The organism is Chitinophaga ginsengisoli, from assembly GCF_003014595.1.
Lineage (GTDB): Bacteria > Bacteroidota > Bacteroidia > Chitinophagales > Chitinophagaceae > Chitinophaga > Chitinophaga ginsengisoli.
The window spans coordinates 922,491-1,037,833 of the sequence record NZ_PYGK01000001.1 but is presented as its reverse complement, the minus strand read 5'-3'; the positions used below and the strand labels follow the sequence as shown (position 1 = coordinate 1,037,833).

Sequence of the window (115,343 nt, the reverse complement as noted above, 5' to 3'; positions counted from 1 at the left end):
GGCGCAATGTTATATCTGCTGAAACCATGGCTGAATAAAAAGATCCTCAAACTACAGGCGGCCAATCGCCATAAATCAGTTGTAGCGGTAGCCTTTATAACATTGCTATTCTCTGCATGGGCAGCAGAAGTGATCGGTATCCATGCATTGTTCGGGGCTTTCCTCGCAGGCGTGATCATGCCTGCGGAAGCATCCGTGCAAAAGCTGATGACAGATAAACTGGAAGATGTAAGTGTATTGCTGTTACTGCCGATTTTCTTTGTCTTTACAGGCTTACGCACCCAGATCGGCCTGCTTGGACAGGGGCATCTATGGACAGTATTCGGCCTGATCATGCTTGTAGCTGTAGGCGGAAAACTGGGAGGTAGTATGTTGACAGCGAAACTCATGGGACAGTCGTGGACTGATTCACTGGGAATAGGTGCGCTGATGAATACCCGTGGACTGATGGAGCTGGTGGTGTTGAATATCGGCTATGACCTCGGCATTCTCTCGCCTGAGATCTTTGCTATGCTGGTATTGATGGCATTGGCTACCACATTTATGACCGGCCCCCTGCTCGATATAGTGAAGAAAATGGAAGAAAGCCGCTTACATGCCAGCCAGGCAGGATAATGCATTGTACTGATATAATAAAAAAGCCCCCTAAAAGTGTCTAACTTTTAGGGGGCAGGCCATATACTGACGGCTTTCTTATTATATCAATGTGTAACGATCTTATGATACAACCAGTAGGAATAACCGATGCTTACTACGCTAATCAATATTACCACAGCCGACAGTACGAAGCGAAGCATTCCTTCTGGGGCAAAAATACAAACGATAAACCCTGCAATGCCTGCAGCAAAACACCATACGCCCCCTACATGGTGAGTCTTTCTCCAGACTTCCTCATTGCGTAATGTCCAGGGCGTTCTGATGCCCATATACCAATTAGGACGGACATTATATAACAGGTTGCCGCATATGGCAATAAAAAGCAGCGTCAACTCGGGTATCAATCTTTCCGCATGAATGCCCTGAGAGGAAAGAATCACCATTAGCGGCCCGGCACTGGTCACTATATGCGTCCCCACCCAGATGATCTTATAATATTTCTCAGAGACTGGTTTGGGCATATTCCTGTTCACCCGAGAAAAGAGCAAATACAAAAAGGCATTGAGAATGACCAGCAGAAGAATCATGGAAACATTGGCAATATGCGCATCGGAGAAGTCTGGTAACTTATGACCAGCGGCAAGCAGCGAATATGTCGGCAACACAAGCATAAAAGCGATTATTACCAGTTTGAAGTAATACAGCCACTGATTCATACCGGCGCTCATTTCCGGGCGGAGGCCCTTCAGCATTACTGGCAAAGACATGGAAACATACACAACAATGGCGGCAACAGACAATCCTGCCATTAATCCCAATGGGGAAGCATATCTATCCGCGACCCATTTTCCACCATCCACTGTATAGTGCGAGGCGATCACGGCAGGCAGCTGCTCCCGGAGTAACAAGTATGTTACCCAGGGCATTAAAAACAACAGTACAAAAGGGATTTCTCTTTCAATATTATTGACCTTCATAACCCAGGTTTTTATTTTTAGCTTTTTCTGAAGCATTTGAAGAAAACTGCAATACCCATTTCAACAACTCATCTACCACGGTCGTGTTCAGGGAATAAGAAATAAATTGCCCCTGCTTTTCACTCACGATCAGTTCGGCCTGCCGGAGCAGATCCAGATGATGTGAAATAGTGGGTTTGGAAAAGTTGAAGTGATCGGCAATTTCACCGGCGGTTCTATCACCTTCTTTTAAGAGCTCCAGGATATCCCGTCTTGTCTTATCATTCAGGGCTTTAAAAACGGTATTCATAATTTATATATTTAGACAAATATCTAAATACAAAAGTAATGAAAAAGAAAAAAGCCTGATCAAATGACCAGGCTTTTTTCTTTCGAGGAATTATGTTTAACGAAGAGAGGTCTTCTTTAAAGTCGTCTTTTTAATTACTGGCTTCTTAGCAGTTGTTTTCTTCGCTACTGTTTTCTTCTTAGCGGTAGCTGCTTTAGTCTTACCCTTAGCTATTGATTTACCAGATTTGGTAGACTTAGCTTTGGAAGCAGTTACAGTCTTTTTAGCCTTAGCTTCAGCAGGAGCAGCTAACTTAGCTGGAGCTGGGAAGCGTGACTTGTCAAGAGTGGTTGCCTTATCATCCAGCATCATCTGCAAGGATTCTTTCAGGATATCTTCTTTCTCGGCCTGGAATTCCTTCATTTTGTCCTTAGGAATTCGGAGGTCGTAGCTGTTTTCCGGGCTTGCCATCATTTTAGCGAAATCCGGGTTCAGATGTTCCAGGTCTCCCAGTTCCATGTCCAGTTTCTTTGCAATAGCATCCAGGCGGTATTTGCCGGAGATATTGAATTCCACTGTATTGAACATTTCCTCTTCTGTCAGTTCGCTAGATACAGCAGCGCCTGGAGTTGGAGCAGCGTTTACTACAGTATTACCCATGTCATCGCCTACACCGAAGAAGTTATTGAACCTATCGAGGATATAACCGGTAGCGATGAATTTGTAAACGTGATTGCGGGATTCTGCGGGCAGAAAGTACTGCATGCCCCAGAAATCTGTGCGGCCGCTGGCGTTCATAGCGCGTTGTACGCCGCCGGGGCCACAATTGTAAGCAGCTACTACCAGTAACCAATCGCCGAACTGGTTGTACAGTTCGTTCAGGAACTTGGCAGCTGCTACAGTAGACTTGTAGAAGTCTTTTCTTTCGTCCACTTTTTTACCCACACTGAGACCGAAGATACGCGCGGTACCGGACATAAACTGCCAGGCTCCTACGGCTCCTACACGGGAGCGTGCATTGGTATTAAAGCTGGATTCGATTACGGCGAGATATTTCATTTCCTCAGGAATACCATGTTCCCTGAAGACTTTCTCCACCATTACAAAGTAAGGCTGGCCTCTGGATACCATTACCTGCAGATGTTGACTGTATCTGCTGGCAAAGTTATTGATATATCCAGCTACAATGTTGTTGTTGATCTGTTCATAGACCTTAGGGCTGCTGATGCTGGACGGAAGACTCTGGGCATTTTTGCGCACAGTCTGTGACGTTTCCGAAGGCACAATAACGGTGTCTTTAGGTAAACGTATCTTGTGGTTCAGTACCGTAGTATCCGGTCCTCCATAGGGAGTAACCATCTCTTTAGGTACACCATTGCCACCAATCGCTTCAAAAGTCCCTGCACCCAAAGTTGGCAACAGCAGTAGTAAAAAGATTTTCCTCATACACATATTTATTTTAAACAGGAGTAACCCTCCGTAATTGCATTACGTGTTCCGCAATGCTTAACAGGTTTGCTTCGCTAAATTGCTTTGTGATGATCTGTACACCATATGGCATTCCGTTTGAATGCCGCTGCAAAGGTACCGAAATTGCCGGTACCCCAGCCAGATTTGCCAGTACCGTGTAAATATCTGCCAGGTACATGGCTATTGGATCGTCCGCTTTTTCGCCTATTTTAAATGCCGTTGAAGGCACTGTTGGCATAATAATCGCATCATACTGGGATAAGATCTCTGATAATTTATCTACCACCAGTCTTCTAACCTGTTGTGCTTTAGTGAAGTAGGCATCGTAATACCCCGCACTAAGTACAAAAGTCCCTAGTAATATACGCCGTTTTACCTCTTTTCCAAAACCTTCAGACCTGCTTTTCTTATAAAAGTCGGCCAGTTCCAGGTTTTTAAGAGACGTCCTGTGTCCGTATTTCACTCCATCAAACCGGGAAAGGTTGGATGAAGCTTCTGCGGTTGTAAGCACATAATATGCTGGAACTACATAATCGAGATAAGCGAAATCTGCTGCTGTAACTGAATCCCCTGCTGACTCCAGTTCTTCGAAAAAGCTGATATATCCTTTCTTCATTTCCTCATCGAGGCCGGGGTGGAACAACGCGTCTTTTAAATACGCTATTTTCCAGGATTTATTGTGCAGGGTCTGATAATCAGGTACTTCCTCTTTAGATGCCGTGCTGTCATATCCGTCTGGTCCCGCGATCACCTGCAGAACCCTTGCCACATCTGCAATATTCCTGCCAAAAATGCCTATCTGATCAAAGGATGAGGCATAAGCGATCAGGCCATAGCGGGATATACGGCCATAAGTTGGCTTCAGTCCTACAATACCACAGAAATCAGCCGGTTGCCTTACGGACCCTCCGGTATCACTACCCAGGCTCACCATACAAAGATCTGCCTGTACTGCCACCGCCGAACCGCCAGATGACCCACCCGGTACACGGGTATTATCTAATGCGTTCAATACCGGGCCATATGCCGAATTCTCATTGGTAGATCCCATTGCGAATTCATCACAGTTGAGATTGCCAATGATAATAGCATCTTCCGCCAACAGCCTTTCTACAGCTGTAGCAGAATACAGGGAAGTGAATCCCTCCAGTATGCGAGAAGCAGCGCTTACTTTATGTCCTTTATAACAGATAACATCCTTAATGCCTATCACAATGCCCGCAAGCGCTCCCACAGGCTCCCCGTTCTTGATACGGGTATCCAGTGCATGCGCTTTTAACAGGGCTTCCTCTTCAAAAACTTCCAGAAAAGCATTCAGGTGTTTTGTCTGTTCAATCTGGTACAGATAATACCGTACCATCTCCGTACAGGTTGTTCTGCCGGCGTATAATGCTTCTTGAAAAGCCGATATACTGCTGAATTCAGACAAAGCCAAACCAGTTAATTTCTTATAAAATAATAGCTCAGGTCAAACTTGAAAGCCGGGAACCGGGTATGGTTCAGTTGGCATATTGGTATATAGCAGCTAATACAGTGATTGATGCAATCCCTTTCACAGGCACACTATCCCTATTCACGTTTGAATCAAAGAAACGAGAAATTCCAATTTCCTGCGGACAGGTATTAATTAGGCATTCTTGTGGTCAGTCGTAGCTGGCTGGTCTTTCATACCATCTTCGATCTCTTTACGCACATTGTTCTTTGCGTCGTTGAACTCACGGATACCTTTACCAAGGCCACGCATCAGTTCTGGAATTTTCTTACCACCAAACAACAGCAATACAACCAAAGCGATCAAAAGTAATTCTGTCATACCTAATTCCTGGAATAATAAAAGTGGTGATTTAACGATAACGGCAGTCATTTTCTCAGTTTTAAACGTTAAGCAAACAAAGATAGGTAAATATATTCGGGATTTAGGTATACCTGATATGACCTGCAAAGTTTTAATTCTATTTTAAGAGTTTCCCTCTACGTGGCATCCGGTTTCCATAGACATGAAAAAAACGGGAACCCAAACGGTCCCCGTTATCACTAATTTCCCTGTATTTATACTAAACCCTTTTCTCTTTGATACGGGCAGCCTTACCAGCACGTTCGCGCAGGTAGAACAGTTTAGCCCTTCTTACTTTACCAACCTTGTTCAGGATGATACCATCGATGTGAGGAGAGAACAGTGGGAATACCCTTTCTACACCAACACCATCGGAAATTTTTCTTACTGTAAAGGATACAGTTGCACCAGTACCCTGTACTTTCAAAACATCACCTTTGAAGGACTGGATTCTTTCCTTGTTACCTTCAACAATTTTATAGTTAACAGTGACGTTGTCACCGGCTTTAAACTTCGGGTATGATTTCTTACCTGTCAGTTGCTCGTGAACAAAAGAAATAGCGTTCATCTTTCAAATATTTATCGGACTGCAAAGGTAACTGAGAAATTCACAACTTCCAAATAACAGGCCCTTTTATTAAAGAATAATTTTTCAAACAGTTGACTACCAACCTTATTTTATAACAGATCCGGGCGACGTTCCTTTGTGCGCTCCAGCGCCTGGTCATGCCGCCAGTTGTCAATTTTCTTGTGATCCCCGCTTAACAGCACATCAGGTACCCGCCATCCCCTGAACTCTTCAGGTCGGGTATATACAGGAGGCGCCAGCAGGTTGTCCTGGAATGAATCCAATAAAGCAGATGTCTCATCGTTCAGTACACCGGGTATCAGCCTGCCAATGGCATCTACCAGTACCGCTGCTGCCAGCTCTCCGCCAGACAGCACATAATCTCCTATAGAGATCTCTTTTGTAACGAAGTGAACACGGATGCGCTCGTCGATGCCTTTATAGTGACCACATAACAGCAACAGATTCCCTTTCAGGGATAATTGATTCGCGATCCGCTGGTTCAGGGTTTCCCCGTCGGGCGTCAGGTAGATCACCTCATCGTATTTTACCTTCGCCTGCAGACTCTCAATGGCATTTACCACCGGCTCCAGCATCATTACCATACCTGCCCCTCCTCCAAACTGGTAGTCATCTACCTGGTTATGCTTGAGCGTGGAATAATCCCGCAGATTATGTGTATGTACTTCCAGGAGACCTTTTGTCTGTGCCCGCTTCAGTATCGAATGTGAAAAGGGACTTTCCAGCAAACCCGGTTGTACTGTAATGATATCAATTCTCATATTTAATGACTCAACCGACCCGTTTTACAGGCCATAGTGAACAATAAATGCCTTTCTTATTCCAGATAGATATCCAGGAGGCCCTCCGGAAGATCCACATGCACAACCTGGTGTTTTTTGTCCACTTTCACAAGCGATTGCTCGTTGAGTGGTAACAGCATCTCTTTCTCCCGGAACATCACCTTTACGAGCACCTGCATCGGCATTTCTATTACTTCTTCGATCACTCCCAGCTCTCCCTGCTGTTTGTCATGCACTGTATATCCAAGCATGGACAAAGGCGAAGAAGAGGCTGCCTGTTTTTTAAAGTCGTCTTCTCCGAGATAAACAGGCACCTGTATCAACTTTCGGGCAGCTTCTTTCGTGTCTATTCCCTCCAGCTTGACAAACACATGTTCATGATCCTTCACGCTGGTCTTCTGAACGAAGTAAGGAATAAAGCTGTTCTTGCGTTCTTCCAGGAACAATGCTTCCACTCCGGGCAGGGATGTCTTTTTCCCCAGGCTATGCTTGAGGATGAATTCTCCCTGTAATCCAAATACCGATACCAGTTTCCCTATGCTGAAGTAATTATTCATATGTGATTACCCTTCCGGCTATGAAAAAGGGAAATATTTGCGTACAAATATTTCCCTTTCAATATGATTCAAAAGCTTAGATTATGCTTCACCACCTTCTGGCTGAGCAGGACTATCCTCTACTCTTCTTACGATAGGAGTTGCAACTCTAGCTTTTTTGTGACTGTCACGACGGGCAGCAACTTTCTGCTCGTGTTCAGCCTGCCATTGTTCGAATTTCTGGAAAGCGGTAGGCTCATCGAACAGACCCAGTTTCACACCTCTCAACAGGTGTTTCAGGTAAAGAACACCTTTGAATGACAGGATTCTTCTTACGGTGTCTGTAGGTTGTGCACCTTTCTGCAACCAACGCAGTGCCTTTTCTGTATCAATGTTGATAGAGGCAGGAACAGTCAGCGGATTGTAAGTACCGATCTTCTGGATGAATTTACCATCTCTAGGCGCGCGAGCATCGGCAACTACGATAAAATAAAAAGGTCTCTTCTTAGCGCCATGACGTTGTAGTCTGATTTTTACTGGCATAAATAATTCGAGTTATTTTTTTGCGAGTTATGAAAAAAAATATTTCTTTGGGGCAGCAAAGGTAATTTTTAAACCCGACAGTTCAAAATATTTTCTGTTAAAAGTCTACAAATTGCAAACCCTTAACTAAATTTTATCTGCCAAAGGCTTTCATTCCTTTACCACCGGCTCCAAACTTGTTCATCATCTTCATCATCTGTCGCATCTGGTCAAACTGCTTCATAAACTGGTTCACATCCTGGATATTTTTTCCGGCGCCTTTCGCAATACGCTTACGGCGGCTGCCATCGATAATATCTGGATTATTCCGCTCATACGGCGTCATGGAACCAATCATAGCTTCAATGCCCTTAAATGCGTCGTCACTGATGTCAATATCTTTTATAGCCTTTCCGACCCCTGGAATCATTCCCATCAGGTCCTTCAAGTTACCCATTTTTTTGATCTGCTGCAGCTGTTCGCGGAAATCTTCGAAGTCGAACTGGTTCTGACGGATCTTCTTCTCCAGTTTCTTCGCCTGCTCTTCGTCGAACTGCGCCTGGGCACGCTCTACCAGGGTGGTGATATCTCCCATCCCCAGGATACGCTGTGCCATACGCTCAGGATAGAATACATCCAACGTGTCCAGCTTTTCGCCCATGCTCACGAACTTGATGGGCTTCTCTACTGTGTACTTGATAGTGAGGGCCGCACCACCACGGGTATCACCGTCCAGTTTGGTCAGTACAACCCCGCTGAAGTCCAGGCGATCATTGAACGCTTTGGCTGTATTCACCGCATCCTGCCCCGTCATGGAGTCTACCACGAACAGGATCTCGTTCGGTTTCACGGCAGCCTTTACATTAGCTACCTCAGTCATCATCACCTCATCAACAGCCAGACGGCCGGCAGTATCGATGATGATAATGTTGTTCCCCTGCTGCTTCGCATGCTGGACCGCATTCTGTGCGATCTTTACCGCATCCTTGTTCTCAGGTTCACTATATACCTCCACCCCTATCTGCTCACCCAGCACTTTCAGCTGATCGATAGCCGCCGGACGGTAAATGTCAGCCGCTACCAGCAGAGGTTTCTTAGCTTTCTTTGTTTTGAGGAAGTTAGCCAGTTTACCGGAAAAAGTTGTTTTACCGGAACCCTGTAAGCCTGCGATCAATATCACGGTAGGATTTGCCTTCGTATCCAGCTCGGCTTCGGTACCACCCATCAGCTCAGCCAGTTCATCCTTCACGATCTTCACCATCAGCTGTCCGGGAGAAATGGCGGTAATTACCTTTTCACCCAGGGCTTTTTCCCTTACACGGTCTGTAAAGTCCTTTGCAATTTTATAGTTAACATCAGCATCTACCAGCGCACGGCGTATTTCTTTCACTGTAGAAGCTACGTTGATCTCACTGATACGGCCTTCGCCTTTCAGTTGTTTAAACGCCGAGTCGAGCCGCTCTGATAATGATTCAAACATTTTTGTCCTGTTTAATTTTTTGCTGTTCTGCTATCCGTCCTCTGCGGACTTATAGCTTCAGGGGCTGCAAAAATAATATAAAGTATCTTCTAAACCACCAGAAGGCCGCAAATAACGAAAAAAGGTGAATATCTCCCCGATATTCACCTTTTCTTATATAAAGTTCGTTACTTCTCTGCTTTGAAAACGATTGTAATCAACTTCCCAGGTAATTTCTCAGCAGTTTGCTGCGGGATGTGGTACGTAATTTAGTGATCGCTTTGTCCTTGATCTGACGTACCCTCTCGCGGGTCAGGCCAAATTTTTCGCCTATATCTTCCAGTGACATTGGATGTTCCACCGCTATACCGAAGTAGAGGATGATCACATCTTTCTGCCTGTCTGTAAGCGTAGACAAAGAGCGTTCTATTTCGCGGCGCAGTGAATCGTGATGATCCAGTTCTTCATCTGCATTTACTGCATTTGGATTAGCGAGTACATCCAGCAGAGAGTTGTCTTCACCATCAATGAACGGCGCATCCATGGATACGTGACGGGCAGCAACGCCTAAAGTGGCTTCTACTTCTTCCGTATTGATCTCGAGGATGGTGGCCAGTTCGTCTGGAGACGGCTCTCTTTCAAATTCCTGTTCCAATTGGGAATATGCCTTGCTGATCTTATTGCTCAAACCAACTTTGTTCAGCGGCAGACGTACAATACGGCTCTGTTCTGCCAATGCCTGGAGGATAGATTGACGAATCCACCATACGGCATAGGAAATAAACTTGAAACCACGAGTTTCGTCAAAACGCTGTGCGGCTTTGATCAGACCCAGATTCCCCTCGTTGATCAGGTCACTGAGAGATAAACCCTGGTTCTGATATTGCTTCGCAACAGACACCACAAAACGGAGATTAGCTTTCGTAAGCTTTTCCAACGCTCTCTGATCCCCTTGCTTAATGCGGATAGCCAGGTTCACTTCTTCCTCCGGAGTAATTAAATCCACCTTCCCAATTTCCTGCAGATATTTTTCCAGGGATTGGGACTCCCTATTCGTGATGGATTTCGTGATTTTGAGTTGGCGCATTGACATAAAGAATCGGAACAGTTACAGGTTAATAAAATGTTACCCTATTTGATGAATGCCTGACAAAAATAAGTTTTTTTAGAAAGCTCACAAAAAAAATAATTAGTTGTTAAACCATTTTTAAGCAAAAACGTTTCATCATTCACAACTTAATATTGGAACCTTTAAATACGGGTTTTCCCACAAAAGCCGTGAAGACAAATGGTGCAGATTGCTAATGTATTGATTATTTTCCTAATAGAATTGTTATTTATAAAGTGTACAAGATTTTCGTCAATTATTAAAAAAAATTGCAAAATAATTTTGACAGAATAAATAATTTTCTATAATTGCAGCCAGATGCTATTGATTTACTAATTACTTGAGCGATGTCTAAGAAAGTGCAATATGAGTTGGAATACCCGGTACGGTGCTCACCCAGTATCTTATACGAATTCCTTTCCACTCCGGCGGGTTTGCAGGAGTGGTTCGCAGATAAAGTAGATTACAGGGACAGTGTTTTCTCCTTTTCATGGAATGGTTCCACCGAAGAGGCAGAAGTACTTGAACAGGAAGAAGATGAATTTATCCGTTTACATTGGAAACATGCGCCCAAGGAAGAATTCTTTGAATTTCGCATACAGATCTCCGAAGTGACTAATGAAACAATTCTGATCGTTAGAGATTTTGCAGAAAAGAAAGAGATAGCCGACCAGAGCCAGTTGTGGGATTACCAGGTAAAAGACCTTTTCCATAGGATAGGTAACTAACCGGTCAGTCACTATTGACCAGTACCTGTAGCAAAAGAGCATAATCTCTTACTACTTCCGGAATTATCTTTCCCCATTCTTCAAAACTGTAAGGTTTAGCAAGTTTAATAAAAGGACGCCGGGCTATCAGCTGCTTGAATTCCAGTACCGGTATAGCCGATATTAATTTGTAATTCCCATTCTCTAAATCGTGATGCCAGGGGTCTTCCTGAAGGTAGATCTGAAACTGATGCACCGCCAGCTGCTGCCAGGCCGAAGCAATCGCGTCACTATATCTTTCCTTTTCCTCTCCTGCCAGATGCAGGGTGGCAATGAAGTAATGTCCCCACCAGAACATGGTGCGGAATGCGAAAATGTTGTCCCTGGTGAAAAAACGGGGATAATCCAGTATGATATAAGGCAATTCCTTGTACCGTTCTCCCTTTGATATCTTTCCTCCCGTCTGTAACGTTTGGCCCGGAAATGGAAATTGTTTTGTAGCCGGATGTACCTCCAGCGCCTGGTGTAACTGCCCCATCAATGCCATCACTTTCTGTAAGACATTGTTTTTCAAATACAACCATTCAGCATTTACAACTAGCGCTCGCTCTTCCGCTGTCAGTGAAACTGTATCCATTTGACAAATTTACACCCGCATCTTCCTTTCCTGGGAAATTTAACTATAATTTTAATCCTTACTTGATATCACTTTCATAAATGATATTAAATTTGTAGCCCTTATGTGCATATACAGAGCACATAAGGCATCGAACCAACATTATACGCAGGTAGTGAAAAAACTGGATAAGCTCATCATAAAAACGTTCATGGGGCCATTCGTGGCTACCTTCTTTGTGACCCTGTTCGTACTGGTGATGCAGTTTCTGTGGAAGTACATTGACGACCTCGTAGGTAAAGGTCTTGATACGCCGGTGATCATTGAACTGATCACCTATACCAGCGCTAACCTGGTATCGCTGGCGCTCCCACTGGCAGTGCTACTGTCATCCATCATGACCTTCGGTAACCTGGGAGAAAGTTTCGAACTGGTGGCCCTAAAATCATCGGGTATCTCCCTTACCCGCTTCATGCGTCCGCTGCTCATGGTCTGCGCCACCATCGCTGTCCTGGCCTTCCTTTTTAACAACTACGCCCTGCCAGTGGCCAACCTCCGGGCTAAGTCGCTGCTGTACGATATTACCAACTCAAAACCCGCATTCAACATCAAGGCAGGTGTGTTCTATACCGATATTCCCGATTATACCATCAAGGTAGCCCAGAAAGAAAGCGACAACAAAACCATTCACCAGGTAATGATCATCGACCACACTCCAGGTGGAGGCGATAAGGTTATCCTGGCTGAGAAAGGCACCATGCTGCTTTCTCCTGACAAACGCTTCCTGTACTTCGTACTGGAAAAAGGCTGGCGCTATGAAGAACGTAATAGCCGCAGTGCCAATGAGCCGGGAGAACTGATCCGCCTTGGTTTCAGAGAATACAAAAAAGCCTTTGACCTCAGTTCCTTCGCCTTCAGCAGGTTGGATATAGGTCTTTTTGCGTCCAACCAGCAAATGCTGAACGTTAGACAACTCGATAAGGCGATAGATTCCCTGTATAAAGAAGAAAAACTGTTTTCGCGCACTGTCAATGCCTATATCACTACCCGTTATCCTTTCTATAAATGGAACGATACCGGCTGGCTGGCCAAAGCAGCGCCTTTGGCTGCTAACGTCGCCTCCTTTAGGGATGTGATTCCAGAGAAATCGCTCCGTTATGTACTCGAAAGGGCAGAACAGAACATCCGTGACGGACAGAATAACCTGGAAGGTCCTGCCCGTGAATTTGGCGATAAGCACAGTACCCTTCTGCTGCATAAAGTGGAATGGCAGCGCAAATTTACACTGGCCTTTTCCTGTATCGTGATGTTCCTGATAGGCGCACCACTGGGTTCCATTATCCGGAAAGGCGGTCTGGGCACGCCTTTGATATTTGCTGTTGTGTTTTTTGTGATTTTTAACATATTTTTCATGGTTGGAGAGAAGATGGCCAGAAAAGATGTGATGACCACCTGGAGTGGTATGTGGCTCTCCAACATAGTCCTTATTCCTATTGCCATGTTCCTGATATACAAAGCGTTGAATGATTCTCAACTCTTTAACAAGGAGTTTTATTTCAGAATCTTTGATAATATCAAAAAGCTCTTTAAAAGATTTAACACAAAGCCTACAACTTGACAGCCACAAGCCTTTAGCTATTCGCTGCAAGATTTTCAGCATTCACTTTCGGGGCAGACTTTGTTTGCCATGCAGGACTATTCTGTGCCTGTATTAACGGAAATATCTGAAAACCCAAGTGCGAAGTTCCGGCTTATGGGGAGGTCACAACCTACAGCTATGAAAACACTTACAACACTGTTAGGGAAGAATGCCAGCTTCTTCTTACCATTCCTTTTATGGATTGTTGGAGGAGCTTTGTTACAGGCCTTTTTCACACACGAAGAACTATTTCTGGCCATCAACCATGCGCATGCGCCATGGGCAGATGTTGTCATGACGGGTATTACCTACATCGGAGACGGTATTACCTTTGCTATTATGCTGGCCGTTATACTGGCCTTAAGAAAATATAAACTGTTTTTGAGTGCAGGAGCTATATTGCTGCTGGTGACGATCATTGTACAGGTGGCCAAGCATTATTACAATGAGCCAAGACCCATTCTTTATTTTGCCGATACATCGGCACTGGTACACACTGTAAAATGGGTATCTGTACATGGCTCCTGTAGTTTCCCATCAGGGCATACAACAACTGCTTTTGCCATGTTCACCTTTTTGACACTGATCTGCGGGAATAAATTCTCCGGATTTGCGTTCCTAACACTGGCATTATTAGCCGCTTACTCAAGAATTTACCTGGCACAGCACTTTTTTGTGGATGTATATGCAGGAAGTATTATCGGTACTACCAGCAGCCTGGTTATTTACACACTGTTCCATCAGAGAAGGATGAAATCATCTCCTGAGGTGGATGCGGAGCCAGTCATTGGTCTGACCTGACGTAGTTTTTGTTGATTTGGAATGAAGACAGCGCATCATGGAGAAAAGACCCGAACCTGAAAACAATTGGTGAGAAGAACGTTTCGTATTCTTTAAGAGAAAATGACATAATTAATATACCAAAAAGAGAAGGCGTCCACTCATCGCGGACGCCTTCTCTTTTTGGTACTAGCCGTACCAGTTATTTTATAGCCGCAGTGTATAATTTATCCACCTCATTCCAGTTTACAAGATTCCAGAAAGCAGTAACATAATCAGCACGAACGTTGTGATATTTCAGGTAGTAAGCATGTTCCCATACATCAAGTCCCAGGATAGGCGTACCACGGTCTTTCGCAATGTTATCCATTAACGGGTTGTCCTGGTTAGGCGTAGAAATAACGGCCAGTTTCTTGCCGGGCGTTACTATCAGCCACGCCCATCCGGAGCCAAATACCCCTTTAGCGGCAGCATTGAAGGTGTCCTGGAACTTTTCAAAAGAAGTGAAAGTACTGTTAATAGCGGTTTTCACTTTATCTGAAGGTGTCGTTTTTTGTGGAGACAAGAGCTTCCAGAAGAGAGAGTGGTTATAATGTCCTCCAGCGTTATTGCGTACAGCCTTATCGTCAGCTTTTACTTTTGCGAGGATCTCTTCAAGTGAAAGATTTTCGTAAGATGTTCCTTTTACGGCATCGTTCAGGTTCTTAACGTAGGCGCCATGGTGTTTGTCATGGTGGATCTCCATCGTCGTCTTGTCAATATGCGGCTCTAAAGCATCGTAGCTATAAGGTAAAGGTGGTACTTCAAAGGGAGCTTTTGCATTACCGTCTAAAACGGACATTCCTCTGTGGGCCGCAGGAGCAGCTACTATACCGGAGGGATTGCTCAAAGCTGCTACACCAGCCAGCCCGGCGAGCTTTATAAATTCTCTCTTGTTCATATACTAAGGCATTAAAATTATGATGAATAAAGAACTTCAATGGTAACTGCAAAGCAGCAAATTCTACACCAATATTATAGAAATTTATTTCATGAGTTGCATCCGCCATCAAACAATTGTCATTAAAACACAGATTCTCACTAAAATAACGATGTCATTTCGCAATCTTTTCAAATTAATTGTTATTTTACCATACGCTTTCATGTGAAACTTTAACTTTTTCTTTACTTGTATTACTTAAAACAACATTTATCCCGAACTACATAGTGAGTATATGATATATGTAGTGAATTAACGAGCTTGCCTTTGTCATCAGGCCTTTACCATGCCAGAGTACACTTAATACTAACATACTAACTAATTGACCATACATATACCATTTTGAATTGCCATTATTGTTCATAAAATTATATGCCAGGCAAAATGACAGAACTAGAGCATTATATCAATCAGCAACGGAAGGAGCCGGATAATTATACACCAGTATTTTATCGCTTGCAGCAGGAAGAACAATATGCCGATTTACTGGCTTTATTAGCGGCAAATCCTCATATACGCATATATGATCAGATTCATTCCCAGCTAAAAGAGCTGATGAAGATCCGCAACCCTACCAAACGGCTCACCGAAGAAGAATCTGAACAAAAGATCAGCGAATATGTTGGTACTACATCGCTTCATGCCTTTGGCGTATGGGTGTATTACCCTTGGTCGCACCGGGTAGTACACATTGTTGACGAAAAAGACTTCATTGAACTACGTACCAGCAGGAATAAACAAAAGATCACCGATGAGGAGATCGCCATGCTGAGCGGTAAGAAAATAGGTATTATTGGACTCTCCGTAGGGCAATCCATCGCACTTACCCTCGCCATGGAAAGAACATGCGGGGAATTAAGGCTGACCGATTTTGACAAGGTAGAGCTGACCAATATGAACAGGATCCGTACTGGCATTCACAGTATACAGGTCCATAAAGTGGTGATAGCAGCCCGCGAAATAGCGGAGCTGGACCCGTTTATCAAAGTTGTCATTTATACAGATGGCGCCACTGAAGAAAATCTGGATGACTTCTTTACCAAAGGCGGTAACCTGGATATCCTGGTAGAAGAATGTGACGGCATCGACATAAAAATATTAAGCAGAATGAAAGCCAAGTCCCTCGGCATACCTGTTGTAATGGATACCAATGACAGGGGCATGGTGGATGTAGAACGTTTTGACCTGGAACCCGACAGACCCTTATTGCACGGATTCATACCCGATATAGATCTGAAAAGCCTTCAGGGGCTTACGGATGCAGAGAAACTACCCATATTCCGTCCTATGGTTGCACTGGATGACATGTCCGAAAGAATGAAATACTCTTTAGGCCAGATAGGAAAAACGATTACGACCTGGCCTCAACTGGCATCCTCCGTTGTACTGGGCGGAGCCGTAGTAACGGATACCTGCAGGAGAATTCTGCTCGATCAGTTCAAAAGCTCTGGCAGGTATTATGTGGATTTTGAACAAATAATTGTTTAATAATTCGGGATAAGTGGAAATAGATGTCCTTTGCAATCGAAACCGCAATTGCCGGTCCGCTCATTTCCCGGCCTGATCTTTTTTAAGGAGTACCCAGATGCAATATCATGATTACAGTAAGGGCTTTTAAAGCACCAGATGACCCGGAGGCCTGTCTTCGTTTTTATAACGGCCATCTCCGGCTATTGGAAATATACTTTGGCATTGCGAAGATCACATCCGGCAGTGCGGACTGGATGCACCATGAAAATAGCATCGTGATTATTGTAGAGGATGAAACACGTACCAAAACATACGGCGGTGCCCGTGTACAACTGGCAGACGGTATATTGCCCCTGCCTATAGAAACTGCTATCGGTAAATACGATCCGAAAATATATGATATGGTCAGAAGCGGCAGTGCAGAGATCTGTGCCATGTGGAACTCAAAAGAAGTGGCCGGCATGGGTATCGGTAGCCAGGTATTGGCCAGGGCAGGTGTAGTACTGGCAGCCCAGATGCCCATTGACAATTTCCACGTTTTATGTGCCCCAATCACTACCCGTATAGGTAAGAGGGTTGGCTTCACCATCGATGAATCACTGGGCGATAAAGGCACGTTCTTTTACCCTAAAGACGACTTCATTGCCACAGCGATGGTTATTAACGATGTTAATAAACTGGAAAATGCTGACCCCAAAGAACGCGAGCTGATCTACGATCTACGCGAAAATCTGGTTCAAACCAAAACAGAAGTTGGCCCTAAAGGGTCTTATGAAGTAAGCTATAACCTCGAAATTGCTAATTTGCAGTATTCCAATGTGAAGAGTGAACGGTGAATTTTCTATAAATTTAACGCATGTTCCGATTTATCGTTCTATTGCTCCTTACTATCTTCGGTTTCCAGCAATTGGAGGCAGCCCCTCCTTTCGTGTTCCGAAACAATATGCCCCTGACCCGGATCGGCAAAAACCTCGAGATATACACCGATAAGACTAACAAACTGGATATCAACGCGGTCACCAAAGCACCTTTCACCTCTCCGGATGAAAATGTTCCCAATCTCCAGATCACTCCCTACACCCATTGGGTAAGATTTACCATCACGAATGAATCTGACCTCAGAGAGCTGTTACTGGAAGTGGAATACCCCACCATCGACGATATTACCCTGTTTGAACGGCAGCCGGACGGCAGCTATAAAACCACCCACCTGGGTGAATTTACCAGCTATTCCAACCGGCCTGTGGATCATCAGAACTACATATTTCCCCTCGCCCTGCATCCCAACACCACCAGGCAGTATTACCTGAGGGTCGTAGCCGGGGAACAACTGCAGCTACCTATTTTTGTAGGTACCCGGGACCAGGTCATGGAGAAAAATGACTACCGGGAACTGATTTTTGGTTTATACATCGGGGTTATACTGGCCATGTCCTGTTATAACCTTTTCCTGTACATATCCACAAGAGATATCAGCTACCTGACCTATGTATCCTACAACATATTTGTAGGCCTTACACAGGCCACATTGCAGGGCTACACCTTCCGGTTCATTTATCCGGGCAGCCCCTGGATGGCCCAGCACGCCACGGTACTGGTCCCTATCGTGAACGGATTGACGGCCCTCTGGTTCATCCAGCAGTTCCTGCTCACCAAACAATACTATAAGACCGGACACAAACTCATTAATATACTTATTGCACTCTATGTCGGTTGTTTCGTCCCCTCCCTGCTGGATATGTATATTGTTGCTCAGATATGGGTACAGGTAGTAGTAGGCATTGCAGCCCTCAGCGTATTATATATATCGGCACGCATGAGCCTTATGGGATACAGCTCTGCCAGGTTCTTCCTGATTGCCTGGTCCATATTCCTGCTCAGCGTACTGGTATTTGTGCTGCGGAATGCGAATGTGTTGCCATACAACGAATTTACCTATTATGCCCTGCAGATAGGATCTGCCATGGAAGCACTCCTCCTGTCCTTTGCACTGGCCTATAAGATCAACCTTTTCAAGGCGGAAGCACTGCAGGCATCCCAGGAAAATGAACGCCTGGTAAGGGAACAAAATATCATACTGGAAGACAAAGTGCATAAACGTACGGAAGAGCTGCAAACCAGTAATGAAGAACTCAATATAGCCATGAAGAACCTGAAAGATGCACAGACCCAACTGGTGGAAAGGGAAAAAATGGCGTCCCTCGGTCAGCTGACAGCAGGTATTGCCCATGAAATAAATAATCCGATCAATTTTGTCACATCTAATATAAAACCACTGAAGCTGGATATCCAGGATATCAAAACGCTGCTGGAAAAATACGATGCCTTGCCACAATCTCAGGATATTCATGGAGCACTTCAGGATATTGCCGCTTTTAAAGAGGAAATAGATATTGACTACATCCATGACGAAATATCTTCACTCATCAAGGGAATTGAAGACGGTGCCACCAGAACGTCCGAAATCGTCAAGGGATTACGTACCTTCAGCCGGCTGGACGAAAGCGAGCTTAAATCCGTGGATTTGCATGAAGGATTGGACAGTACCCTGGTACTACTCAAAAATAATATACCGCCTAATGTCAAAGTAGTAAGGGAATACGGCTCTTTACCCAAAATAGAGTGTTATGCAGGTAAAATGAACCAGGTATTCATGAACATACTGACCAATGCCTTTAATGCCATAAAAACAAACAATAAAGACCGCGAAGAAATGGTAACCATTACTACCAGGGAAGATAATGGTCTTGCCCTTATCAGTATAAAAGACACCGGCCCCGGCATGACAGAAAAAGTGAAAGAAAAGATCTTCGATCCCTTCTTTACAACCAAAGATGTGGGTGAAGGTACCGGCCTCGGACTTTCAATCGTATTCAGTATTATCGAAAAGCACAGCGGACGCATAGAGGTAATCACTGCGCCTGATAAGGGTGCAGAATTTATTATATATTTACCTATGAGTGTAACCGCTCATGCGTCTTAGTATACCCACGCAGGAAATCCATTTGATCAACCCGGAAAGTTGAACCTGCGGACAAAAACGAAAATGGATGAAAGACAACCGTATCAGGATTTTGTACATTGACGATGAAGTTCATAACCTCAATGCTTTTAAAGCCGGTTTCCGCAGAAGTTATGAAATTTATACCGCCAATTCTGCCTAGGAAGGCAAACAGCTATTGAAAAGCATTGATGTCCACATCATCATTGCCGACCAGAAAATGCCCGTATCTACAGGGGTCGAATTCTTTAATGAAATAAAGGATACTCTCCCCGACCCCATGCGTATCCTCCTAACAGGTTATACGGATGTAGAAGATATCATTGATGCCATCAACAAGGGCCATATCTTCTCCTACATCAAAAAGCCCTGGGATGAGCATGAACTGCACCGCGCTATCAACAATGCATTTGAAATATATTCTACCCGCAAACAGCTGAAGGAAAAGATCCTGGAACTGGAAAAGATCAATGATGAGCTGAACCGCTTCATCTATTCCACTTCGCATGACCTCCGCTCCCCGCTGATGTCCGTACTCGGTATCATTAACCTGAGCCGCCTCGACAACTCGGTGACTGATCCTAATGGCTATCTCAATATGATTGAGGCGTGTATCCTCAAACTGGACGGGTTTATACAGAAGATCATAGAATACTACCGTAATTCCAGGCTGGATGTGGAATATGAAAAGATCGACTTTGAACATCTAATCCAGGAATGCATCGGATCTTTCCGCCATCAGAATACATCCATACAGTTCCAGGTGAACGTGGATCAGCCGGTGGATTTCAAGGGAGACACTTTCCGTATCAGCGTTATTCTGAATAACCTGATCTCGAATGCCGTGAAATACCAGAAACCAGACGAAAGTAATCCGAAAGTGATACTGTCAGTAAAAGTAGAGCCTCATAAAGCAACCATGTCCATCGAAGATAACGGGATAGGTATACTTAGTGAGCACCTCAACAACATCTTCAAGATGTTCTTCCGTTCAAAAAATAATAATAAACCAGGAAGTGGTATTGGTTTGTATATTGTAAAAGAAGCGCTGAATAAAATTGGCGGTACTATCAACGTTGAATCAAAGTATGGAGAAGGTACACAATTTGAAATAAGCATTCCCAACAGAAATGATTTCGATTCCTGATTTACGTGTAATACTGATAGATGACAATGAAGTAGATCTGCTGCTGCATGAGCGACTCATCACGCTGCAACAGATCAGCAGAACCGTGCTTGCCTTTAATAACGCAAACAAAGCGCTTGAGTTCCTGTCTTCCAACATCACCCTGCCAAAGATACCGCCTACTGTACTGCTGCTGGACATACAAATGCCTGAGATGGATGGCTTTGAATTCCTGGAGGCATTTTACAGCTATCCTGCCAAGATCAAGTCGCAATGCCATGTCATCATGGTATCGTCTTCTTTGGACTATGGAGACCTCAGTCGTACCTATGCCAATCCGATGGTGTTAAAACTGTTAAAGAAACCCTTGCTGGCTTCAGAACTGAAAAGCGCTATTGCCGAAATCTTTAAGGATATGTAATTCCTTGTCTGAAAATAAAAAGCCCCTGCAGTGGCTTTTTATTTTCACCGTATATCATTACCAGGGCAATGGCTTTCCATCACGGTAAAACCCTCCCGTAGGTCCATCCGCAGGTAACGTAGCTGCCCATACGATGCTCTTCGCTCCCTCTTCCACTGGCCGTGCTCCCTGTTCTTTTAATCCTTCATAAGTAGCAGTAAAACCCGGGCATACCGCATTCACCAATATCCCTTCGTCCTTCAACTCTTTGGCAGCTTTTACCGTCAGGGCATTGAACGTAAGTTTCGTCAGTGCATATGTTGTCAGTGCTCCGGGGAAGTGATGCAATCCGAAAGCAGGATCGTCATATGAACCCATACCACTGGTCACATTCACAATACGCGGTTGACTGCTTTTTCTGAGCAATGGCAGGAATGCCTGCGTCACCTGCCAGGGACCAAACACATTACTGTCAAAGCATGATTTCACAACCTCCAGATCAGCCGTGGCGATAGTGGAAGTAAAGTCTGTCATAACGCCTGCATTGTTGATCAGTACATCCAGGCGACCGAATTGTTCTGTAACCTGTTGCACACACTTCCTGATGCTATCTGCATGATTAATATCCAGTGCCATAGACACAGCATCCAGATGATCCTGCTGCATAGATGCTGCAAGCTGCTCCGCTTTCTGATGATCTCTCGCAGTGATGATCACCTTATACCCCTGCCCTGCCAATTGCCTGGCAGTTTCATACCCCAGACCTTCTTTTCTGCTTACGCCTGTAATTAAGGCAATGTTCCTCGTTTCCATAATTGTCCTGAATTGATTTATTAAGGCGCAAACATAGAACAGTGGGACGGCCCGGGTAAGTACGCGGGAAATTGTTAATTGCTTACTAAACAGTAAGAATTGAATACATCGGAGACTTTATAATTATCTTTGCGAGCAGGATTGAAATTGTTAACTACTGACAAACATGTTAGAAATGAGAAAAGAGAATTCCAGCAATGCCCTTAACGCGAAAGAGCTCTATGAAACATGTGGTATGGCTATCGCGGTACGTATACTCGGAGGTAGATGGAAACCGGGTATTATCTGGCATCTGGGCAATGGAAGAATAAGGTATGGTCACCTAAAGTCTCTCATCCCGAATATTTCCGAGCGCATGCTCGTACAGCAATTAAAAGAACTGGAGAAATATGGTTTTGTGGAACGCTTTGCATTTCCAGAAGTGCCTCCGCGCGTTGAATATGCGCTGACTGAGGAAGGGAAAACATTACTTCCTATAGTTCGGTCGCTGGCTGCATGGGGAGATACCCAGCGTGATAAAATAAAATTACCGGTATAATTCTATACCGGTAATTTTATTATTTATACATAATCCGTAACATTGTCCTCAACCGCTACTGGCGTATCAAAAATTTCCTTCTCCTGGTATCTAAAACTGACAGTAATGGTAACACCATCACGACTCTGAATATGCAAACTTCCGTCTAATTGTTCAGCCAGCGTATGCATCAGCATCATCCCCATTGAACCTCTCTGCGTAGGTATTTCATCTTCAGGAAAACCCTTCCCGTTATCAGCGATCATGAGCGTGAGGTAACCTGCACCTGTCGGCTGAAGAGAAACAATGATAGTACCATCACCAGTAAACGCATATTTCATGGCATTGGTAATGGCTTCATTCAGGATCAACCCTACAGGAACAGACTGTGATACATCAAGTCTCACTGGCGCAATCTGAAGATCAAATTTTATCCGGTTGATATCGGAGAAACCATCTTTAAGGAATATCACCAGTTCGTTAATATACATGTTCATATCTATCAGCGCCATATTGTCTGACTGATACAGCTTCTGATGAATGAGAGAGATTGCCTGCATCCGGTAACGGCTTTCCCTGATGGCATTCAACGCATCTTTATCATCAAGGAAGGCGGCCTGGGTATTGAGCAGGCTCATAACAATCTGAAGGTTATTTTTAACACGGTGATGAATTTCTTTAACCAGCCACTCCTTTTCATCCAGCAATTTATTCTGCGAAGTAATTAGCTCCTCCAGTGACTGGTTCTTACGGTTGATTTCATCCTGCTGTTGTTTCAACTGCAGGTTGCTGCGCAATTTCAACTGATAACGGTTGTAGCCTAACAGCAGCAGCGCTATCAGCATACCGGCGCCACCAATGATCACATTCCGGGTAAAACGGGCCGCCTGCGCCTCTTGGGTAAGCAGTTCTATATTCCGCTCTTTCAGCGTCAGCGCCTGGTCTTTCTGCTCGGTTTCAAATTGCACCTGTAAATAACCGACCTTCTGCACTTTGGCTATGTTAAACAAGGAGTCATTCGCCAGCTTATACATCCGCAAATGCTCAAATGCTTCTTTATAGTTAGCCATAGCAGAGTCTGCGCGGTAAAGAAAGGAACATGATTTTGCCCGGAATGACAAGTTACCGTTCTTACTTGCTGCAGTAAGCATTACCTGGGCATACTGGTGCGCTGTATTATACTGGTGAATGCCGAGGTAATAATTGACCAACGCTGTATATACATATTCCAGATAGGCATCGTCGGGATACATCGTACGCCGCATGTCTTCCAGCTGCTGCGCATAGGGAGCACCGCGCTTAAAATCTCCCATTAAGCAGTAAGCATTTAAGATACTTTCAAACATCAGTATCTTATTCTCGGGGCTTTTCGGTGGATAATAGCGTTCTTCGTGTTTCAGCACTTTCAATGCTTCTGCGGGTTTATCCATCTTCTGATAGGCCTGGCCGATGTTGCGGGCCAGTATCTGCATCGCAGGTGTATCCTTTAATCTGATGGCGATTTCCTGCGCCTTCTGAAAGCTTTGCATTGCCTTAGGAATATCCACCACCCTGATATAGATCATCCCTAACCTGTTATAAATAGTACAAAGCTGTGTACTGCTGTCTCCGACCGCCTGCGCTGTTTTTAACGATAACAAAGCATATTTCAGCGCATTATCGGAATCTCCCAGCTGATTACACATCGCCCCCAGCAGGTTATATATCCCTTGTAGTTCTTCAACATGCAGCTCCTTAAAAAGGGCCAATGATTGCAACAATACCTTTTTCGCTTCGTTGTAGTCAGGCAGGAAGGAATAGTAGTCACCAAGCCTGTAAAGCGTATTTGCCTGCTTTAATTTCAAGCCCAACTCACCATAGAGCACTGCAGCCTCACGATAATATTTAAGCCTGATATTAAGGCGTTCAATATCTACCGGCGGATAATAATCACACAGTTCCATGTATGTATCTGCGAGCGCTTCCTTTTGCTTATACTGCTTAAAAATAGCTTCTGCTTTCAGTGCATAATCCTTTCCTTTCGCAAGATCATTCTGTTCACGCAGGATCTTCGAATACAATAAATAACTCTGGCCTTCCCATAAATGACTACCTATGTTTACCGCAGATGTAAGCACTTTCGCGGCACACATAGAAGCTGTATCCATATCCCCCCGCTCAATGCCCGGCCTGTTGACATACGAAACACCTGTGTTAAACAGCTTCCGCAGATCAGTTGTATCCGGACGTTCCTTCTTCAGAAGCTGCTGCAGGACCGATGGAGGCACTTTGTCCTGTGCCATACAGGGGATCAAACAACTCGTCATACAATAGAAGAGCATGAGTAATCTGTTCATAACTTAATTTATTTTAACATCTCTATTAGGTCTGTTCGGTGACGCTATCAGCGTTGATAAGTCAACGCAAACGATGGAGGAATACTATCAATATTTATCTTCAAACTACGTTAATTGCTTCTCGTACAGTTTAAGTTGCATAATCTGCTCCAGATGCTCTATTGACTTAACTTCCTACTAAGCCGCTGTTATTGTACAGTTGTGGTTTAAATGAGATTTTTTTATCTCCGCTGCTACGTCATATCAGGATTGTCCCCAGGTTGTCTGAAAGCATTTCAATAAGCCAGACACTGCATTCCCCAGTAAATATGTGCATGAAATCTCCCTGTAAACCTTTTATTATTATCGGCTATTATCAGCGTGAACTGTTGGTTGAAATATTCAAAATTTCCCGCAAAGTCGCTCCTATTTTTTTCAGAGAATTTCACGACCACATAATTATCCCAGATCGCATTGAAATTCAATAATTAGGGCTGAAGATACAAATCTCTTTTAATTTTTCATTCCTCAGTGATCTTGCGGCCCTGGATGGCTGCTCCCCTATAAATAAAAAAGCCTTGCAGATCTCTTTGCAAGGCTTTCAGGGAGAATACCGGCTTCTCCTATTGCAACAGTGTGACTGTGCCTTTTCGCTCTACTTCACCACAAAGTGTTTTAGCCTTTATAAAATACACATATGCACCTGTAGGTTGCAATATGCCTTTAAAAGTGCCATCCCAGCACTTGCCTGTATTTTGTGTACTGAACACCAATGTTCCCCAACGATCATATATCATGAATGTAAGTTCCGTTACACCTCCCCAGTATCTCAGCCCAAAGCAATCATTCTTTCCATCACCATTAGGTGTAAAGGCTGATGGCATCGGGTATACACTTAGCCCGGCGCTTAAATCCACAGATACAGTGATCGAATCACGGTTAACACAATTATTTTCATCCGTGATGGTCACATAATAAGTGGTCGTTTGTGTGGGCGATACCACCGGGTTGGCAATCGCCATGCTACTGATTGCCGGAACACTATCCCAGGCATATTTTATTCCTCCAATAGCAAAAAGCATGGAGGAGCCATGGGAACAATCAATATCGTTTGTACTTGTAATGGCAGTAGCAGGCAGAGGATTCACGCTTACCGGAATCACAAAGCTTTTATTTGTACGGCAGGTATTATTGATAATATTAACTGCATAAGTGCTGGCCTGATCAGGTAAGACAGTGATCGAATTATCTGTTTCCCCTAACGCGATACCATTTTCCAGCCATTCATAAGTATCTCCGCCTGTTGCCTGTAAGGTTATAGGAGTTCCTTCACAAATAGCAGTATCGGCAGGTGTTACAGACATTGCAGTTCCCAGCACGGTTATCAGTACTGAAGACTGGCTAACGCAGCCCGTACCATTATCCGCTGTAACAGTATAACGGGTGGTAGCAGCGGGATTAGCTTCGGGAGATAATATGTTAGCGTTATTGAGCCCTATGGCAGGCGCCCAACTGAATGTTGTACCATTGACAGAACGCGTAGTTAGCTGTACCGGATTACCATTACAGACGGTTGTATCCACACGGGTAACAACATCCGCTATATCATTGACAACTATCCGCGCATTCCCTTTCCCTCCACAGCCACCCGCATCTGCCACTGTTACTTCGTAGTTCGTTGTGGTGATTGGAGAAGCAACAGGATTGGCAATAGTTGCATCGGATAGTCCGGCAGCTGGACTCCAGTTATAAGTAACACCGCCGGTAGACGCCTGTAATTGCACGGATTTGCCGGTACAAATGGCAGTTGCAGGCATATTCGTCGTAATAGCGCAGGGAGAATTTACCTGTGCCATATAATCTTCCACTTCCCCATCATCTGCCGCAATGGACACATCCTGGGTAGCAGCACGGTTAGAAGATAAACGAAACCTGAATGCAAACAGTCCGCCGTTGCCAATTGTGAACAGAGATGGCAATCCTGTCCAGTTCAATGTGGCAACAGTTGCATTAGCAGGTACGGCAACCGTCACTGCTTCATTGATATCAAACGCACCGTTCCTGTTATAATCAAAACTTCCGGTCAGCCAGGCATCAGCGCCTGTTGTATTAGAAAGAGGCACCTGAAGACTGTAAGTACCATTACCGGTATAATCCGGAAACGCTGTCATGGCATCTTCATCAACTCCGTTGAGATTGTCGTCTATATTATCAGCCCCATCTGCATCTCCTACGGTATTTCCGAGTTTCAGGCTTTCATCCTGGGTAAGGGCAGGAAAAGGAGGATTGAAATTACAGCCATTGCTGCGTACATATTTTAACAGATGCCTCGCATATCCATAACCAGCGGGCAGGTCACCTCTGTCTAGTGGTGCATATACACCAAATGCTACGCCCATTCCACCCGGCACCGTTCTTTCCATTTTAATAGCTACGGTCAATTTACCACTAGCGGGAGCTACAGTGGCCATCAGCGGATTCTGCCCAACGGGAGTGCCATCCAGGGAACCCTGTGTATCCGTAATGACGATCTGCTGTGTACCGCAGCCGGTTACAGGATTACCGGTCTGGGATGAATTTCGGAAGAAGTCCAGGAAACTCCAGTTTCCTCCGCTGGTAGTAAATGTGGTAAATTCCACAGGACTCAGACTGCCCTCTGCATCTGCAGCCAGGAAAGTGAAAGGAACCGGCTGACCATCACGCGTAGCGGTAATGGTCATGGTAAAATAAGAACCCGCCCCCTGCGTATAATTATAAAAAGCAGGCATCTTCGTCGGGTCAGAAAAATCATATAGGTAGTGAAGTACAGCTCCCGACCAGGTATTCATCACCTTGGGAGCAAGCAACGGACCACTTACCTGCGAAAACGTAATATTTACTTTCAAGCCATCATCAGTGGTGAAATTGCGGGATGCACCGTTCGTTAACGTAAATCCATTCCAGTCAAACCACCATAAGTGATTCTTAAGAACACCACTCCCCATATCTACATATTGAGCAGAGGCACTTGTAAATACACTTGCTATGAGAATCAGGAGAAGAGTAATCTTTTTTACCATTTAAAACAAATTGATAGGGATACCTTGGGTCATCTTTAACAGTGCAACAAGACAGGAGAAGTTTGTCCAGCATCAAAAGAATATGCTACAAGCTATAGACACAAATGCCCTTTGGGAATTGGCATCTTTCTTAATAGATTTAGGGACTGCTGATATCGGGCAAACGAGCCAGGGCCTTTGAAAAATAAATATAAACTAAACTCACACCTTGTACAAACAAAAAAAGCTTTAAAATCCTTACTGATAAGAAATTCTAAAGCTTTTAACTTGTGGAGAATACCGGAGTCGAACCGGTGACCTCTTGCATGCCATGCAGTAAATTTGTCATAATATTAGGATTCATTTATATTCAATAAATTTAAAACAGTGATGTGTATCAATTAGTTAAGTTTCATTTAAATTTTTCGAGTTTCACGAGTTAGTATGTCATTTTGTTAGTTTTTTGTTAGTTTGTGAGATGGGGCGTCTGCTTATTTCCGTTATCTTAGCGTCTTAAAGTGAAAGCGATATGAGAGTTGAAGATGTAGTTTTTAGCCTCAAGCTGTGGGTTTATAGTGACCCGGAAGCAAAAGGTTCCTTCCCAATTTATTTACAGCTTTACTGCGCAGGTGACCGGAAATATCTTACCACAGGATTCCACTCTAGTCAGTCCCATTGGGATTCAGAAAAGGATGAGTTACGTGAAAGCCATCCACAATATCAGGCGATTCAAGATAAGGGCAAATGTTTTAAAGGATGAGGTAAAATTTGAGATCCGTAAGGCCCTGGAAAATGGTGACGATTTTCTTACTCTTTCAGACATCAAGAAAAAGGTCAAATCGAAATCAAAGCCCCAGTATGAAAAGCCGGCTGCCCGAAAGAAATTTCATGAGTTTACCCAACAGGTTATCGAAGAGTGCTTTGAAGACGATCGTCCAGGTATAGCATCAGTGTTCGTTTCATGCCGAAATTCCTTAAAAAAGGTGATAAAGGCGGACAAGACATTTACAGCTTTTACTAAGGAAGATTTTCAGGCATATGAGAGGTTCTTTAAAAAAACAGTTCCGGAAGACAGTAGTATTTCCGTATATCTACGAACTTTTTACAGGATATGGAATTTAGCTCAGAAAAAGAAGCTCTGCCCGGAGAAGTACCACCCTAAATTTCATATAGAATTTAAGCCTTACAGAAAATTTCCATCAAAAAAGCGTATAATTGAAAAGAAATATATTGATGCATTGCTTGATTTAAAACTTGATCCATTAAGTAGGCATAATCGTTCAAGGCACCTATTCCTTCTTCTTTATTACACCCGCGGCATGGAATTTTGTGACGCTGCATTGCTTAAAAAAGGAGAAAATTGGATCGGCAACCGGCTGAGGTATCGCCGCCAAAAAACAGGGAGAAAATACGATTTTAAATTACGTCCCAAGGCAGTGGCCATTTTAAAATATTTTGAGAGTTACCCCCTACAAAGCGATGCCGGTTACATTCTACCTTATATAACCACCAAACATCATAATGCAAAAAAGATAAAACAAAGAATTATCAGTGCACTGCGCGACGTCAATGAAGATTTATTCGACATGGAAAAAATGATCCAATGTCCAAAACATATTACTACTAAGGTTGCGAAGCATGCCATTGCATCACACTTGCTAAAGGAAAGAGTCGATATGAAGCTCATCCAGGAAGCCTTTGGGCACGAAACTGAAGAACAGGCACGCATATATACTGAAGCCCTTGATATTGATGACGAGGTAGCGGATACCTTGGAAGCGGTAATATAGCTCGAAATCTGGTAGTCACCTATGCGATCCGGCATTCTCATAGTTAAGTTAAAAGATTGTCTTATAAATACTTGAAAAGTATAAATTGCTTAATTTCAAAGGCTCTGATACCTTCGGAATTACGGTAAACAGAAATTAGGGCAGCTATTTAAGCATATTTCCTCGGCTTCTGGTTGACTCCTGGTGAATTTAAAAGTAAAATAAAACAGGGAACGGTAAAAAGCGTCAAACACCTCGCGGAAAGCGGTAGGGTTGCCTTGCCGGAACTGCGGTATTACATTTTCGTCAAGATAATAATTCATCGAGATATAATTTTCGGTTATTAAGAAACAAAGTCCCACAACCGATTCTTTATTGATGAATACAGGAACAATTCACGGGTCTAAATTAATAAAACTGGAAGAGCCAAAATTGCTTTTAGCTCAAAAATAACTGGTTATGCACCTGGCGCTTAAAAGATATTAACTCGGGTTGGCTGCTGTATTAACAGGCATAAGAAATCAATGAGGTTGATAAAAAATAGCTTGCTTATATGAAGTATATGTACGTGTTTTGGTGACGTAACTAGTAATGATAGCATATGCAATATATGACAGTCGTCTATATCCCATGACTGGTACATCACATTTTATAAACTTAAAAATGCTCTGTTATGAAAAGAATCCCATTCAGTTATTCGACATTTTTTGACGTACAGGAAAAGGCAAAAAACAATGCCGCACAGGAAGGCCGCACTGTGTCAACAGTTATTCACAAGTTTCTGATAACCTATACAGAAGACAAGGCATTATCAAGCCCTTTGCAGCAGATGGCCACTACACTGAGCCCGTTGGAAATATCCCTACCTAAAGTTGAGACGGAGATGCCCATAGATCGGTTGTCAACACCTGCACTTTTCATACAAACTACAAAAGCAACTCCTTCTGAAACTGGTAAAAACACATATTAACCTCAATGCTAACATACAGCCCATGAGTTTAGATCTGAAGATACTGTCCTCCCGCAGCTGCGAGGCAATAGCACCGGACAACTGCAGAGATTAAATATAGAAGAGGGTGTCTCAAAAGTAATTGGGCACCTTCTTTTTTAGCAAAAAGTAGGCAAACGCTTACAAAAGAGCTTGCAACCAATATTTACCCAGGTGGTGCTATTGCTGTGCGCAGAGGGCTTACTAAGCATAAAGGATCTCTACACGGATGGAACAAAAATAGAAACCAATGCCAACCGGTACACCTTTGGGGAATGCCATTAAACATAATAAAGAGAAAATTAAGCAACAATTGAATGAGCTGTGGCTATACGCTCAAAGTATAGCAGCATCAGAACTGGATGACACAGACCCATCAGGTTTTGATAAAATAGATAAAGAGAAGGTAAACCAGACAATAGAAAAGATCAATGAGGCCTTAAAAGGAAACAAATCAGCGGATAAAAAAATAAAGCAGAAGCTCAATTATGCTAAGAGGCATTGGCCTGCAGCGCTTGAAAAATATGAACAGCAGGAAAAAATATTAGGCACGCAAAGAAGTAGTTATAGCAAAACTGACCCTGATGCCACCTTTATGCGAATGAAGGAAGATCATATGAAAATGGGCAGTTAAAGCCGGCTTACAATGTACAAATCAGTACTAATAACCAATTTATTGCTTCTTATAGTGTTCACAGGCAAACTACAGACACTCTAATTGATCACCTTCAGGATCATATACATCAGTTCCGTAGCAAACCTAACACAGTAACAGCCGATGCCGGTTACGGAAGCGAACAGAATTATCAATGGCTGGAAAACAAACGGATCACAGGGTATGTGAAACATAACCAGTTTGATCGCGATCAAAATAATCGTCTACGTAGTAAAAAGTCTTATACCGTGGACAAACTAGAATATGATCCGGTAAAGGACCGCTATTACTGCCCTATAGGAAAATCCATGAAGACGCTTGGTTCCTTTACTTCCACAAGCCGTACGTACCGGCTACAAACGAACCATTACTCGTTATCAGGCCAAAAACTGTGAAGGGTGTCCTTTGAGAAGCGAGTGCCATCAGCAGAAAGGCAATCGAATTATTGAGGTTAACCATAACTGGAATAGGCTAAAACAGAAAGCCAATAAGCGGTTAAAAACCAAACGAGGCATCAGCAAACGTAAGCAGCGTTGCTTCGACACAGAACCTGTGTTCGCCAATATTAAGCATAACCACCACTTTAAACGCTTCATGCTTAGAGGCATCGATAAAGTTCATATTGAAATGGGATTATTAGCTTTAGTCCATAATCTAAGAAAGAAAGTGGCATAAAATGCCTAAATATCCCTCAAATAGCTACGAGATCTCCACACAATACTCCATATCGCATCATATTGAGATTGGCCCACGATAATAGTACTTACATATAGCACTCTATACAGCCGTATATAAAAATAAAGAAGGGTGTCACTTTATTTTTGTGACACCCTCGTTTCCTGGGGCTATACATTAGAATTGGAACTGACTCTCCAAGGAATTGCGATATTGAGGAAACGGTTGATCAATTAAGACTCGGCCAAGTTGGTTCTCCACGTTTCATTTTCTCAAAATTAGTTTTGATCTCATCATTGCTCGGTTCCATTGCTACAGCTTTTTCCTGCCACTTCAGCGCCTCGTTTCTTTTACCTAACTTATAAAGCAGGTTCGCATGAGTATCTAGCAGCGCCGCCATTGCATTTTGCTCAAGACCGCGAGCAGACATTTCAGCAGCAACCTCTAAAGCCTCTCTATCGTTGCTATGTTCAAATGTTGCCCAGGCTAAACTATTGATCAGCCCAGAATTTATCCAAGTTCTTTTATTACCATACTTTTCAAACCATGGCTTTAACGTTTTTCCAAACACATCCCATTGTCGATGATTGAGAGAATAAAATACCATTGTCTGCCAGACAGTCTCTTGACCGAGGTCACCAAACTTGCTTACCGCGCTCTTTTCCATAGCCTGCCAATCTGGTTTCATGCCTTTTTTTGTGAAGGGTTCAATTTCATCAGCTTCAATAGCTATTACAATACTTTCTTCGGCCTTATCCTTTCCTAGCACTTCATTAATTTTATCTATGTTATTGAACAATATAACAAACCCTGGTGAACGTGTATTGTTTGTAAGCCTCGCAATGAATCTAAGATTAGATTCATTCAGCGGATTATTTAATGACTGAATATATTCACTGACAGCTTTGTTGGCGGTTACCGTATCACTATTCTTTTCCGCCAAAAGAGCCATCCTACGTAGAAAGGCCGAATCCCGACGTCCCGTTTTGTATTCTTTTAGGCTGGCTGCATATGTTTTATTAATGGTATCGGCTACTACTGCGGAAAATCCTCTGGTGGCCATGGTATAATTGTTGGTTACAGGCCATAATTTCGAATGAATCCTCCTTAGCGTGGTTGCCGGTAATTTGATAATTGCCCTATCGTAAGTCATGAGTCCATTCTGTTCTGATTCAACATCAAAAGGTTGGGTATAAATAGATGCACTGAGGCCTGAGCTTTCCAATACCTTCAATGAATCCACCATAGCAGTGTACTGCTTTTGCATCATGGGCGGAGTAACTATACCATCATATCCCCAGCCAGCCATCAGATCATTCCATAGATGACCTTCTACCGGTACACCAATACCCCCAAACTCACCCAACACCATTGCTTTCCCTGGCTGAAGGGGGGCACTTCTGGGAAAAGGGTAAGAGTGTACATCGGTCATATCTGCTGCAACCCAGGCATTGGGTGAGGGGCTGCGGAGCAGGTCATTAACATATAGCATTTCGCCGGAATGGCCATTTACCAGGCGTGTAGAGTCATATTCCTTCATCAGTTTGGTAAGACGCTCTTGATCATACTGCCCCCATTTCTCGTTGAACAACACCCAGGTCACAACAGAGGGATGATTATAGAGCTGTGCAATGTTTCTTTTTATTTCCTTTTCAAATTGATCATGCCCCTCCTTGGTGTCATTTCCCGGGTTTACCATATCTTGCCAAACCAACATTCCTAGTTTATCAGCATGGTAATACCAGCGATCCGGTTCTATCTTGATATGTTTACGAATGGTATTAAAACCCATTGCTTTTGACGCTTCAATATCAAACTTTAAAGCTTCGTCTGTGGGCGCCGTATACAATCCATCTGGCCAAAAGCCTTGATCCAATGTGCCGAGGTTGTAGATATAGCTATTATTTAAAAATATCCTATGTATTCCTTTTTCATCTTTATGAATAGCAATTTTACGCATACCAAAATAACTTTCTACTTGCTCCACCACTTTGCCTTGGTTAACAAGTTGCACTCCCAGATTATAGAGAAACGGATCATCTGGAGTCCAGAGGTGGGGATGCTTCACCGGAACGACGATTGATTGGCCAGCAGGTGCTGTATACCGACTCACCACTGAATTACCTATTTTAACTTGTACGTTAATGGAATATGTAGAAAGATCTACACCTGTATTAAACGCGTCACTGAAATCCTCTGAAAACGCCCGTCCCCCTTTACCAATGGTTGTCTGCAATGTTACAGTTTGCTTATCGATATCAGGTGTGATGGTGAGTGCGTGAATGTAATTATCGGGAACTACCTCCATCCAGACCGTTTGCCAGATACCACTACTTGCAGTATACATAATACCTTCCGGATTTAAAGCCTGCTTACCATGGGGATTAGGACCAGCGTCAGTAGGATCCCATACCCTAACTCTCAGCTCATTACCGTATTCTTTAAGATTGTCGGTAACGTCTATTGTAAACTGTTGATACCCACCCCTGTGAACAATCAATTGCTTACCATTTACAAACACTGCAGCCTCGAAATCTACAGCGCCGAAATGGAGCAATAATCTTTCGCCTGATTTCATTAGGGGTTTGTTAAAACTGCGTTTGTACCAAAGGAATTCTTCTGGCTTCAATTTCCTTTTAACCCCTGATAAAGACGATTCAATGGGGTAAGGAACGAGGATGGATCCTATAAAAGCGCCTGGTGCATCTACTGTTTTTGGAGTAATAGTGTAATCCCAAAGCCCGTTAAGATTAATCCATTGACTGCGCACCAATTGTGGCCGCGGATATTCCGGTAACACTTTCGAAGGAGAAACAGTGCCAGCCCAGCGGGTGATTATTGAACCTGGTTGTATCTGCCAGGCCGTTTTTTGCTGAGCAGCAGCGCCAGTTGCAAGGAAAATGGTATAAAAGCTCACGATTAACAATCTGCATTCTTTTAAAAACATTACAATTGAAGTTTTACTTTAATTAATCTAATGAGGCATTTAATGAAGCCATCTGAAGTATTATCATGGATCGTCGAAATAGCTATTTAATGAGCGGCAAAAGAAGAGGGAAAACGTATAGGAAATTTAGTGCCACCACATATTTCTATCTCATATGATCCTCCATACTTTTCTCCGTCAGTTAATTTCCCGCTGTGTTGTTAGTCCCAAACGTCTGAAACAGTGTAGGAAGACTTACATGCAAAGTCCTAGTGAAAGAACTTTGCAAGAGGAAAACATCCTGTACAAGTAAACTCTCCAGAGATATAAACCTGTACATCTTCCCTGTAATGCCCCACAGCCTCGATGGCACAATTTGACGGGTTAATTATTGACCCTTGTTATGTCAAAGCCAGGGTTGCCTCCTACCAGACCACGAATAATAAGGGTGGTATTGCCGAAGACCGGTAGCTGGTTCAAAAAATAAGTGGACAATAAATCCCCACTGTCCGCATTTCTTATTTCCAAAATATAAAACTGGTCGGGAGAACTCACTGGATATGGTTCAAATGATGTTATTTGCTTAAAGCCTAGGGTAGCCACCCCAGAACCATTGGGTTGACCTTGAATATTAACGCTAATCGCACCTGCATTAGGAGAAAGATTAATAAAACGGACGCCAGTTACACTATCAACATTTTTTTGAATGTTTTCCTTTACAAGAAGTCCGGAGGTTTCATCGCCCGCACCAGTAATAAACAATGAATAAATATCCCCTGGGTGTGGTGTGACAGATTCATTAAATATGAGTTTAGTAGAGTCCGCGACAGCAATAACCTTTAGAGATGTCGGCTTTCCAGCAATTAATCCCAAGGCTGTAGATCCATTGGCAAATTTTCCATCAAAATTATAATAGCCAATTTGTTCGGCAGCCGTAAAATTAGACTCTTCGTTAGTAAAATTCACTTTAATCTCCGAAGGCATAGAAGTAGATGCATTAAACACTACTATTCCGGCTGAGTAAGAATATGGATCGTTGATATCTTTATTGCACCCAATTGATAGACCAATTATCAAAAATAAAAGCATCCAATTTTTATAATATCGCATATTTGTGTATTTGCAAGTTAAAGATTAGGGTTGTTCACCATATCCAGGATTTTGATGCCCCCTTAACGATGGATTCCATTTGAATTCATCATAAGGTATGGGCAGCAATGATTTATAAGGTTGCCAAGCGACTCCTTTAGATTTTGACACTTCTGTCATAACTTCATTTAAGTTGCCAGTTCGTTTTAAATTTAGCCATCGGTCGCCCCACTCTAAGAACAATTCAACTTGTCTTTCCTTCGAAATTGCTGCTAAAATAGATTCACGAGTCTTAGCAGAGGTTTCGGATAGTCCAGCGCGTGCCCTGATTAGGTTTAGATCACTTACTGCGCTATGGTCACCTAACAGTTTATCCTGCATCGCCCTTGCTTCAGACCTAATCAGATACTGCTCAGCGATCCGCAACACGATTGTATATTCAGTTTGCTCACTTGTTCCATAGCCTTGTTTGTATTTGTACGCAATATAACCAGCGGCTTTTTCTTGCGTCCAGGCTGTCTTTCTCATATCTCCCATCTCAAAAGCGCTCGTCAGTAAACTACTTAAATACCAATCGGGATCAAGAAATCCCCACCGATTAATGAGCACTTTTGCATCGGGAGTATTAACACCAGAAAAACTATTGACATTGGGTTGAAGCGCCCAAATTGTTTCTTTGCTGTTTTTAAGAAACACTTGATTAAGGTCAGTTAGTAGCTCATAAGCAGAATTGCTGATTACCTGATCTGCCTCTTGTTCAGCCTCCTGCCATCGCCCTAAATAAAGATATACCCGCGCTAACAGTGCTGTTGCCGCAAATTTGTTTGGCCGAACCCGTTCCTGAGGATCATCAAGAAGTTCGCGATTTAGATAATTCTCAGTTAAATGCAGTTTTGCGAACTTTAAATCCTCTTCTATTTGCTTATATACTTCCGATGCAGGAGATCGGGCAATTTTTTCATTAATCCTAAAATCATTCGTTAGGACAATTGGGACGCCTCCATAAAAGTTTACGAGGTTAAAATAAAGCCATGCTCTGGTAAATTTAGCTTCACCTAAAAGTATGTTTTTATCTACTGAAGCTAATTTTGTCGAATTCTCAAGACCGATTATTGACGTATTTAGCTGATAGATGTAATCCCTGTATACAAACATCCACCAGATGGGCCAACCGTCTTTCGCATTATAAACATTCTGATATTCCGGCACCGTTTCCATAACTAACGGGGAAAGCTCATCTGCCATAAAACCTGACCGAAGACTGAGGCCAACATCTCCTGTCATTAACGAGCCTTCACCAGAACCGATAACGGCATACACACCTGAAAGAGCCGCTACTGCTGTATTTTTTTCGTCAAATACCTTCTCTACGGGATATTTATTGATCGGCATGTCGATCTCAATCATTTTTCTGCAACCGGATAAACATATAATTGCCGGACATAAAAGAACGAACATGAAACAAACACTATCTACTATACTAAAGCTAAATTTTGACCGGGATGTCGCTATATTCAAATTAATATTTTTCATATTTTATTCTTTTTGATTTGCTTTTCAACTGTTGCTAATATTCTCCCAACATGAATACTGTCATAAATCACATCAATAGAAACAGGATGATTAGTACCAACTAGACCTGCTAGACTTACTGAACGGCTGATCCTGCGTTAAAACCTTACTTGGATACCACCAGCTACGGTACGTAATTGAGGTAAAACGGTTGCACTTTGTGTTTCCGGATCAAGCCCCTTATAGTTAGTAATTGTCAGCAAATTCTGAGCTTGTATATAAACACGAATATTCTGCGTTTTTAGTTTTGTATTTATATTGGCAGGAAAATTATAACCTAAAGACAGAGTTCTTAATTTAATAAAAGATGCATCAGTCCAGGCCAAGTCACTGCTTTTAGCACGGCTATATAGATCTCGTAATGGATAATCAAATCTTTTTGTCGAAAATTTTTGAATGGCAGCGACATCCCCTGGCTTTTGCCAGTGATTTAAAAGTTCAACAGGTAGGTTGCCGTACTCCAAGTAAGGCATACTAAGAAAATTTCCATAGTTCAAACTACTATATCTGCTAAAGGCTTCATCCAAAAGATAATTGCGCCCAACCTGTTTTGTAAATTGAATAAAAAAATCTAGTGTAAAGCCTTTAAAGGAAATAGAATTCGACAACCCAAGTGTCAATGGTTGGATGACCACTTTCTTAGCTTCGTCATATGAGTTAAACAAAGAAGTCGTTACATTGCCGGCCTTATCTGCAAACTGGTAGAAGCCGGTTGCAGGATTAACACCTTTATATTCGTATACTGCAACAAAACCCGCGAACGGCTTACCGACTTCCACAAACCGGTTTAATCCAAAGTTATTGTATAGCCCTTCTGGCTTGGCAAGCAACTTATTTTTAAGAATGCCAAAACTTATGGTACTTGACCATTGTAGCGCCTTTGAAGCGATATTTTTGGAATTTACTATAAAGTCCCAACCTGAATTCTGTATTACAGCGTCTTGATTTCTTGTGACAACATCAGCACCTGCGGTTGATGGAAGAGGATAATTTCCCAATTGATCACTTGCTCTAGTCCTCCAATATGCTACTGAGGTCGTTACCCGTCCATTAAGCATAGAAGCTTCTAAAGCTGTTTCCAACTTTTTTATTGTTTCCCAATGGTAGTCCGGATTTACCGCACCATTAGTCAACAACACGCTGCCTCCTTGATAAGCGAAATTTTTGTTTCCCTGAAACAGCTCAATGTAAGCATAATCCCCAATCACGTCATTCCCAGACGTTCCATAACTGAACCTAAGTTTTCCAAAATTCAAGAAAGGCAGTTTGCCTTTCATAAAATTTTCTTCAGTGAAAATCCATCCGGTTCCGACTGACCAAAAACTGCCAAACTGATAACCTGGGCCGAACCGGCTGCTTCCGTCCCTTCTTGTTGTTAAGTTTACTAGATATTTACCGTCCCAATTATATGCCAGTCTGCCTGACAAAGCTACATACTTATACTGCATACTCGTATTCGCACCTGTAATCAATGCTGCATTCTCCAGACTTCCCAGCAAAACATCGCTAGAAAAATTTTGCCCAGTAGACGTCTCCGTATACTCGCTCTGTGATTGATAAGATAGCAACGCAAGGGCCTCAAGTTTTCCTTTACCAATGTTGACATTGTAACCAATCTGGGGATCGACAGTCAGGGATTTCGCCTGAACATTGTTATGAACCGCCAAACTCACTTTATTTGACATTGAAGGATCAAAAGAAGCCAACGGAGTTAAAGACAAATTACGTGTGTTCGTCTCTGTGTAGCCGGCGGAAGTTTTTATAAATAGATTTTGAAGAATTTGATAACTGATGTCAATACTTCCTCTAACAGAATTAGTTTTGGATGTAGTAGTAACCAACAATTGCGCATAGGGGTTGGTCCATGTGCTGGCATCGTTTTGTACGTCTGGAAGCTTTTCCCAATTTAAATTCCCTTCTTTGTCATAAATAGATGGCGCATTGGGAGCCAAGACCACGGCAAGTCGCGCAAAGTCCGTTGTAGGACTAAAAGAATTATTATAGACGTAGGTACCTCCGAACAAAGTTCTGAATTTATTGTTGGCGGAACTAGTACCTAAATTAAAATTCACCGTAGCAGTCTCATAATTGTTATCTCCCGGGTACACGAGTTTCGATCTATTATAGTTGCCGCTAAGTAAAAACTGCATCAACTGGTTTCCACCATTAATCGATAGATTGGCATTGGTAAAAGGTGCCAAACGTCCTAGAAATTTCTCTTGCCAATCCGTATATCTTGCAGTGTCCCAGACAGTAAGATCATAGTTTTCATATGTTTTGACAGGGGAGGAATGGTCAGGCACCGCCAAACCGTCGCTTTTGAAAGCATTTCTACGCATTTGAAGATATTGCTGTGTGTTCAAAAGCTCAATTTTAGATGGCACTTCGTTGTAACCAGTAGAAACATTGATGCCGATGGAGGTCTTTCCTTCTCGACCTCTCTTTGTCGTTATCAAAATTACCCCGTTTCCTCCTCGTGAGCCATAAATTGAAGTTGCATCTGCGTCAGCCAAAATATCAATTCTTTCTATATCATTAGGGTTAATAAAGCTTAACGCAGAAATCTGAGACCCGACACTTCCAAATGTGGCATCCCCTCCCCCGGAACTTATATTGTTTTGATAAGGTACACCATCAACCACTATTAACGGTTGAGTAGGCATGCGCTGCCCATTAGTTACAGAAATACTGTTTTGACCTCTTAATTGTAAAAAAACTGGTCCATTCGGTAAACCATTCGTCGGCGTAATCACTAAGTTTGGCACTCTACCTTGGATTGCTAATAATGGATTTGAAACCGGTTGTCGGGCAATATCTTCGCCTTTAATGGTTACGACTCCTCCTGTGTTAAATTTTTTCTTTGTCGTATAGTAACCCTTGACCACCGTTTCCTCCAAATCCCCTACAAAGTGTTTCAAAACTATTATGCCAAGGTTGGACTTGCTACCAACAGTCACCTCTTTTGAGAGAAATGATACATTCGTGATGACTAACTTAGTCTTTGCTGGTATATTATTTATTAGAAAGGAACCATCTGGCCCTGATACTGCCCCATTGCCAGTTCCTGCTACCTGTATGCTTGCACCTTCAATGGGTTGTCCTTCCTCTGAAATAAGCTTTCCTTGAATAGAACGGCTGGTATCTATGATTAATTTTTCTGCGAAGCGTTCTGCTTTTTTAAAGGCCACAGCTACTGCAACGGCGCTTATTTCGCGGTACTCCAGCCCCCGTGGTTCCAGCACTTTCCTCATGATATGTGAGAAGCTTTCGTTTTTTGCTTCGAGTGTAATGTTCTGAAATTGGGATATCTCACTTGAATTAAAATAGATAGTGATGCCCGACATATCCTGGATCGTTTTCAATACCGTAGACAGTGGCATGTTGGTAATTGTTACTGTAAGAGACTTATCCCGAATGCTTCCACTTTGAGCAATACATTCATGCTGTATGAAAAGAAGAAGTATGGTAGCTAAAAGGAAGACTCCTTTATAAAATACAATTCGGACAGATAGACGCATCTTGCAATTTGTTTTGGTTACTTAATGTTGGTTTGTAAGAAATACTACAGGTAGTGTATACTACCTTGCAGACAATTGGTTTCAGATAAGGTTTGACGGGATAATAGCATACTTCCATATCCGATGCCGGGATACAATAGCGTAGGTTCTTTTGCCGTTACTTTAAAACTTGCTAGTCTTCTATATAAGTACGTTTAAGTGCTAAAAAAGTACCCAGGGGTTAAAATAATTTTTACATTTTTGTTAACCTCGCATTAACTAATAAAACTAAACTGAATCCTACATTTGCCATAGGGATATAAATAACTAGTTTTGAGTCCATTGCCTTAGTTTTTTTGCTGAGACATTAAAATTATGTTACTTTATAAATAATAATAAACCAACCACCAACCAAAATGAACGACGTTTTAGGAAGCGATAATGAAAGGCTGCTGGAGCGTCTTAAGCTTGATGATGAGTCAGCATTTGAAAGAATTGTTGAACTATACCGTCCCATGGTTTATTACCATGCATATAACAGATTGAAGCGCGGTGAAGAGGCAAGGGATCTTGTTCAAGATATATTTGTAAAAGTTTGGAAGATCAGACACAGATTACCCGATTATACTTGCATTAAAAACCTCTTATTGTTTCTCACCAAACAACATGTTATTGATCTTAGAAGGCATTGGGAAGTGGAAAAGAAAAGCAGAGATCGACTTCTGAAAGAGGCAAGTTATATTGATGGTGACAAATTTTTAGACAATCGAACATTGGGTAGGCAATTAGCTGCGGCCATCAATAGTTTACCGCCCAAACAACAGAACGTCTTCAGATTAATAATGTTTGAGAATAAAAGTCATCATGAAATTGTAGAATCACTTTCTTTAAAGCCACAAACAGTGAAAAATACTATGTCCAAAGCACTTGCCGCTCTCAGAGAAAAATTAGCATTTATTAAAAAATCTTGATTAAATACTAGGTACTATTTCCAGGATTGTACGGTATATCTATATATGAACTTAAGCCGCCACGATATTGAAACCCTTATCTTATCGGACATCTTTAATATGATCAATGAAGAGGAAAGCCAACTCCTAGAAAAGTTATTAGAAGGTGATCCGTCCATACGAAAATTGCAGCAGGAAATAAGGAAGACTGTAGAGGGTCCAGTAAGAGATTATTTGAAAGAACAGCCTACGGCTGACTGGGCTCAGCAAGCGCTGAAAATAGCAAAAAAACAGGAAAGAAAAATTCAGGTAAGTACATGGATCGCCGGCGTAGCAGCGATGCTCATTATTGGACTTTTATTATTAAAAATTTACTATCCCGGACGTAGTAATTTAGAATCTGTTGCATTGCAGCGCAATTTAACACCGGCCAAGAACGTGCTGCTACGTTTGCCCAATGGCGAAACTATTGCTTTGGATTCAAGTAGCCAACAATTCAGATCCAAAAGCATAGACCTTGTGACAAATAATAATTCCCTACATTATCATTCGATAGCCGAACCTTCCCCTGGAAGTGCTTCAATACTTGTTCCGGCAGGAAAAGACTACAAAATATTCTTATCCGACGGTTCTGAGATTCATTTAAACTCCGAAAGCGAATTAACATTTCCTCTCACGTTCTCTGGTAACAAAAGAGAAATTATTATAAATGGCGAAGCTTATCTTAAAGTGGCCAAAAAGGCAAGTCAGCCACTCATAGTTCATCTTCCAAATGGAACAATTGAGGTATTAGGTACTTCCTTTAACGTCAACACATATGACACTGATATTTACAAAATTGCACTTGTAGAGGGATCTTTAAAAGTTAATACTGAAAATTCAAATATCATACTAAAGCCAGGTGAAGAAGCTGTAACGAGTAAAAATGGACTAAAGATTATTAGGTTTGATGCTTCAGTAACACTAGCCTGGCAGGAGGGAAAGTATTACATTGAGACGCAAACGTTGACAGACCTTACTGCCACAATCAGCCGTTGGTATGGAATAACAGTGGTGATAGATAGCGAAAATGCTTCCAAACAACGATTCAGCGGTATACTTCGTAGAGATCAACCTATTGAAGATTTTCTAAAAGGCATTAAAATAACTAATGCAATACAATATGAGAAAGACACCCATGGTGTTTACCATATAAGATAGGTATTTAATATAAGAATTCCCTCAATATAGTCCTTAAATCAAACCAACACTTTTGGATGAAACAGTGCGCCAGTAAATAGCTATAGTTATGAAACATTGTCAATTACCAAATGAAATATCACAACAGTCAAAGGATGTAGATTCGTACCAAGGAAGAGCATCGGTACGTCATGCTTTTACTCACTTACGCTTTTGAAAGGTCTCGCGTGTCAACTCATAATAAGGCCGGAAAGCTATTTTTGATAAAATATGTGCAATACTACTCCTCGCCTATCTGGGATGCATAATGGAATCTGAGGATAAGAAATACCTGGTAAATCAAATGACACTGCGAAAAACAGGGACAAATAGAAAGTAATGGCAAATAACTATCAAAAGCCAAAAGAAGGTATAAATAGGAGTATGAATTTCAATGACGACGAACAAGGACTAAACTTCCTACAACAGCGTTATACCTTCCTCAACACAAGGTTATATAAAGATAGTAGCACCCATAAAACCAAATATCATTTTTTATGAGATTTCTATTAACATCATTTCTACTATTTCTTTCATTTTTTCTGATTGCGCAAAAGAAAACAATAGACTTTGAGACTGTTGCAAATTGGCGAAGTATACGTGATTACGGAATTTCTCAGGACGGAAATTATATTTGGTATGCTACTGCCTCCGACAAGGGCGATGTTATGCTTAAAGTCATGAACAACAACGGAAATAAAATCTTAGCTCTCTCAGATTATCGTGAAGCAACGTTTTCGAATGACTCCAGACAAATTTTTATCTGGGGAAGAGATGGCATATATGAATTTGATTTGAAAAAAAAACAAAAAAAAAGGGTCATTACAGAGGCTAATGAATTTCTATTTTTACATGAAATAGGAACAAAAAAAATTGGCTATGAAAAAAATGATAGCCTAATAATAGAAGATCTTGAATCGAAGAACATATGGCATTTTCAACGACCCAAAAAAACAATATTAATCTCCGAAAAAAGTCTGCTATATCTTATTAGAGATTCTTCCATGCAGCAGCTCGATCTTATTAATAACAAAGAAATAAACATTAACTTTGGGCACAACCTTACAGATGCAACTTATGATTCCAGTAGTAGTAGCCTAATACTTTTATGCTTAGAACAGGTAAACGAAGCCATCTTCAAATACACGCTAGATAAAACCAATAAACTAAAACGCCAGAAAATTGAAATTGATTCTACACTAAATAATTTTGGATTCGCGCAGGGATCGCTAAAAATAGCCGACGATGGCAATACTATTACTTTTAGAGTTTATGAAAAGGAAAGCGCGCCGCCTAAATGGCTTAAAGCAAAAAACGATCTAAAGATTTGGAATTACCAGGACAAATATCTTGTTTCAAATTTACCCTATGTTGATAACCCTGAAATGTGGATCGGGTTTTCATTCAAAAATGCGAAGCTAAGCAAATTGTGGAGTGACTCAACGACGTTAGTAAGCCGTGAAGGAAGTCGTTATGCGGTCGTTAAGACATTGACTAATGAAAGGGAGGCCTTTTGGAACACAAATTGGTTGCCGAGATATTACATTATTGATGTGGAAGAGCCGACCTTACGCAAGTTCATTCCTAGTAGTCATAAACCGGTAAATATAAAATTATCGCCTCATAGTAAATATATAACCTGGATTGACACGATCTCAAGCCATTTATTCTGTTTCCAGATTAAAACACAGAACATAACCGACGTATCGAAGCAAATTGAGAAATTAGGAACCATTAAAAAAATTGACAATATATATAGCCATGCAGACGATCAGTGGATATCAAACGACAAATATTTAATTTTACATGACGAATATAATGTCTACCAGCTGAATCCTGAAAATGAAAACGAGGCATGGTGTCTTACCGCAGGCAATAATCATCCAACACTCAGATTTAGAACCGCTGAACTTCTTGACGATATAATAGGCCAGGACTCAATCCTACTGACAGTCAAAGAGGACATTACCCACAGAAATGGTTTTACGAAAGTCAAACTATACGCAAATGGTAATCCCGATATAACAATATTGGATGAGTGTTTATACTATTATCCGGAAATAGGTGCCAACAGCAAAATGCCAATAAAATCAAAACTTATTGATGACCTTTTGGTCTTAAGGCAAACCGCCGAAAACCAACCGAACTTATACTTAATAAAAAAACTATCTACTGCTGTTCAAATTAGCAAAGAAGATGGCTCCAAAGAATATGCTTGGTTTCAATCACGACTTATTAAAACTACCTTAAATGACTCATCAATAAATTATGGGCTTCTTTATCTTCCCAAGCACTTAGATACAACTAAAAGACATCCGATCATCTTTAATTTCTATATGAACCGTAGCTTTGAGCGATTTCAATTTCGTACTCCGGCATTAAGTACCGTTAATGTCAATGTTCCTTGGTACACAAGTAGGGGTTATATAATATGTGTTGTTGACATCCAACCATCAGTAGGTAATACCGGACCCAAAGCGCTCGATTGCATTGAACAAATGGCAAAGCATCTCACAAGGAATTACAAATGGATAGATTCAACAAAGATGGGACTGCAAGGACAAAGCTTTGGAGGTTATATCACAAATTTCGTAGCCACGCATTCTACATTATTTGCTGCCGCCCAGGCATCTTCCGGCAAATCTGACTTAATAAGTGGTTATGGAGGCCTTTCATTTGGAGAAGGAAGCGATCAGAGTATACAAGAGATCGGCCAATATAATTTGCAAACAACCCCTTGGTCACATCCACAGGTTTACATTGAGAACTCTTCTGTATTTACATCCGATAAAGTAAACACGCCTTTGTTACTAATGCATGGAACCTACGACAACAATGTTAAGATTGGTCAATCTATTGAGATATTTACTTCCTTAAGAAGAGCAGGAAAGCCTGTATGGTTATTAGAATATCCAATGGGGCATATTATGTCAGATGAAACTCAAGCTCGGGACTTTCAAATCAAACAACAGGAATTCTTTGATTTCTATTTAATGGGAAAGCCTATGCCTGACTGGATGAAAAACGGATACTCAAAATAAGCAGTTTCTTTGCCTGTGATCGGCGCAAACTACCAGCCATTCCCGAACCGGCCTTCAACTATCTACACATTGCATTGTCGACTTTTTTTATGAACAAGGCAACGAATAGTATCTAACTGCCTTTATCGAATTAATAGTGGTCATTCTCACCGTTCAAGCCAACTGAATACTCAGTTGGCTTTCCATAATCATTGCACCAGTAATATGTTCACATAAACTGCTGTCACTTTGAGAACAGACCAGTCTTTGGTGGAAGAATTGTCAACTGAAGTGACCGTCCAAAACTCATGGGAATTGCTGTTTAAATTTTTGCTTTTAATTCATTAAAACCACCCTCGTATTGTATGTCACACCTGTCCAAAGAGGAATTGTAATGGTTGCAGTTCCTCCAACCTGTGTTAAAGTAATCGGTCCACCTACTGCTATCCCTGTCGTTGATATTGCTACAGTATTTATTAGCCCCTGAGGTGTAATCCAAGCTGATGGGTGAGTGCCAACAAACGGAGCAACCCTACTATACAGTGTTCCAAATGTGAGGTATGAGTTAGTGATTGTGACGAAAGGGATGCCAGTGCGCATTGCTTTAAATGCGAACGTTCCTCCGACTACTCCTATAAACGCAATTGTAGCGAGCACAACGCGAGATTTATTTCTCATAGCGATTCTGTATTAAAGGTATTTTATTTTGATATCTGAAAGTTTAGAACAAGTTGCACTTTCTTTCGCTTCCAACTTCCTTCAAACTCCGCATTGTTAATAGATCGAAAACTGAAAGTGAAGATGCCGATATTAATCGAACTATTGTATGGGGGTGTTGCGCCAAGGTAGCCACTCCAAGCACCAGGCATAGTGATAATTTAGGTAAATTCAACCATTGATAAGTTAGTTGAATGGCTATAGGGAGTTATCCTGATACAAAATATGTGGATTATTCTAAAATCCAGATATTTTGAAAAAATAGAGATAATTGCAGATCATCACTTAAGTCTTGCGATAGTATCGTAAATTCAAAACTAAAGAATTAAAAGAATCAAGACCCATAGGTCTTGATTCTTAGATCATTAATTCGCAAGGGTTGTCCTTGTAGCGTAAGTAGGACCAGTCCAACGAGGAATGGTGATGGTTGCGGTTCCACCTACCTGTGTTAATGTAATTGGTCCACCTACTGTTGTTCCTGTAACCGATACAGCGTCAGCATTTGTAGCACCATTCGGAGTAATGAAAGAAACTAGGTGTGGGCCAACAAATGGTGCTGCTGCACTATACAATGTTCCAAAAGTGGAATAAGAATTGGTAGTCGTGTAGAAAGCGAGGCCTGTACGCATTGCTTTAAATGCGAATGCTCCTCCTACTACTGCCATAAGTGCGATTGTGGCGAGTGCGATGCGAGCTTTCTTCATAATAATAGTGCCTTTTTATTCAAAAGGCTAAACTTAAAGAATTAAAGTATGCCTACTCGTTTCTAATGGTTTTCGGCTTCCCCATCGGCCAGATTCGCTTGCAATCAATGCTGGCCTTCCGATCGGAGATATTGTTATTTTAGTTTGCCGTTGTAACTCGTGTACTATAAGTAAAGCCTACCCAGACAGGAACCGTTATCGTTGCAATTCCGCCTACCTCAGTAAGTGTAATTCTACCAGATATAGTTCCAGTGGTCGAAAAACATGTGAAGTTTGCAGGTCCCAACGGACTCACATAAAGTGAAAGATGAGGCGCAATAAATGTTGCAGCTCTTGAATAAAGAGTGCCATTCGCTGAATAGGAGTGTGTTGCCGTAAAACATAACAAACCAGTATATTTGGTGGTAGTACGTAATGCAACGGCAGTGCCGGCGATTGCAAGAATCAAAATTGCAATTAATATTATACGAGCTTTCTTCATGATATATATCTTTTTTATGCTGGGTTAAATCGGGTTAATTAAACGCATCGCTTCTGCTATTTTTGTCACCATTTGCTAAAACAAAATTAAGTTACAATATAAAAGTACACTTAGTATATAGAGATAATAAATAGGAGAGACAGTAGAATATTGTCGATATTGATTTCATACAACCATGCGAATACGTAGTTATGTTACTCCTTGTTCTAAAATACAATGGGGCTGTCTCAAAAGTAATTGGGACAGCTTCTTCTTTTTATGGAGTTTTTTTTAATAAAAGGTGCCTTTTTGTTAACCATATGCTGCTTATTGTGTTATAGGCAGTATGGCAAGAGGCAAAACATTATCAGTTGTATTTAAAAGCAATCACCAACATCAGGGTATGCTATTACCACCAGATCTAAATGATCTGATTCCAGCCAATCATCCAGTCAGAACCGTGAATGAGATTCTGGATAAGGTGGATATTACAACGCTACTGCAACAGTACAAGCCAGGAGGGACAAGTAGCTACCATCCTCGAATGTTATTAAAGGTCCTGGTTTATTCCCACATTAATAATATATACAGTAGTCGTAAAATAGAAGATGCCGTTAATCAGCATATACATTATATGTGGTTAAGTGGAATGAGCACCCCAGACCATAATACTATTAACCGCTTCCGCGGCAAGCGTCTTCAGAAAACGTTACAACCCATTTTCACCCAGGTAGTATTGCTATTATGCGAGGAAGGACTTCTAAGTCTTAAAGAACTTTATACAGACGGGACCAAAATAGAGGCGAACGCCAATCGGTATAGCTTTGTATGGGGAAATGCCATTAAGAGGAACCGGGAGAAGATAAAGGAGCAGTTAAACGAGCTATGGCAGTATGCCCAGTCGGTAGCTGCAGCAGAGATGGATGATACAGATCCTTCTGGTTTTGATAAAATCGATAAAGAGAAAGTGAATGCAACCATTGATAAAATAAATGAAGCATTGAAGGATAAGCCCGTCAGTAAGGAGGTGAAGCAGAAGCTGAATTACGCGCGTAAACATTGGCCGGCAGCACTTGACAAGTATGAGCAGCAGGAAGCCCGGATAGGCGATGGGCGAAGCAGCATGAGCAAAACGGATCCAGATGCGACGTTCATGCGGCTCAAAGAAGATCATATGAAAAATGGTCAACTGAAACCAGCCTATAATATTCAAGTAAGCACCAATAACCAATACATCGTAAACTACAGCCTACACCAACAGAGTACCGACACTAACACATTGGTTACTCATCTTGAACAACACATCAAGACTTACAAAGCTAAACCAGCTAATATCACAGCAGACGCTGGTTATGGCAGCGAACAAAACTATCAATGGCTTGAATCCAAACGGATCACGGCTTACGTAAAACATAACCAGTTTGACAGACAGCAACGCAAGCGTAACAAAGAGAAGAAACCATATTCGGCCGATAAACTAGCATACGACCAAAACAAAGATCAATATGAATGCCCTAAAGGCAAACCGATGCATAATGTAGGGACTCACACCAAGGCAACAAAAACAGGCTATCTGCAAACAATTACCAAATATGAAACAGAAAGCTGTAAATATTGTCGACTAAGGGATCAATGTCATAAGGCAATAGGCAATAGGGTGATCGAAATCAATCACAACTTAATACGTCTAAAATCTCGGGCAGATAAGCGATTAAAAACAAAACAAGGCATAGCCAAACGCAAACAACGGTGTTGTGATGTGGAATCCGTGTTTGGGAACATCAAACATAATCACCACTTTAGGAGATTTATGCTCCGTGGAATCGAAAAAGTGAAAATAGAGACTGGTTTATTAGCTCTGGCGCACAATCTTAGGAAGAAGATCGCCTAAAACCTTAAAATCGACATCCAAAGTATCAATTTGATACTAAAAATATCCTCTGAATACATAATATACCATATTGGTTGGTATAGCAATATAAAACTGAAAAGGGGCGTCTCAAAACTTTTGAGACAGCCCCATTGTATGAAAAAAGCTAAAATTATTTCTACAGTTTGCTTTTGCAGTAATTGGTGGCGCATTGGCATTTACTTGTTTTAGCTGCCTGCAAATTCTTATATTATTGCACTTCAGAACTTAGGAGATCCGGTCTATTAATATAGAGATGAATACTTTCTTTGAGCCATGGTTACCATGGAAGGGTACCAGTTGTGTAAATTGATACATTTTGTTTGGCTCTAAGACAAATAAAAGCAGCAGGAACGCACACATCCTGGGCTTCTGCCTGCGTCATCCCGTAGAGCACGATCTAGCCGTTTCTGTCAATCCAGCCATAGGAAATAGCAGAAACTGAAGATTTTGCGTTCACCGATACTGCAGCACCTGCACCGAACATGAAGGCAAGCATAGCAACTAAAATTTTAGTTTTCTTCATAAGATGATCATTTAATAATGAAAGAACTGAATGCTGATTTGACTACATTGATGTATCTAAATGAAGTTGAAAGCAATAATTGATAGGCAGGCAAAAGGCCACTCTTCCTGTATTAATGTGGAAGTGTTGTTTTTTTTAAAAAAGAGGGATCGTCTACGACTGATGGTTATTTTAATGCTGATTTATTTTGTTCTCAACTGCGATCCGATAATAAGGAGTCCCGATTTGTTGCTGCATACTACAAAAAAAGACTGAAGGAATTGTTAATGCCAAGTTAACAAGTGACACGTTTTTTACCAATTCACCGATGCGCGGTACTCTGGACGAATCATTCGTCACTCTGGCAGGTACATGGATAAATGCTAAAGGTTAGCTTTCCGGGCTCAAACGCTATCGGCAGAAAATGTGTAAGCCCTTACCCTGCCTTATGACATCCGGACAACTGCTTAGTGTCCATTACAAAACCTCGGTGTCCAATAAAAAATACAAACTAGTTGGTATTTTATGTTTACTTGATAGTAGATAAATTTACAACACCTTATCTTATGCTCAAATTATAGAGATCAAAGAACCCTGACTACCATTGGTCTTATTTGTGGTAAAAATTTGATTCGATTTAACAAATTATCCAATATTAATAACCGCCACTAAAATGCGAAATATGAAAAATGCAATTCTGATTTCATTGCTATTACTGCCCATTATTTCAATAGGGCAGTCAACCAATTTAAGCAACAAGAAAACACCAAACTTAACTGTTGCTCCGATACAAGCAAGAAAGGCCGGATGGTGGATTAAAGTAAATACCAGTAAAACTGAAGCATCGCAGATAGTTTTCGAGATCGGCACCGACGACGATAACCGTCAATTCTGGAGGAAATGGAACTCTGGAGATCCAGCTGAATTCGATGTTCCAATAGAATATACAAATGTGACCGAACTTTATATTCACGCTTCATCTAATCCCGGCGGTAAGAACTCATGGTTCTGCATGATGTATAAAGAAAATGGTGTTAAGCATTTTGATTTTGATGATGATGAAGATCATCAAGAAAAACAAACAGGTCACGACGATGAATGCAAATAATAAAGTTCACCACCATTGCTGGAATGCGAATAAATGCTTACTAAATGAAGTCGGTAAATTCTACCGTGTAAGAACCTTATCATTAACAAGCTCATGAAAGCAATGATTATCTTCAAAATACATGGAAAATGACAAGTCTCTCGGTGAAGCTATCGGAATGTTTATTGCTCTTATAGGAGTTATAATGATTGTAATAGGAGGATTTAAACATGATATTAATATTGGAGGAATAGGTGGTGTGTTAGCCTTCCTTGGAAAAATTATGCAGTGGATTTTCAGCAGTGGCTAAAAGACGGCGCAGTTAATTTCTCTCAGGCAATTGAATTCTTTACCGCCCTAAGGAGGCTTGGGAAGAAAGCGTGGTTGATAGAATATGAGGGACAAGGTCATGGTGTCTTTGGAAAAGCTGCAATTGACTATTCTATTCGCCAGAGGCAGTTTTTTGATCACTATCTGATGGATAAGCCAAGTCCTGTCTGGATGACCCGTAGCGTCCCGGCAGCAAGGAAGGGAATTGACACAGGCTTAGAATATGATATGGAAACTAAGACCCCTGGTCCCGGTTTAACAAACGATGGAAAACCAATAATAAAATAAGAGAGAATAGTTATGCATTACCGGGTCCACCCATTTAACTGTAACACTTACTGCAGATATCTTACTGTATTTTAGGCTATTTAGGATTGACATTCCCTGTCATTAAACAATAACATTTTATACTATGGGACTATGTTCGCTCATGAAGCACTAAACGGAGTCCACATTTTTTGTATTTTTCTACCCCAAATCCTTGACCAGCCTTTGATAGTCAAACATCTTCATTAAAGTTAAAAACACAGTCTAATGACTTTCGACTCTTATAAAGCGGAAGTGCTTGTCCAGGCCGAAGCAGAAATTGTGCTTCATTTACCAAAATACTTGCCCAACGAAGCACAGCTCCTGTCACTATTACAGAGTGGCACGGGAACAATATTGAGGTCGAAGAAGCTGTCGGTATGCTTGAAAAAGGATGTATGATTCAATATATAGACAATACAAATAAAACAATCATGAAAGGGGAATTCACCAACGGGGATGAAAGTGGTAAATTGTAGTGACCAAACTCAATTACCATGTCCACGTTAGTAGAATTCCCCCAATTATTTGAACGCTGTGCAGGATTAGATGTGCACAAGGAAACTGTAGTAGTAACGGTTAAAATTTACCAATTACCAGATCAAACCCGCACATTTGGGACATTTACAGATGATCTGATCAGCCTAAAGACGTGGCTGTTAGAGCAGAGAGTATCCCACCTGGCAATGGAAAGCACAGGAGTAATTGGAAACCTGTATTTAATATACTGAAATCCTCATTTAACCTGATGCTTGTTAATGCCAGGCATATAAAATATGTGCCTGGGCACAAGACAGATTGTAAGGATAGCGTTTGGATAGCCAAACTGTTATCCAGCGGCCTTTTAAAGGGTAGCTTTATTCCTCCTGAACAGGTTAGAGAAATGAGAGATTTGCTTCGTTAAAAAAAGAAACTGATCTGGCAACGAATGTCTGAGAGAAATCGGCTACAGAAAATATTGGAGGATGCCAATATCAAACTCAGTAACATTGTTAGTGATGTATTTGGAAAGACGGGTTGGTCAATTATCTGCCATATTATTGACCAGCAAACAGATCCAATATTACTTGCCTCTCTAGCTAAAGGCACTTTAAAAAAGAAAATCCCCCAACTCATAACCGCCCTGAAAGGAAAAATCACTGATCATCACCGTTTTATGCTAGAAACCAGTAAGCTGGCACTGGAAAATATTCAACAGCAAATTGATCGCATAGATCGTCGACTGGAAGATTATATTCAGTCATATTCAACTCAGGTTGAACTGTTGGAAACTATTCCAGGTGTAAGCCATGAAACGGCTAAAGGTATTGTTGCTGAAATAGGCTTTGATATGAGCGTTTTCCCATCTGGTCAGCACTTAGCATCGTGGGCAGGTGTATGCCCGGGAAACAACGAAAGTGCAGGCAAAAAGAAGAGTAGCCGTGTCACGCATGGGAATAAAATACTTAAAACCGTGCTAGTAGAAGCTGCATGGACCGCTACCAGGGTTAAGAATGGATGGTTAAAAAATAAATATTACGCTATCATAGCCAGGAGGGGTAAAAAAAGAGCATTACTAGCCATTGCTCACAAAATATTAATTGCTGTTATCAGATACTCAAAGAAGGTGTGCCTTATAAAGAACCGTCAATAAAACTCCCACCTACAAATTAGATCGTGCTTTTATTGATTCCTTCGAGATCGAAAATAAAACTGATCAAATCCATCAGGAACCAACGGTTGTTGCCTTTGAGCACGTAGAAAAAATTCTCCTTTTTACCGGTGGATTTTTAATTTTTTTACTGGCTTTTAATCTGATTACTTTCAGAAAAAAAGCTTTAAAATCCTTACTGATAAGAAATTCTAAAGCTTTTAACTTGTGGAGAATACCGGAGTCGAACCGGTGACCTCTTGCATGCCATGCAAGCGCTCTAGCCAACTGAGCTAATTCCCCGCATATTGGAGTGCAAATGTATACTTTTTCCTGAAACCGTCAAATTTTACCCCTAAAAATCCATCCCCTGCCTAAAAAGCCAATTGTCACCCTATTAGGGGATGTATCATTCCTCCCTGTTTTGTTTCTTTACATTATCGGAAACCAGGTAACCTATGTACATAACTAAATTTATCAGCTCAGACGATGAATTGAGGCAGGTCGCTGAACTATCCAGACTGAATGCAGCCGAGAGTATTACGGAAGAGGTCAAAGCCGAACAAGGCTATGTTTCCTGGAAATATACTTTCGAAGACCTCAAAGCACTACATGAAATTGCCCCCTCTGCTATTATCAAAGACGGTGATAAAGTGATCGGCTATCTGCTTGTGCTGGTGATGGAATCAGCTACCGTATATACTCCGCTTAAAGATGCACTGAAGCTGTTTGACAACCAGTATTACCAGGGAAAATCACTCATGGACTATAAGGTATATTTCCTGGGACAGACCTGTATTGACAGCAACTACCGTGGCAAAGGACTCTTACGGCAATTGTACCAGTTTCATAAAGATAACTTCGAGTCGGTATACGACTTTGCACTTAGCTCCATTGCAAGGGACAATCCGAAGTCTATGGCCGTACACGCTAAGCTGGGCTTCCGCACACTTTTTCCTTTTACTGATGACGGAAAAGAATGGGATGTGGTGATATGGGATTTTAATCTCGGATAAATACGATCTTTACGGCTAATCTGCACCCTGCCGTATGAAAGAAACAGCTAAGGAAAAAAACAAACTGGGACTCTGGACAAGTACCTCACTCATCGTTGGTAATATGATCGGCGCAGGGATCTTCCTGGCACCGGCTGCACTTGCCTCATTTGGTAGTGTGAGTCTGCTGGGATGGGTGATATCAGCTATCGGTTGTTTCTTCCTGGTGAAAGTATTCGGCAATCTCAGTAAACTGGTGCCGAATGTAACCGGCGGTCCATATGCTTATACCCGTCGCGGCTTCGGCGACTATATGGGCTTTTCTATTGCCTGGGGATACTTTCTGGCAGTGTCCTGCGCCAATGCAGCTATTACCATAGGATTTGTCAGTGCACTAAGCACCTTCATTCCAATATTATCCACCAATACATTAAGTGCAGTAGCTACAGGTCTGGGTAGCATCTGGCTGTTGACCTGGGTCAATAACAGGGGTATCAGGACTTCCGGTTCCGTACAGATGGCTACGACCATACTCAAGCTGATACCCTTATTACTCGTGGCTTTCGGAGGACTATTCTTTATCAGAGCCGCTAACTTTCCGGCGTTCAACAACAGTGGCACCTCTCTGTTCACCGCTCTTTCCAACACCGTTACCTTCACCATGTTTGCTTACGTTGGTATTGAGTCTGCTACCATTCCGGCGGAGAAAGTGCAAAATCCACAGCAGACCATTCCAAAGGCCACCTTGCTAGGACTGCTGATCGTTACAGTAGTCTATGTGTTAGGTACAGTCAGTGTAATGGGGATCATTCCATCTGAACAGTTGAAAAAAACGGTGACGCCTTTCGCCGATGCTGCTGTTATTATGTGGGGAAACAATGCCCGTTACTGGGTGAGTGCAGGAGTAGCGATAGCAGCCTTCGGAGCACTGAATGGCTGGATGCTGGTACAGGGACAATTACCTTATGCTATTGCAAAGGATAACCTGTTTCCGCAGATATTCAGCAAAGAGAATAAAAGAGGCGTTCCTTATGTGGGCACGCTTTTCAGCAGTGTATTGATTTCTATTCTCATGGCGATGAATTACGCCAAAGGACTGGTGGAGCAATTCAAATTCCTGGTCTTGCTGTCAACCTTGTCTGTCCTCATCCCCTATCTGTTTTCAACAGCGGCTTATTTCATACTGAAGATCAAAAGCGGACCGCTTAAAACAGGCGAGTGGCTGCAATGTATCTTACTATTCGCCATTTCGTTTAGCTATGTACTATGGGCAATTGCCAGCGCAGGGCAACAGACTATCTACTACGGATTTCTATTGCAAATGATCGGGATCCCCTTATATTTATGGATGGCAGCCAAAAAAGAAAACTCCTTATTTGAGTAACATCTCGTTACTAAAACAATGAGTAGTTAAACAAATACTCATAAAAAAACAGCATTCAGCGATATACTTTCCGCACCGGCAGATTTACCGCTGACGCACCTCCGAATGCAGGTAACTTTGCTCCCAAATTCTTTTTCGTAGGCTCAATTCTGAAAACAATCTGTCGAACCAAAATCTAAATAATTTGTTAACGCACTAACTGCTGTTTTGTGCGTTTTTTTTGAGTATTTCGAACAATAAATCAAACTGCATGCTTTTCAAAAAATGTCTGTCGGCCATCATTGGGCTGATAAGCCTACCTATGCTATTACTTGCCCAGGAAACTACCTCCGAGATCCATGGGCAGGTTAAGGATGGGCAAACGGGAGTACCCGGCGCTGTCATTATTGCACTTCACAATCCAACTGGTACAAAGTACATGACCACCACCCGTAAAGACGGGCGCTACAACGTACCAAACGTCCGCGTAGGGGGACCTTACACCATTTCAGTATCCTATATCGGATACAAAGACCAAAAGATCGAGAATGTTATACTCTCTCTGGGACAGGAGTATACAGGAGACTTCAACATTATACCTGACACCAAACAACTGAATGAAGTGGTGGTAAAATCAGGTAAACAGGACAAAACATTTAATAACAACCGTACAGGTGCACAGGAGATCATCAGCCGTGATCAGCTGGAAAAACTGCCTACCATCAACAGGTCTGCGCAGGACTTCACAAGACTGGAGCCTACTGCTTCCAACCCTATCGGCGGACAAAGCTTCGGTGGCCGTAGCAACCAGTACAACAACTTCACCGTAGATGGTGCCAACTTCAATAACTCATTCGGGTTATCTGGTACACTCGGCGGACAAGCAGGTGCGCAGCCTATCAGTTTAGATGCGATCGATCAGATCCAGGTGAACCTTGCGCCTTACGACGTACGTCAGGGTGGCTTCTCCGGCGCCGGTGTCAATACCGTCACCAAAAGCGGTACCAACACCTTCAGAGGATCTGTCTACACTTACTTCAAAAATGAAAACACACAGGGTTACAAAGTAGAGAACGCAGTGGCTCCTAAAACTGATCTCTCCTTTACTATCCGTGGCGCTTCCATCGGTGGCCCAATCATTAAGAACAAATTATTCTTCTTCGTGAATGGTGAATCGTCCCGTCAGACAGCCCCTGCTACCAGCTGGATCCCTTCTGATGCCACACATGCACCCAACAGTTCAGCAGGTATTTCCAATGCCAATGCAGATACGCTGGCTGCCCTGGCTACCTTCCTAAAGGATACTTACCATTACGATCCAGGCGCTTATTCCGGCTATTCCTTCAAGACAAACAGTGATAAGATCACTGCAAAGATCGACTGGAATATCAACGATCATAATACCCTCACGTTAAAGTACAACTACCTGAAATCAATGTCTGATCAGTTTGCAAGTACCAGCAGACCCGCAGGTCAAACAAAAGGTCAACCAGACTTTAACTCCATGCCTTTCTATGGAAGCGGATATGTGATTAACAACAACTTCAATATCTTTATCGCGGAACTGAACACCCGTTTTGGTAACACTGCCTCCAACAAGTTCCAGGTGGGCTATACAGCGCTGCGTGATTATCGTACGCCTCACTCCAGCTCTTCTACGATGCCATTCGTGGACATCCTGAGCGGCAATAACATCTACACTTCCTTTGGTTATGAGCCATACACTTATAACAACGTTCTGAATACTGACGTATTCCAGATCTCTGACATCTTCACCTTCTACAAAGGCGCACATGAGATTACAGTAGGTACACAGGATTATTACAGGAAGTATAAGAATGCATTCGCTCCGGGTTACCAGGGCGCCTATCAGTTTGCCAGCCTGACTGATTTCTACAACAGCGCTAAGAATGGCGCCATGAATGCAAAAAGCTATTACCTCCAGTATTCTGCATTATCTGATGGTTCTTTCCCATGGGCATATGCAGGTTCTACAGAACTCGGTTTATTTGCACAGGATAAATGGCGTGTATCAAACAATTTCACGCTTACTTACGGCCTGCGCATGGATATGACTATCTACAAACAGGACTTCCAGGATAATCCACAGTTCAACGCGCTGAAGTTTAAAGATGGTAAAAGCTATGATATCGGAAAAGCTCCCGGCAATGCATTGCTGATCTCTCCACGTATCGGCTTTAACTGGGATGTACTGGATGATAAGACCTTACAGGTGAGAGGTGGTTTAGGGATCTTCTCTGGTCCTCCGCCATTTGTATGGATCAGCAACCAGGCCAGCAACAACGGTGTACAGTGGGGTTCATTTACCCAAAATGGCGTAGCATTCAGTGCTGATCCTAATCAATACCGTCCTGAAACAGCAGCTGCAAACACTTCTTATCTGGTTGCACTGACTGACAAGAACTTCAAATATCCTTCCGTGCTGAAAACAAGTTTAGCAGTTGACAAAAAACTGCCAGGCGACTGGATATTTACAGTAGAAGGTACTTATTCGAAAGATATCAACGCTGTATATTATCAGAACATCAACCTGAACGAAACGAACGGTTATGCACTGAGCAATGGAGGTGATAACAGGATGCGTTACACCACATCCTTTACTCCCATTGCCAACAGCACCAATAAATACTATTCCGCAGGTACATCACTGTCTGATCCTAATATCGGTAGCGCTATCCTGATGACCAATACAAGCAAAGGATACGCTTACAATGTAACCGGCCGTGTACAGAAAACATACAAGAACCTGTATGTAAGCGTTGCCTATACACATGGCGATGCACGCAACACAGCAGAAACCGGCAGTACCGCTTCTTCATTGTGGAGCGCCCGTGCTGTAAGTGCAGATCCGAATGCAGCAAACCTGACATATGCCTCCTACAGGCTGCCTAACCGTATCATCGCAATGGCATCCTACAAAGTATCGTATGCTAAATACTTCGCTACGTCCTTTGGACTGATCTATGAAGCAGCACCTGCAGGTGTAACTTCTTATATCTATAATGGCGACCTGAATGGTGATGGTTTCAACAATGACCTGATGTATATACCTACTTCCGATAAAGATATTAACTTGATCAATGTAGGTTCTTACAACGCTACTACCCACACTGGTAGCACCACAGGTACTTCAAGCGATCCAAGAACTGCTTCCCAGATCTGGACACAGCTGAACAACTTCATCAGCCAGAGCGGTTACCTGTCTTCTCACCGTGGACAAGTAGCAAAAGCTAACGCAGTAACTTTACCATTCTTTAAAAAAGCAGATGTTAACATCACTGAAGACATCTCTGTTAAAACCGGTAAAGAGCGCCACACATTGCGTTTATCCCTGGATATCATCAACGTGGGCAACCTGTTGAATAAGAACTGGGGTATCGTAAAATCTGCTACAGTAACCAACCCGCTGAAGTTTGAAGGTATTGCTGCTGATGGTAAAACGCCGTTGTTCTCTTTCCCTTATGCGGACGTGAATAACCAGGTACACTACTCCAACAGCTTTGCTAACAACACAGGTATTACTTCACGCTGGCAGATGCAATTTGGTGTGAGATATATTTTCAACTAAGCATCCATTCGTACTAAGATAGAAAGCCGTCTCATTCTCATGGGACGGCTTTTCTACTATTATGGATATGGCGAAAAAAAAACAGTCCCGCATAAATGATGCGAGACTTTTGATCTAATTCAGGATTGTTTAAATTGAGGTTGAACATACAATACTCTACAACCTGTTCTTACAATTTTTACCAGTTGATTCATACAGTTGAACACTGTGTTAATTGCTGATACAAAAATGATAAAAACGAAGGCCCATTCAAATGATCTAAGACAAGAAAGCCACTTGACATTTATCAAGTGGCTTTCCTGTATATATAATGACCTGGCTGAAACTACCATCCAATGCCGTAATCCTCTCCATGGTTACTGCTTCCTCCCCATAGTGAGCCATGCTTACTATCCAATAAAATAGCATTCACAGGACCGCTTGTACGCTCCCCGAAAGAGGTGATATATCCCATCTTCTTCAGTGTAGCCCGCACTGATTCCGGCGTATTATTATTCAATAGTATGCTACCGGGATGCGGCATACGTTCCTTTGTGCTGGTGCCTCCCAGCGATAACCACAGCTGATTGGTATTAATATTGGCAGCTTCTGTGGCCTGTTGTACGGTCATACCAAATTCCACTACATTCAGGAAAAACTGCAGCAGGTTCTGATCCTGCGTATCGCCACCCTGTACAGCGAAAGAAAGGTATGGCTTACCATCTTTTAATGCTATAGATGGCGTCAGTGTTACTCTTGGACGTTTTCCAGGCGCTATCACATTGAAAGGACATAAAGTGCTGTCCAGTACAAAACTCTGCAAACGCTGGCTCATACCCACACCTGTATGACCTGCAATGCATGCCGGCGTCCATCCACCACTAGGAGTAACAGATACTACCCAGCCCTCTTCATCAGCCGCTTCTACACTGGTAGTGCCTCTCCACAAACGGTCCATATAGAGGCTGTCTATATCATTGGCCGCGTACACCTGATCAGTAACCGGTACACTCAGCAGACTGGTAGCGTCATGCTTCGGCACAAAGCCTTCCGGCTTTTTCTCCAGACTTGTATCTGTCAGGGAGTTGCGTCGTTTTAATAACTGCACATAAGGATTGGTCCTCCCTTCAAAAGGATAAGGATCTCCCGGGGCCGCAGCAGGATCATTATGATCAGGATTGATCTGTTTCGCCCTCTCCTTCGCATAGTCTTTGCTCAGTAATCCTTTAATCGGCGTTTTAGGCGTGAAATAAGGATCGCCGTAATAGAAGTCCCTGTCTGCAAAGGTCAGGTTCATGGTCTGGTACAGGGTATGAATATATTGGGCGGAATTATATCCCATTGCTTTCAGATCAAAATTTTCCAGGATGTTGAGGCTTTGCAGCAGCATAGGCCCCTGCGTCCAGGATTGCAGTTTGTACACCTCGACACCTTTATAATTTACATGCAGCGGCTCCTCTTCTATCGGTTTCCACTTTGCCAGGTCCTGCTCTGTGATCAGGCCTCCCTGCTCCTGGCAGCCACGTACAAATTCCTTGGCAATATCTCCCTTGTAAAAACGCTCATAAGCGGCCATAATAGCCTCTTTACGGGACTTTTTATTCTTCAGTGCCTCCTGTTCTGCTGCTACCATTTTTGTCAGAGTAGCCAGCAGATCTTTCTGCACAAAGATCTCCCCTGCTTCCGGCGCTTCCCTTTTCTCACCTGGGTGTGTCAGGAATACCGCTTTACTGTAAGGCCACTCTTTCAGCCGGTCTTTGGCGCGTTCCATACTGTTGGCAGTTTGGGCCTCGATGGGATAACCAGCAGCCATTTCCATGGCAGGGGCCAGCACTTCTTTCAGGCTCAGGGTACCATATTCTGCCAGCATATAACACAAGCCTCCGGGAGTACCAGGCGTTACCGCCGCTAGCGGACCATATTCCGGTGGAAAATTGTACCCCTTGCTTTTAAAGAATGCTACCGTAGCTCCGGTAGGCGCCACTCCAAGGGCATTGATAGCAATGACTTTTTTTGTTTTTGGATTGAAGATCAGGGCCTGTGTTTCCCCTCCCCAGCTTAACACATCCCACATCGTACAGGTGGCTGCCAGCATGGCGCAAGCCGCGTCCACGGCATTACCGCCTTTCTGGAAGATCATCGATCCCGCTGTAGCAGCCAGCGGTTTGCCAGTCACCGCCATCCAGTGTTTACCATGTAACGGAGGTTTTTGCGTTTGCTGTGCTCTCGTTGCCGGTCCGAGGGAAATAAGGGCGGCAAGAAAAAGAAGACGTTTCATAAAATAATATGCGATTTAGAAATGTTATTATTCTGGTCATCGACAAAATAGGAAAATAGGAGGTATACTTCGAAAATATGGGATGAACTTTGCTATCACTCCGTTGTTATAGTAAAGTGCCTACTTGAATACATTGATTAAGCCCGGTGCATTTATTCCACGATATTTATAAATCTGTCTTTTATGAACGCAACAAGATTCTGGGAAATCATTGAAACCGCGTGGACAACAGATAGAGTTTTATTTAATTTAAGAGAAACAGCGCTTACGACCAATGATCCCACTTTAATCAGGCAATTGGGAAATATCGTTTCCAGTCAGATTGCCGGCCACATCAGACAACAGCTCCTTTATATGGATGAACGGGAGCTGACCAGGTTCAATCATGTGATGGAAGAGAAACTCTTCCATATAGACCGTGAAGAGATCCATGAACGCGTCAATGGATCAGACGAGGGTTTCCTCCATCGACGATGCTTTATAGTGGGCATGGGAGAACGATACTATGACATGATTGATGAGAATCCTGCTGCCGCCACGATGAATGTATCCGCAGGGGATATAGGATTCATCGGCTACAGGATATATGAGGAAAAATTCGGAGAGGCATTTGAACGATATTGTCTCCATTGTATTGAGTCCGGCTCCAACTCGAGGGGCTGGTAAAAGAAAGGGGCCACACTAATCTGTGGCCCTTTTTATTTTCACTACATATAGAACTGTTCGGAAATTACCTTCCCATCTTTTGTAGTGTATACACAAAGTTCCTGCATCTTCATCCTGTCCCTTCCTTTCATCGTTATATCCATCGTCAGCACAAAGGCAAATGAATTCCCTGCAACAATTGGTGTAGATGTATCTACGCTATGTACTGCCTCTACCATGGACATAAATTTGTTTCCTTTCTCGAAGATCTTGTCAATGCCTTTGACTTCCTTTTCAAATTCAGGCGTACCCTCAGGCTCAATACTGGTCACATCCTGGGCGTACATCTCTTTCTGTGCAGTTTCAAATTCTCCTTTTTTGCAAAGTTCCGCAACGCGGGTGGCGATTTCTTGTGTAGTCATAATGTTGGTGGATTTTGGAGTTTTGAATTAGCAGCCTCAAATATTGTTCCTATCATTTCCGGGACCGGATGAAAATAAATGTGAAGGAGACACCCGAAAACCGGATGATGCAGGTTAACAAAGATCAGGTACAAAGATGTAATAAAGTATAAGCTCCTATCGATCTGAAGTTTCATCGCAGTACCGGGGTATATATTTGGGTAGTAACCTGAATTTATACAACCAGAATTATTACAGTCACTCACCGGTTAAATGCCTGAACATGACCTCCAGCTTATATCCCCCTGCGCTGCACTTTGGGATACCCGAAAAAATGCAGCCACATGTGCGGGTCTCCGCAAGCCTGCCGGACAGATATCAGCAATACCGGATCGCACAATCGACAGATACCACGTATGTAGAAGCACCATTCGGCAGTTATATTACCCAGGAGATCAGAGATCCCAATTGGATTATCAGCTGGCAACAATGCTTTGTAAAGGAAAAGATAAGATTGCGCCCATCCGTTTCGCAACCCATGCTGGCAATGTATTGCATATTGCAGGGTAATATTTCCTGCCGGCTGCAGGGCAAAGGAAAACTGATGCTGATCGAAAAGGAATTCGGCATCTATTATGTCCCCTCCCATTCCCAGAATATTGCGGACCTGCGACCGGGATATTATGAAATGGTCTGCATTTCCTTTTCTCCCGCCTTCGTCCGGAAGTTCATCGCACATCATCCCTCCTTTGAAGAGATCTATCAGCAGCAACAGCGGCAGGCACGCAGAGCGGCCCTGCTTCCCGCCATCAGGATGGATATGTCAGACCTGAAGGTATTGCATGAAATGCGCCACGCGCCTGACGATCAGGCGCTGCAACCCCACCTGGAATCGCGGTTGAACGATCTGCTGTCGCTTTATTTCAGCGCACTTACGCCCAAATATCTCCAGAACGGCGATCAGGCCCAGAAGCTGCGCCAGATATGCATATACATCCAGAATCACTACCACCAGCCACTGAGCATTGCTGAGCTGAGCAAACAGGCGGGGATGCATATCAACACTTTCGAACGGGCTTTCAAGGAGTTGCTCAGCGTTTCTCCCCGCGGATATATAGAACACCTGCGATTAAAAAAAGCAGCCTCTCTCCTGTCGCAGACTACGCTCAGCATCAAAGAGATCAGTTACAGCACCGGCTACCGGGGTGCAAATTATTTCACCGCTGTTTTCCGTAAGCGTTACCGTTGTTCTCCAAGAGAATATCGGAAAAACCGCTTAACTTGACGGAAATTGCTGATTGATGGACGCACAATTAACGGACAGGCTTATTGATATCAGAAGACAAATTCATGCGCAACCGGAGTTAGGGTACGAGGAACAACATACTTCCAGCCTGGTAAAACAGGAACTGGATCTACTGGGAATAGATTACATCTCCAATATTGCGGGCACTGGCGTCATTGCTTCCCTGACACAAGGGAGCGGTCCCTGTGTGGCCATCCGTGCAGATATGGATGCCCTGCCGATGCAGGAGGAAACAGGACTGCCGTTTGCCTCAAAGGTGAACGGGAAAATGCATGCCTGCGGTCACGATCTTCATACAACCATGCTGATAGGCGCAGCAGCGCTATTAAAACAAACTGACTTCCAGGGAACGATAAAACTACTCTTTCAACCGTCAGAAGAAGGTCCGGGTACTGATCCAGAGAAGAAGAGCGGTGCACGCCGCTTTGTGGAAGCCGGTCACCTGGACGATGTACAGGCGGCTTTAGGTCTGCACGTAGACCCTTCTCTTCCCGTGGGACAGATCTCCTACGCCATCGGCCCTGCCCTGGCATGCACGGGATTCTTCACCATGGAGGTAAGAGGCAGGGCAGCACATGCCGGCGCCTCCCCCCAGCTGGGTATTGATGCGGTGGTCATCGCCTCCCAGCTGATACAGGCAGCGCAAACCATCATATCCAGGCATACGCCTCCCATGGAAACAGCTGTACTTTCCTTTACCAAGATCAACGGAGGTGTTGCTCCCAACGTAATAGCCGACAAGGTTGTACTGGAAGGCACCATCAGAGCCCTGAACCTCGACGTGTACGAAGAGGTTATTGACCGCCTCCGGAAACTGGGTGAAGGACTGGGGCTTATCAACCAGGCAGAGATCATTTTCGACCTGTATTTCAGCATTCCCAGCGTGCTCAATAATGACAAAGTGCACAACAAGTTACAGGGCAGCCTGAATGGCATTTTCGGGCAGCAGAATGCCCTGGAAAAGATCCCCCTGCTGGCGGGTGAAGATTTCTGCTACTATTCGCGGAAAGTACCGTCCATGTTTTACTTGCTGGGAGCTCAGGACCCCACTTCTCCCGGTTATTATCTCCATCATCCGAAAGTGATCTTTAACGAGCAATGTATTCCCCTGGGAGCATCTTTCCTGGCGAAGGGGGCTGTTGAGTTGCTCGAAGGCTTCCGCTAATTGTCGTAACTTGCGGCCTTATTGACCGAAACAGGATGGAGCACAAACACTTAGGAAAGGGAGATACGGCGTTTATGGCGGCTTGTACAGGATTGATCGTTGCCAACATTTACTATTGCCAACCACTCATCGTTTTAATAGCAAAAGAATGGGCATTACCTGAAAGCGCAGCTGGCAGGGTTACCTATCTCACCCAGATAGGGTATGCACTCGGGCTGTTACTGATCGTTCCCATGGGAGACATCCTGGAACGGCGGAAACAGATCCTGCTTAGTACAGGATGTAGCGTAGTGGCGCTATTACTGGCAGCGACCGCCCCCAATTTTCTCACCTTACAGATCGCCAGTGTACTTATTGGCATTTCCTCCATCGTTCCACAGCTTATTTTGCCACTGGCAGCCCATCTGACGGCCGACCACAAACGGGGCAGTACCATTGGTACCATCATGGCAGGTTTACTGGTGGGCATCCTGGCCTCCCGCAGTCTCAGTGGTGCTATCGGATCTTTATATGGCTGGCGGGCAATGTATTACATTGCCGCAGGGGTATGCCTGGTACTGATGCTATTGATGCGGCTCCGCTTCCCTAAAAGTCAGCCGTCTTTCAAAGGACATTACGGGCATCTGATGAAGTCAGTGGCACATTATGCCATGACACAGCCTTTACTGCGACAGGCGGCTATTACCAATGCCCTGTCATTTGCAGTGGTAAGTGCCTTCTGGGTAACGATGGTACTTTTCCTTTCAAGAGCACCATTTGGGTTTAAGTCCTTCGAGATCGGCCTGTTCGGTCTGGCAGGTGCCGCCGGTGCCCTCGCTGCGCCGCTCGTCGGGAAGATCAGTGACGGCCGGGATCCGGGCAACAACATTATTATCGGGCTAATCTGCGAGTTACTCAGTTTCATAGGATTTTATTTTACCGGCAGCGGCATCTTCCTCCTGCTGGCCGGCATTATTATACTGGACGTTGGACACCAGTCTGTCCAGGTCACCAACCAGACTATCATCTACTCTATCCTTCCTGAAGCCAGGAACCGCTTTAATACCGTCTTTATGACCTCCACCTTCATAGGAGGCGCCACCGGCTCTGCCTTGGGCCTGTTTCTTTGGAATATTGGCCAATGGCCGATGGTATGCGCAGGCTGTAGCGGGGTTATCCTGGTAAACATTTTCCTTTTCTTCAGAAATAAGGCAAAGGCTGCCCGCAATGCGGAATTAGCCGTTCAAAAAGCCTGAATAAGCAGCAGCATTTATTAACCAGGGGTCGCTCTGGTACCGATTTTATACGTATTCGTTAACGTCACTTTATCGACATTTCCATATCGCTTCACCGGCAATTCCATATCATTTCACCGTCATCTCTATATCGAATCGATATACAGATGACGGTGAAATGATATCCAGATGACGGTATAGCGATATGGAGATATAGGGATCAGACCGAAACCATAAGCAGTCTACATGTAGAAGAAGACGTTTGATCTTCCTGGACGGATATTCAGCTGAAGGCTATTTTGTTCATTGTCAATGCTACGTATGGGAAATTTCTGCAGACTGCATTCTTCTTTTATCAGAAAGCCCTTATCTTCGGTTTACAACCAAATATTTACCCCAAACAGATCCAAAAACAATCACACATGCGCCATTTCATGATCATTGAGGCCCCGTCCAACCTCGGTTTGAAGGAACTACGCCCAGGTGTGGAACCAGGTGTCAGGCGGCTGCCGGAGGCACTGCGTAAAACAGAACTGGCACTGGAAGCTGGCATTAACCATGTTATTTGTATACCGACGCCCCCTTATAGTATGGACATAGATGGAGAGAGCGGAGTACGCAATGCAGAAGCCATAGCAGCGTACAGTGAGAAACTGGCTGCCAGTGTGAGGGAGGCCGTGGAAAAAGACATCATCCCTATTGTAATAGGCGGAGACTGTAGTATATTGATTGGCAATGCGTTGGGATTGAGAAGTACGGGAAAGGATTATGGGCTGTTTGCCATGGACGGCCACCACGATTATATGTGGCCAGAGTATTCCGGCACCGCCGGAGCGGCCGGAATGGCCCTGGCCATTGTAGCGGGCAAGGGACATGCGAAACTGACAAACATCGGTCATTTAGGGCCTTATATAAAGGAAGAATATATTTATGCATACGGCAACCGGGAGCTGGAAGCTGGTTATGTGCAACTGATCACTGACAGCAAGATTCACTACTATGATCTGCCAGCCATCCGGGAGCAGGGCACACATGCCATTACTGCCGGTTTCCTGACAATGATCGGTCAGGCAGGGCTGGACGGTTTCTGGGTCCACCTGGATGTGGATGTACTGGATAATGATGTCATGCCCTGCGTTGACAGTCCGCTGCCAGGGGGACTGTCTTACCGGGAATGGGAGGAAACCCTGCAGCCACTGATTGCGTCCCGGTACTTTAAAGGCATGAACATTACTATCCTCGATCCGAGTATGGACCGGGATAACAGGTATACCAAGGCCTTTTCGGAACGTTTGGCAGCGCTGTTAAGACCGGCAGTTAAGGGTTTGAGTAACAGTTAAAAAAACTGAGCAGTACGATTTTTTTAATTAATAAAAAACATTACCTTCGCAGTCCTTTTTCCATCTCGTACAGGAAGTTTTTGTAAACTTGTACAGAATAGGAAATGAAACGAAGTTCTTTATAGATATGTAAATGCGGGTGTGGTGAAATTGGTAGACACGCCAGACTTAGGATCTGGTGCTTCACGGCATGTAGGTTCGAGTCCTATCACCCGCACTTTTTTTGACGCTTAATGCCCGATGCTGACCGCTTAACGCAGACTCTGCCTCAGCATTAAGCGTTTTTTTTATCCGGCAATCCGGTACCCAGCTTCAAATTATTGCCATTAAGGCGCTAAGTCACCTAGTAACTCCCACACAGCTGCCATTCCTTCGTGCCTTTGTGACTTCATGGCAGAAAATTCAAACAAGGAATTATTATTGCTTCATACAAGAACATTTAAACTATTATGGCAACCGTTACCAGAGAAAACATCGGTTTATTGAATGATAAGATCACTGTGAAAGTGAGCCAGGAAGATTATCTTCCAAATTTTGACAAGGCAGTAAAGCAGCTCAGCAAAACCGCTAATATACCTGGATTCCGTAAAGGCATGGTGCCTGCCGGCATGGTGAAAAAGATGCACGGTCAGGCCATTTTTGCAGATGAAATACTGAAAACAGTTGAAAAAGAGTTAATGGGGTATCTCCAGAACGAAAAAGTGGAAATATTTGCCCAGCCGCTCGCCCTGGATAAAGAAGCGAAAACTTTCGACCACAATAATCCATCTGAATACGACTTTGACTTTGAAATAGGCCTGAAACCAGCTTTCGAGGTGACCCCACTGGCACCTGGCAAGACTACCCTGACCCGTTACAAGATCAAGGCTACGCCTGAAATGCTGAACGAAGAGATCGAGCGTCTGCAGTTAAGAGGTGGCAAATCAACAGAAGTTGAGTCTATTAACAGCCCGGATAACGTTCTCGGCCTGAATGTTGTTGAAACAGATGCTCAGGGTGCTGCTGTAGAAGGTGGTCTCCAGAAAGACATCTCTTTCCTGGTGAAAAACTTCAGCGCTGCAACCCAGTCTGAACTGCAGGGTAAGAAAAAAGACGACAGCATCGTGGTACTGGCTTCTGCTGCCATTGACGCAGATAAACTGGTTTGGTTCCAGCACGATATACTGGGCCTGCACGAGGATATCGCTGCCAAATACTACAAACTGACTATTACCAAGGTAGAATTAATAGAGAAAAGAGAACTGAACGAAGAGTTCTTCAAAGAAGTGTTCCCTGCTGAAGAAGTAGCTACAGAAGCAGCCTTCCGCGAAAAACTGCAATCAGAAATAGAAAAATCCTGGGATGCCGAAAGCCGCAACCGCCTGCATAACGACCTGTTCGAAGTGCTGGTTCACGAAACGCCTATAGAGCTGCCTAAGGATTTTCTGAAACGTTGGCTGCAAACCGGCGGTGAAAAGCCAAAAACCGCTGAAGAAGCTGACAAGGAATATCCAGGTTTTGATCATCAGTTGCGCTGGACATTAATCAGCGATAAATTGATCCGCGAAAATCAGCTGGACGTTTCTTTCGACGAAGTGAAAGAAGCAGCCAAACAGAAAGTACTGGGCTATTTTGGTGGCGCTGCCACTGATGGAGCAGACTGGCTGGATAGCTACCTGGAGCGCCTGCTGCAGGATGAGAAATTCGTGGACCAGACCTACCGCGAGATGGTGACACAGAAATTGTTTGATTGGGCAGAAAATAAGGTAAATGTGAAGGAAGAGGAAGTAACAGCCGAAGAATTTGCTAAATTACCTAATAAACATCACCATCATGAACATTAATAACGAATTCAGGAAATATGCCATCCAGCATAGAGGGATCAGCAGCCTGGTAGTAGATAGCTATACCCGTCATCAGATTAATGCCTTAACGCCAAACATCATCGAGGAACGCCCGATGAACATGGCGATCATGGATGTGTTCTCACGTTTGATGATGGATCGTATCATTTTCATGGGAGACCCTGTAAATGACTACGTAGCCAATATTATTACCGCACAGTTGCTGTTCCTGGAGTCTACCGACCGTACCCGCGATATACAGATGTATATCAACAGTCCTGGTGGTAGCGTTTATGCAGGTCTTGGTATATATGACACCATGCAGATCATCGCTCCTGATGTAGCTACTATCTGTACCGGTATGGCCGCTTCTTTCGGCGCCGTACTGCTGGTAGCAGGTGCAAAAGGCAAGCGTACTGCTCTGAAACACGCCAGGGTTATGATTCACCAGCCTCATGGTGGTGCAGAAGGCCAGACTTCCGATATCGAAATCACTGCCCGTGAGTTCGTAAAGCTGAAAAAAGAGCTGAACGAGATCATCGCTACCCATTGCGGCCAGCCAGTGAAGAAAGTAGAGAAAGACTCTGACCGTGACTACTGGATGACTGCCGACGAGGCAAAAGAATACGGCATCATCGATGACGTACTCACCAGGAATCCAAGAAAACAGCAGGAAAACAATCCGCAATAACAGATTACGGAAAAAGTAAATGGAAAAAGGGTGCGAAATGTCTTTTTTGCACCCTTTTTCATTGGATGAAGTTCCCCTTTCCCCCATTTAATGTACCTTTGTAAGCTATGAAAGAGACTAAAATCCGTTGCTCATTTTGCAACCGTTCAAAAGATGAAGTGCAAATACTGATTGCCGGTGCAGAAGGTCATATCTGTGAGAACTGCGTTGCAAACGCGCAGGAGATCATAGAACAGGAATTGTTTCAGCAGCAGGGCAAAAAAGCGCCCTCCCACTTTGTTCCTAAAGTGGCAAAGCCTGTTGAAATAAAGAAGTTCCTGGACGAATATGTGATTGGTCAGGATGATGCTAAGAAAATACTGGCAGTAGCCGTATATAACCACTATAAACGCCTGAACCAACAGGTTGGCGATGACGATGTGGAGATCGAGAAATCAAACATCATTATGGTCGGTGAAACCGGTACGGGTAAAACCCTGCTGGCTAAATCCATCGCCCGCCTGCTCAACGTGCCTTTCACCATCGTAGATGCAACCGTGTTCACAGAAGCGGGCTATGTAGGTGAAGACGTGGAAAGCATCCTCACCCGTCTGCTGCAGGTTTGTAATTATGACGTAGAAGCTGCCGAAAGAGGCATCGTATATATTGACGAGATAGATAAGATCGCCCGCAAGAGCGACAATCCTTCTATCACCCGCGACGTAAGTGGTGAAGGCGTGCAACAGGGCCTCCTGAAGCTGCTGGAAGGTACAGAAGCGCTGGTTCCACCACAAGGTGGCCGTAAACACCCTGAACAGAAACTTATCAAGGTAAATACACAGAATATCCTGTTTATCTGCGGTGGTGCGTTTGACGGTGTAGATAAGATCATCAGCCGCAGGGTACAGACCCACTCCATCGGTTTCAATGTGAACACCGACAGAGAAGAGGAAAGCAAAAAACACATCCTGCGCTATGTAAATTCACAGGACCTGAAAGCCTTCGGATTAATCCCTGAATTACTGGGACGTCTACCCGTGGTAACCTATCTGAACTCTCTCGACGCTGATGCATTGAAAGCAATCCTGACAGAACCGAAGAACGCCCTTGTAAAACAATACAAGAAGCTGTTCAAGGTAGAAGGTATCGAATTGGTAATAGAAGACGATGCCCTGGATTATATCGTTGAAAAAGCAATGGAATACAAACTTGGCGCCCGTGGTCTCCGCTCCATCTGTGAAGTGGTACTCAGCGATGCTATGTTTAACCTGCCTTCTTCCAGCGAAAGCGCTTTTGTACTGACAAGAAGCTACGCAGAAGAAAGACTGGACAAATCCACGCTGGTACAGCTGAAAGTGGCCTAAAACAACTCAAAGCAAAACGATATGGACCTCTTAAAAGAACTTCAGGAAAAAGCAGGGCTTAGTAATGACCAAGCCTTAAAAACCTTCGAGATACTTAAGGAATATGTGAGGGGTAAAGTACCCGGATTTCTGTCAGGTACCGTTGAAAAATGGTTTGCCGACATCGAAAAACGAGCAGGTGCCCAAGGCTCAGAAGAAAATAAAGACAACGATTTCCTCGAACACTAGAGAATAATATTTCAATCGAGTAGGAAGTAAGGGATTACTTCCCTTACTGTCCTCTCACACAACCGTACGTGCCGTTCGGCATACGGCGGTTCATTAAACACAAACAGTTTCAGCAAGGCTTTACTATGTCCATCAGACTGGTAAAGCCTTCCTGCTTTAAGTAGTTGTTGCTTAGGGCACGCGTAAGAATCGGACTATGCACGCTGCGCCATTTCCCTTTACGGGTGTTACCCCATTGGTAAGCTCGATACGCAGGGATTCCTAGCTTGGTTAGCGCTGTTATACGGGTTTTGGTCTTTTTCCATTGTTGCCAATAGCATAGACGCAAACGACTTCTAACCCATTTGTCCAGTTCTTTAAACTTCCATTTCGCTTCGCTAAGTTTAAAATACTGCCCCCAGCCTGTGTTCAACTTCCGGATTTCATCTAGTCGAGCTGACATGCTATAAGGTTTACTGCGCGAGGTAATTGCTCGGATTTTGTCCTTATATGAAGCTATGCTCTTACGGTGAACGCTGATACCTTTTTCTCCTTTGCGGTGGTAAAAAGTAAAGCCAAGCAATTTCATCGTCCATGGACGGGTTACGCTGCTCTTTTCTGTATTTACCTTCAGCTTCAACTCCTTTTCTATGTAATGGGTTATACTCTCCATCACGCGATCGCCGGAACGTTTGCTCTTCACATAAATACTACAGTCATCAGCATATCGTACATAACGATGACCGCGTTTTTCCAGTTCCTTATCTAGCTTATCAAGGATAATATTAGACAGCAGAGGGCTTAACGGCCCCCCTTGAGGAACTCCTTGTTTACTAGCTACACGCTTTTTACCATCGTCTATCTCACTCCGAAGTATCTTATGGATCAACTTTAGGACTCGCTTGTCCGTTATTCGACGGCTCAGCTCATTCATCAGGTAGTCATGGTTTACACGGTCAAAGAACTGCGACAGGTCAAGGTCTACTACATGGCTATAGCCTGCATTGATGTATTCCTTCGCCTTTAAGGCTGCCTGATGCGCATTCTTTTCACTGCGGAACCCGTAACTGTTCTCTGAGAACGTGGGCTCATACAGCGTCACCAATAAATGGCGTTCACCGCCGTTGGGCTTGGGTATCGTTACCCGCTTTACTGCGCTTGGTTGGTAGCTCCCTGTTTCCAGCTTGGTTTTAGTCTGGCCCCATTCGCGTTGTAGTTGACTAAGGAAGTCTTTCGCTTCTATTCCGTCTATCCCTTTCGCTCCTTTGTTGCCTACCACTCGCTCATAGGCCGATGCCATGTTTGACTTGCTTAGGATTTCTTCCAGTAACATTTCTTCTACTTTTCCTCTGTCTCCTTGTTTCTTTCCTTCCTTCAAGATGTCGTTCAGCGCTCCCTGATACCCTTTTGCTTCCAGCGTAGCTCTTGCAGGGCAGCTCTCCATTCGGAGTTTTCTGCTTTCTTTACGATCATCCCATTTCCAGAGATACTCCTCGGACGTTTAATGTTCAGCCCTTCCCTCTGTATTCAGGTACTATGGCCTCTGCTGACTTCTGCTAAACAAGCATATATCACTATATGCTCTTGCTCCTTCGGGCCGCGCTTCTCCCTCCGTCCACCGCTTAACAGACCTCCCCGGGTAAGATGCGCAAACTTTCTCTTCATATACCTGTCAGATCTACAGTTACTTGTTTCGGATAGTTTAGGGCTTCGTTTTGTCATGCAAACTCACCCACAAGTAATTGCCTCATCTGCTTCCTGTTCGTCAGGCCAAAGATTTACCGCCGGCTTCCTTCAGATTCCTCCTCACGGAGGACACCCTTGCCTTAGGTTAACGCTTCCCACTATCAAGGCGCGTTCGGGACTTTCACCCTAGAGTTTGCGCCCGTGCCGGGCGCACATGATAAAAGGCCGATCTGTCGATGACAGGTCGGCCTTTTATTTTGTGACAGTGTCCGGTCGTAAACAACATACCAGGGACAAATTGAACAGTTGAAGATCGTTACAGCTACGCTTTTCAAAAAAACATCCGCTTATTCAGCGGATGCTTTCCTTGGGTTGCGTAAAAATGTTTCGATTGTCTTTCTTTTTTGTTGAAGGTTGATAAATGGTAAAGAGTGATGAATTAACCCAAATTTAACGTTCTTAATCCACAATTCCATCACCCAAATCAACTAATACTCATTTTTCTGTAAAAAAGTACAAAAGGCAATCATACATTAATATTTTATCACATAGCTAAACTACTCTTGTTTAACCTCGTAATGGGCTTTTTAGTAGCTAATATAATTTTGACTAAAAGATATATTTTGTTGACAAAAAGTTCGAAGTCTGATCATTTACAATCTTATTCAACAGATTTTTGTTCTGTTCAGTTTGTTTTGTAGCCACCATTGAACGGATGGAGAACGCACGTAATGCATCAGGTACACTAAGCGTTCCTTCGGCAGAATCCTTACGACCAGTGAACGGATATACATCCGGACCACGTTGACACTGACAGTTGATATTTACACGGCTCACCTGGTTTACCAGCGGATCTATCAAAGATGCCAGTTCGTCTGCATCATTAGAGAACAGGCTTACCTGCTGACCGTGATCAGATGCTATCAGGTACTCAATAGGTGTTTCAATATCATCGAATGGCAATACCGGCACCAGTGGTCCGAACTGCTCTTCCCTGTATACCTTCATCTTGTTATTCACTGGATATAAAACTGCCGGATATACGAAAGATTCGAAAGCAGATCCTCCGTTCTCATTGATCACTTTTGCACCATTGGCAATGGCGTCGTCAATACACTCTTTTAAATAGGCCGGTTTTTGTGGCTCAGGCAATGGAGTCAGGAACACGCCCTTTTCCCATGGCATACCCATCTTCAGCTGGCTGATTGCAGCGCTCAGTTTCTGTAGGAACAGATCAGCCACCTTACTATGCACAAAAACGATCTTTAAAGCCGTACAACGCTGTCCGTTGAAAGATAGTGAACCTAGTACCGTTTCCTGTACTGCAAGGTCAAGATCAGCCTTATCTGTGATAATAGCGGCATTCTTGGCATCCAGACCCAGGATGGCCCTCAGGCGGTTCACTTTCGGATGCATCTTCTTCAGCTGGTTAGCCACCTTGCTGCTGCCTATCAGGGTCAGTACATTGATCTTACCGGATTCCATCAATGGGCCGATGATCACGTTACCACGACCGTAGATAGTATTTACCACTCCTTTCGGGAAACAGCTGGCAAAAGCTTCCAGCAGCGGGTAGTGTAATAAAGTGCCATGTTTCGGAGGTTTGAACAACATTGTATTCCCCATAATCAGCGCAGGGATCAATGTGGTGAAGGTTTCATTCAGCGGATAGTTGAATGGTCCCATACAGAGTACCACACCTAATGGAGAACGCCTGATCTGACCGATAATGCCCTGCTGGATCTCGAAACGGCTGGAGTTACGGTCCAGGTCTTTTAACGCATCAATGGTGGTATTGATATATTCTACGGTACGGTCGAATTCCTTGATGGAATCTGTGTATGATTTACCGATCTCCCACATGATCAGTTTTACAATCTCTGATTTCTTCTCGATCATTTTGCCGGTAAACTTCTCCATACAGGCAATACGTTCAGATACTGTCATTGTCGGCCATTCGCCACGGCCATCATTATATGCCAGTACTGCTGCGTCCAGAGCAGCCATTGCTTCTGCTTCTCCGCATAAAGGATAAGAACCGATCACCTTTCTCTCCAGCCCTTTCGGTGTCTGTATACAGATTGGAGATAATACTGTATGCACATCGCCATTCCATGGTTTCATTTCTCCACCTGACAGATATTCCCGCTGATGTACTTCTGCCGGCAACTGGTATTCAGCCGGGATAGCATCTGCTGTGGGGAATAGGTGGTGTAATTGTTCTTCAAAGCTCATGACATAGTTATTTAATGGGTTGAAGATAATAAAAGGACACTTACAACTATGGTACTCAATTAACCTCTTTGAAATTCATAAGAAACGCCTCTTTTATACAACTGGAGCCAAAGGTAGGGGCGTTCGGGCGAAACGGCAGATAGTAAAAATTGATAGGCTTATTGATATAAGTATATAACAAACAGAAAGCCCGTGAGTGAATGCTCACGGACTAACACTATGTAATAAACAACGAAATATCTTGTGATGACGATACGTCGTGATCGCTTATTTCAGCGCCTCGCGTGCAATGACCAGCTTCTGTATTTCGGAAGTACCCTCTCCTATTGTACACAGCTTAGCATCACGATAAAATTTCTCTACAGGAAAATCTTTCGTATAGCCATATCCGCCAAAGATCTGTACGGCTTCATTGGCGGTCTTCACGGCTACTTCAGAAGCGTAGTATTTGGCCATTGCCGCCTGTTGTGTCACCACGCCCCCTCTTGTTTTAGTATCAGCGGCCTGCATGGTCAGCAGTTCTGCTGCCATGATCTCTGTAGCCATATCGGCCAGCTTGAAGGAAATGCCCTGAAAACTGGCGATTGGTTTATCAAACTGATGACGTTCCTGTGCATACTTCAACGCTGCTTCATAGGCGCCTTTGGCAATACCCAGGGACAGCGCGGCAATAGAGATACGTCCTCCGTCCAGTACTTTCATTGACTGTATAAAACCATCGCCTTCATTTCCCAGCATGTTGGCTGCTGGTATGCGGCAATTATCAAAGATCATTTCAGCTGTTTCTGAAGCACGCATGCCCAGTTTATTTTCCTTTTTCCCACCGCTGAAACCAGGGGTGCCACGTTCCACCACAAAGGCAGTCATACCGTGGCTGTCGCGTACATTACCGGTACGGGCTATTACCACGGCCACATCTCCGCTTTTACCATGAGTGATCCAGCATTTGGTGCCATTGATGACCCACTCGTCACCATCTTTATGGGCCACACATTTCATGTTCATGGCATCTGATCCGGTATTGGGTTCCGTCAGGCCCCAGGCACCTATCCATTCTGCACTGGCCAGTTTGGGGAGATAACGTTGTTTCTGTTCTTCTGATCCGAATTGCAGGATATGGCCGGTACACAGGGAATTATGGGCGGCCACGCTCAATCCGATGGCGCCACAGATCTTAGCGATCTCGCTGATGACGGTCACATATTCCAGGTATCCCAGTCCGCTGCCGCCATATTGTTCAGGCACAAGTACTCCCATTAGCCCCAGTTCGCCCAGTTGTTTAAACAGCTGCGCCGGAAAGGTTTGATTTTCATCCCATTCCAGTACATAAGGTTGCATGTGAATTTTTCCAAAGTCGCGTATCACTTGTGTAATCTGTCGTTGCGTTTCTGTAGGCTCAAAGTTCATAATGGGGAATTTTCTGTTTTGATGTAATGTTCAATTTTACGATAAATACTATCATCTACCAATGGTATGCCAAGAAGGTCTTCCACCTGCCTGAAAGGCCCGTGGTTATTGCGATACAGTACTATTAACCGCGCCAGTTTGTATCGTATGTATGGATGTTGTGCCAAAGATTTTTCATCCATCTGGTTGAGGTCTATTTTTTTTAGTGAAACCTTATGCAATCGCAGGGAAGCTTGAATTTTATTAAATGTACTGTCTGCCAATCCGTAGGTTTCTCCTACCTGGCTGATAGAGTAGAAGCCTCCCAGCTTCTCCCGGAACTTTACAATGCGGGCAGCCAGCACAGGTCCTATACCCGGCAAGGATTCCCATAGTGCGGAATCTGCCGTATTAATGTCCAGCACAGGTATACTCTTCTGATATGCTTTCCTGCGGTCGCCTTCCTGTCGTACTCCGGGCGCCTGCCAGGTATTATTCCTTTCACGCCAGGTATGCTGCGTATCGCGCCGGCGGAAGTTAGTACGGCTACGGGCATCCACCGGGAAAACCTTCGTGCCGTTCAATAGTGCATTATGGAATGCCGCTACTTCTGCAGATAACACACTGTCGGTTGCAGACACTTCAGCGGGGAGCAGTACGCAACGCTCCCATAAGGAGGGCATAGCCACACAGCTACCTGTCAGTATCAAAAGGAATAAAATACCTTGTCTTTCCTTTCGCGAAAAGCTGTTGTAAGCTTTCCATAACGCCTGCTTCATGGGTTAACATTTAAAGCCGGGCAAGTTATTGCAAAAACTAAAGAATAAAGTTAATGCGAAGTTAATCTCAGACACAAATACACAGGCATACAGTAAATAGTAGAACAAGTTACAGTACCACCTCCAGGCCATCATAGGCCAGGGCCATGCCTACAGGCAATTCTGCAGAGACCTCTTCATGTAAACCCAGCTGGTGACTGATATGGGTAAAATAGACCTGCGGGATCTCCAGTTCACGACCAATGGCAATCGCTTCATCCAGCGTAAAATGGGAAATATGTTTCTCTTTCCTCAGTGTATTGAGTACAAGTACTTTAGAACCTCTGATCTTTTGCTTTTCCTCTTCGGCTATAAAATTGGCGTCTGTGATGTAAGTAAAGTCGTTGAAGCGGAATCCCAGCACCGGCATACGGTGATGCATCACATTAATGGGAATGATATCAAGGCCATTCACATTAAAAGGCGCCGTACCAATGGTACGCAGGTTCAGCTCCGGGATACCCGGATATTTCTGTTCGGCGAAGGCATAGGAGAATTCATTACGGATGATCTGCTGGGTAAATTCCGTAGCATAGATATCGATAGCCCGCTGCTGGAAATAATTAAAGGCACGGATATCGTCCATGCCTGCAATATGATCTTTATGGGAATGGGTGATCAGCACAGCCTCGAGGTGTTTTAAGCCTACCCTGAGCATCTGGTAACGGAAGTCGGGTGTCGTGTCGATAACAATATTACCGGCAGGCGTATCTGATATCAGGATACTGCTGCGCAGGCGCTTATCTCTTGGATTGGAGGAGGTACAGACCTGGCAACCACAAGCTATTACGGGTACGCCCTGCGAAGTACCGGTTCCTAAAAAGGTGACTTTCAATTCTCTGAAGGTTGTTCTGGTGAAGGTGGTATTGATGTATCATCTGTGTTATCGGTCGCTGCTGCATCTGCTGCATTTGCCGCGTTCCTGTTGTCGACTATCTGCCTGTACAGTTTCAGCGACTCGGGAGTCAGCAGGGTTTCATCCAGTGCCATCGTGGAAAGGATATCCAACAAAGTATTGATACGTCCTTCCAGGTTCAGGAATTTATTGATAACAACCACCTTCTTGTGTTCAAGTACACAATAGCCGGAGTTGAACGTTCCCTTTTCGAAACGCAACTCATATTTGGCCTCTCCAAAAATCTTTTCGAGGCGGGTCAGGTTATTGGGTGTGACTTTAAAGTTCATTCAACAAAAATAAGGAAAAAGCCCGGAGTCCCTATTTACTCACCAGCCTTGCTACAGGCACAATCACTTCTTCCAGTGAAATACCGCCGTGCTGGAAAGTATTCCGGTAGAAATTGACAAAGTAGTTATAGTTATTCGGATAGCAGAGGTAGCCATCCTCTTTAGCGAAGATGTAAGATGAGTTCACATTCGGCCTCGGCAGACCTGCTTCTTTTGGATCGCGGAAAGCCAATACTTCCTTCGCATCATAGTTCAGGTTACGGCCATGCTTGTAACGGAGGTTGGTAGTGGTCTGTTTATCCCCTATCACCTTCACCGGTGTTTTCACTCTTACGTTACCGTGGTCAGTCGCTATGACCAGGTTGATCTTTTTGTCGGCCAGCTTACGTAGCGCCTGATGTAAAGGCGAGTGTTCAAACCAGCTGGCGGTAATAGAGCGGTAAGACATCTCATCGGCTGCCAGTTCCTTCAGCACTTCCATTTCCGTACGGGCATGGCTGAGCATATCTACAAAGTTATACACGATCACATTGATCGGGTATGACATCAGGTTATGCACATTGTTGACCAGGTGTTGCCCGTCGTTGTGGGTGGTCACCTTGGTATAAGAGAACCGGGGGTCCATCTTCAGGCGGCGGAGCTGATCGGCAAAGAAAGTTTCCTCATGCAGGTTCTTCCCTCCTTCCTCATCATCATTTTTCCATTCTTCCGGGAAACGCTGTTCAATATCTATTGGCAGCAGACCGGAAAAAATAGCGTTGCGGCTGTATTGGGTAGAGGTAGGCAGGATGCTGTAAAAGGTATCTTCCTGCACCAGGCGGTAAGATTCCAGGAAAATGGGCAGTATCGCCTTCCACTGGTCCCAGCGGAGGTTATCTATTATAATAATGAAATTAGGTACGTCATTGTCCAGGGCCGGCACGATCTTATCCCGGAACAGGGTATGGGACATTACCGGCGCTTCTTTTGATTTCGGGCTTACCCAGCTGGCATAGTTCCGGCTGATGAATTTGGCGAACTCTGTATTGGCTTCCGCCTTCTGGGAATTGAGCACCTCCAGCAGCTCTGGGCTGTTGGTTTTACCCATTTCCATTTCCCAGTACACCAGCTTCTTGTAGATGTCCATCCACTCGTTATAGTCCGGGTTGGAGTTCAGCGCCATAAACAACGTACGGAATTCCTGTTGGTAGGCGATGGTGGTCTTTTCAGCCACCAGGCGTTTATTATCAATGATCTTTTTCAGGGAAAGGAGCACCTGGTTCGGGTTCACCGGTTTAATAAGGTAGTCGGTGATCTGGGAACCGATAGCATCGTCCATCACGTTCTCTGCTTCATTTTTAGTGATCATCACCACAGGGATCTGCTGATCGATCTCTTTGATCTTTCCCAGGGTTTCCAGACCAGTTATACCCGGCATAGATTCGTCCAGCAACACCACATCCACCACCTGTTCACGCAGGAATTCGAGGGCGTCATACCCGTTGGTGAGGGCCGACACTTTATATCCCTTGGTTTCCAGGAACATGATCTGTGATTTCAGTGATTCTATTTCATCATCTACCCAAAGTATATTTATTTGACTCATTCAAGTAAGGTGTTTATGATAAAGCAAATTTTAGTTGGCAGTGACAACTATCCTACTCAAGTTACGTATTCATGTTGTCAAAAACCGTTCCTGGCAGCTCATCCGGGCACAATAAATTGTTAAAAAACAATATGTTCTACCATCAGTGATTAAATATTAATAATTTCGATCATAAAAATAGGGAAAATAGCGTGGAAGATAGGGGGATTCCTTTCCTCCCGCGTCTATACATTAGAAAAAGTTACAGATAATAATTCCTTAACGTAGCTTTGTCTAGCTAAAGGAGAACGGTAAATGGCAGAACGCAAGCGAAAAATTGTGAACGATCCGGTGTATGGCTTCATTACGATTGACCATCCGTTGATCTTTACATTAATTTCCCATCCTTATTATCAGCGTTTGCGCAGGATCCACCAGATGGCGCTTGCACACCTGGTATATCCTGGCGCGATGCATACCCGTTTTCATCACAGCATGGGGGCCTATCATCTGATGTGTTTTGCCCTTATGGAACTCAAGGCAAAAGGGGTACAGATCACCGAGGAGGAAGAGGTCGCTACAAAGATGGCCATACTTTTGCATGATATAGGTCATGGACCTTATTCTCATGCCCTGGAGAATGGCATTATTGAGGGGGTATCCCACGAGAAGATCAGCCAGTGGCTGATGGAGGAGCTGAACAGGGAAATGAATGGGGCGCTGACGCTGACGATAGAGATCTTTAACGGCCGTTATCACAAAACCTTTCTGCACCAGCTGGTTTCCAGCCAGTTAGACGTAGACAGGATGGATTATCTGAACCGGGACAGCTTCTATACAGGCGTTTCTGAAGGAGTAATAGGATACGACAGAATAATAAAAATGCTCACTGTACACCGTGATGAGCTCATGGTGGAAGAGAAAGGGATCTATTCGATAGAAAAGTTTATAGTAGCGCGCCGCCTGATGTACTGGCAGGTATACCTGCACAAAACGGTGCTGAGTGCGGAGAATATGCTGGTTAAAATACTGCGCAGGGCCAAGGAACTGGCTTCACGGGGCGTATCCCTGTTCGCCTCGCCCGCATTGCAGTATTTCCTCTACCATACTATCACGGCTGCCAACTTTGAACAGGAACCGGCTTGCCTTCAGCAATTCTGCCTGCTGGACGATTACGATATCCTTGGGGCTATCAAGGTATGGGCACAGCATCCGGATAAGATATTATCGCTGCTTTGCAACTGGCTCATCAACAGGAATTTATTTAAATGTATCCTTAACCATGAAGCCTTTGATGCGGAAAGTATTCATCTCCTCAGGCAAAAGATACAGCAACAGTATGGCATTAGCGGTAAGGACCTGGACTATTTCGTTTTTACGGGCACAGCCTGTCTCAGTGCCTACAATGTGAATAATGAGAAGATTAACATTCTCTTTAAGGACGGAACTGTAAAAGACATTTCCTCCATTGACAATGCACTGGTTAGTCATACGCTGGCTATACCCGTAAAAAAATTCTACATTTGTCATCCAAAAATCTGATGAATGGCTAATTATCAATTACAAATTCCGGAAATACGAGTTGTGGGACAGGAATAGGTTGATAGCTGGTCAGATCGGGTAACATTATTAATTAATAACTATGCAGTTTAGCGCATTACAATTGGCTACCATGCTGGATGGTAGGCTGGAAGGCAACCCAGACGTTAAAGTGAGCAACATCGCCAAGATTGAAGAGGCCGGTGAAGGGATGCTCAGTTTCATTGCCAATCCTAAATACGAAGAATTCATTTATACTACCAATGCTTCAATACTGATAGTGAATGAAAGCCTTGTAACGGAAAAACCTGTTAAGTCAACCCTGATCAGGGTAAAAGATGCATATAGCAGCTTTGCCCTTCTCCTGGAAAAATATAAACAGCTGGTAGGTAACAAGACTGGTATTCAGCAACCGTCTTATGTACCTGCATCAGTAAAGACTGGTCAGAACGTTTTCATCGGTGCTTTTGCCTACCTGGGCGAAAACGTAGTGCTTGGAAATAATGTTAAAATATATCCCGGTGTATATCTCGGCGACAATGTTACCGTACAGGATGATACTGTCATCTTCCCGGGTGTAAAGGTATATGACAACTGTGTACTGGGCAGCAGGGTGATCCTGCATGCGGGTTGTGTGATCGGTGGAGATGGTTTTGGCTTTGCGCCCCAGCCTGATGGAACCTATAAGAAAGTGCCGCAGATCGGTAATGTGATCATTCACGATGATGTGGAAATAGGGGCTAATACCACAATAGACCGTGCTACAATGGGTTCCACCGTTATCCGTCAGGGCGTAAAACTGGATAATCTGATCCAGATAGCACACAATGTGGATGTGGATACGAATTCTGTAATTGCGGCACAGACCGGTATCTCCGGCAGCACTAAAATCGGCAAGAACTGTGTGATAGGCGGACAGGTAGGCCTGGTGGGACATATCCAGCTGGCCGACGGTACCAAGATCAATGCACAGAGCGGCCTGTCTAAATCGATAGCGGAACCAAATACAGCACTGATGGGATCTCCTGCTTTTGATTACAAAAGTTCCTTAAAAAGTCAGGCAATTTTTAGAAATTTGCCGGACCTTGAAAAACGTGTGAAGGAATTGGAAGATATGGTAAAACAACTGCTTTCCGTGCGGGAAGGTGTTTGAAGAACAAAGTAGGATAAACAGTTATAATAAAATATGGATAGTCATCAGTCGTCTAACCAACACACGATAAAAGCCCCAGTCACTATATCGGGTGTTGGTTTACACACAGGAGCGCATGTAAACATGACCCTGAAGCCGGCCACTCCCGGTTACGGTATTAAATTTCAGCGTGTAGATCTGCCTGAACAACCTGTAGTTAAAGCCGATGTCGATTATGTCGTGGATACTGCGCGCAGCACGACGCTCGAACACAACGGCGCACGCGTAAGTACGATCGAGCATATTATGGCTGCCCTGGTGGGAACAGGAGTAGATAACGTACACATCGAGATCGATGGTCCTGAAATTCCGATTATGGATGGTAGTTCCTCCCCCTTTATCCAGAAGATAGAGGAAGCTGGTATTGCCGAACAGGACGCCAAAAAGGTCTGGTATTCAATTGACACCAACATCAATTACTACGACGATAGCAAGAACGTAGAAATGGTAGCCCTGCCTGCAGTGGATTACCGTATTACCTGCCTGATCGATTTTAATTCGCCTGTGTTAGGAACACAGCATGCTAATCTGAACAGCCTGCAGGATTTCAAAGAGGAAGTAGCGCCCTGCCGTACTTTCGTATTCCTGCATGAACTGGAATACCTGATCTCCAACAACCTGATCAAAGGTGGCGATATCAATAACGCTATCGTGATCGTAGATAAACCGGTAAGCGATGACCAACTGGCCAGCCTTGCCAAGGTGTTTAACCGTGAGAAGATCAGCGTAGCAGCAAGAGAAGGTATTCTCAATAACATACAGCTTCACTTCCCGAATGAACCGGCACGTCACAAACTGCTGGACATCGTGGGTGACCTGGCACTGGTAGGTGTGCCTATTAAGGCGCATATCATTGCAAACCGTCCGGGACACGCTTCCAACGTGGAGTTTGCCCGTAAGATCAAACAGTATATCAAGAAGAACAAGCACATCAAGGATGTGCCTGTATACGATCCTAATAAACCAGCTATCTTTGATCTGCCACGTATTGAAAGAACGTTGCCGCATCGTTATCCGATGCTGCTGGTAGACAAGATCATCGATCTTACCGATACACAGGTAGTAGGTATCAAAAACGTCACCTTCAACGAGCACTTCTTCCAGGGTCACTTCCCGAATAATCCGGTAATGCCGGGCGTATTGCAGGTGGAAGCACTGGCACAGTGCGGAGGTATTCTTGCACTCAACACTGTACCAGATCCTCAGAATTACGATACCTATTTTATTAAAATCGACAACTGTAAGTTCAAGCAGAAAGTATTTCCAGGAGATACCATGATCCTGAAGATGGAATTGCTGAGCCCCATCAGAAGAGGCATAGTAGAAATGAGAGGAACAGTATTCGTAGGCAACAAGGTAGTAACTGAAGGTGACCTGACCGCTCAAATCATTAAAACAAGAGAAAGCTAAATAATAGCAATGATCCATCCGCTAACTTACATTCACCCGGACGCCAAAGTAGCGCCAAACGTAAAGATCGATCCCTTCACTGTCATTCACAAAAACGTTGAAATCGGAGAAGGTACCTGGATCGGCTCCAATGTCACTATTATGGATGGCGCCAGGATCGGTAAGAACTGCCGTATCTTTCCCGGGGCTGTAATTTCCGCCATTCCGCAAGATCTCAAATTTGCAGGCGAAGAAACCACAACTGAAATCGGAGATAACACCACCATCAGAGAGTATGTAACCATAAACAGAGGAACCAAGGACAAATGGAAAACCGTTATCGGCAATAACTGCCTGATCATGGCGTACAGCCACATTGCACACGATTGTGAAGTGGGCAATAGCTGTGTGTTTTCCAACAACACTACCCTGGCCGGCCATATTACCGTGGGCGACTACGTAGTGCTGGCGGGCATGGTAGCCGTTCAACAGTTCTGTAAAATAGGCGCACATGCCTTTGTTACAGGAGGTTCCCTCGTGAGAAAGGATGTACCGCCTTATGTAAAAGCAGCACGTGAACCGCTGTCATATGTAGGCGTGAATTCTATCGGTCTGAAAAGAAGAGGTTTCTCTCTCGAAAAGATCAACCACGTACTGGATATCTACCGTATCATATTCGTGAAAGGATACAAGCTGTCAAAAGCGATCAGTATCATTGAAGCAGAATATCCTGCCACTGATGAAAGGGATGAGATACTATCGTTCATCCGTGAATCCGGCAGGGGCATCATGAAAGGTTATACGTCACTAGCCAGCGACGAATGAAAATAACGCTGCACCAGACAGGCAAACGATTTAACTACGACTGGATCTTCCGTCGTGTATCTGCCACTTTTGAAGCTGGCGGACGGTATGCCATACTGGGCCCTAATGGCTCTGGAAAATCTACACTTTTACAGGTTATCAGCGGACACCTCCATCACAATGAAGGTTCCGTTACTTATAACACACCGGAAGAACTGCTCAGTCCTGATCAGTTCTTCCGGCATTGTGCCATCGCTGCTCCTTACCTCGAACTGGTAGAAGAATTTACACTCGCAGAAAGCCTGCAGTTCCACCTACAGTTCAAACAATTCATTCCCGCAATCACTCCCGCAGATGCTGTAGCCCTGGTGGGCCTGGAGAAATCCATGAACAAACAGATCCGCTATTTTTCATCCGGCATGAAACAAAGACTGAAACTGGCCCTGACCATTTTCTCTGATGTTCCCGTGCTGCTGCTGGATGAACCCTGTACCAACCTGGATGCCTCCGGTGTCCGGCTCTATCAGCAACTTATTACCGATTACAGTGGCGACCGTCTTATCATTGTCAGTTCCAACGATGAGCAGGAATACTTTATGTGTCCGGATCAGATCAGCATACTCGATTATAAATAAGCGCCGGCTTACCGTGAGCACATTACCCGGCTTCATGTTTTCTCATTTTGATCACCAACTTGTTTACATCATATGCAAACTGCCAGTAAAAAAGTAATCAATGGCTGGGCAATGTATGACTGGGCTAACTCAGTGTACAACCTGGTAATTACCACCACTTTTTTCCCTATTTATTTCACTACCATTACGCACTCTGATGCTAACGGTGACAATGTAAGCTTCTTTGGAAGGACCTTCGTAAACTCTGCATTGTACGACTACTCTATGGCTGCTGCTTTTATACTCGCAGCACTGTTGTCGCCCATACTCTCTTCCATCGCCGATACAAGAGGTAACAAGAAAAGATACCTCATGTTATTCACCTGGCTGGGAGGACTGAGCTGCTGTGCTTTATATAACTTCACAGGACCAAACCCCAATGTCGAATACGGTGCCATCTTCTTCATATTGGCCACATTGGGATATTGCGGAGGCCTGGTATTCTACAACTCTTATCTGCCGGAAATAGCCTCGATAGAAGACCGGGACCGTATCAGTGCAAAAGGCTTTGCCATGGGATATATAGGCAGTGTATTGTTGCAGCTGATCGGCTTTGCGCTTGTCGTAGTAAAACCATTCGGTATTGATGGTGGCATGCCGGTACGTATTACCTTCCTGCTGACAGGTCTCTGGTGGATCGGTTTTGCACAGATCACGTTTCTACGTTTGCCAGCCTCTAAGGCAACTATACAGCAACATAGCGCCAGTGCTTTGACAGAAGGTTTCCGGGAGCTCAAAAAAGTATATGCACAGGTAAGGATGATGCCTGTATTAAAGAGATTTCTACGTGGATTCTTCTTTTACAGTATGGGCGTTCAGACAGTGATGATGGCTGCTACCATCTTTGGTAGCCAGGAATTGGGATTGCCTGCTGACCGACTGATCATGGCGGTAGTAGCCATCCAGATAGTAGCTGTACTTGGCGCCTGGGGAATAGCCAAACTATCAGGCAAATTTGGTAACCTCCCTGTATTAATGGTGGTTGTCATCCTATGGGTGGTCATCTGCCTGATAGGGTACCGCATGCAGACAGCCACAGACTTCTATACACTGGCCGTAGCAGTAGGCCTTGTAATGGGTGGCGTACAATCCCTCAGCCGTTCTACCTACGCCAAACTGATGCCTGAAACGGAGGATACCGCGTCTTTCTTCAGTTACTATGATGTGGTGGAAAAACTGTCCATTGCTATAGGAATGATCACTTTCGGTTATATCCATGAGCTGACAGGTAGCATGCGTAACTCCGTACTGGCGCTGATCGCGTTCTTCGCAATAGGTTTGGTATGGCTCTATGCAGCACTGCAAAAACAAAAAAGGATGACTGCCGGAAGCTGAAATTCACGAACTTCAGTTCGCAAACTGATCCAATCATGAACTTATATAGCATAGATACAGGCCATTTTAAACTGGATGGAGGCGCCATGTTTGGCGTGGTGCCTAAAAGCATCTGGAATAAGCTAAACCCGGCAGATGAGAACAACATGTGCTCGTGGGCCATGCGTAGCCTGCTGATAGAAGATGGCGACCGCCTGATACTGGTAGATACCGGCATAGGCAATAAGCAAGATGAGAAATTCTTCAGCTATTATTACCTGCACGGAGACACCAGTATTGATACATCCCTGGCTAAACATGGCTTTCATCGTGATGATATTACAGACGTATTCCTGACACATCTGCACTTTGACCACTGTGGTGGCAGTATAGAAAGACGGGGAGACAAACTGGTACCCGCCTTTAAGAATGCCAGCTTCTGGAGCAATGAGGAACATTGGGAATGGGCCACCAAACCCAATGAACGGGAAAAAGCCTCTTTCCTGAAAGAAAATATCCTGCCTATACAGGAAAGCGGACAACTGAAGTTTATTCCACGGGAGGAAGGTATTCCTTTCACCAACGACTTCAATATCCGCTTTGTATTCGGGCATACAGACTCTATGATGCTGCCGCAGATCCAGTACAAGGGTAAAACCATCATATATATGGCCGACCTGCTGCCCAGCAAGGGACATATTCCAATTCCTTATGTCATGGCATATGATATGTTCCCGCTGACAACACTACAGGAGAAAAAGAGCTTTTTACAGGAGGCCGTGGAGAATAACTACATCCTCTTTTTTGAGCATGATCCTGTTACAGAATGCTGCACCCTGCAATCGACAGACAAAGGCATCAGAGTAGCCGATACCTTCCGGCTGGCAGATGTGTAACTGTGACATATTGGCACCATATACTGCTGCTGCACGCATTTTGTAATATCTTTCGCGGAGGTACTTTACGATGGCAATACATTTGACTCAAGACAATAAATTGAAGAAGCTAATAGTTGTAGGAGACCGGGTGCTTATTAAACCAACCACCCCCAACGAGCGTACAGAAAGCGGTTTATATCTTCCTCCTGGTATGCAGGAAAAGGAGAAAGTACAACAGGGCTATGTGATCAAAACGGGGCCAGGTTATGCACTGCCATTACCTAGTGAAGATGATGAGCCCTGGAAAGCGGAAGAAGAGAAAGTGAAATATATCCCGCTCCAGGCGAAAGAAGGCGATCTGGCTATCTTCCTTGTAAGCGGTTCTACAGAAGTAGTCTATCAGGGCGAGAAGTATTTCATCGTTCCACAAGGCGCCATACTGATGCTTGAGAGGGAAGAAGACCTATAAGACTATCAGCGTACAAAAAAAATAAACATCAGGAATTAAGCATGAACAATAAATGCATCTGCATTATTTTTCATGTTTAGTTCCTGATTTTTTTTCCCCCTCTTTTGTCCGAAACCGCTTTTCCATATCTTCAACAAAAATTTGATATACCATGGCTACGAAAGAAGCATTTCTGGAGTACATTCAGAACGGTTATTCCTTTAAAGGCGAACATATAAAACTGGGCTGCGCCATGCTGGATGGCGAAGTAATAACCGGAGCGGACGTATCCCTCCCACTGAAAACGCTGAACAGGCATGGCCTGATAGCCGGCGCCACCGGTACCGGTAAAACCAAAACCCTGCAGGTCATTGCAGAAGCTTTAAGTGATGCCAGCGTACCTGTATTACTGATGGACATTAAAGGTGACCTGAGCGGCATTGCTGCCGCAGGAACGGGGAATGCCAAGATTGATGAACGCTACCAGAAAATAGGCGGTAGCTGGTCGCCCGCAGCCTACCCAACGGAGCTGCTTTCCCTCAGTAAGGAAAAAGGCGCCCGTCTCCGTGCTACCGTGAGTGAATTCGGACCGGTGTTGCTCTCCAAGATACTGGAGCTGAACGATACCCAGGAAGGCCTGGTATCCATGATATTCAAATACTGTGATGATAATAAACTGCCACTGCTTGATCTGAAAGATTTTAAGAAAGTGCTGCAGTTTGTGAGCGATGAGGGAAAAGCAGAAATGGAGAAAGACTATGGTAAGATCTCCACTACCTCAGCAGGCACTATTCTCCGTAAGGTGGTAGGTCTGGAACAACAGGGCGCAGATCTTTTCTTTGGAGAGGCTTCTTTTGAAGTGGATGACCTGATGCGCATCGGCGATGATGGCAGGGGTATTATCTCTATCGTAAGGGTGGCCGATATACAGGACCGTCCGAAGTTATTCTCTACATTCATGTTAAGCCTGCTGGCAGAACTGTATGCTACACTACCGGAAGAAGGTGATCTTGAAAAGCCGAAACTGGTGATGTTCATTGATGAGGCGCACCTCATCTTCCAGGAGGCCAGCACCGCATTGTTGCAGCAGATTGAGACCATCATTAAGCTGATCCGCTCCAAGGGAGTGGGCATCTTTTTCTGTACGCAGAACCCTATGGACGTCCCGCCGTCCGTACTGGGCCAGCTGGGTATGAAGGTGCAGCATGCATTACGCGCTTTCACTGCCAATGACAGAAAATCTATCAAACAAACAGCAGAGAACTATCCACTGTCTGAATACTATAAAACAGATGAGTTACTGACACAGATCGGTATAGGAGAGGCACTCTTTACCTGTCTGAATGAAAAAGGGCAGCCTACACCATTGGCAGCGACCATGCTGGTTTCGCCCCGCTCACGTATGGATATCCTTTCAGGCGAAGAAGCCGACGCCATCGTCAATGCCTCTAAGCTGGTAAAGAAATATAACCGCGAAATAGACAACGAAAGTGCTTACGAGATACTAACTGCCAAACTGGAAGAAGCGGCCGAAAAAACGGCCCAGGATAAGGAAGAAAAGGCATCTTCAAAAGGAGGAGGCAAACAGAAGGAAGAAAAGAGCATTCTGGAAACCGTACTGACCAGCTCAGCTGCACGTCAGGCAGGTCGTACCGCGGCAAATATCATAACCCGCAGTCTGCTGGGTGCATTGGGACTGGGTGGTAAAAGCAGTAAGAAAAGCAGTTGGTTCTAAGAAATTCCGAATATTCACTATCTTATTGCCCTAACAGCTAAAACCAGGATTTCATGGAAAGAATTATCAAGACCGGTATATGTGCATATGGTATGTCAGGCCATATTTTTCACGCGCCCTTTATTCATGTACATCCCGGGTTTGAATTTACAGCCGTAGTGGAAAGAAGCAAACATATGGCGCAGGAAAGGTATCCGGATGTAAAAGTGTACAAGAGCGTGGAAGAGATGCTCCAGGACAGTTCCCTGGAACTGATCATCGTAAACACACCTAACTATACACACTACGAGTATACCAAGGCGGCACTGAACGCCGGTAAACATGTGATCGTGGAGAAACCTTTCACCGTTGCCTCCGTAGAGGGACAGGAACTGGTGGAACTGGCCAAAAGCAAGGGACTGTTACTGAGCGTGTACCATAACCGCCGTTTTGATGGTGATTTCAAGATCGTTCGGCAGGTAGTTGCCAGCGGCGACCTGGGAGACATCCTGGAGGCAGAGATCCACTATGACCGTTACCGTGAAGAGTTAAGCTATAAGAAGCATAAAGAAGCCGCTTTGCCTGGCACCGGCGGCCTATATGACCTGGGCTCACACCTGGTAGACCAGGCCCTGCTACTGTTCGGCATGCCTGACTCCATCTGGGCGGATATCCGCATCATCCGTGCAGAATCTATTGTGGATGATTATTTCGAACTGGTATTTTTTTACGATAAATTACGTGTACGCCTGAAATGTAGTTATATTACCAGGGAGCCTATTCCCTCTTACCAGTTCCATGGACGTAAAGGCTCTTTCATCAAGACAAAAGCCGATACACAGGAAACGATGCTGCAACAGGGCCTGATGCCGGGCGCTCCCGGATGGGGCGTAGAAGGCATTCATGAATGGGGCCTGATGCACACAGAGAAAGATGGTAAAGTGATCAGGGAATACCTGCCTTCTCCTAAAGGTAACTACCTGGAATACTTTGATGGTATGCATAAGGCAATTACCACAGGCGCTCCAGTACCCGTAGCACCTTCAGATGCCGTAAATGTGATCCGTGTGATCGAAGCTGCTTTCCAGAGCAGTAAAGAAGGTAAGCTTATCAAGCTGTAACAGCAAGGATATAAAAGCAAGAGAGGCCGTATCAAAGGATGATACGGCCTCTCTTGCTTTTAAGCAGTTACAATAAATGTACTCTTCCCATGGCATCCCTGCCTGCTCTTCCCTCCGCGATCAGGAACTGCATTACTTCCAGCAATGCCTCTTCTTTTACCGACAATAACCTGTTGCGCACCTCTGTCCATTCCATCGGTTCTGCCTGTAGTTGTGCCATCAATTGTACTGCTATTGCTTCCGCTTCTTTTCCTTCCAGCGGCCTTTTCTTTTTTTCTATGCATACATCACAGGTCCCGCAGGCAGTGGTATTCTTCTCTCCAAAATACTGTACCAGCATCTGTGTACGGCAGACATCCTTATTGCGGATATAGTCGAGCATAGCGTCTAATCGCTCCTTATACACCTGCATCCGCCCTTTTATCCTGGCGGTATCGATACGTAGATGTTGCGCGGAAACACGTTCCTGTGTAAAGCATAACTGTGGTTCCTCTTTGCGTTGACTATACTTCAGGATACGACGCTGATGCAGCTGCTGTAACCATTCTATGACCTGTGATTCCGGTTTCCTCATCAACCTTGCTACCTGTTTCTCATATACCGGTACCGGTGTATCAAAGATGCCTTCATAGGTGCGTAGCAATGTTTGCAGCAAAGAATCATATGCAGGCTGCATATCTGTAAAATCATATAGTGTTTGTTTGCTGATGACAAACTCCACACGGGAAGGCATAAACACACTTTCACTCAGCTGCAGGATACCTTCCTGTTCCAGTATCTTCAAGGCGCTGTATGTAATCGTAATATTCAGTTCAAACTTGCGAACGAAATCATTGATGTCAAAATCATAGTATATACCCTCTGCACTCCCTACCGGTACCTGCAAATAGTTTACCAGGCATTGGTACACCTCGCGGATCTCCCCTACTTCGGGAAACTGAAGCTCCATCATTTTGACCATTTCCTTCAGCTCCTGTTGCTGATACATCAGTACCGCATATGCTTTCTTTTCATCTCTCCCGCCACGTCCTGCTTCCTGGTAATAGGCTTCCAGCCCATCAGTAGCATCGTAGTGGATAACCACGCGTACATCAGGCTTGTCTATCCCCATACCAAAAGCATTGGTACATGCCATTACCCTTATACGACTGTTCAGCCATAACTCCTGCCTCACCGCACGCTCCTCTCCTGTTAGTCCTGCGTGATAATAAGTAGCAGCAATACCTGCCTGTTCCAGCATATCTGCCACCTCCCGGGTACGCTTACGGTTACGACAGTACACAATAGCACTGCCCTGCACCCGCTGGAGGATATGCTTTAATTTCTCCGGCTTATTGTCTTCTTCAATGACGCTATAGGAAAGATTATGACGGGCAAAACTTTTGGTGAATATGGCAGGCTGTTTCATAAGCAGCTTCTCACAGATGTCCTGTTGAACTCTTGGAGTGGCCGATGCTGTGAGTGCCAGCAAGGGAACATCGGGGAAATAACTTCTGATGGCTGCAATTTCAAGATAGGCTGGCCGGAAGTCGTATCCCCATTGGGAGATACAGTGTGCCTCATCAATAGCCAGCAGGTTCACGGGCATTCCATCGCAATATTCGAGGAAGCGCTTGCTTTGCAGCCTTTCGGGGGAGACATAGAGGAACTTGTATTTACCCCTGCGGGCTTCCTCCAGCAGTCTTTCCACATCCTGGTAGTACATGCCCGCATAGATAGCTACTGCCGGAATATTCCGTTTCTGCAGATTGGCTACCTGGTCTTTCATCAGGGCGATGAGTGGTGTGACCACTATACATACACCTTCCCTGAGCAGGGCTGGCACCTGGAAACAGATGGATTTCCCCCCACCTGTCGGTAACAGGGCAAGTGTGTCCTTGCCATTGCTAACAGATTGAATGATGTCTTCCTGTAAAGGACGGAATTGTGTGTATCCCCAGTATTTTTTGAGTATGTCGGATGGATTGGCCATATCAGTGCAGCTGTAAAAATAAAGAATTGCGCACATCTGCACATGCCGGCTATCAGATCACCTTCTTATAGCGCAGTCTGACAGAATTCACTGCCAGTACAATATCAGAAAGTGCCATAACACCTGCCCCGGATATGGGGCTTAATACGCCGAAAGCCGCAAAAGGAATGGCAATGATGTTATAAATGAAAGCCCAGAAAAGATTCTGTTTGATGGTGAGGTAAGTATGACGTCCCAGTCCCAGGGCCAGTGGCAGGGAAGAAAGACGGTTATTGAGCAGTATCACATTGGCGCTCTGCATGGCCACATGGGTAGCATCACTCAGGGAGATACCAATGCTGGCCCTGGCCAATGCCGGAGCATCATTGATACCATCTCCTACCATGGCGACGGCGGCCTCCTTCATGAGGGCGTCAATCTTCTGCAGCTTCTGTTCAGGTGTCTGCCCTGCAAACACTTCCGTGATACCTGTCTGAGCAGCCAGTTCCCTGCATTTACGTTCGGTGTCCCCACTCAGCAGTACTGTTTTGATTCCCTCATGCTGCAACTGTTTGACCATCAGGGCAGCATCAGGTCTGATCTCGTCGATTAAATCAATCCAACCCGCCAGTTGTCCGTTCTTCAGCAGATAGATGTTATGACTGTCATCTGAGATGGTCTTTTCCGCCATCACAAAAGAGCCGAGTTGCCATTCATTGCCTGCTGCATCTTTAGCCTGCATACCACGGCCTTTTATCTCTCTTACCTGCTGTAAGGGTGTTTCTCCTTCTCCTTTCCATAAGCCGGCCAATGAGCGGGCAATCGGGTGAGAAGAGTATTTCTCCAGGCTATACACTGTCTTTTTGAATTCCTGTTCTGTCATTCCTTCAAAATGATAGTTGCCTACCTGTAGCTTACCAGTGGTGAGGGTACCGGTTTTATCGAGTACCACATATCTGATGTCTTTGAATGCTTCCAGTGTATTAGCGCCCTTGATGAGGATCCCGTTGTTGGCAGCGCGTCCCAGCCCCACCATTACTGCGGCAGGTGTAGCGAGGCCCATAGCACAGGGGCAGGCAATGACCAATACTGCGATACTTTTCATAATGGCTGCGCCGGTACTCACATGAGTGAAAATGGCCCATCCCAGGAAGGTAGCAATGGCGATACCCAGCACCAGCGGTACGAAAATGCCGCTGATCCTGTCGGCCAGCTTCTGCATATCAGGCTTGCTGTTCTGTGCCTGTTTTACCAGTTCTATAATGTAGGATAACACGGTGTCCTTACCGGTGGCAGTAACAAACATTTTGATACTGCCATCTTCCAGCATAGTACCACCAATTACCTTGTGCTTTTCGCTTTTAGCCACCGGTGTACTTTCACCGGTAATCATAGACTCATTCAGATGGCCACTACCCCAATAAATGGTGCCATCCATCGGGATCTTGTCGCCCGTATTTACCAATACCTTATCACCCGGTTTCAGGGTCTGGTTATCTACAATGTGAATATGCTCATGATCGCCATGTTCCTGGATCAGCCTTGCAGTGGTTACCTGCATTCTTGCCAGGTCGGCGATGGCAGTGGTGGTCTGTTTTACAGAGCGTTCTTCCAGCAGGTTTCCCAGGAACACCAGTGTAATGATCGCTGCCGCCGTTTCGTAGAACATATATTCACTACCCAGGTGCAATAAGGTACCTGTAAGGCTGTAGCCATAAGCAGCTGTTGCGCCCAGCGTGATCAATACATCCATATTGGCCAGCCTGTTCACCAGCGATCTCCAGGCGCTGCGACCGAAGTGCCACAGCCCCATAAGGAATACCGGGGTAGATAAGGCTAACTGTACATAGGTATTATGCAGCCAGGACCAGTTCACCCACATGTGCAGTAGCAAGGGAGCGGTAAAAACAGCGCAGAAGAAGAATTTAAAGGTTAGGGTATTCAGGAACAAAGTGCCAGGCTGAGGTTGGTCAGGCAATATCACCTGGTAGCCCATCTGGTTAATGCCGTTCAATACATCACGGGCAGAGGAGATACCCTCGGGTAAGGTAAAACTCAGCTCTTCTGTGGCAAAGCTCACGTTCACGTCCTGCATCCCTTTATGTTCCAGGTATCTTGACACCGATTGCGCGCAATTGGTGCAGTGCATACCTCTTACTTTACAACTGATCGTTTCCATGATTCAGCGAATAATATTAATATCAAAATACCTAACCAAAGGTACCGAGCACTGTTTTACGTGAATAAAATATTAATGCAACGGAGTATCGACGTACCCACCTATTATACAGATTATCAATTCGTTCCAGCTGGTTCAACTTTTAATGCAACTCAGTAGCAACCAATGATATCGTAATTAGCTAAATTTACTCCATGGAATGGACATTTTCTCAGGAAGAGCTGCCTGCAACCGCAGAAAGCTTCTGGCAACATTACAAGGGGCAACATCTATTTACCCTGGAAGGGCCGATGGGAGCAGGTAAGACTACTTTCGTGAAAGCATTGTGTGCTGCCAGAGGCGTGGAAGATGCTACTGCCAGTCCTACGTTTTCAATCATCAACGAATATGTTTTCCGGGAAAACGGTCAGGAATATACCATATATCATCTGGACCTTTACCGGCTAAAGGACGAGGAAGAAGCCATAGCAGCGGGCGTTGAAGACACTATATACCGTGATCGTGCGATCAGTTTCGTAGAATGGCCTGATATCATCAATGACTTACTGCCACCGGATACTGTCCGGTTGCAGCTATCAGTATTACCTGACAAAAAAAGGCTTTTACGCGCCGGATAATGCTTTGAACAAATGACGTATCTTTGGATACGCGGAAAAAATCACCCGGACCAATCTTGATAATCATATGGAGCAAAGGCAAAAACCTGTTGTGAGTGCTGGCTTTACGTACTCACCACTGGAAGAAACGTTAGATATTCCACAAAAGAACTCCCGTTTATTTATTGGTATACCTAAAGAGACTTCCTTCCAGGAGAACCGCATTGCACTTACACCCGATGCAGTCAGTATATTAGCCAGCAATGGTCATCATATTGTAGTAGAACACAAAGCGGGCGACGGCTCACATTTCTATGATACTGATTTTTCAGAAGCCGGCGCAGAAATTCTGTATGACAAGAAAGAAGTATTCAAAGCAGAGATCATCGTAAAGTCAGCTCCGCTGAATGACGAAGAAATAGAACTGCTGCGCCCTCATCAGATCGTTATTTCCCCTATCCACCTGGCCGCCCTGAAGATAGAGCAGGTACAGAAGATGATGGAAAAAAGGATCACATTGCTCTCTTTTGAAAATCTCAAAGATGATGCAGGCACATACCCGATAGTAAGGGCCATGAGTGAAATAGCTGGTGGCGCCGTGATGCTGCTTGCAGGTCAGTACCTCAGTAACGGTAATAAAGGAAAAGGTATTCTGCTGGGCGGTGTGACCGGTATCCCTCCTACCAAGGTAGTGATCATAGGAGCCGGTATTGTGGGTGAATTTGCGGCCAGAACGGCGATGGCGCTGGGGGCATCTGTGAAAGTATTTGACAACAATATCTATAAGTTGAAACGTCTTCAGAACAATATTGGTGTACGTATATTCACTTCTGTTATACAACCCAAGGTGCTGGCAGAACAACTCCGTAACGCGGATGTAGCTGTAGGCGCATTATCGTCCCAGAGCGGCCGCACGCCTATCGTTGTAACAGAGGCGATGGTCAGCAATATGAAAGCAGGATCAGTGATCGTAGACGTTAGCATAGACCGTGGCGGTTGTTTCGAAACCTCAGAGATTACCAGTCATGAGAACCCTGTCTTCAAAAAATATGATGTGGTGCATTATTGTGTTCCCAACATCCCATCCGGGTTCGCCCGCACCGCATCAGAAGCGATCAGTAATGTACTGATGCCTCTGTTGCTGGAAGCGGCCGACGATGGCGGTTTTGAAAATCTTGTTTGGATCAAACGCGGTGTACGTAATGGTATCTATCTCTACAAAGGCGCACTGACCAACTACCATCTCAGTGAAAAATTCAAACTAAAATATACCGACCTGGAATTACTGCTGGCAGTAAAAGGTTAGAAACCGTATGCAGCCAGGATCTGGAAGCTGTGAATACCCGTTCTTCCGCCTGCATAAGGCGAGAAACCGTTGCCTGTTGTATATCTTACTTCAGCATTCACCTTGTAGATCTTTACACCTATTCCGCCTACCAATGTCTGTTCATATTTACGGGGTCCGTCGATGGCCACTTCCCATCCTCTGTCAGGACTTCTCTTTATTCCGTTCTCATTTGTTTTAACGATGATTCCATTTCCGACCCCGACATTAACATAAGGCCTTATAGCAGTTTTAGTCGGATAAGTATAACGGAACAATGTATTCAACTGCAGATAGGTAAACCCGAACTTCACGATAACGCCATTATAGATACCATGCAAAACCCCGGTTGTTTCCAGCTTCTTATATAAGAGCTCCGGTACAAATGAAATATTACGTCTACCACGCCCCAAAGGGATATCAGCCCAGATGCCACCTATAGGACCTTTAGAGTTTTCATATTCACCCTGTCCTATAAAAGCGGCTCCTTTAAAAGGATAGCTGGTAAAAGCGAGTCCTCCCATAATGCCGAATGTCACCGGCAAACGCTTTTTCTTCTGTACGGTTACCGGCTCCCGTGTTACAGTTCCTGGTTCCTTATAGCTGTTGTAAGTAAGGAACAGTTTTTTCAGATTGGCTTCCCGGTAAGCTACCTGCCCGGCTTTTTTTGCCAGAGAGGCATTATCTGCAAATAAGGCTGTCAATTGTTCCTTGTATCTCTCATCAGTAAAAATACCGCTGTTGCCGGAAGTCCGCTCTATATACTGCATCACATACTCCAATTCTGTAGCTGGTACGTCAGTGGCATCATATATGTAGTGAACCCTGGAAAACTCATCTATATATTCATATAGATTATAATGGCCGGTTACCATTCTCATGAGGAATACCGGGGTATCCTGTACGATACGTTCAGTTTTTCCATCCAGATTGCTGATGTCCTGTTTGGTGATATCAATACGCAGTTTCCGGCTTACATATTCAACTTCTGGTTCAGCTACTTTAAACCCATTGATATCCGAAGGTTTGAAGTGTTGCTCTTTTGCGTTCGATAAGCTTTCCTTAAAGGCTATTTCACCGGGAGATTGGTACCAGTCGCGGAAATCAATAAACCCTTTCAGTGAATCATTCTGCAAGGTGATGATCACACCGGGTACATAATTACGTTGCGCTACGACAGCGGAGGTCACTAACATACAGTACAGAAGAAGGGGAATAACTCTCATATATAGGTAAAGTTTATAAATAACAAAGTCCCGAATCACGTGACCCGGGACCAGTCTTTTATTTAGAATTTATTTACACAGATAATTTGTATCCCATCCCGATAGCAGCCAGGATAGCGATACCTACAACGATACGATAGTATCCCCACACCCTGAAACCATATTTCTTCAGGGTATTGATGAAGAATTTTATGGCGATCATTGCTACAATGAATGCCACGATATTTCCTACCAACAACAGCTTCAGGTTGTCGGTATTGGACATCAGCAGTTCACGGCCTTTCAGCAGCTTATACCCGGTGGCAGCTGCCATGGTAGGCACTGCCAGGAAGAAGGAAAATTCTGCAGCTACATTGCGGGTCAGCTTCTGCTGCATACCACCGATGATAGTGGCGGCACTACGGCTCACACCAGGTATCATGGCTATACATTGCCAGAAGCCGATGCGCAGGGCCTTGAATAGGCTCATATCCTCATCCCTTTCTATAGTGGGCTGTGTAAACCAGTTGTCTACAAATAACAGCACGATACCACCCAGTAATAAGGTGATACCCACTACCAGCGGACTTTCCAGCAGTGCGTCAATACGATCTGCGAATAAGTACCCGATAATCAGTGCCGGTAATACGGCTACGATCAGTTTTACATAAAAACTAACCCTGTTCTTATCAAATACCAGGAACTTTCTCCAGTATAAGACCACCACAGCGAGGATCGCACCCAGCTGGATACAAACCTCAAATAGTTTGGTGAATTCGTCCTTATTGAGCTTTAACAATGCGCTGGTGATCACCATATGACCTGTAGATGATACAGGTAAGAATTCGGTTAATCCTTCCACGATCGCAATAATAATCGCCTGCCAGAAATCCATGACAATAAAAGAGTTTAAGTGCTGAAGTATTGTTATCAAAAAAAAGGCGATGAGCATTTCATCGCCGTGAACATTCAATATCTTATATCCGCCCTTATTTAGGTTTACGCATGATAGCGTAGATCTCTACGATCAGGCCCAGCACAATTACAATTGGTGCCAGGGTGATACGGCGGAAGCTGTATACTTCTTCAGGTTTGAACGAATTGGGATCATCGCTGTTACCTCCCATCATTAACAGGAAGCCTACGAGAATGATAGCCAGTCCGATGATCATGAATTTGTAATTCTCTTTTGCAAAAACAGGACGTACGTCTGTGCCTGCGTTTTCAACGGTGATGTGCTTGGATGCTTTACTCATGGTATCGTATGGTGAAAATTATCAGATTAATATAGATCGTCCAGTTTTAAACGCAGGTACTTCATTACTGAACGGTGTGTACTTACAAGGGAGATACAGATCCCGATGATGATCATACCAATGAACAGCACTGCCATCATGAAATAGTCTCTCATACCTGCCAGTTCCGGCAGCAACTGGTCTGCACCGTAAACAATACCTAACACACCCGCAATGGCGAGAATGGCACTCAGTGCCCCGTTAATGATACTGCGCAGGTCAAATGGCTTTGCAATGAACCAGCGGGTAGCCCCTACCATTTGCATGGTCTTGATCAGGAAACGGTTACTGAACATCGCCAGGCGGATAGTATTATCGATGAGTACTATCACTACCAGGGAAAGTAATATGCAGATGCTGAGTATTACCAGGCCTATTTTGCGTACGTTCTCGTTCAGTTTGCTAACCAGCCCTCTCTGATAAGAGATCTCTCTTACAATGCTCTGCTGCGTCAGGTTCGCCTCAATCACTTTCAGACTGTCAGGATTCACATAAGGGGCATTCCCCTTGATGTTGATACTGGCATACAATGGGTTATATTGCAGGAGGGTGATAAAATCCTCGCCAAATTCCTTTTTAAAGCGCTCGGCAGCCATATCTTTCGATACGTACTCAATGGACTTCACATAAGGACGGGAAGCGATGGAATCACGCAGGGCAATAGCCTGTTCTTCCTTCACATTATCCCTCAGAATCACCTGGATTTCAATACTTTCCTTGAAGAATTCGCTCAGTTTATTGGCATGTATAACGATCAGGCCAAGTGTTCCCAGTAGAAAGAGAACTAACGCCACCCCAATAATAGAGTAGAGATAGGAAGGTTTTGATTTTTTTGATGATGATTTGCCGGGTTGCTGCGCCATTAATCTACCGTTTAATGGCGAAAATAATAAAAATTAGCAGTTATGTTTACTTTTGTCATCCTTTAACGTTATTTTAAGCTCAATGCATGGGCCTTAAGTAATGACTCATGTACAATAAGACAGATATTTAATTATTATATGGAATACAATTTCAGGGCGATTGAGAAAAAGTGGCAGGCACACTGGGTAGATGCGAAGGCTTACCAGGTTAGCAACAACAGCCCCAAACCCAAATGTTATGTAATGGATATGTTCCCCTATCCCTCAGGGACAGGGCTCCATGTGGGTCATCCATTGGGGTATATCTCATCCGATATATATGCCCGTTATAAAAGACTGAAAGGCTTTAACGTACTCCACCCAATGGGCTGGGACGCCTTTGGCCTGCCGGCAGAACAGTATGCACTGGAAACCGGTCAGCACCCCGCAGTTACTACAGCCAACAACCTGGCAGCCTTCCGCAGGCAGCTGGACAATATGGGTTTCAGCTTTGACTGGGACCGGGAAGTAAAAACCAGCGATCCAGGCTATTACAAATGGACACAATGGATCTTCCTGCAGTTGTTCGACAGCTGGTTCAACCGTTCCCTGCAAAAAGCAGAACGTATTGAAACATTAATCACTGCCTTTGAAAAAGCGGGTAATAAAGACCATGAATGTCCCGGCGACCGTTATATCAGCTTTACAGCAGACGAATGGAAGCAATTCAGCGAAGTACGTCAGCGTGAGATACTCATGCACTACCGTCTGGCCTACCTGGCTTTTGCGGAAGTAAACTGGTGTCCTGCCCTGGGAACCGTACTAGCCAACGATGAGGTAGTGAACGGTGTCAGTGAGCGTGGCGGCTACCCTGTTATCAAAAAGAAAATGAGACAGTGGTTCCTCCGTATCACGGAGTATGCGAACCGCCTGCTGGAAGGACTGGAAACAGTCGAATACAGCGATGCGATGAAAGAAATGCAGCGTAACTGGATCGGTAAGAGCCAGGGAGCTGAGATCTCTTTTGCGTTTGATGGTATTCCTGATAGCACCGTAACCGTATATACTACCCGTCCTGATACCATCTTCGGGGTAGATTTTATGGTATTGGCGCCTGAGCACGAACTGGTAAGCCGCATTACCACCGCAGAGCAGAAAGCAGCAATAGAGAAATACCTGGACTACGTACAGAGCCGTTCCGAGCGTGAGCGTCTGGCAGAGGTAAAACAAATCACCGGTTGTTTTACCGGCGCATATGTACTGAATCCATTCAACGGACGTCGTATCCCGGTATGGATCTCTGAATATGTACTGGCAGGATATGGTACAGGTGCTATTATGGCGGTACCTTGTGGCGACCAGCGCGACTACTCCTTTGCCAAACACTTCGACATCCCGATCACCAACATTATCGGAGATGCCTTCAATGGAGAAGAAGCGAATCCTACCAAAGACGCGATCCTGCAGCATAGCGACTTCCTGGACGGCATGACCATGCGCAACGCCATGGATGTAGTAGCCGAGAAAATAGAGGCAATGGGCATTGGTAAACGCCAGATCAATTATAAAATGAGAGACGCTGGTTTCAGTCGCCAGCGCTACTGGGGTGAGCCATTCCCGATTGTATACAAGAACGGTGTTCCCTACGCGCTGGATGAGAAGGACCTGCCGGTTACCTTACCGCACGTAGAAAACTATAAACCCGGAGAAGAAGGTGAAGGCCCGCTGGCTAACATTACCGACTGGGTAAATATCGATGCGGACACAAAACGCGAAACTAATACGATGCCTGGTTATGCTGGCAGTAGCTGGTATTTCCTGCGTTATACCGATCCAACAAACACGGAGGTATTTGCAGACCGCGCAGCTACAGACTACTGGAACCAGGTAGATGTGTATGTGGGTGGTACAGAGCATGCCGTAGGTCACCTGCTGTATTCCCGTATGTGGACAAAAGCACTGTTTGACCTGGGATATATTGGCTTCCAGGAGCCATATAAGAAACTGATCAACCAGGGTATGATCGGTGGTAGTTCTCGTATGGTTTATCGTATTCGTGGCACTAATACTTACGTTTCTCATGGCTTGAAAGACCAGTACGAAACAGATGAGTTACATACCGATGTAAATATCGTAGATGGCCTGGAACTGGATATTGAAGCTTTCAGAAACTGGCGACCTGCCAATAGCGATGCGGAATTCATACTGGAAGACGGGAAATATATCTGCGGCGTTTTACTCGAAAAAATGAGTAAAGGAAAATACAACACTGTCAACCCGGATGACGTCGTGGAGAAGTTCGGTGCTGATACTTTCCGCATGTATGAAATGTTCCTCGGACCTGTAGAACAATCCAAACCATGGGATACCAAGGGTATTGAAGGGGTACACCGCTTCCTGAAAAAGCTGTGGCGCCTGTTTGCCGACGAGCAGAAGGGTATTATTGTGAAAGATGCTCCAGCTACACCTGAAGAGCTGAAGATCCTGCACAAGACCATCCAGAAGATAGATGCTGACACAGAAAACTTCTCCTACAATACAGCAGTCAGCCAGTTCATGATCTGCGTGAATGAACTGAGCAGCCTGAAGTCGAACAAGCGTAGTGTACTGGAACCAGTATTGATATTACTGGCGCCATATGCACCGCATATCGCTGAAGAACTGTGGCACCAGCTGGGCAATACTACCAGCATCCTGGACGCCCCATATCCTGTATTTGAAGAGAAATACACGAAGGAAAGCGCTTTCACCTATCCGATAGCCGTTAATGGTAAAACACGTACTGAACTTAGCTTCCCGCTCGATGCAGACAATGAGACCATTGAAAAGGAGGTGCTGGTTAACGAGGCCGTTCTGAAATGGATCGACGGGAAACCGGTAAAGAAAGTAGTGATCGTGAAAGGCAGGATGATCAATATCGTTATCTGATCCTGACAAGTTAAAAGTAAAAGGCCCCGGCATAATGCCGGGGCCTTTTACTTTTATAACTATAGCCTTTGTTGGCCGCTAATTCCAACATAAAGCACACTTTTCGTATTTTGCCCCTTTCAACCCATCTTTCATGTTAGAGAAGATCCTGGAGCATTATCAGCCCTTTCAGCCAGTAGTATTATTTGATCCGGAAAATGACAGCCTGTTGGCAATGGACTTTACGGACAGGAATACGACACTTACTGCGGAAATACTGGACGATACCCAAAAGTTTACAGATTATGTGAACCAGCTGCTGACGGACCATGAATGCCGCTTTGGCATAGGTGGCTATGCGGAACACCGGACCATTTATTCCCGCAGCGAGCACTTTTCTACAGCTGATGAACCGCGCCGCCTGCACTTAGGTATTGACATATGGGGCGCCCCGGGTACCCCTGTATTTGCCCCTATGGAAGGCACCGTTCATAGCTTCAGGTTCAATGATATACATGGCGACTATGGCGCTACTATCATCCTTCGCCACCAACTGGAAGGACATGTTTTCCATACCCTGTATGGCCATCTTTCCCTGCGTGACCTGGAAGGTCTGCAGGAGAATATGCGGATCGTAGCAGGTCAGCAGATAGCGCATTTCGGGGATATTCCCGAGAATGGCCATTGGCCCCCTCACCTTCATTTCCAGATCATCACCGACATGGAAGGCAATAAGGGCGATTATCCCGGCGTATGCCGCTATAGCGAAAGGGAAAAATACCTGGCCAACTGCCCGGATCCGAACATCATCCTGCAAATGATCCCTTAAAACTATCTGCGGCGGCTAACAGCTGCCTTGTCTATCCGGGTTGGCGTGTCTTTACCATCTACGATGGAGGTGGCGCTGGTTGCTATCGCCTGAATGATACTGGTGATATTATCCAGGTCCATGCTTTCCATCTCATCATTCACACTGTGATACAGGGTATCCTTATCGATCTGTGTAGTGGAGATCGTGTGTGCCGGTACCCCCAGTCTTGCCAGGGTAGCATTGTCAGAACGGTAAAAAAGCTGCTGCTCAGGATATGGATCGGGGTAAAAATGGAATACCGAAGATTCCAGGTTGCGACCCAGTATCTGTCCGAAGTCAGAACGTTCGTACCCTGTGATAAAGGCGCTGTTCTTGCCAAACTTGGACTCCTTACCGATCATTTCTATGTTGAACATCGCCACGATCTTTTCAGGGTCTAGTTGACGCGAGAAGTAACGGGAACCATAACCACCGATCTCCTCCCCTGTAAAGGCTACGAACAGGATACTACGTACAGGCGGATGTTTTTTGAAATATTTCGCCAGCATCAATACAGCCGTCACTCCGCTTGCATCGTCATCAGCACCGTTGGCAATGCTGTCCTGTTCCACCGGCGCTATTATCCCGATGTGATCGTAGTGCCCGGAGAAGATCACATATTCATCGGGTTTACCGCTGCCGGTGATCATACCTGCCACGTTACAAAGCGGCAGGCGGGTCACTTCCTGTGAAACCTGAACTGACCATTTACCGGCACCGTCAAATGCCTGCGGTTTTAAAACAAATACAACAGTAGCTGCACTATCCTGTTTATGGACGCCATGTAGCCATATTTCGCCGTCATACTGATTAAATTTTTCAACCTGCGTAGTGTCTACCCATACAAGGGTATTATGTGAAGCTCGTTTCAGTTCCTGTACCCTGTTATCAAAATTATCGCCCGCGTTGATATGAGCTATTTCCACTTTAGTGTCCTGTGTCCAGTTGATCTCACTTTCCACGCCGGTTACAAACACTATCCCAGGCTGGCCAGCCTTCCCATTCAGTACAACCTTCTCTTTTATCAGTTTAGTGTCATACTGAAAAAATGATTGTCTGAAATCCTTATCTCCCGCCAATGGTTCCAGTCCAGCATCTGCAAATTCTTTTTCCAGGAATGCGGCGGCCTTTTCCGCGCCAGGTTTAAAAGTTTCACGACCCTGCATATCATCGGCAGCTAATGTGGATAATATGCGTTTTACCTCTGATTTTTTGATCTGCTGCCCATAGGACATAAGGGTGATCAGGCATAGGGCAGGTAGCAGTGTATGATACTTTCTCATTATTTCTAGCCGGGTTAAATTTAGTGGCGCTACATAAATATACCACACAATGTATTACCAGTCGTCTTGCAACAGCTATATTTTTGGTAACTTTCGCCCCGATATGTCTAATCCGCTAAGACCAGAAGAAAACCGCCAGAGCGCGGCAGAAAAGGAGTTTGAGAATAGCATCCGCCCCCGGGAGATCATCGATTTCTCCGGGCAGGATCAGATCATTGACAACCTGAAAATATTTATCAAGGCAGCCAAATTAAGAGGCGAAGCATTGGATCATATTCTGTTCCATGGCCCTCCCGGATTAGGCAAAACAACCCTTTCCCGTATCGTGGCCAATGAAATGGGGGTGAATATCAGGGAAACTTCAGGACCGGTAATAGAAAAACCCGGCGACCTGGCCGGCTTGCTCACCAACCTGGAAGATAAGGACGTGCTATTCATAGATGAGATCCACCGTCTCAGTACGGTGGTGGAAGAATACCTGTACTCGGCTATGGAAGATTACCGCATCGACATTATGATCGATACGGGCCCCAGTGCACGTTCCATACAGATCACACTGCATCCTTTTACCCTGATAGGTGCCACCACCCGCTCAGGATTGTTGACGGCGCCACTGCTATCGCGTTTCGGTATCAAGTCGAGACTGGAATATTATAACGCCGCTACCCTGCAAAAGATCATCTGGCGGGCAGCCGGATTATTACAAACCAAGATCACCTCAGATGCAGCAATGGAAATAGCGCGGCGCTCCCGGGGTACTCCGCGTATTGCCAATGGCCTGCTCAGACGTGTGCGTGATTTTGCGCAGGTTATAGGTAACGGAATTATCGACCTCGATATAGCACAACACAGCCTGAGAGCGTTGAATGTGGATGAATACGGATTGGATGAAATGGATAACCGCATTCTCCAGGTGATCATTGAAAACTTCAAAGGCGGTCCTGTTGGTATTACCACCATTGCAACGGCAGTTGGGGAAGAAGCAGGCACCCTGGAAGAGGTATATGAGCCATTCCTGATCCAGGAGGGTTTTATCAAACGTACGCCGCGCGGCAGGGAAGTCACCGAAAAGGCCTATGTACATCTGGGCAAAGCACCCAGAGGCAGCGGCGGTGGCTTGCTATTCTGATCATATTGCATGAAAAAATAAAAGGGAGCGAAAGCTCCCTTACTTGTTTCCTCCATATAACACTCTATATCCATGTTGGAATGACGTCCGGCGCCGTAGTAATCCTTCCTTAATCCTTGATTGTGCTTTTATTCGTATGCACCGGAACGTTATCCCTTCTCCAACAGAGTAAGATAAGTGTAGGCTTTAAACAATTATTACATCACATAGAATTTATGATCTGCATTCGCAGTCTCGGGCAGATGATGATCATTCAGCATCTGTTTCAGATCGCGCTCAATATTCCTCGATATTGCCGTCATTGGCGTATCCGTAGGTTTATTGTCAAACGGGTCCTGCAGGTGGATCGCCATCTTCTCTATTAAGAGGAAAGAAGCGGCAATAGCTACTACCATAGGCACTTCCACCAGTCCGAAATACTCTATCAGAGCAAAGGGCAGCAACAGGATGAAAAAGTTCAGGGCGAAATGGATGTAAAGACTGTACGTTGCCGGGAAGACCGTATTCTTGATTCGCTCACATTTACCCATTCCATCACATAAACGGCTCAGGGTCTGGTCCAGCTGTACCTGCTGGTATTCATTGATCCATCCCTGTTTCAGCGCATAGTTCAGATCACGCGCATGCAGTTCCAGTAATGCCATCGGCACATTGGTATACTTGCTTATATGTGACATCTCTCTTTTTGGAATGAGCCTGTCAAGTCCTTCCCTGGCATCCAATCCACGCAGGGACTGGCTGAGTGCATAACACCAGGCGATCTGCCTGCGTACCATACGTTCTCTGAAATGCCCTATATCTTCTCCGTCGTAAGCACTATCTATGAATGAAAGCACCTGTCTTGAAAAGGTACGCGAATCATTTACAATAGCCCCCCATACTGTTCTTGCTTCCCACCAGCGGTCATATGCCTGATTGGAACGGAAGGCCAGCAACAGCGAAATAACAGTACCCATGATCATAGGCACAGACAGGGGAATAGCCATGTGCTTCAGATTAAATCTGTCGTGCAGTAATACTATTACCAGCGTATATACCGCTACGAGCAGGATCTCATATTTTATTTTCCCGAAAACATATTTAAACGGGATATTCTTTTTCAACAACATCTTGTAACGGTTTTATAGTTTCTATACTTCAAACAACTCTGACATGGCAGACACCAGGTATTTCTCCTTCCTGGGAGCCAGCGGTATATGATGTACAGGATATTTGCTCTTTCTGATCAGTTCTGCAGGATTGTAACTGTTTACCCCTGCTTTACGGAATTCATCTTTGGCGGCGCATGCTATCACATCTATGTTGTGATATAACAAGAAGTTCCTGAACAGCCCTTTACCATTACCGATCAGGAATTCAGTTTTCAGCGAATGAATAACAGAGGCATATTTATTCTTAATGATCTCACAGGCATCTTTATAGTCAGCCGTAATGAGATCGTAGTGAGACGACCTTCTGGACAGCATCATCAGGTCCATAATCGAACCGGGCATTTCTACCGCATGCATCAGGACAATATTGAGTGGTTCACCACCAAAGCGCTCAACCACACCGTGCACTACGCGAAGAGACCGGATAGAAAAATCTGTAGGAATCAATACATGCTTCATGGGTAATTCTTTTAATGCAAAACTACCAGCACGAGGTAAGGAACAGGTAAGGGCCAGTTAAAAGGAACTTAAAAAAAAAGTAAAAATGTTGTAAGAAAACACCTCTGGTGTAAGAATGAGGTCAAAAACAGGTAAGAAAACGGTAAGAATAAAACGTTATCACGACCGTGTATATGTCGGTAATACAATCCTGATCTCAGTTCCCTGATTCTCTCTGCTATTAACAACGATATTGCCTCCGTGCAGGCGTATAATATTACGCGCCAGCGGCAAGCCGATACCATAGCCCTTATATCCGCCGGTGTTGGAAGCACGATAAAAAGGATCGTAAATAAAAGGCATATCCCGGGCTGGAATACCTATACCATTGTCTTTGATGATGATGATATTGTTCTTATCGGTAGCCGCCAGTGCCACAGATGCGGGACGGTTATCGGAGTATTTACAGGCGTTCTGTACAATATTACTTAATGCCAGTTGCAACAGCTGTGCATTCCCTAATATAATGAGTTTATCTTCTTCTTCGGGTAGCATGGTATAGTCGATCTCTACCTGGTTTTCCGGGTTGATACGGTCTATTGTTTCTTTTACTGTAAAGATCAGCTCATCTGTGCGTATCTTCTCCAGCTGTTGTCTCTTCCCGTCAAATCCTGTTTGTGCAAGGCTTAGCAGGCTTTTCGTAATATGTTCCAATCTTTCTGCTTCTTTCAGTATTACTGACAGTGACTGCCGGTACTGTTCGTCATTACGTTGCTTATTCAGGGCCAGTTCAGCCTCTCCGATAATGGCGGTCAGCGGGGTACCCAGTTCATGAGAAGCATTACTAACAAAGTTATTCTGTGTTTCGAAAGCTGTTTCCAGGCGGTCCAGCATGTTATTGAAGGTCTGGGCCAGCTCTGTCATTTCGTCTCTGCTGGTGGGGGTATCCAGTCGCAGGTGCAGATTATGGGCCCTGATATCTTTTACACGGGAAGTGATCTGGCGCACCGGCTGCAGGATATACCGGGAAAAGAAAAGCCCTGTAGTTACGACTACAACAGCGGCAATGGCCATACAGATCAGCAGGGTCCTTCTCAGTTCGGTCATAAACTGCTGACCATATACATTACTGGCGGAAACGATCACGATATATTTGCCGGATTCATTCTCAAACAATACTCCCTGGTAAAACGTGTCCTTATAGCGGTAAGTGGCTTTTCCTTCTGTCTTTATATTATCATAGAAATGCTGCCGTAGGGGCTTCAGGCCGGGATCTGGAGCAGGACTGCCGGTCGTATCTATTCTTATAAAATATTCTTTTTCGTGTGGCAGGCGTTCCAGGTGCTCATTCCGGATCTCAGCATACGTGGCACTGTTGTCTTTATCTTGCGTCAACCTGGCCCTGGCTGCGATATAAGCCCTGATCTCAAGTCGCTTGTAGAAGTCATCGAAAGACTGACGATTGATGAGGAAATAGGCGAAAGCCGCCATCATCAGGATAATGGAGACGGTGAGCGCCGTGAATAAACCTAATATCTTATTACGTATGGTCATTCTTCTTCTTTCAACATATACCCCATGCCCACTACAGTCTGAATCAAGGCAGGCTGCTCTTTACGGTTTACTTTTTTGCGCAGGTAATTGACATAAACATCCACTACTTTGGTATTCATATTGAAATCAACGCCCCATACATTTTCCAGTATTTCCATTCTGGAAAGCACACGGCGGGGGTTTCTCATCATGTATTCCAACAGTCTGTATTCAGTAGCGGTCAACACAATATTTTCACCGTAACGGCTGGCGCTTTTTGTATTGAGGTCCAGTTCAAGATCGGCTACTTTCAGAACATTGGCGGTATGGTTGTTATTAACCACAACGTTGGCAGTATTGACAGCATTATCAGGATTACGGCGCAACAGAGAGCGTATGCGGGCCAGCAGTTCGGCCTGTTTGAAGGGCTTCACCAGGTAGTCGTCGGCACCACTGTCCAGACCGGCCACTACATTTTCGGTAGAGCCAAGGGCAGTAAGCATCAGGATGGGAGTTGTATCGTTTTGTTTACGTAGCGCTTTACAAACGGCTATCCCATTCATACCAGGCAACATCACATCCAGGATGATCAGCTGGAAACTGTGTTCAGTAGCCATCTGCAGACCGGACTGCCCGTCCATTGCCACACTTACGTCGTACCCCGCTTCTGTGAGATAACGGTGTATGAACGATACTACTGATGGTTCATCTTCAATAAGTAAAAGTTTCATACATCTCTATGATTTGCCACAAACAGAAAGCTCCAGGCGGAGGTCGAAACGGTCAGGTCTCTTCGCCGGGAGCTCTCCCAATAACTTTCTTAATATGATCAGTCCTTTACCACCAGGCGGAAGCCATTACCATGTATATTGACAATCTCGATATCTGGATCTTCTTTCAGGTACTTACGAAGTTTGGCAATGTAAACGTCCATACTGCGTCCATTAAAATAGGTATCACTACCCCATATCTTCTTCAGCGCCAGTTCTCTTGGCAGCAGGTCATTCTTATGTTCACACAGCATACGCAGTAATTCATTCTCTTTAGGGGACAGTGTATGAGAATCACCTTCTCTTGTCAGGGTACGCAGGCGGGCATTGAATGCATAACGTCCGATCCTGAATTCATGTTGTTCTTCTTCTTTACTGTTGAGCTCCTGGTTACGTTTCAGGATAGCCTTTATTTTCAGCAGCAACAGTTCGCTGTCAAAAGGTTTGGCGATATAATCATCTGCTCCCAGTTTATAACCATGGATCACATCTTCCTTCATTGTTTTAGCAGAGAGGAAGAACAGCGGGATATCCGGATCCACATCACGGATCTCTTCTGCCAGCTTAAAACCATCCATATTGGGCATCATAATGTCCAGCAGGCAGATGTCAAACTTCTCACGTCTGAATGCAGCTAATGCCAGTATACCATCGCGGCACAGCTCTACATCATAGTCATTCAGCTCAAGATAATTCTTCAATACCATCCCCAGGTTGGTATCGTCTTCCGCCAGCAATATTTTTGGTTTACGTTCTTCCATATTCAATAAAGTATTAATGTGCAAACAAATATAGGTATTATTACAGTGTGCCCATGCCAGGCCCTTGCATACAGAAAGTTAAAATTAGGTGAAAAGGGGATGAGTATGTCTGTCCGGGGCTATTTACTGATCAGGGAAGTGAAGTTATAACGCAGGTTCTTATAGGCCACCATATCCACTTTTACACTACCTACAGAGATAGGACTGTCAATACGCAGTGGTACTTTATTAGCATCATCGCTTACCCATACCGTCATTTTTTCCCCTCCTTCAAACATTGAACCCTGTAGAAGTAGCGGCGCGAACTTGATGGCGCGGAACTTGCCAAACTTGGTTTCTACGGTCTCTTTGCCTATATAACGGATATAGATATTGTAAATTTTATTATCCAGGTACATGTCAAAGTGGATCTTATCGCCGGGTTTGTACTTATCAAAATTGATATTCCTCGCATAATAAATAGCGCTGATCACGTCCTGTACACAGCCGGGGGTTTTAATGGTAGATTCAGTACCGACAGCGGTATTGTGGGCCTGATCGAAGGTAACGTTGTCGTATATCTTATAGCCGCCTTCATTTACGTTCCTGATAAAGCGTTGAGGCAGCATTGTAGCGGTATCAATATAACTTTCGTACTTATCCCTTACTTTGAAGAACCAGTCATAGGTACGGAATGTTTTACCTTCGCCCGTCACGTGATAGACGTCTCTCCCATTGAGTTTTTCCAGGTTACAAGTAAACACTGCTTCGCCAGCGCCGATAAAGAGCTTACCAAGGGTGTAATAGACCTTGAGCGTTATACTTTCTCCGGCTAAGAAGGCGGTATTGTGAATTCCGCAGAATTCACTCTGTGCAATTGCGGGTCGGATAGTGGCCAGACTAATGATAATCAGTAGAAGACACCTCATTGATGAAAGCTATTTTTCCTTAAAAATCTTTATTCCCAGCAACAACACACTTCCCAGAATGGCTGGCAAAACCAGGTTGATAAACCAGATGCATACAGTGGCTGCGATAATTCCGGGACTATTGGTACTCAGTAATCCCATAAAGTACAGGCTGACCTTTCCTCTGAGTCCAAGTTCCGCAATAGCGATAGTAGGTACCAGGGCCATTACAAGATAAACAACAGCATTCATCAAAAAACCTTGCCACCAAATCATCTCCACGCCCAATGTGTCAAGCAAAATCAAATACTGTGCCGAGAAGACAATGTATCTGATGGCAGAAAGCAGCAATAGATGCTCAAGGTCGCCGGCTGAGTAACGAACAATGATCTGGACAAATATCCGGGCCTTTCTCAACAATGGGATCTTTTCAAATATCGCCAGGATGATCTGCAACCGAAAATATAACAATATGACCAAGGCGCAAATAACTATTAGCAATCCAAACAGGATTTTCTCCCAGAAATGGGGGGCAAAATAGCCGTTCCCCTTTACCAGCGGGAACTTGTTGATATAATAGCAAAGTCCTGTTAACCCAAAGATAATAGTGACGATAAGCTGGCTAAAGCTACCTACCATGGTGGCCGCGATGGCTTTCAGCTTACTTCTGTTGCTTCTGAGGTATAACACTCTCCCACCGTACTCGCCGATACGGTTAGGTGTATTAATTGAAAAGGACACCCCCGACAGCACTGCACTGTAGGCCCGGGGGAAAGATATGTATTGTAAGGGCTTGACCAGCAACTGCCATTTGCGGGCTTCCAGGCCCCAGTTCACAAACATGCCGGCTACCACCACTAACAATCCCATGCGTCCCCTGCTCTCCAGGGTATTCATCATCTGCCACAAAGATGCCTTCAGATTGGGATGATGTAGCAATTGCGTATAGATAGAATAGGCTAACCAGGTAAAAAGCACTGCTCCCAGCAGGTAATTGAGAATTATTTTGGTATTTTTGTTCAGACATCAAGATTTTGGCAAAAATAAACTGTGGTTGGCAAACAAGTCAAAAATAATTCTGGGCATTGACCCCGGTACACTTGTGATGGGTTACGGACTGATACTGGTAGAAGGATCTAAGGCCAGCCTGCTGGAAATGGATGTGCTGAAGCTGTCCCGTCATAAAGACCACTATGAAAGGCTACAACTGATACATGCCCGTGTAAATGAACTGATACGTGTGCACAAACCGGTTTCCTGCGCAATTGAAGCTCCCTTCTTTGGTAAGAATGTGCAAAGTATGTTAAAGCTGGGCCGTGCACAGGGCGTAGCGATTGCCACCGCAATGCAGGCAGGAGTGCCTGTTACTGAGTATTCTCCCAAAAAAGTCAAACAGTCTGTTACCGGCAATGGTAACGCGGATAAAGAACAGATTTGGCAGATGTTACAAAGAATCCTACATTTCAAAGAGCGACCTGAATTTCTGGATGCTACCGATGCTCTCGCTGTGGCAGTGTGTCACTTCTTCCAGGAGTCCAGTGTCTTACCGGATACACGCAAAGCCAAAGGATGGGAACAATTCCTGCAACAGAACCCCGAAAGGATAGTAGAATAATCATTGTTATGACAGATAATTCCAGGTTTAAGGCCGACGTTTTTCCAGAAGTTGATAAATTGTATTTACTTTGAATTAAAATCTTCATAAACGCCCCCAGTCGATAATTGGGGCTTTACACCATGAATTATGGTATTTATATAATCAGCATCACAAGCTATGAAAGCAAGAATCCTATTGGTGGAAGATGATCAAAATGTTGGTGCGGTAACGAAGAAACGATTAGAAGAAGCGGGCTACGATGTAGTACATAGCACGGACGGACAAATGGCCTGGGAACAGTTCCAGTCGCGGACCTTTGACATATGTTTACTGGATGTTGTTATGCCCAAAAAAGATGGTTTTACACTGGCAGAACAGATCCGTAGAAAAAATGACTTCATTCCCATACTCTTTCTGACCTCGAAAGCGCTGGATGAGGATAAGATCAAAGGTTTCAAAACCGGCGCAGACGACTATATTACCAAGCCTTTCAGTATGCAGGAACTCCTGCTGCGCATTGAAGTATTCCTGAAAAGGAGTAAAACGGCCAACAGCGCAGTGGAAAAGCGTACCCAATACAGTATAGGCAAACTGACCTTTGACTATAATGATCTTATACTCCGTGAAAAGAACGGAGAAGTTTCCAGCACACTTACCCAAAAAGAAGCCGACCTTCTGAAATATCTCTGCGATAACGCCAATAAGACCCTGAAAAGGGAAGAAATACTATTTCACGTATGGGGTAAAGATGACTACTTCCTCGGTCGCAGCATGGATGTATTCATTACCAAGCTCAGAAAACATTTCCG

General features: G+C 44.3%; 98 protein-coding genes, 2 tRNA genes and 1 pseudogene (2 of these 101 cut by a window edge). 54 read left to right on the top strand and 47 right to left on the bottom strand.

Annotated elements, in window-relative coordinates; all coding sequences use genetic code 11:
- A protein-coding gene (locus CLV42_RS04425) for a cation:proton antiporter (RefSeq protein WP_106600651.1) crosses the window boundary here: on the top strand, positions 1-615 show its 3' portion. 822 nt of this gene lie to the left of the window's left edge; the window shows 615 of its 1,437 coding nt (coding positions 823-1,437); the start codon falls outside the window, past its left edge; its stop codon occupies positions 613-615.
- A gap of 86 nt (positions 616-701) precedes the next feature.
- Here CLV42_RS04425 and CLV42_RS04420 read toward each other — a convergent pair whose 3' ends face one another.
- From CLV42_RS04420 to CLV42_RS04370, 11 genes are all read right to left on the bottom strand, one after another.
- Positions 702-1,574, bottom strand: a complete 873-nt coding sequence (locus CLV42_RS04420; RefSeq protein WP_170117385.1) for an SdpI family protein — start codon at positions 1,572-1,574, stop codon at positions 702-704.
- Entirely contained in the window at positions 1,561-1,863 is a 303-nt protein-coding gene (locus tag CLV42_RS04415) for an autorepressor SdpR family transcription factor (RefSeq protein ID WP_106600649.1), read from the bottom strand. Before CLV42_RS04415 ends, CLV42_RS04420 begins: the two co-directional genes overlap by 14 nt.
- A 96-nt stretch (positions 1,864-1,959) precedes the next feature.
- A complete protein-coding gene (locus CLV42_RS04410; RefSeq protein WP_170117384.1) occupies positions 1,960-3,288 on the bottom strand; it encodes a lytic transglycosylase domain-containing protein in 1,329 nt (442 codons plus the stop codon).
- A gap of 13 nt (positions 3,289-3,301) precedes the next feature.
- Positions 3,302-4,741 (bottom strand): Asp-tRNA(Asn)/Glu-tRNA(Gln) amidotransferase subunit GatA, encoded by a 1,440-nt coding sequence (gene gatA, locus CLV42_RS04405; protein WP_106600729.1) that lies wholly within the window; start codon positions 4,739-4,741, stop codon positions 3,302-3,304.
- A 198-nt stretch (positions 4,742-4,939) separates the two neighbouring features.
- Positions 4,940-5,176 (bottom strand): Sec-independent protein translocase subunit TatA/TatB, encoded by a 237-nt coding sequence (locus CLV42_RS04400; RefSeq protein ID WP_089834277.1) that lies wholly within the window; start codon positions 5,174-5,176, stop codon positions 4,940-4,942.
- Between the two features lie 190 nt (positions 5,177-5,366).
- Complete coding sequence (gene rplS / locus CLV42_RS04395) at positions 5,367-5,714, bottom strand: 50S ribosomal protein L19 (protein ID WP_089834278.1); 348 nt, start codon at positions 5,712-5,714, stop codon at positions 5,367-5,369.
- 110 nt (positions 5,715-5,824) lie between these two features.
- On the bottom strand, positions 5,825-6,496 hold the full coding sequence (trmD, locus tag CLV42_RS04390; protein ID WP_106600647.1) for a tRNA (guanosine(37)-N1)-methyltransferase TrmD: 672 nt from the start codon (positions 6,494-6,496) through the stop codon (positions 5,825-5,827).
- 56 nt (positions 6,497-6,552) lie between these two features.
- The gene (gene rimM, locus CLV42_RS04385; protein WP_106600646.1) at positions 6,553-7,074 is read right to left on the bottom strand and encodes a ribosome maturation factor RimM; all 522 of its coding nucleotides are present in this window, start codon (positions 7,072-7,074) and stop codon (positions 6,553-6,555) included.
- Between the two features lie 81 nt (positions 7,075-7,155).
- Entirely contained in the window at positions 7,156-7,596 is a 441-nt protein-coding gene (gene rpsP, locus CLV42_RS34545; RefSeq protein ID WP_089834281.1) for a 30S ribosomal protein S16, read from the bottom strand.
- Positions 7,597-7,729: 133 nt separating this feature from the next.
- Entirely contained in the window at positions 7,730-9,055 is a 1,326-nt protein-coding gene (ffh, locus tag CLV42_RS04375; RefSeq protein ID WP_106600645.1) for a signal recognition particle protein, read from the bottom strand.
- Between the two features lie 196 nt (positions 9,056-9,251).
- Positions 9,252-10,121, bottom strand: a complete 870-nt coding sequence (locus CLV42_RS04370) for a sigma-70 family RNA polymerase sigma factor (protein WP_044218015.1) — start codon at positions 10,119-10,121, stop codon at positions 9,252-9,254.
- Between the two features lie 368 nt (positions 10,122-10,489).
- On the opposite strand from CLV42_RS04370, the gene CLV42_RS04365 reads away from it, so the two are divergent.
- Positions 10,490-10,870, top strand: a complete 381-nt coding sequence (locus CLV42_RS04365; RefSeq protein ID WP_012788999.1) for an START-like domain-containing protein — start codon at positions 10,490-10,492, stop codon at positions 10,868-10,870.
- Positions 10,871-10,874: 4 nt separating this feature from the next.
- Here CLV42_RS04365 and CLV42_RS04360 read toward each other — a convergent pair whose 3' ends face one another.
- Positions 10,875-11,486 carry a hypothetical protein gene (locus CLV42_RS04360; RefSeq protein WP_106600644.1) on the bottom strand — a complete coding sequence of 204 codons (612 nt, stop codon included), beginning with the start codon at positions 11,484-11,486 and terminating at the stop codon, positions 10,875-10,877.
- Positions 11,487-11,589: 103 nt separating this feature from the next.
- Between CLV42_RS04360 and CLV42_RS04355 the strand changes: the two genes are divergently transcribed.
- Positions 11,590-13,083: an LptF/LptG family permease gene (locus CLV42_RS04355; protein WP_245901462.1), complete on the top strand. Its 1,494-nt coding sequence runs from the start codon at positions 11,590-11,592 to the stop codon at positions 13,081-13,083.
- Positions 13,084-13,242: 159 nt separating this feature from the next.
- On the top strand, positions 13,243-13,905 hold the full coding sequence (locus tag CLV42_RS04350) for a phosphatase PAP2 family protein (protein ID WP_170117383.1): 663 nt from the start codon (positions 13,243-13,245) through the stop codon (positions 13,903-13,905).
- Between the two features lie 181 nt (positions 13,906-14,086).
- Here CLV42_RS04350 and CLV42_RS04345 read toward each other — a convergent pair whose 3' ends face one another.
- Positions 14,087-14,824 carry a superoxide dismutase gene (locus CLV42_RS04345; protein ID WP_449384885.1) on the bottom strand — a complete coding sequence of 246 codons (738 nt, stop codon included), beginning with the start codon at positions 14,822-14,824 and terminating at the stop codon, positions 14,087-14,089.
- Positions 14,825-15,247: 423 nt separating this feature from the next.
- On the opposite strand from CLV42_RS04345, the gene CLV42_RS04340 reads away from it, so the two are divergent.
- The 5 genes from CLV42_RS04340 (at position 15,248) to CLV42_RS04320 (ending at position 20,881) form a co-directional block, all read left to right on the top strand.
- Positions 15,248-16,351 carry a ThiF family adenylyltransferase gene (locus CLV42_RS04340; RefSeq protein ID WP_245901461.1) on the top strand — a complete coding sequence of 368 codons (1,104 nt, stop codon included), beginning with the start codon at positions 15,248-15,250 and terminating at the stop codon, positions 16,349-16,351.
- 107 nt (positions 16,352-16,458) lie between these two features.
- Positions 16,459-17,169: a hypothetical protein gene (locus CLV42_RS04335; protein WP_106600641.1), complete on the top strand. Its 711-nt coding sequence runs from the start codon at positions 16,459-16,461 to the stop codon at positions 17,167-17,169.
- Positions 17,170-17,189: 20 nt separating this feature from the next.
- Entirely contained in the window at positions 17,190-19,316 is a 2,127-nt protein-coding gene (locus CLV42_RS04330) for a sensor histidine kinase (protein ID WP_106600640.1), read from the top strand.
- A gap of 196 nt (positions 19,317-19,512) precedes the next feature.
- Complete coding sequence (locus CLV42_RS04325; protein WP_245901459.1) at positions 19,513-20,481, top strand: sensor histidine kinase; 969 nt, start codon at positions 19,513-19,515, stop codon at positions 20,479-20,481.
- On the top strand, positions 20,465-20,881 hold the full coding sequence (locus CLV42_RS04320; RefSeq protein ID WP_106600639.1) for a response regulator: 417 nt from the start codon (positions 20,465-20,467) through the stop codon (positions 20,879-20,881). Before CLV42_RS04325 ends, CLV42_RS04320 begins: the two co-directional genes overlap by 17 nt.
- 57 nt (positions 20,882-20,938) lie before the next feature.
- Here CLV42_RS04320 and CLV42_RS04315 read toward each other — a convergent pair whose 3' ends face one another.
- Complete coding sequence (locus CLV42_RS04315) at positions 20,939-21,673, bottom strand: SDR family NAD(P)-dependent oxidoreductase (RefSeq protein ID WP_106600638.1); 735 nt, start codon at positions 21,671-21,673, stop codon at positions 20,939-20,941.
- A 175-nt stretch (positions 21,674-21,848) separates the two neighbouring features.
- Between CLV42_RS04315 and CLV42_RS04310 the strand changes: the two genes are divergently transcribed.
- Entirely contained in the window at positions 21,849-22,211 is a 363-nt protein-coding gene (locus CLV42_RS04310) for a winged helix-turn-helix transcriptional regulator (RefSeq protein WP_106600637.1), read from the top strand.
- Positions 22,212-22,234: 23 nt separating this feature from the next.
- Here CLV42_RS04310 and CLV42_RS04305 read toward each other — a convergent pair whose 3' ends face one another.
- Together CLV42_RS04305 and CLV42_RS04295 are read right to left on the bottom strand one after the other, a co-directional pair.
- Positions 22,235-24,526: a tetratricopeptide repeat-containing sensor histidine kinase gene (locus tag CLV42_RS04305; protein WP_106600636.1), complete on the bottom strand. Its 2,292-nt coding sequence runs from the start codon at positions 24,524-24,526 to the stop codon at positions 22,235-22,237.
- A gap of 602 nt (positions 24,527-25,128) precedes the next feature.
- Positions 25,129-27,564, bottom strand: a complete 2,436-nt coding sequence (locus tag CLV42_RS04295) for a CshA/CshB family fibrillar adhesin-related protein (RefSeq protein WP_106600634.1) — start codon at positions 27,562-27,564, stop codon at positions 25,129-25,131.
- A 508-nt stretch (positions 27,565-28,072) separates the two neighbouring features.
- Between CLV42_RS04295 and CLV42_RS04290 the strand changes: the two genes are divergently transcribed.
- From CLV42_RS04290 to CLV42_RS34535, 5 genes and pseudogenes are all read left to right on the top strand, one after another.
- On the top strand, positions 28,073-28,303 hold the full coding sequence (locus tag CLV42_RS04290; RefSeq protein ID WP_106600633.1) for an Arm DNA-binding domain-containing protein: 231 nt from the start codon (positions 28,073-28,075) through the stop codon (positions 28,301-28,303).
- Complete coding sequence (locus CLV42_RS04285) at positions 28,245-29,333, top strand: phage integrase SAM-like domain-containing protein (protein ID WP_170117382.1); 1,089 nt, start codon at positions 28,245-28,247, stop codon at positions 29,331-29,333. The genes CLV42_RS04290 and CLV42_RS04285 overlap by 59 nt, the downstream gene beginning before the upstream one ends.
- A gap of 652 nt (positions 29,334-29,985) precedes the next feature.
- Positions 29,986-30,282 carry a hypothetical protein gene (locus tag CLV42_RS04275; RefSeq protein WP_106600630.1) on the top strand — a complete coding sequence of 99 codons (297 nt, stop codon included), beginning with the start codon at positions 29,986-29,988 and terminating at the stop codon, positions 30,280-30,282.
- Between the two features lie 571 nt (positions 30,283-30,853).
- Positions 30,854-31,350: pseudogene (locus tag CLV42_RS34540) on the top strand (transposase); the annotation flags it as partial.
- Entirely contained in the window at positions 31,274-31,630 is a 357-nt protein-coding gene (locus CLV42_RS34535) for a transposase (protein ID WP_106600627.1), read from the top strand. The pseudogene CLV42_RS34540 and the gene CLV42_RS34535, both read left to right, overlap by 77 nt.
- Before the next feature lie 229 nt (positions 31,631-31,859).
- Here the strand turns inward: CLV42_RS34535 and CLV42_RS04255 are convergent, their stop codons facing one another.
- From CLV42_RS04255 to CLV42_RS04240, 4 genes are all read right to left on the bottom strand, one after another.
- A complete protein-coding gene (locus tag CLV42_RS04255) occupies positions 31,860-34,577 on the bottom strand; it encodes a glycoside hydrolase family 2 protein (RefSeq protein ID WP_106600626.1) in 2,718 nt (905 codons plus the stop codon).
- A gap of 363 nt (positions 34,578-34,940) precedes the next feature.
- On the bottom strand, positions 34,941-35,666 hold the full coding sequence (locus CLV42_RS04250) for a DUF4397 domain-containing protein (RefSeq protein ID WP_106600625.1): 726 nt from the start codon (positions 35,664-35,666) through the stop codon (positions 34,941-34,943).
- Positions 35,667-35,690: 24 nt separating this feature from the next.
- Positions 35,691-37,178 carry a RagB/SusD family nutrient uptake outer membrane protein gene (locus tag CLV42_RS04245; protein ID WP_106600624.1) on the bottom strand — a complete coding sequence of 496 codons (1,488 nt, stop codon included), beginning with the start codon at positions 37,176-37,178 and terminating at the stop codon, positions 35,691-35,693.
- A gap of 137 nt (positions 37,179-37,315) precedes the next feature.
- Positions 37,316-40,735 (bottom strand): SusC/RagA family TonB-linked outer membrane protein, encoded by a 3,420-nt coding sequence (locus CLV42_RS04240; RefSeq protein ID WP_106600623.1) that lies wholly within the window; start codon positions 40,733-40,735, stop codon positions 37,316-37,318.
- Between the two features lie 395 nt (positions 40,736-41,130).
- Between CLV42_RS04240 and CLV42_RS04235 the strand changes: the two genes are divergently transcribed.
- The 3 genes from CLV42_RS04235 (at position 41,131) to CLV42_RS04225 (ending at position 45,923) form a co-directional block, all read left to right on the top strand.
- Positions 41,131-41,685, top strand: coding sequence for an RNA polymerase sigma factor (locus CLV42_RS04235; RefSeq protein ID WP_106600622.1), 555 nt, complete (start codon positions 41,131-41,133; stop codon positions 41,683-41,685).
- Between the two features lie 45 nt (positions 41,686-41,730).
- On the top strand, positions 41,731-42,864 hold the full coding sequence (locus tag CLV42_RS04230) for a FecR family protein (protein ID WP_106600621.1): 1,134 nt from the start codon (positions 41,731-41,733) through the stop codon (positions 42,862-42,864).
- A 515-nt stretch (positions 42,865-43,379) separates the two neighbouring features.
- Positions 43,380-45,923, top strand: a complete 2,544-nt coding sequence (locus tag CLV42_RS04225; RefSeq protein ID WP_106600620.1) for an alpha/beta hydrolase family protein — start codon at positions 43,380-43,382, stop codon at positions 45,921-45,923.
- Between the two features lie 1,061 nt (positions 45,924-46,984).
- Here the strand turns inward: CLV42_RS04225 and CLV42_RS04215 are convergent.
- On the bottom strand, positions 46,985-47,323 hold the full coding sequence (locus CLV42_RS04215; protein WP_106600618.1) for a hypothetical protein: 339 nt from the start codon (positions 47,321-47,323) through the stop codon (positions 46,985-46,987).
- A 139-nt stretch (positions 47,324-47,462) separates the two neighbouring features.
- Positions 47,463-47,804: a hypothetical protein gene (locus tag CLV42_RS33660; protein ID WP_146154305.1), complete on the bottom strand. Its 342-nt coding sequence runs from the start codon at positions 47,802-47,804 to the stop codon at positions 47,463-47,465.
- A 325-nt stretch (positions 47,805-48,129) separates the two neighbouring features.
- Between CLV42_RS33660 and CLV42_RS04210 the strand changes: the two genes are divergently transcribed.
- On the top strand, positions 48,130-49,674 hold the full coding sequence (locus tag CLV42_RS04210) for an IS1182 family transposase (protein WP_106600617.1): 1,545 nt from the start codon (positions 48,130-48,132) through the stop codon (positions 49,672-49,674).
- A 418-nt stretch (positions 49,675-50,092) separates the two neighbouring features.
- Here CLV42_RS04210 and CLV42_RS34400 read toward each other — a convergent pair whose 3' ends face one another.
- A complete protein-coding gene (locus CLV42_RS34400; RefSeq protein ID WP_262509980.1) occupies positions 50,093-50,218 on the bottom strand; it encodes a hypothetical protein in 126 nt (41 codons plus the stop codon).
- Positions 50,219-50,879: 661 nt separating this feature from the next.
- On the opposite strand from CLV42_RS34400, the gene CLV42_RS04200 reads away from it, so the two are divergent.
- The 5 genes from CLV42_RS04200 to CLV42_RS04180 all read left to right on the top strand — a co-directional run bounded on the left by CLV42_RS04200 (position 50,880) and on the right by CLV42_RS04180 (position 53,553).
- Complete coding sequence (locus CLV42_RS04200; RefSeq protein ID WP_106600615.1) at positions 50,880-51,305, top strand: hypothetical protein; 426 nt, start codon at positions 50,880-50,882, stop codon at positions 51,303-51,305.
- 121 nt (positions 51,306-51,426) lie between these two features.
- On the top strand, positions 51,427-51,594 hold the full coding sequence (locus tag CLV42_RS33810) for a hypothetical protein (protein WP_170117381.1): 168 nt from the start codon (positions 51,427-51,429) through the stop codon (positions 51,592-51,594).
- Complete coding sequence (locus tag CLV42_RS04195; RefSeq protein WP_106600614.1) at positions 51,573-51,902, top strand: alpha/beta hydrolase family protein; 330 nt, start codon at positions 51,573-51,575, stop codon at positions 51,900-51,902. The genes CLV42_RS33810 and CLV42_RS04195 overlap by 22 nt, the downstream gene beginning before the upstream one ends.
- Before the next feature lie 670 nt (positions 51,903-52,572).
- The gene (locus CLV42_RS34530) at positions 52,573-52,824 is read left to right on the top strand and encodes an IS110 family transposase (RefSeq protein ID WP_146154304.1); all 252 of its coding nucleotides are present in this window, start codon (positions 52,573-52,575) and stop codon (positions 52,822-52,824) included.
- Positions 52,825-52,833: 9 nt separating this feature from the next.
- The gene (locus CLV42_RS04180; protein ID WP_317047975.1) at positions 52,834-53,553 is read left to right on the top strand and encodes an IS110 family RNA-guided transposase; all 720 of its coding nucleotides are present in this window, start codon (positions 52,834-52,836) and stop codon (positions 53,551-53,553) included.
- 226 nt (positions 53,554-53,779) lie between these two features.
- Here the strand turns inward: CLV42_RS04180 and CLV42_RS04175 are convergent.
- A tRNA-Ala gene (locus CLV42_RS04175) sits at positions 53,780-53,853 on the bottom strand.
- Positions 53,854-54,008: 155 nt separating this feature from the next.
- On the opposite strand from CLV42_RS04175, the gene CLV42_RS04170 reads away from it, so the two are divergent.
- The 3 genes from CLV42_RS04170 (at position 54,009) to CLV42_RS04160 (ending at position 59,497) form a co-directional block, all read left to right on the top strand.
- The gene (locus CLV42_RS04170; protein ID WP_106600610.1) at positions 54,009-54,566 is read left to right on the top strand and encodes a GNAT family N-acetyltransferase; all 558 of its coding nucleotides are present in this window, start codon (positions 54,009-54,011) and stop codon (positions 54,564-54,566) included.
- Positions 54,567-54,600: 34 nt separating this feature from the next.
- Positions 54,601-55,929, top strand: a complete 1,329-nt coding sequence (locus CLV42_RS04165; RefSeq protein ID WP_106600609.1) for an amino acid permease — start codon at positions 54,601-54,603, stop codon at positions 55,927-55,929.
- Positions 55,930-56,179: 250 nt separating this feature from the next.
- Entirely contained in the window at positions 56,180-59,497 is a 3,318-nt protein-coding gene (locus tag CLV42_RS04160) for a TonB-dependent receptor (protein WP_106600608.1), read from the top strand.
- 325 nt (positions 59,498-59,822) lie between these two features.
- On the opposite strand, the gene CLV42_RS04155 is transcribed toward CLV42_RS04160, so the two are convergent.
- Positions 59,823-61,754, bottom strand: a complete 1,932-nt coding sequence (locus CLV42_RS04155) for a gamma-glutamyltransferase family protein (protein ID WP_106600607.1) — start codon at positions 61,752-61,754, stop codon at positions 59,823-59,825.
- A 183-nt stretch (positions 61,755-61,937) separates the two neighbouring features.
- Here CLV42_RS04155 and CLV42_RS04150 point away from each other — a divergent pair, with 183 nt between their 5' ends.
- The gene (locus CLV42_RS04150; protein WP_106600606.1) at positions 61,938-62,420 is read left to right on the top strand and encodes a DUF4240 domain-containing protein; all 483 of its coding nucleotides are present in this window, start codon (positions 61,938-61,940) and stop codon (positions 62,418-62,420) included.
- Positions 62,421-62,461: 41 nt separating this feature from the next.
- Here CLV42_RS04150 and CLV42_RS04145 read toward each other — a convergent pair whose 3' ends face one another.
- A complete protein-coding gene (locus CLV42_RS04145) occupies positions 62,462-62,821 on the bottom strand; it encodes a SnoaL-like domain-containing protein (protein ID WP_106600605.1) in 360 nt (119 codons plus the stop codon).
- 262 nt (positions 62,822-63,083) lie between these two features.
- Here CLV42_RS04145 and CLV42_RS04140 point away from each other — a divergent pair, with 262 nt between their 5' ends.
- The 9 genes from CLV42_RS04140 to CLV42_RS04100 all read left to right on the top strand — a co-directional run bounded on the left by CLV42_RS04140 (position 63,084) and on the right by CLV42_RS04100 (position 71,910).
- Positions 63,084-64,085, top strand: coding sequence for an AraC family transcriptional regulator (locus CLV42_RS04140; protein ID WP_106600604.1), 1,002 nt, complete (start codon positions 63,084-63,086; stop codon positions 64,083-64,085).
- A gap of 16 nt (positions 64,086-64,101) precedes the next feature.
- Positions 64,102-65,271 carry a M20 metallopeptidase family protein gene (locus CLV42_RS04135; RefSeq protein WP_106600603.1) on the top strand — a complete coding sequence of 390 codons (1,170 nt, stop codon included), beginning with the start codon at positions 64,102-64,104 and terminating at the stop codon, positions 65,269-65,271.
- A 35-nt stretch (positions 65,272-65,306) separates the two neighbouring features.
- A complete protein-coding gene (locus tag CLV42_RS04130; RefSeq protein WP_211303381.1) occupies positions 65,307-66,506 on the top strand; it encodes an MFS transporter in 1,200 nt (399 codons plus the stop codon).
- 401 nt (positions 66,507-66,907) lie between these two features.
- Positions 66,908-67,825: an arginase family protein gene (locus CLV42_RS04125; RefSeq protein ID WP_146154303.1), complete on the top strand. Its 918-nt coding sequence runs from the start codon at positions 66,908-66,910 to the stop codon at positions 67,823-67,825.
- Between the two features lie 135 nt (positions 67,826-67,960).
- A tRNA-Leu gene (locus CLV42_RS04120) sits at positions 67,961-68,042 on the top strand.
- 232 nt (positions 68,043-68,274) lie between these two features.
- Entirely contained in the window at positions 68,275-69,648 is a 1,374-nt protein-coding gene (locus CLV42_RS04115; RefSeq protein WP_106600601.1) for a trigger factor, read from the top strand.
- On the top strand, positions 69,638-70,339 hold the full coding sequence (clpP, locus tag CLV42_RS04110) for an ATP-dependent Clp endopeptidase proteolytic subunit ClpP (RefSeq protein WP_106600600.1): 702 nt from the start codon (positions 69,638-69,640) through the stop codon (positions 70,337-70,339). Before CLV42_RS04115 ends, clpP begins: the two co-directional genes overlap by 11 nt.
- 107 nt (positions 70,340-70,446) lie before the next feature.
- The gene (gene clpX / locus CLV42_RS04105; protein ID WP_106600599.1) at positions 70,447-71,682 is read left to right on the top strand and encodes an ATP-dependent Clp protease ATP-binding subunit ClpX; all 1,236 of its coding nucleotides are present in this window, start codon (positions 70,447-70,449) and stop codon (positions 71,680-71,682) included.
- A gap of 21 nt (positions 71,683-71,703) precedes the next feature.
- Positions 71,704-71,910, top strand: coding sequence for a hypothetical protein (locus tag CLV42_RS04100; RefSeq protein ID WP_106600598.1), 207 nt, complete (start codon positions 71,704-71,706; stop codon positions 71,908-71,910).
- Positions 71,911-72,019: 109 nt separating this feature from the next.
- Here CLV42_RS04100 and ltrA read toward each other — a convergent pair whose 3' ends face one another.
- The 7 genes from ltrA to porX all read right to left on the bottom strand — a co-directional run bounded on the left by ltrA (position 72,020) and on the right by porX (position 80,784).
- Positions 72,020-73,333: a group II intron reverse transcriptase/maturase gene (ltrA, locus tag CLV42_RS04095; RefSeq protein ID WP_245901456.1), complete on the bottom strand. Its 1,314-nt coding sequence runs from the start codon at positions 73,331-73,333 to the stop codon at positions 72,020-72,022.
- A gap of 851 nt (positions 73,334-74,184) precedes the next feature.
- On the bottom strand, positions 74,185-75,810 hold the full coding sequence (locus CLV42_RS04090; protein ID WP_106600597.1) for an NADP-dependent glyceraldehyde-3-phosphate dehydrogenase: 1,626 nt from the start codon (positions 75,808-75,810) through the stop codon (positions 74,185-74,187).
- 267 nt (positions 75,811-76,077) lie between these two features.
- Positions 76,078-77,217 carry an acyl-CoA dehydrogenase family protein gene (locus CLV42_RS04085; protein ID WP_106600596.1) on the bottom strand — a complete coding sequence of 380 codons (1,140 nt, stop codon included), beginning with the start codon at positions 77,215-77,217 and terminating at the stop codon, positions 76,078-76,080.
- On the bottom strand, positions 77,214-77,975 hold the full coding sequence (locus CLV42_RS04080; protein WP_106600595.1) for a ComEA family DNA-binding protein: 762 nt from the start codon (positions 77,973-77,975) through the stop codon (positions 77,214-77,216). The genes CLV42_RS04085 and CLV42_RS04080 overlap by 4 nt, the downstream gene beginning before the upstream one ends.
- A gap of 109 nt (positions 77,976-78,084) precedes the next feature.
- Complete coding sequence (locus CLV42_RS04075) at positions 78,085-78,849, bottom strand: MBL fold metallo-hydrolase (RefSeq protein ID WP_106600594.1); 765 nt, start codon at positions 78,847-78,849, stop codon at positions 78,085-78,087.
- Complete coding sequence (locus CLV42_RS04070) at positions 78,846-79,199, bottom strand: hypothetical protein (RefSeq protein WP_106600593.1); 354 nt, start codon at positions 79,197-79,199, stop codon at positions 78,846-78,848. Before CLV42_RS04070 ends, CLV42_RS04075 begins: the two co-directional genes overlap by 4 nt.
- Before the next feature lie 31 nt (positions 79,200-79,230).
- A complete protein-coding gene (porX, locus tag CLV42_RS04065) occupies positions 79,231-80,784 on the bottom strand; it encodes a T9SS response regulator signal transducer PorX (RefSeq protein WP_106600592.1) in 1,554 nt (517 codons plus the stop codon).
- A 294-nt stretch (positions 80,785-81,078) separates the two neighbouring features.
- Between porX and CLV42_RS04060 the strand changes: the two genes are divergently transcribed.
- From CLV42_RS04060 to CLV42_RS04015, 10 genes are all read left to right on the top strand, one after another.
- Positions 81,079-82,305 (top strand): HD domain-containing protein, encoded by a 1,227-nt coding sequence (locus tag CLV42_RS04060; RefSeq protein WP_106600591.1) that lies wholly within the window; start codon positions 81,079-81,081, stop codon positions 82,303-82,305.
- A 100-nt stretch (positions 82,306-82,405) separates the two neighbouring features.
- Positions 82,406-83,455 carry a UDP-3-O-(3-hydroxymyristoyl)glucosamine N-acyltransferase gene (gene lpxD, locus CLV42_RS04055; protein WP_106600590.1) on the top strand — a complete coding sequence of 350 codons (1,050 nt, stop codon included), beginning with the start codon at positions 82,406-82,408 and terminating at the stop codon, positions 83,453-83,455.
- Positions 83,456-83,488: 33 nt separating this feature from the next.
- Positions 83,489-84,904: a bifunctional UDP-3-O-[3-hydroxymyristoyl] N-acetylglucosamine deacetylase/3-hydroxyacyl-ACP dehydratase gene (locus CLV42_RS04050; protein WP_106600589.1), complete on the top strand. Its 1,416-nt coding sequence runs from the start codon at positions 83,489-83,491 to the stop codon at positions 84,902-84,904.
- Positions 84,905-84,913: 9 nt separating this feature from the next.
- Positions 84,914-85,708, top strand: coding sequence for an acyl-ACP--UDP-N-acetylglucosamine O-acyltransferase (gene lpxA / locus CLV42_RS04045; protein WP_106600588.1), 795 nt, complete (start codon positions 84,914-84,916; stop codon positions 85,706-85,708).
- Positions 85,705-86,322: an ABC transporter ATP-binding protein gene (locus CLV42_RS04040; protein WP_106600587.1), complete on the top strand. Its 618-nt coding sequence runs from the start codon at positions 85,705-85,707 to the stop codon at positions 86,320-86,322. Before lpxA ends, CLV42_RS04040 begins: the two co-directional genes overlap by 4 nt.
- A gap of 72 nt (positions 86,323-86,394) precedes the next feature.
- Positions 86,395-87,696, top strand: a complete 1,302-nt coding sequence (locus tag CLV42_RS04035) for an MFS transporter (RefSeq protein ID WP_106600586.1) — start codon at positions 86,395-86,397, stop codon at positions 87,694-87,696.
- 35 nt (positions 87,697-87,731) lie between these two features.
- On the top strand, positions 87,732-88,571 hold the full coding sequence (locus CLV42_RS04030) for an MBL fold metallo-hydrolase (RefSeq protein WP_106600585.1): 840 nt from the start codon (positions 87,732-87,734) through the stop codon (positions 88,569-88,571).
- Between the two features lie 100 nt (positions 88,572-88,671).
- The gene (locus CLV42_RS04025) at positions 88,672-89,022 is read left to right on the top strand and encodes a co-chaperone GroES (protein WP_245901454.1); all 351 of its coding nucleotides are present in this window, start codon (positions 88,672-88,674) and stop codon (positions 89,020-89,022) included.
- Between the two features lie 151 nt (positions 89,023-89,173).
- Entirely contained in the window at positions 89,174-90,736 is a 1,563-nt protein-coding gene (locus tag CLV42_RS04020; RefSeq protein WP_106600584.1) for a helicase HerA-like domain-containing protein, read from the top strand.
- Between the two features lie 53 nt (positions 90,737-90,789).
- Entirely contained in the window at positions 90,790-91,836 is a 1,047-nt protein-coding gene (locus tag CLV42_RS04015) for a Gfo/Idh/MocA family oxidoreductase (RefSeq protein WP_106600583.1), read from the top strand.
- A 67-nt stretch (positions 91,837-91,903) separates the two neighbouring features.
- Here the strand turns inward: CLV42_RS04015 and CLV42_RS04010 are convergent, their stop codons facing one another.
- On the bottom strand, positions 91,904-93,808 hold the full coding sequence (locus CLV42_RS04010) for a RecQ family ATP-dependent DNA helicase (protein ID WP_106600582.1): 1,905 nt from the start codon (positions 93,806-93,808) through the stop codon (positions 91,904-91,906).
- Positions 93,809-93,860: 52 nt separating this feature from the next.
- Entirely contained in the window at positions 93,861-95,966 is a 2,106-nt protein-coding gene (locus tag CLV42_RS04005) for a heavy metal translocating P-type ATPase (RefSeq protein ID WP_106600581.1), read from the bottom strand.
- 194 nt (positions 95,967-96,160) lie between these two features.
- On the opposite strand from CLV42_RS04005, the gene tsaE reads away from it, so the two are divergent.
- Both tsaE and CLV42_RS03995 read left to right on the top strand, forming a co-directional pair.
- Positions 96,161-96,583 carry a tRNA (adenosine(37)-N6)-threonylcarbamoyltransferase complex ATPase subunit type 1 TsaE gene (tsaE, locus tag CLV42_RS04000; RefSeq protein ID WP_106600580.1) on the top strand — a complete coding sequence of 141 codons (423 nt, stop codon included), beginning with the start codon at positions 96,161-96,163 and terminating at the stop codon, positions 96,581-96,583.
- Between the two features lie 67 nt (positions 96,584-96,650).
- Entirely contained in the window at positions 96,651-97,868 is a 1,218-nt protein-coding gene (locus CLV42_RS03995) for an alanine dehydrogenase (RefSeq protein ID WP_106600579.1), read from the top strand.
- On the opposite strand, the gene CLV42_RS03990 is transcribed toward CLV42_RS03995, so the two are convergent.
- The 4 genes from CLV42_RS03990 to CLV42_RS03975 all read right to left on the bottom strand — a co-directional run bounded on the left by CLV42_RS03990 (position 97,865) and on the right by CLV42_RS03975 (position 101,249).
- The gene (locus CLV42_RS03990; RefSeq protein ID WP_211303379.1) at positions 97,865-99,112 is read right to left on the bottom strand and encodes a porin family protein; all 1,248 of its coding nucleotides are present in this window, start codon (positions 99,110-99,112) and stop codon (positions 97,865-97,867) included. The two genes, CLV42_RS03995 and CLV42_RS03990, sit on opposite strands and share 4 nt — an antisense overlap.
- Before the next feature lie 73 nt (positions 99,113-99,185).
- A complete protein-coding gene (locus CLV42_RS03985) occupies positions 99,186-99,986 on the bottom strand; it encodes an undecaprenyl-diphosphate phosphatase (protein WP_106600577.1) in 801 nt (266 codons plus the stop codon).
- A 94-nt stretch (positions 99,987-100,080) separates the two neighbouring features.
- Positions 100,081-100,347: a DUF3098 domain-containing protein gene (locus CLV42_RS03980; RefSeq protein WP_106600576.1), complete on the bottom strand. Its 267-nt coding sequence runs from the start codon at positions 100,345-100,347 to the stop codon at positions 100,081-100,083.
- 26 nt (positions 100,348-100,373) lie between these two features.
- Positions 100,374-101,249, bottom strand: coding sequence for a cell division protein FtsX (locus tag CLV42_RS03975; protein ID WP_106600575.1), 876 nt, complete (start codon positions 101,247-101,249; stop codon positions 100,374-100,376).
- Positions 101,250-101,387: 138 nt separating this feature from the next.
- On the opposite strand from CLV42_RS03975, the gene leuS reads away from it, so the two are divergent.
- Both leuS and CLV42_RS03965 read left to right on the top strand, forming a co-directional pair.
- Positions 101,388-104,156 carry a leucine--tRNA ligase gene (gene leuS / locus CLV42_RS03970; RefSeq protein ID WP_106600574.1) on the top strand — a complete coding sequence of 923 codons (2,769 nt, stop codon included), beginning with the start codon at positions 101,388-101,390 and terminating at the stop codon, positions 104,154-104,156.
- 133 nt (positions 104,157-104,289) lie between these two features.
- Positions 104,290-104,964, top strand: a complete 675-nt coding sequence (locus CLV42_RS03965; protein ID WP_106600573.1) for a peptidoglycan DD-metalloendopeptidase family protein — start codon at positions 104,290-104,292, stop codon at positions 104,962-104,964.
- A gap of 2 nt (positions 104,965-104,966) precedes the next feature.
- Here CLV42_RS03965 and CLV42_RS03960 read toward each other — a convergent pair whose 3' ends face one another.
- On the bottom strand, positions 104,967-106,268 hold the full coding sequence (locus CLV42_RS03960) for a M28 family metallopeptidase (protein ID WP_106600572.1): 1,302 nt from the start codon (positions 106,266-106,268) through the stop codon (positions 104,967-104,969).
- 103 nt (positions 106,269-106,371) lie between these two features.
- On the opposite strand from CLV42_RS03960, the gene ruvB reads away from it, so the two are divergent.
- Positions 106,372-107,397 carry a Holliday junction branch migration DNA helicase RuvB gene (gene ruvB / locus CLV42_RS03955; RefSeq protein ID WP_106600571.1) on the top strand — a complete coding sequence of 342 codons (1,026 nt, stop codon included), beginning with the start codon at positions 106,372-106,374 and terminating at the stop codon, positions 107,395-107,397.
- 197 nt (positions 107,398-107,594) lie between these two features.
- Here ruvB and CLV42_RS03950 read toward each other — a convergent pair whose 3' ends face one another.
- From CLV42_RS03950 to CLV42_RS03920, 7 genes are all read right to left on the bottom strand, one after another.
- Positions 107,595-108,506 (bottom strand): bestrophin family protein, encoded by a 912-nt coding sequence (locus CLV42_RS03950; protein ID WP_106600570.1) that lies wholly within the window; start codon positions 108,504-108,506, stop codon positions 107,595-107,597.
- Between the two features lie 21 nt (positions 108,507-108,527).
- Entirely contained in the window at positions 108,528-109,007 is a 480-nt protein-coding gene (locus CLV42_RS03945; protein WP_106600569.1) for a hypothetical protein, read from the bottom strand.
- A gap of 159 nt (positions 109,008-109,166) precedes the next feature.
- A complete protein-coding gene (locus tag CLV42_RS03940; protein WP_106600568.1) occupies positions 109,167-110,540 on the bottom strand; it encodes a HAMP domain-containing sensor histidine kinase in 1,374 nt (457 codons plus the stop codon).
- The gene (locus tag CLV42_RS03935) at positions 110,537-111,250 is read right to left on the bottom strand and encodes a response regulator transcription factor (RefSeq protein ID WP_106600567.1); all 714 of its coding nucleotides are present in this window, start codon (positions 111,248-111,250) and stop codon (positions 110,537-110,539) included. Before CLV42_RS03935 ends, CLV42_RS03940 begins: the two co-directional genes overlap by 4 nt.
- 98 nt (positions 111,251-111,348) lie before the next feature.
- Positions 111,349-112,050: a response regulator transcription factor gene (locus CLV42_RS03930; RefSeq protein WP_089834343.1), complete on the bottom strand. Its 702-nt coding sequence runs from the start codon at positions 112,048-112,050 to the stop codon at positions 111,349-111,351.
- A gap of 119 nt (positions 112,051-112,169) precedes the next feature.
- Entirely contained in the window at positions 112,170-112,958 is a 789-nt protein-coding gene (locus tag CLV42_RS03925) for a DUF3108 domain-containing protein (protein ID WP_106600566.1), read from the bottom strand.
- 9 nt (positions 112,959-112,967) lie between these two features.
- Positions 112,968-113,915, bottom strand: a complete 948-nt coding sequence (locus CLV42_RS03920) for a lysylphosphatidylglycerol synthase domain-containing protein (protein ID WP_170117380.1) — start codon at positions 113,913-113,915, stop codon at positions 112,968-112,970.
- Positions 113,916-113,991: 76 nt separating this feature from the next.
- On the opposite strand from CLV42_RS03920, the gene ruvC reads away from it, so the two are divergent.
- Both ruvC and CLV42_RS03910 read left to right on the top strand, forming a co-directional pair.
- Positions 113,992-114,552, top strand: a complete 561-nt coding sequence (gene ruvC, locus CLV42_RS03915) for a crossover junction endodeoxyribonuclease RuvC (RefSeq protein ID WP_245705460.1) — start codon at positions 113,992-113,994, stop codon at positions 114,550-114,552.
- Positions 114,553-114,711: 159 nt separating this feature from the next.
- On the top strand, positions 114,712-115,343 hold the 5' portion of the coding sequence (locus CLV42_RS03910) for a response regulator transcription factor (protein WP_106600564.1). It continues 73 nt past the right edge of the window; the window shows 632 of its 705 coding nt (coding positions 1-632); the start codon lies at positions 114,712-114,714; the stop codon falls past the right edge of the window.

Coding starts and splice junctions, on each gene's coding strand:
- CLV42_RS04420 (WP_170117385.1), bottom strand. CDS start 1,574: ATGAAGGTCAATAATATTGAAAGAGAAATCCCTTTTGTACTGTTGTTT.
- CLV42_RS04415 (WP_106600649.1), bottom strand. CDS start 1,863: ATGAATACCGTTTTTAAAGCCCTGAATGATAAGACAAGACGGGATATC.
- CLV42_RS04410 (WP_170117384.1), bottom strand. CDS start 3,288: ATGAGGAAAATCTTTTTACTACTGCTGTTGCCAACTTTGGGTGCAGGG.
- CLV42_RS04400 (WP_089834277.1), bottom strand. CDS start 5,176: ATGACTGCCGTTATCGTTAAATCACCACTTTTATTATTCCAGGAATTA.
- rplS (WP_089834278.1), bottom strand. CDS start 5,714: ATGAACGCTATTTCTTTTGTTCACGAGCAACTGACAGGTAAGAAATCA.
- trmD (WP_106600647.1), bottom strand. CDS start 6,496: ATGAGAATTGATATCATTACAGTACAACCGGGTTTGCTGGAAAGTCCC.
- rimM (WP_106600646.1), bottom strand. CDS start 7,074: ATGAATAATTACTTCAGCATAGGGAAACTGGTATCGGTATTTGGATTA.
- rpsP (WP_089834281.1), bottom strand. CDS start 7,596: ATGCCAGTAAAAATCAGACTACAACGTCATGGCGCTAAGAAGAGACCT.
- ffh (WP_106600645.1), bottom strand. CDS start 9,055: ATGTTTGAATCATTATCAGAGCGGCTCGACTCGGCGTTTAAACAACTG.
- CLV42_RS04370 (WP_044218015.1), bottom strand. CDS start 10,121: ATGCGCCAACTCAAAATCACGAAATCCATCACGAATAGGGAGTCCCAA.
- CLV42_RS04365 (WP_012788999.1), top strand. CDS start 10,490: ATGTCTAAGAAAGTGCAATATGAGTTGGAATACCCGGTACGGTGCTCA.
- CLV42_RS04360 (WP_106600644.1), bottom strand. CDS start 11,486: ATGGATACAGTTTCACTGACAGCGGAAGAGCGAGCGCTAGTTGTAAAT.
- CLV42_RS04355 (WP_245901462.1), top strand. CDS start 11,590: ATGTGCATATACAGAGCACATAAGGCATCGAACCAACATTATACGCAG.
- CLV42_RS04350 (WP_170117383.1), top strand. CDS start 13,243: ATGAAAACACTTACAACACTGTTAGGGAAGAATGCCAGCTTCTTCTTA.
- CLV42_RS04345 (WP_449384885.1), bottom strand. CDS start 14,824: ATGAACAAGAGAGAATTTATAAAGCTCGCCGGGCTGGCTGGTGTAGCA.
- CLV42_RS04340 (WP_245901461.1), top strand. CDS start 15,248: ATGACAGAACTAGAGCATTATATCAATCAGCAACGGAAGGAGCCGGAT.
- CLV42_RS04335 (WP_106600641.1), top strand. CDS start 16,459: ATGATTACAGTAAGGGCTTTTAAAGCACCAGATGACCCGGAGGCCTGT.
- CLV42_RS04330 (WP_106600640.1), top strand. CDS start 17,190: ATGTTCCGATTTATCGTTCTATTGCTCCTTACTATCTTCGGTTTCCAG.
- CLV42_RS04320 (WP_106600639.1), top strand. CDS start 20,465: ATGATTTCGATTCCTGATTTACGTGTAATACTGATAGATGACAATGAA.
- CLV42_RS04315 (WP_106600638.1), bottom strand. CDS start 21,673: ATGGAAACGAGGAACATTGCCTTAATTACAGGCGTAAGCAGAAAAGAA.
- CLV42_RS04310 (WP_106600637.1), top strand. CDS start 21,849: ATGAGAAAAGAGAATTCCAGCAATGCCCTTAACGCGAAAGAGCTCTAT.
- CLV42_RS04305 (WP_106600636.1), bottom strand. CDS start 24,526: ATGAACAGATTACTCATGCTCTTCTATTGTATGACGAGTTGTTTGATC.
- CLV42_RS04295 (WP_106600634.1), bottom strand. CDS start 27,564: ATGGTAAAAAAGATTACTCTTCTCCTGATTCTCATAGCAAGTGTATTT.
- CLV42_RS04290 (WP_106600633.1), top strand. CDS start 28,073: ATGAGAGTTGAAGATGTAGTTTTTAGCCTCAAGCTGTGGGTTTATAGT.
- CLV42_RS04275 (WP_106600630.1), top strand. CDS start 29,986: ATGAAAAGAATCCCATTCAGTTATTCGACATTTTTTGACGTACAGGAA.
- CLV42_RS04255 (WP_106600626.1), bottom strand. CDS start 34,577: ATGTTTTTAAAAGAATGCAGATTGTTAATCGTGAGCTTTTATACCATT.
- CLV42_RS04250 (WP_106600625.1), bottom strand. CDS start 35,666: ATGCGATATTATAAAAATTGGATGCTTTTATTTTTGATAATTGGTCTA.
- CLV42_RS04245 (WP_106600624.1), bottom strand. CDS start 37,178: ATGAAAAATATTAATTTGAATATAGCGACATCCCGGTCAAAATTTAGC.
- CLV42_RS04240 (WP_106600623.1), bottom strand. CDS start 40,735: ATGCGTCTATCTGTCCGAATTGTATTTTATAAAGGAGTCTTCCTTTTA.
- CLV42_RS04235 (WP_106600622.1), top strand. CDS start 41,131: ATGAACGACGTTTTAGGAAGCGATAATGAAAGGCTGCTGGAGCGTCTT.
- CLV42_RS04230 (WP_106600621.1), top strand. CDS start 41,731: ATGAACTTAAGCCGCCACGATATTGAAACCCTTATCTTATCGGACATC.
- CLV42_RS04225 (WP_106600620.1), top strand. CDS start 43,380: ATGAGATTTCTATTAACATCATTTCTACTATTTCTTTCATTTTTTCTG.
- CLV42_RS04215 (WP_106600618.1), bottom strand. CDS start 47,323: ATGAAGAAAGCTCGCATCGCACTCGCCACAATCGCACTTATGGCAGTA.
- CLV42_RS33660 (WP_146154305.1), bottom strand. CDS start 47,804: ATGAAGAAAGCTCGTATAATATTAATTGCAATTTTGATTCTTGCAATC.
- CLV42_RS04210 (WP_106600617.1), top strand. CDS start 48,130: ATGGCAAGAGGCAAAACATTATCAGTTGTATTTAAAAGCAATCACCAA.
- CLV42_RS34400 (WP_262509980.1), bottom strand. CDS start 50,218: ATGAAGAAAACTAAAATTTTAGTTGCTATGCTTGCCTTCATGTTCGGT.
- CLV42_RS04200 (WP_106600615.1), top strand. CDS start 50,880: ATGAAAAATGCAATTCTGATTTCATTGCTATTACTGCCCATTATTTCA.
- CLV42_RS33810 (WP_170117381.1), top strand. CDS start 51,427: ATGGAAAATGACAAGTCTCTCGGTGAAGCTATCGGAATGTTTATTGCT.
- CLV42_RS04170 (WP_106600610.1), top strand. CDS start 54,009: ATGTACATAACTAAATTTATCAGCTCAGACGATGAATTGAGGCAGGTC.
- CLV42_RS04165 (WP_106600609.1), top strand. CDS start 54,601: ATGAAAGAAACAGCTAAGGAAAAAAACAAACTGGGACTCTGGACAAGT.
- CLV42_RS04160 (WP_106600608.1), top strand. CDS start 56,180: ATGCTTTTCAAAAAATGTCTGTCGGCCATCATTGGGCTGATAAGCCTA.
- CLV42_RS04155 (WP_106600607.1), bottom strand. CDS start 61,754: ATGAAACGTCTTCTTTTTCTTGCCGCCCTTATTTCCCTCGGACCGGCA.
- CLV42_RS04150 (WP_106600606.1), top strand. CDS start 61,938: ATGAACGCAACAAGATTCTGGGAAATCATTGAAACCGCGTGGACAACA.
- CLV42_RS04145 (WP_106600605.1), bottom strand. CDS start 62,821: ATGACTACACAAGAAATCGCCACCCGCGTTGCGGAACTTTGCAAAAAA.
- CLV42_RS04140 (WP_106600604.1), top strand. CDS start 63,084: ATGACCTCCAGCTTATATCCCCCTGCGCTGCACTTTGGGATACCCGAA.
- CLV42_RS04135 (WP_106600603.1), top strand. CDS start 64,102: ATGGACGCACAATTAACGGACAGGCTTATTGATATCAGAAGACAAATT.
- CLV42_RS04130 (WP_211303381.1), top strand. CDS start 65,307: ATGGAGCACAAACACTTAGGAAAGGGAGATACGGCGTTTATGGCGGCT.
- CLV42_RS04125 (WP_146154303.1), top strand. CDS start 66,908: ATGCGCCATTTCATGATCATTGAGGCCCCGTCCAACCTCGGTTTGAAG.
- CLV42_RS04115 (WP_106600601.1), top strand. CDS start 68,275: ATGGCAACCGTTACCAGAGAAAACATCGGTTTATTGAATGATAAGATC.
- clpP (WP_106600600.1), top strand. CDS start 69,638: ATGAACATTAATAACGAATTCAGGAAATATGCCATCCAGCATAGAGGG.
- clpX (WP_106600599.1), top strand. CDS start 70,447: ATGAAAGAGACTAAAATCCGTTGCTCATTTTGCAACCGTTCAAAAGAT.
- CLV42_RS04100 (WP_106600598.1), top strand. CDS start 71,704: ATGGACCTCTTAAAAGAACTTCAGGAAAAAGCAGGGCTTAGTAATGAC.
- ltrA (WP_245901456.1), bottom strand. CDS start 73,333: ATGGAGAGCTGCCCTGCAAGAGCTACGCTGGAAGCAAAAGGGTATCAG.
- CLV42_RS04090 (WP_106600597.1), bottom strand. CDS start 75,810: ATGAGCTTTGAAGAACAATTACACCACCTATTCCCCACAGCAGATGCT.
- CLV42_RS04085 (WP_106600596.1), bottom strand. CDS start 77,217: ATGAACTTTGAGCCTACAGAAACGCAACGACAGATTACACAAGTGATA.
- CLV42_RS04080 (WP_106600595.1), bottom strand. CDS start 77,975: ATGAAGCAGGCGTTATGGAAAGCTTACAACAGCTTTTCGCGAAAGGAA.
- CLV42_RS04070 (WP_106600593.1), bottom strand. CDS start 79,199: ATGAACTTTAAAGTCACACCCAATAACCTGACCCGCCTCGAAAAGATT.
- porX (WP_106600592.1), bottom strand. CDS start 80,784: ATGAGTCAAATAAATATACTTTGGGTAGATGATGAAATAGAATCACTG.
- CLV42_RS04060 (WP_106600591.1), top strand. CDS start 81,079: ATGGCAGAACGCAAGCGAAAAATTGTGAACGATCCGGTGTATGGCTTC.
- lpxD (WP_106600590.1), top strand. CDS start 82,406: ATGCAGTTTAGCGCATTACAATTGGCTACCATGCTGGATGGTAGGCTG.
- CLV42_RS04050 (WP_106600589.1), top strand. CDS start 83,489: ATGGATAGTCATCAGTCGTCTAACCAACACACGATAAAAGCCCCAGTC.
- lpxA (WP_106600588.1), top strand. CDS start 84,914: ATGATCCATCCGCTAACTTACATTCACCCGGACGCCAAAGTAGCGCCA.
- CLV42_RS04040 (WP_106600587.1), top strand. CDS start 85,705: ATGAAAATAACGCTGCACCAGACAGGCAAACGATTTAACTACGACTGG.
- CLV42_RS04035 (WP_106600586.1), top strand. CDS start 86,395: ATGCAAACTGCCAGTAAAAAAGTAATCAATGGCTGGGCAATGTATGAC.
- CLV42_RS04030 (WP_106600585.1), top strand. CDS start 87,732: ATGAACTTATATAGCATAGATACAGGCCATTTTAAACTGGATGGAGGC.
- CLV42_RS04020 (WP_106600584.1), top strand. CDS start 89,174: ATGGCTACGAAAGAAGCATTTCTGGAGTACATTCAGAACGGTTATTCC.
- CLV42_RS04015 (WP_106600583.1), top strand. CDS start 90,790: ATGGAAAGAATTATCAAGACCGGTATATGTGCATATGGTATGTCAGGC.
- CLV42_RS04010 (WP_106600582.1), bottom strand. CDS start 93,808: ATGGCCAATCCATCCGACATACTCAAAAAATACTGGGGATACACACAA.
- CLV42_RS04005 (WP_106600581.1), bottom strand. CDS start 95,966: ATGGAAACGATCAGTTGTAAAGTAAGAGGTATGCACTGCACCAATTGC.
- tsaE (WP_106600580.1), top strand. CDS start 96,161: ATGGAATGGACATTTTCTCAGGAAGAGCTGCCTGCAACCGCAGAAAGC.
- CLV42_RS03995 (WP_106600579.1), top strand. CDS start 96,651: ATGGAGCAAAGGCAAAAACCTGTTGTGAGTGCTGGCTTTACGTACTCA.
- CLV42_RS03990 (WP_211303379.1), bottom strand. CDS start 99,112: ATGAGAGTTATTCCCCTTCTTCTGTACTGTATGTTAGTGACCTCCGCT.
- CLV42_RS03985 (WP_106600577.1), bottom strand. CDS start 99,986: ATGGATTTCTGGCAGGCGATTATTATTGCGATCGTGGAAGGATTAACC.
- CLV42_RS03980 (WP_106600576.1), bottom strand. CDS start 100,347: ATGAGTAAAGCATCCAAGCACATCACCGTTGAAAACGCAGGCACAGAC.
- CLV42_RS03975 (WP_106600575.1), bottom strand. CDS start 101,249: ATGGCGCAGCAACCCGGCAAATCATCATCAAAAAAATCAAAACCTTCC.
- leuS (WP_106600574.1), top strand. CDS start 101,388: ATGGAATACAATTTCAGGGCGATTGAGAAAAAGTGGCAGGCACACTGG.
- CLV42_RS03965 (WP_106600573.1), top strand. CDS start 104,290: ATGTTAGAGAAGATCCTGGAGCATTATCAGCCCTTTCAGCCAGTAGTA.
- CLV42_RS03960 (WP_106600572.1), bottom strand. CDS start 106,268: ATGAGAAAGTATCATACACTGCTACCTGCCCTATGCCTGATCACCCTT.
- ruvB (WP_106600571.1), top strand. CDS start 106,372: ATGTCTAATCCGCTAAGACCAGAAGAAAACCGCCAGAGCGCGGCAGAA.
- CLV42_RS03950 (WP_106600570.1), bottom strand. CDS start 108,506: ATGTTGTTGAAAAAGAATATCCCGTTTAAATATGTTTTCGGGAAAATA.
- CLV42_RS03945 (WP_106600569.1), bottom strand. CDS start 109,007: ATGAAGCATGTATTGATTCCTACAGATTTTTCTATCCGGTCTCTTCGC.
- CLV42_RS03940 (WP_106600568.1), bottom strand. CDS start 110,540: ATGACCATACGTAATAAGATATTAGGTTTATTCACGGCGCTCACCGTC.
- CLV42_RS03935 (WP_106600567.1), bottom strand. CDS start 111,250: ATGAAACTTTTACTTATTGAAGATGAACCATCAGTAGTATCGTTCATA.
- CLV42_RS03930 (WP_089834343.1), bottom strand. CDS start 112,050: ATGGAAGAACGTAAACCAAAAATATTGCTGGCGGAAGACGATACCAAC.
- CLV42_RS03925 (WP_106600566.1), bottom strand. CDS start 112,958: ATGAGGTGTCTTCTACTGATTATCATTAGTCTGGCCACTATCCGACCC.